The sequence below is a fragment of the Streptomyces sp. MMG1121 genome, from assembly GCF_001280015.1.
Taxonomy (GTDB): domain Bacteria; phylum Actinomycetota; class Actinomycetes; order Streptomycetales; family Streptomycetaceae; genus Streptomyces.
Map to the genome: position 1 here is coordinate 1 of NZ_LGDV01000177.1, position 112283 is coordinate 112283.

Annotated in this window: 83 protein-coding genes; 39 read left to right on the forward strand and 44 right to left on the reverse strand. The window is 72.8% G+C overall.

Annotated features, from left to right (window positions below; genetic code table 11):
- The 3 genes from ADK64_RS16265 to ADK64_RS16275 form a co-directional block, all read right to left on the reverse strand.
- Positions 1-14161, reverse strand: a 14161-nt coding sequence (locus ADK64_RS16265) for a non-ribosomal peptide synthetase (protein ID WP_159046269.1), incomplete at its 3' end; no start/stop codon positions are given.
- A 105-nt stretch (positions 14162-14266) separates the two neighbouring features.
- Complete coding sequence (locus ADK64_RS16270) at positions 14267-16564, reverse strand: ABC transporter ATP-binding protein/permease (RefSeq protein ID WP_053659506.1); 2298 nt, start codon at positions 16562-16564, stop codon at positions 14267-14269.
- Positions 16565-16774: 210 nt separating this feature from the next.
- Positions 16775-17053, reverse strand: a complete 279-nt coding sequence (locus ADK64_RS16275) for a DUF5132 domain-containing protein (RefSeq protein ID WP_234384599.1) — start codon at positions 17051-17053, stop codon at positions 16775-16777.
- A 688-nt stretch (positions 17054-17741) separates the two neighbouring features.
- Here ADK64_RS16275 and ADK64_RS16280 point away from each other — a divergent pair.
- Positions 17742-19082 carry a glutamine synthetase family protein gene (locus ADK64_RS16280; RefSeq protein ID WP_053659649.1) on the forward strand — a complete coding sequence of 447 codons (1341 nt, stop codon included), beginning with the start codon at positions 17742-17744 and terminating at the stop codon, positions 19080-19082.
- A 596-nt stretch (positions 19083-19678) separates the two neighbouring features.
- Here ADK64_RS16280 and ADK64_RS16285 read toward each other — a convergent pair.
- Positions 19679-20236 carry a GNAT family N-acetyltransferase gene (locus tag ADK64_RS16285; protein ID WP_053659510.1) on the reverse strand — a complete coding sequence of 186 codons (558 nt, stop codon included), beginning with the start codon at positions 20234-20236 and terminating at the stop codon, positions 19679-19681.
- Positions 20233-21405: a type III PLP-dependent enzyme gene (locus tag ADK64_RS16290; protein ID WP_053659652.1), complete on the reverse strand. Its 1173-nt coding sequence runs from the start codon at positions 21403-21405 to the stop codon at positions 20233-20235. Before ADK64_RS16290 ends, ADK64_RS16285 begins: the two co-directional genes overlap by 4 nt.
- Positions 21406-23735: 2330 nt before the next feature.
- Between ADK64_RS16290 and ADK64_RS16300 the strand changes: the two genes are divergently transcribed.
- Positions 23736-24905, forward strand: a complete 1170-nt coding sequence (locus tag ADK64_RS16300) for an acyl-CoA dehydrogenase family protein (RefSeq protein WP_053659514.1) — start codon at positions 23736-23738, stop codon at positions 24903-24905.
- A 411-nt stretch (positions 24906-25316) separates the two neighbouring features.
- Here ADK64_RS16300 and ADK64_RS16305 read toward each other — a convergent pair whose 3' ends face one another.
- Positions 25317-25733: an ATP-binding protein gene (locus tag ADK64_RS16305; RefSeq protein WP_053659516.1), complete on the reverse strand. Its 417-nt coding sequence runs from the start codon at positions 25731-25733 to the stop codon at positions 25317-25319.
- Positions 25734-25927: 194 nt separating this feature from the next.
- Here ADK64_RS16305 and ADK64_RS16310 point away from each other — a divergent pair, with 194 nt between their 5' ends.
- Entirely contained in the window at positions 25928-26692 is a 765-nt protein-coding gene (locus tag ADK64_RS16310) for an IclR family transcriptional regulator (RefSeq protein ID WP_053659518.1), read from the forward strand.
- A gap of 47 nt (positions 26693-26739) precedes the next feature.
- A complete protein-coding gene (gene glpK, locus ADK64_RS16315; protein WP_053659520.1) occupies positions 26740-28269 on the forward strand; it encodes a glycerol kinase GlpK in 1530 nt (509 codons plus the stop codon).
- 46 nt (positions 28270-28315) lie between these two features.
- On the opposite strand, the gene ADK64_RS16320 is transcribed toward glpK, so the two are convergent.
- The 5 genes from ADK64_RS16320 to ADK64_RS16340 form a co-directional block, all read right to left on the reverse strand.
- Positions 28316-29998, reverse strand: a complete 1683-nt coding sequence (locus tag ADK64_RS16320; protein ID WP_199829631.1) for an ABC transporter family substrate-binding protein — start codon at positions 29996-29998, stop codon at positions 28316-28318.
- 81 nt (positions 29999-30079) lie between these two features.
- Entirely contained in the window at positions 30080-32164 is a 2085-nt protein-coding gene (locus ADK64_RS16325; RefSeq protein WP_053659522.1) for an ABC transporter ATP-binding protein, read from the reverse strand.
- Positions 32161-33051, reverse strand: coding sequence for an ABC transporter permease (locus ADK64_RS16330; RefSeq protein WP_053659656.1), 891 nt, complete (start codon positions 33049-33051; stop codon positions 32161-32163). Before ADK64_RS16330 ends, ADK64_RS16325 begins: the two co-directional genes overlap by 4 nt.
- 31 nt (positions 33052-33082) lie before the next feature.
- The gene (locus ADK64_RS16335) at positions 33083-34066 is read right to left on the reverse strand and encodes an ABC transporter permease (RefSeq protein WP_053659524.1); all 984 of its coding nucleotides are present in this window, start codon (positions 34064-34066) and stop codon (positions 33083-33085) included.
- A 241-nt stretch (positions 34067-34307) separates the two neighbouring features.
- Entirely contained in the window at positions 34308-34742 is a 435-nt protein-coding gene (locus tag ADK64_RS16340; protein WP_053659526.1) for an OsmC family protein, read from the reverse strand.
- Between the two features lie 198 nt (positions 34743-34940).
- On the opposite strand from ADK64_RS16340, the gene ADK64_RS16345 reads away from it, so the two are divergent.
- The 4 genes from ADK64_RS16345 (at position 34941) to ADK64_RS16360 (ending at position 37031) form a co-directional block, all read left to right on the forward strand.
- Entirely contained in the window at positions 34941-35429 is a 489-nt protein-coding gene (locus ADK64_RS16345; RefSeq protein WP_053659528.1) for a MarR family winged helix-turn-helix transcriptional regulator, read from the forward strand.
- Positions 35426-35881 (forward strand): winged helix DNA-binding protein, encoded by a 456-nt coding sequence (locus tag ADK64_RS16350; RefSeq protein ID WP_053659530.1) that lies wholly within the window; start codon positions 35426-35428, stop codon positions 35879-35881. Before ADK64_RS16345 ends, ADK64_RS16350 begins: the two co-directional genes overlap by 4 nt.
- A gap of 62 nt (positions 35882-35943) precedes the next feature.
- On the forward strand, positions 35944-36291 hold the full coding sequence (locus ADK64_RS16355) for a tetratricopeptide repeat protein (RefSeq protein ID WP_053659531.1): 348 nt from the start codon (positions 35944-35946) through the stop codon (positions 36289-36291).
- Positions 36292-36386: 95 nt separating this feature from the next.
- Positions 36387-37031, forward strand: coding sequence for a peptide deformylase (locus ADK64_RS16360; RefSeq protein ID WP_053659533.1), 645 nt, complete (start codon positions 36387-36389; stop codon positions 37029-37031).
- Between the two features lie 8 nt (positions 37032-37039).
- On the opposite strand, the gene ADK64_RS16365 is transcribed toward ADK64_RS16360, so the two are convergent.
- The gene (locus ADK64_RS16365; protein WP_053659535.1) at positions 37040-38470 is read right to left on the reverse strand and encodes a dihydrolipoyl dehydrogenase family protein; all 1431 of its coding nucleotides are present in this window, start codon (positions 38468-38470) and stop codon (positions 37040-37042) included.
- Positions 38471-38616: 146 nt separating this feature from the next.
- Between ADK64_RS16365 and trxA the strand changes: the two genes are divergently transcribed.
- Positions 38617-38991 (forward strand): thioredoxin, encoded by a 375-nt coding sequence (gene trxA, locus ADK64_RS16370; RefSeq protein ID WP_053659537.1) that lies wholly within the window; start codon positions 38617-38619, stop codon positions 38989-38991.
- A 27-nt stretch (positions 38992-39018) separates the two neighbouring features.
- On the opposite strand, the gene ADK64_RS16375 is transcribed toward trxA, so the two are convergent.
- Positions 39019-40020 carry a LacI family DNA-binding transcriptional regulator gene (locus ADK64_RS16375; protein ID WP_053659539.1) on the reverse strand — a complete coding sequence of 334 codons (1002 nt, stop codon included), beginning with the start codon at positions 40018-40020 and terminating at the stop codon, positions 39019-39021.
- Positions 40021-40178: 158 nt separating this feature from the next.
- Between ADK64_RS16375 and ADK64_RS16380 the strand changes: the two genes are divergently transcribed.
- Positions 40179-40847, forward strand: coding sequence for a TetR/AcrR family transcriptional regulator (locus ADK64_RS16380; protein WP_053659541.1), 669 nt, complete (start codon positions 40179-40181; stop codon positions 40845-40847).
- 86 nt (positions 40848-40933) lie between these two features.
- Complete coding sequence (locus ADK64_RS16385) at positions 40934-42094, forward strand: FAD-dependent oxidoreductase (RefSeq protein ID WP_053659543.1); 1161 nt, start codon at positions 40934-40936, stop codon at positions 42092-42094.
- A gap of 101 nt (positions 42095-42195) precedes the next feature.
- Here ADK64_RS16385 and ADK64_RS16390 read toward each other — a convergent pair whose 3' ends face one another.
- On the reverse strand, positions 42196-42879 hold the full coding sequence (locus ADK64_RS16390) for a TetR/AcrR family transcriptional regulator (RefSeq protein WP_199829633.1): 684 nt from the start codon (positions 42877-42879) through the stop codon (positions 42196-42198).
- 99 nt (positions 42880-42978) lie between these two features.
- On the opposite strand from ADK64_RS16390, the gene ADK64_RS16395 reads away from it, so the two are divergent.
- Positions 42979-43542, forward strand: coding sequence for an NAD(P)H-dependent oxidoreductase (locus ADK64_RS16395; protein WP_053659545.1), 564 nt, complete (start codon positions 42979-42981; stop codon positions 43540-43542).
- Between the two features lie 156 nt (positions 43543-43698).
- Here the strand turns inward: ADK64_RS16395 and ADK64_RS16400 are convergent, their stop codons facing one another.
- A complete protein-coding gene (locus ADK64_RS16400) occupies positions 43699-44694 on the reverse strand; it encodes an ArsR/SmtB family transcription factor (protein WP_053659547.1) in 996 nt (331 codons plus the stop codon).
- A 55-nt stretch (positions 44695-44749) separates the two neighbouring features.
- Between ADK64_RS16400 and ADK64_RS16405 the strand changes: the two genes are divergently transcribed.
- Both ADK64_RS16405 and ADK64_RS16410 read left to right on the forward strand, forming a co-directional pair.
- Positions 44750-46009 carry an MFS transporter gene (locus ADK64_RS16405; RefSeq protein ID WP_053659549.1) on the forward strand — a complete coding sequence of 420 codons (1260 nt, stop codon included), beginning with the start codon at positions 44750-44752 and terminating at the stop codon, positions 46007-46009.
- A gap of 34 nt (positions 46010-46043) precedes the next feature.
- Positions 46044-47471, forward strand: a complete 1428-nt coding sequence (locus ADK64_RS16410; RefSeq protein ID WP_053659551.1) for an amidase — start codon at positions 46044-46046, stop codon at positions 47469-47471.
- 120 nt (positions 47472-47591) lie between these two features.
- On the opposite strand, the gene ADK64_RS16415 is transcribed toward ADK64_RS16410, so the two are convergent.
- A complete protein-coding gene (locus ADK64_RS16415) occupies positions 47592-49172 on the reverse strand; it encodes a hypothetical protein (protein WP_053659553.1) in 1581 nt (526 codons plus the stop codon).
- A 149-nt stretch (positions 49173-49321) separates the two neighbouring features.
- Between ADK64_RS16415 and ADK64_RS16420 the strand changes: the two genes are divergently transcribed.
- Entirely contained in the window at positions 49322-49768 is a 447-nt protein-coding gene (locus tag ADK64_RS16420) for a type II toxin-antitoxin system PemK/MazF family toxin (RefSeq protein ID WP_053659554.1), read from the forward strand.
- Between the two features lie 12 nt (positions 49769-49780).
- Here the strand turns inward: ADK64_RS16420 and ADK64_RS16425 are convergent, their stop codons facing one another.
- Positions 49781-50641, reverse strand: coding sequence for a TIGR02452 family protein (locus ADK64_RS16425; RefSeq protein WP_053659557.1), 861 nt, complete (start codon positions 50639-50641; stop codon positions 49781-49783).
- Positions 50642-50927: 286 nt separating this feature from the next.
- Here ADK64_RS16425 and egtA point away from each other — a divergent pair, with 286 nt between their 5' ends.
- Genes egtA through egtD form a run of 4 tightly spaced genes read left to right on the forward strand, consistent with a single transcriptional unit; the run spans position 50928 to position 55382 of the window.
- Entirely contained in the window at positions 50928-52268 is a 1341-nt protein-coding gene (egtA, locus tag ADK64_RS16430; RefSeq protein ID WP_053659660.1) for an ergothioneine biosynthesis glutamate--cysteine ligase EgtA, read from the forward strand.
- Positions 52265-53611: an ergothioneine biosynthesis protein EgtB gene (egtB, locus tag ADK64_RS16435; RefSeq protein WP_053659559.1), complete on the forward strand. Its 1347-nt coding sequence runs from the start codon at positions 52265-52267 to the stop codon at positions 53609-53611. Before egtA ends, egtB begins: the two co-directional genes overlap by 4 nt.
- Positions 53611-54426 carry an ergothioneine biosynthesis protein EgtC gene (gene egtC / locus ADK64_RS16440; RefSeq protein ID WP_053659561.1) on the forward strand — a complete coding sequence of 272 codons (816 nt, stop codon included), beginning with the start codon at positions 53611-53613 and terminating at the stop codon, positions 54424-54426. The genes egtB and egtC overlap by 1 nt, the downstream gene beginning before the upstream one ends.
- Positions 54423-55382 (forward strand): L-histidine N(alpha)-methyltransferase, encoded by a 960-nt coding sequence (gene egtD / locus ADK64_RS16445; protein ID WP_053659563.1) that lies wholly within the window; start codon positions 54423-54425, stop codon positions 55380-55382. Before egtC ends, egtD begins: the two co-directional genes overlap by 4 nt.
- A 1-nt stretch (position 55383) precedes the next feature.
- Here the strand turns inward: egtD and ADK64_RS16450 are convergent, their stop codons facing one another.
- Positions 55384-56637 carry an extracellular solute-binding protein gene (locus tag ADK64_RS16450; RefSeq protein WP_053659565.1) on the reverse strand — a complete coding sequence of 418 codons (1254 nt, stop codon included), beginning with the start codon at positions 56635-56637 and terminating at the stop codon, positions 55384-55386.
- Between the two features lie 181 nt (positions 56638-56818).
- On the opposite strand from ADK64_RS16450, the gene ADK64_RS16455 reads away from it, so the two are divergent.
- Positions 56819-57034, forward strand: a complete 216-nt coding sequence (locus tag ADK64_RS16455; protein ID WP_053659567.1) for a dodecin — start codon at positions 56819-56821, stop codon at positions 57032-57034.
- A gap of 13 nt (positions 57035-57047) precedes the next feature.
- On the opposite strand, the gene ADK64_RS16460 is transcribed toward ADK64_RS16455, so the two are convergent.
- On the reverse strand, positions 57048-57539 hold the full coding sequence (locus ADK64_RS16460; protein WP_053659569.1) for a nucleotidase: 492 nt from the start codon (positions 57537-57539) through the stop codon (positions 57048-57050).
- A 66-nt stretch (positions 57540-57605) separates the two neighbouring features.
- On the opposite strand from ADK64_RS16460, the gene ADK64_RS16465 reads away from it, so the two are divergent.
- From ADK64_RS16465 to ADK64_RS16495, 7 genes are all read left to right on the forward strand, one after another.
- Complete coding sequence (locus ADK64_RS16465) at positions 57606-58613, forward strand: LLM class flavin-dependent oxidoreductase (protein WP_053659571.1); 1008 nt, start codon at positions 57606-57608, stop codon at positions 58611-58613.
- Positions 58614-58686: 73 nt separating this feature from the next.
- Positions 58687-58872 carry an antitoxin gene (locus ADK64_RS16470; RefSeq protein ID WP_053659573.1) on the forward strand — a complete coding sequence of 62 codons (186 nt, stop codon included), beginning with the start codon at positions 58687-58689 and terminating at the stop codon, positions 58870-58872.
- 33 nt (positions 58873-58905) lie between these two features.
- Positions 58906-61236, forward strand: coding sequence for an ATP-binding cassette domain-containing protein (locus ADK64_RS16475; RefSeq protein ID WP_053659575.1), 2331 nt, complete (start codon positions 58906-58908; stop codon positions 61234-61236).
- A gap of 97 nt (positions 61237-61333) precedes the next feature.
- Entirely contained in the window at positions 61334-61744 is a 411-nt protein-coding gene (locus ADK64_RS16480) for a CU044_2847 family protein (RefSeq protein ID WP_234384601.1), read from the forward strand.
- 3 nt (positions 61745-61747) lie between these two features.
- Positions 61748-63892: a trypsin-like peptidase domain-containing protein gene (locus ADK64_RS16485; RefSeq protein ID WP_053659577.1), complete on the forward strand. Its 2145-nt coding sequence runs from the start codon at positions 61748-61750 to the stop codon at positions 63890-63892.
- The gene (locus ADK64_RS16490) at positions 63889-64839 is read left to right on the forward strand and encodes an AAA family ATPase (protein ID WP_053659580.1); all 951 of its coding nucleotides are present in this window, start codon (positions 63889-63891) and stop codon (positions 64837-64839) included. The genes ADK64_RS16485 and ADK64_RS16490 overlap by 4 nt, the downstream gene beginning before the upstream one ends.
- A complete protein-coding gene (locus tag ADK64_RS16495; RefSeq protein ID WP_053659581.1) occupies positions 64836-68174 on the forward strand; it encodes an SAV_2336 N-terminal domain-related protein in 3339 nt (1112 codons plus the stop codon). Before ADK64_RS16490 ends, ADK64_RS16495 begins: the two co-directional genes overlap by 4 nt.
- On the opposite strand, the gene ADK64_RS16500 is transcribed toward ADK64_RS16495, so the two are convergent.
- The 5 genes from ADK64_RS16500 to ADK64_RS16520 all read right to left on the reverse strand — a co-directional run bounded on the left by ADK64_RS16500 (position 68171) and on the right by ADK64_RS16520 (position 73395).
- Positions 68171-69010 carry a lysophospholipid acyltransferase family protein gene (locus tag ADK64_RS16500; RefSeq protein WP_053659583.1) on the reverse strand — a complete coding sequence of 280 codons (840 nt, stop codon included), beginning with the start codon at positions 69008-69010 and terminating at the stop codon, positions 68171-68173. The genes ADK64_RS16495 and ADK64_RS16500 overlap by 4 nt on opposite strands.
- The gene (locus ADK64_RS16505; protein WP_053659586.1) at positions 69010-69780 is read right to left on the reverse strand and encodes a GNAT family N-acetyltransferase; all 771 of its coding nucleotides are present in this window, start codon (positions 69778-69780) and stop codon (positions 69010-69012) included. The genes ADK64_RS16500 and ADK64_RS16505 overlap by 1 nt, the downstream gene beginning before the upstream one ends.
- 246 nt (positions 69781-70026) lie before the next feature.
- Complete coding sequence (locus tag ADK64_RS16510; RefSeq protein WP_053659587.1) at positions 70027-70776, reverse strand: succinate dehydrogenase/fumarate reductase iron-sulfur subunit; 750 nt, start codon at positions 70774-70776, stop codon at positions 70027-70029.
- The gene (locus ADK64_RS16515; protein ID WP_053659589.1) at positions 70773-72722 is read right to left on the reverse strand and encodes a fumarate reductase/succinate dehydrogenase flavoprotein subunit; all 1950 of its coding nucleotides are present in this window, start codon (positions 72720-72722) and stop codon (positions 70773-70775) included. The genes ADK64_RS16510 and ADK64_RS16515 overlap by 4 nt, the downstream gene beginning before the upstream one ends.
- Before the next feature lies 1 nt (position 72723).
- Positions 72724-73395 carry a succinate dehydrogenase gene (locus ADK64_RS16520; protein ID WP_053659591.1) on the reverse strand — a complete coding sequence of 224 codons (672 nt, stop codon included), beginning with the start codon at positions 73393-73395 and terminating at the stop codon, positions 72724-72726.
- A 119-nt stretch (positions 73396-73514) separates the two neighbouring features.
- On the opposite strand from ADK64_RS16520, the gene ADK64_RS16525 reads away from it, so the two are divergent.
- Positions 73515-74399: a LysR family transcriptional regulator gene (locus ADK64_RS16525; RefSeq protein WP_053659593.1), complete on the forward strand. Its 885-nt coding sequence runs from the start codon at positions 73515-73517 to the stop codon at positions 74397-74399.
- 246 nt (positions 74400-74645) lie between these two features.
- On the opposite strand, the gene ADK64_RS16530 is transcribed toward ADK64_RS16525, so the two are convergent.
- The 3 genes from ADK64_RS16530 to ADK64_RS16540 form a co-directional block, all read right to left on the reverse strand.
- Positions 74646-76799: a putative bifunctional diguanylate cyclase/phosphodiesterase gene (locus tag ADK64_RS16530; protein ID WP_053659595.1), complete on the reverse strand. Its 2154-nt coding sequence runs from the start codon at positions 76797-76799 to the stop codon at positions 74646-74648.
- On the reverse strand, positions 76796-77608 hold the full coding sequence (locus tag ADK64_RS16535) for an SAM-dependent methyltransferase (protein WP_053659597.1): 813 nt from the start codon (positions 77606-77608) through the stop codon (positions 76796-76798). The genes ADK64_RS16530 and ADK64_RS16535 overlap by 4 nt, the downstream gene beginning before the upstream one ends.
- A 276-nt stretch (positions 77609-77884) precedes the next feature.
- Positions 77885-78847, reverse strand: a complete 963-nt coding sequence (locus ADK64_RS16540) for an SCO0930 family lipoprotein (protein WP_053659599.1) — start codon at positions 78845-78847, stop codon at positions 77885-77887.
- Positions 78848-79224: 377 nt separating this feature from the next.
- Here ADK64_RS16540 and ADK64_RS45935 point away from each other — a divergent pair, with 377 nt between their 5' ends.
- The 3 genes from ADK64_RS45935 (at position 79225) to ADK64_RS48660 (ending at position 81342) form a co-directional block, all read left to right on the forward strand.
- A complete protein-coding gene (locus tag ADK64_RS45935; protein ID WP_159046270.1) occupies positions 79225-79572 on the forward strand; it encodes a hypothetical protein in 348 nt (115 codons plus the stop codon).
- A gap of 33 nt (positions 79573-79605) precedes the next feature.
- Positions 79606-80370, forward strand: coding sequence for a DUF4239 domain-containing protein (locus ADK64_RS16550; protein WP_078992685.1), 765 nt, complete (start codon positions 79606-79608; stop codon positions 80368-80370).
- Between the two features lie 147 nt (positions 80371-80517).
- Positions 80518-81342 (forward strand): hypothetical protein, encoded by an 825-nt coding sequence (locus ADK64_RS48660; RefSeq protein ID WP_053659604.1) that lies wholly within the window; start codon positions 80518-80520, stop codon positions 81340-81342.
- A 78-nt stretch (positions 81343-81420) separates the two neighbouring features.
- Here the strand turns inward: ADK64_RS48660 and ADK64_RS46660 are convergent, their stop codons facing one another.
- Positions 81421-82266, reverse strand: coding sequence for a hypothetical protein (locus ADK64_RS46660; RefSeq protein ID WP_199829634.1), 846 nt, complete (start codon positions 82264-82266; stop codon positions 81421-81423).
- Positions 82267-82598: 332 nt separating this feature from the next.
- Between ADK64_RS46660 and ADK64_RS16565 the strand changes: the two genes are divergently transcribed.
- Complete coding sequence (locus ADK64_RS16565) at positions 82599-83270, forward strand: class F sortase (protein WP_053659664.1); 672 nt, start codon at positions 82599-82601, stop codon at positions 83268-83270.
- 37 nt (positions 83271-83307) lie between these two features.
- On the opposite strand, the gene ADK64_RS16570 is transcribed toward ADK64_RS16565, so the two are convergent.
- Together ADK64_RS16570 and lysX are read right to left on the reverse strand one after the other, a co-directional pair.
- On the reverse strand, positions 83308-84144 hold the full coding sequence (locus ADK64_RS16570; RefSeq protein WP_053659605.1) for a polysaccharide deacetylase family protein: 837 nt from the start codon (positions 84142-84144) through the stop codon (positions 83308-83310).
- Positions 84145-84450: 306 nt separating this feature from the next.
- Positions 84451-87729 (reverse strand): bifunctional lysylphosphatidylglycerol synthetase/lysine--tRNA ligase LysX, encoded by a 3279-nt coding sequence (gene lysX / locus ADK64_RS16575; protein WP_078992686.1) that lies wholly within the window; start codon positions 87727-87729, stop codon positions 84451-84453.
- Positions 87730-87864: 135 nt separating this feature from the next.
- Between lysX and ADK64_RS16580 the strand changes: the two genes are divergently transcribed.
- Positions 87865-88347, forward strand: a complete 483-nt coding sequence (locus tag ADK64_RS16580) for a universal stress protein (RefSeq protein WP_053659607.1) — start codon at positions 87865-87867, stop codon at positions 88345-88347.
- On the opposite strand, the gene ADK64_RS16585 is transcribed toward ADK64_RS16580, so the two are convergent.
- Positions 88283-89524, reverse strand: coding sequence for an MFS transporter (locus tag ADK64_RS16585; protein ID WP_234384602.1), 1242 nt, complete (start codon positions 89522-89524; stop codon positions 88283-88285). The two genes, ADK64_RS16580 and ADK64_RS16585, sit on opposite strands and share 65 nt — an antisense overlap.
- Positions 89525-89725: 201 nt before the next feature.
- On the opposite strand from ADK64_RS16585, the gene ADK64_RS16590 reads away from it, so the two are divergent.
- Entirely contained in the window at positions 89726-91150 is a 1425-nt protein-coding gene (locus ADK64_RS16590) for an amino acid permease (RefSeq protein WP_053659611.1), read from the forward strand.
- An 11-nt stretch (positions 91151-91161) separates the two neighbouring features.
- Here the strand turns inward: ADK64_RS16590 and ADK64_RS16595 are convergent, their stop codons facing one another.
- Positions 91162-92310: a CapA family protein gene (locus ADK64_RS16595; protein ID WP_053659612.1), complete on the reverse strand. Its 1149-nt coding sequence runs from the start codon at positions 92308-92310 to the stop codon at positions 91162-91164.
- Positions 92311-92525: 215 nt separating this feature from the next.
- Here ADK64_RS16595 and ADK64_RS16600 point away from each other — a divergent pair, with 215 nt between their 5' ends.
- The 3 genes from ADK64_RS16600 to ADK64_RS16610 all read left to right on the forward strand — a co-directional run bounded on the left by ADK64_RS16600 (position 92526) and on the right by ADK64_RS16610 (position 94538).
- On the forward strand, positions 92526-93074 hold the full coding sequence (locus tag ADK64_RS16600; RefSeq protein WP_053659614.1) for a sigma-70 family RNA polymerase sigma factor: 549 nt from the start codon (positions 92526-92528) through the stop codon (positions 93072-93074).
- A 143-nt stretch (positions 93075-93217) separates the two neighbouring features.
- Positions 93218-93733, forward strand: a complete 516-nt coding sequence (locus ADK64_RS16605; RefSeq protein WP_053659616.1) for a hypothetical protein — start codon at positions 93218-93220, stop codon at positions 93731-93733.
- Positions 93734-93884: 151 nt separating this feature from the next.
- Positions 93885-94538, forward strand: a complete 654-nt coding sequence (locus ADK64_RS16610; protein WP_053659618.1) for a zf-HC2 domain-containing protein — start codon at positions 93885-93887, stop codon at positions 94536-94538.
- Between the two features lie 4 nt (positions 94539-94542).
- Here the strand turns inward: ADK64_RS16610 and ADK64_RS16615 are convergent, their stop codons facing one another.
- The 3 genes from ADK64_RS16615 to ADK64_RS16625 all read right to left on the reverse strand — a co-directional run bounded on the left by ADK64_RS16615 (position 94543) and on the right by ADK64_RS16625 (position 98795).
- Positions 94543-95406: an Fpg/Nei family DNA glycosylase gene (locus ADK64_RS16615; RefSeq protein WP_053659620.1), complete on the reverse strand. Its 864-nt coding sequence runs from the start codon at positions 95404-95406 to the stop codon at positions 94543-94545.
- A 31-nt stretch (positions 95407-95437) separates the two neighbouring features.
- Entirely contained in the window at positions 95438-97525 is a 2088-nt protein-coding gene (locus ADK64_RS16620; RefSeq protein ID WP_053659622.1) for a SpoIIE family protein phosphatase, read from the reverse strand.
- Positions 97526-97616: 91 nt separating this feature from the next.
- The gene (locus ADK64_RS16625) at positions 97617-98795 is read right to left on the reverse strand and encodes a DUF6777 domain-containing protein (RefSeq protein ID WP_053659624.1); all 1179 of its coding nucleotides are present in this window, start codon (positions 98793-98795) and stop codon (positions 97617-97619) included.
- Between the two features lie 132 nt (positions 98796-98927).
- Here ADK64_RS16625 and ADK64_RS16630 point away from each other — a divergent pair, with 132 nt between their 5' ends.
- Positions 98928-100349, forward strand: a complete 1422-nt coding sequence (locus ADK64_RS16630) for a lipase maturation factor family protein (protein ID WP_053659626.1) — start codon at positions 98928-98930, stop codon at positions 100347-100349.
- Here ADK64_RS16630 and ADK64_RS16635 read toward each other — a convergent pair.
- From ADK64_RS16635 to ADK64_RS16670, 8 genes are read right to left on the reverse strand one after another with little or no spacing between them, the layout of a single operon-like run.
- On the reverse strand, positions 100337-101170 hold the full coding sequence (locus ADK64_RS16635) for an amidohydrolase family protein (RefSeq protein ID WP_053659628.1): 834 nt from the start codon (positions 101168-101170) through the stop codon (positions 100337-100339). The genes ADK64_RS16630 and ADK64_RS16635 overlap by 13 nt on opposite strands.
- Complete coding sequence (locus tag ADK64_RS16640) at positions 101167-101481, reverse strand: L-rhamnose mutarotase (protein ID WP_053659630.1); 315 nt, start codon at positions 101479-101481, stop codon at positions 101167-101169. Before ADK64_RS16640 ends, ADK64_RS16635 begins: the two co-directional genes overlap by 4 nt.
- Positions 101478-102446, reverse strand: a complete 969-nt coding sequence (locus tag ADK64_RS16645) for an aldo/keto reductase (RefSeq protein ID WP_053659632.1) — start codon at positions 102444-102446, stop codon at positions 101478-101480. The genes ADK64_RS16640 and ADK64_RS16645 overlap by 4 nt, the downstream gene beginning before the upstream one ends.
- Entirely contained in the window at positions 102443-103198 is a 756-nt protein-coding gene (locus ADK64_RS16650) for an SDR family NAD(P)-dependent oxidoreductase (RefSeq protein ID WP_053659634.1), read from the reverse strand. Before ADK64_RS16650 ends, ADK64_RS16645 begins: the two co-directional genes overlap by 4 nt.
- Positions 103195-104535 (reverse strand): L-fuconate dehydratase, encoded by a 1341-nt coding sequence (locus ADK64_RS16655; RefSeq protein WP_053659636.1) that lies wholly within the window; start codon positions 104533-104535, stop codon positions 103195-103197. Before ADK64_RS16655 ends, ADK64_RS16650 begins: the two co-directional genes overlap by 4 nt.
- A 35-nt stretch (positions 104536-104570) precedes the next feature.
- Positions 104571-105599 carry an ABC transporter permease gene (locus tag ADK64_RS16660; protein WP_053659639.1) on the reverse strand — a complete coding sequence of 343 codons (1029 nt, stop codon included), beginning with the start codon at positions 105597-105599 and terminating at the stop codon, positions 104571-104573.
- On the reverse strand, positions 105592-107082 hold the full coding sequence (locus tag ADK64_RS16665; protein WP_053659641.1) for a sugar ABC transporter ATP-binding protein: 1491 nt from the start codon (positions 107080-107082) through the stop codon (positions 105592-105594). Before ADK64_RS16665 ends, ADK64_RS16660 begins: the two co-directional genes overlap by 8 nt.
- Positions 107079-108143 carry a sugar ABC transporter substrate-binding protein gene (locus ADK64_RS16670; RefSeq protein ID WP_053659643.1) on the reverse strand — a complete coding sequence of 355 codons (1065 nt, stop codon included), beginning with the start codon at positions 108141-108143 and terminating at the stop codon, positions 107079-107081. Before ADK64_RS16670 ends, ADK64_RS16665 begins: the two co-directional genes overlap by 4 nt.
- Before the next feature lie 184 nt (positions 108144-108327).
- On the opposite strand from ADK64_RS16670, the gene ADK64_RS16675 reads away from it, so the two are divergent.
- Complete coding sequence (locus ADK64_RS16675) at positions 108328-109029, forward strand: FadR/GntR family transcriptional regulator (protein WP_053659645.1); 702 nt, start codon at positions 108328-108330, stop codon at positions 109027-109029.
- A 30-nt stretch (positions 109030-109059) separates the two neighbouring features.
- Here the strand turns inward: ADK64_RS16675 and ADK64_RS16680 are convergent, their stop codons facing one another.
- Complete coding sequence (locus ADK64_RS16680) at positions 109060-112080, reverse strand: alpha-mannosidase (protein WP_053659647.1); 3021 nt, start codon at positions 112078-112080, stop codon at positions 109060-109062.
- Positions 112081-112283 lie beyond the last annotated feature (203 nt).

Below are 112283 nucleotides of genomic sequence, written 5' to 3' on the forward strand. Positions count from 1 at the left end.
CGATCAGCGCATGCGCGAACCGGTTCGCCCGGGCATTCAGCTGCCGATACGTGAACTCGGCGTCTCCACACACCAGCGCGACCGCGTCCGGCGTCGCCGTAACCTGCGCCGCGAACAGCTCCGGCAGGCTCACCCCGGCCGCTCCACCGTCGACGGCGGGCAGCAGCTCGCGGCGCTCCTCGGCGGACAGCAGGTCGATTCCGCCGATCCGCTGGCCCGGCGCGGCGGCGACCGCGGCCAGCAGCCTGGTCCACCGGGCGACCAGGGCCTGGACCGTCGGGCGGTCGAACAGGTCGGTGCTGTACTCGACCGCACCGCTGAGCCCGGCCGGCGCGCCGTCGGGCCCGTGTTCCTCCGCGAACCCGAAGGTCAGGTCGAGCCGTGCCGTCCCGGTGAGCACGGTCACCCCGGAGACCTGCAGACCCGGCAGCTCGAAGTCACCACCCGGCGCGTTCTGCACGACCAGCCCGGTCTGGAACAGCGGGTGGTGGGACAGCGAGCGGGACGGGTTCAGCGTCTCCACCAGGTGCTCGAACGGCACGTCCTGGTGCGCGTACGCCGACAGCGCCGTCTCCCGCACCCGTCCCAGCAGCTCGGTGAAACTCGGGTCGCCGCTCGTGTCGGTGCGCAGCACCAGCGTGTTGATGAAGAACCCGACCAGATCGTCCAGCGCCTCGTCGGTACGCCCCGCGACCGGACTCCCGATCGCGATGTCCGTGCCCGCGCCCAGCCGCGTGTACAGCGCGGCGAGCGCGGCCTGGAGCACCATGAACAGGGTCGCACCCGACCTTCGGGCCAACTCCGTCAGTGCCGCGTGCAGTTCGGCGTCGATCCGGAGCTCCAGCAGGTCGCCGCCGTACGACATGGTGGCCGGGCGCGGCCGGTCGGCAGGCAGCTGCAGCTGCTCGGGCAGCCCGGCCAGCGCCTGAGTCCAGTAGGTGACCTGGCGGGCGAACACACTGTCCGTGTCGTGCTCGTCGCCGAGGATCTCGTGCTGCCACAGGGTGTAGTCGCGGTATGTCACCGGCAGCGGCGGCCAGTTCGGCGCCCCGCCACCCCGCCGGATGGTGTAGGCCGCGGCGAGGTCACGGGCCAGCGGGCCCATGGACCAGCCGTCCCCGACGATGTGGTGCATGACCAGCAGCAGCACGTGCTCGTCCGGCGCGAGGGCGAACAGCTGTGCCCGCAGCGGTACTTCCGCGGTCAGGTCGAAGCCGCGCACCGCCGCCTCGCGCAGCAGGGCGGGCAGCTCCGCCGCGCCGACCGCGCGTACGGTCAGCGGGACGGCGGTCTCGGTGGTGTCCAGCACCCGCTGGTACGGGACTCCGGCGGTGTGCGGGAAGACCGTGCGCAGGGTCTCGTGCCGGGCCACCACGTCCGCGAGCGCGGCGCTCAGCGCGGCCCGGTCGAGGTCACCGGACAGCCGCAGGGCGAGCGGCATGTGGTAAGTGGCGCTCGGCGCCCCGAACTGCTGGAGGAACCAGAGCCGGCGCTGGGCGAACGACAGCGGCATCGGCTCACGGCGGGGCCGGGGTACCAGGGCCTGCCGTGCGGTGCCGGCGTCATGCAGCCCGGCCGCGAGGCCGGCGGGTGTCGGCGCCCGGAACAGGCTGCGCAGTTCCAGCTCGACGCCGAGGGTCGCCCGGACCCGCGAGACCAGCCGGGTGGCGAGCAGGGAGTGCCCGCCCAGGTCGAAGAAGCCGTCGTCGACCCCGATCCGCTCCACGCCCAGCACCTCGGCGAACAGCTCGCACAGGATCTGCTCCTGCGGCGTGCGCGGCGCCCGGCCACCGCCGACGGTCGCGCCCGGCTCCGGCGGTACCCGGTCGCGCAGGTACGCCGCCAGTGCCGCCGCACTCGCCCCGGTCCCGGCCAGGGGGACGACGTACGCGACGATCCGGTCCTCCCGGGCGAGCACCGCGACCTGGGCGACACCCGGGTGCGCGGCCAACTCGGCCTCGATCTCGCCCGGTTCGACCCGGAACCCGCGGATCTTCACCTGGTGGTCCACCCGGCCCGCGAACTCCAGCTCTCCCCCAGCCTCAGGCCGGGGGGACCCCCAGGTACGCCAGCGGGCCAGGTCACCGGTGCGGTACATCAGCGCGCCGGCCGGGCCGTAGGGGTTGGCTACGAACCGTGTGGCGGTGAGTCCGGGCCGGTTCAGGTAGCCGCGGGCGAGTCCCGCCCCGGCGAGATACAGCTCGCCCGTCACGCCGGGGGCGACCGGCCGCAGTGCCGAGTCCAGCACGTACACCTGGCAGTTGGCGATCGGCCGGCCGATCGGTACCGGCAGCGGGCAGTCGGCGGGGTCGGCCGGCAGCGGGTAGGCGGTGATCACATGGGTCTCGGCGGGCCCGTAGTGGTTGTGCAGTTCCCGGCCCGGACGGCGGGCCTGGAAGCGGCGCACGGCACCGCCGAGGCGCATCGCCTCACCGGCCTGGGCGACCAGCCGCAGGCTCGGCAGCTCCAGTCCGGCCTCCTCGGCGGCCTCGGCCAGCGCCTCGACCACCAGGTTGGGCGCGAACAGCTCCTCGACCCCGTGCCGGTCCAGCCAGCGGGCGAACAGCTCGGCGCTGCGGCGCTGCTCCTCGGTCGGCACCACGAGGGTCTTGCCGTACAGCAGCGCGGAGAGTGTCTCCTGCACCGAGACGTCGAAGCTGATCGCGGTGAACTGCGCGGTGCGCGTGCCGGGTTCGCCGCCGACGGCCCTGTGGTGCCACGCCAGCAGGTTGAGCAGACCGGCGGCGGGCATCACCACGGCCTTGGGCCGGCCGGTGGAGCCCGAGGTGTAGATGACGTAGGCCGGGTGCCGTGCGTCCACGGCGACGGCCGGATCGTGCTCCGGCCGCTCCCCGTCCGGTGTGACGTCCGCGAGGTCGTCGAGCACCACGGCCGGTCGCGCGTCCTGAAGCATGTACGCGATACGGGCGGCCGGGTAGTCCGGGTCGATCGGCAGGTAGGCCGCTCCTGACTTGAGCACCGCGAGGACGGCGACCACCAGCTCGGCGGAGCGCGGCAGCCTCAGGGCCACGAGCTGCTCCGGCCCCGCCCCGCGCGCGATCAGCGCGTGCGCCAGGCGGTTGGCCCTGCGGTTCAGCTCCCGGTAGGTCAGCACGGTGTCCTCGAACACCACCGCCGGGGCCTCGGGGGTCGCCCGGACCTGTGCCTCGAACAGAGCGGGCAGGACGGCATCGGGAGCCGGGCAGGCGGTGTCGTTGCGCGCGACCAGGAGCTCGTGCCGTTCCTCGGTGGTGAGGACGTCGATCCGGCTCAGCGGCCGGTCCGGCTCGGCGACCACCGACGCCAGCAGCCGCAGCCACCGGGCGGCCAGTGCCTGCACCGTGGCGGGGGCGAAGAGGTCGGTGCTGTACTCGACCCGCCCGACGATGCCCTCGGCCGGCCCGCCGGTGCCGCCGCACTCCAGCAGGTGGAAGCCGAGGTCGAACATCGCCGTCGGCGTCCGCACCAGGACGATCTCGGCGGCCAGACCGCTCAGCTCGAATTCGGTGCGGGGCACGTTCTGCAGCGCGAGCAGCACCTGGAACAGCGGCTGTCGGGCGAGCGACCGGGAAGGGTTGAGGGCCTCGACGACGTGCTCGAACGGCAGGTCCTGGTGCGCGTACGCGGCCAGTGCGCCCTCGCGGACCCGGCCCAGCAGCTCGGCGAAGGTCGGGTCGCCACTGGTGTCCGTGCGGAGCACCAGGGTGTTGACGAAGAATCCGACGAGGTCGTCCAGGGCCTGGTCGGTCCGGCCGGCGATCAGACTGCCGAGCGGGATGTCCGTTCCGGCGCCGAGCTTGTCCAGCAGTGCCGCCAGCGCGGCCTGCAGCACCATGTACACGCTGGCGCCGTGCTCCCGGCCCAGCCGGACCAGCCCGGCGTGCAGTTCGGCGTCCAGTTCGATCGGGAGGTGGCCGCCGGAGTAGGAGGGGGTCGCGGGGCGAGGGCGGTCGGCGGGAAGCCGGATCTGCTCCGGCAGGTTCGCCAACCGCTCGGTCCAGTAGGCCTGCTGGCGGGCGAACAGGCTGTCCTGGTCGGCCGGGTCGCCGAGCAGCTCGTGCTGCCACAGGGTGTAGTCGGCGTACTGCACGGGCGGTGGCGTCCACCGCGGCTCCTCGCCTTGGCGGCGTGCCGCGTACGCGGTGGCCAGATCGGCGGCCAGCGGGCCCAGCGACCAGCCGTCACCGGCGATGTGGTGCATCACCAGCAGCAGCACGTGCTCGTCCGCCGAAACCTCGAACACCTCGGCGCGCAGCGGCGGTTCGGCCGCGAGGTCGAATCCGCGCCCGGCGGCCCCCGTCAGCAGTTCCGGCAGGTCCGTCTCGTCGGCCGGGGTGACCGACAGCCTCGGGCGCGCCTCTCCGGCGGCCAGCACCTGCTGGTAGGGCACGCCGTCCGCGGCCGGGAAGACCGTGCGCAGGGTTTCGTGCCGGTCGGCGACGTCGCCCAGCGCAGCCTCCAGGGCCGCCAGGTCCAGTGGTCCAAGGAGCCGCCACGCGAGCGGCATGTTGTAGACCGAGCCGGCGCCCTCCAGCTGGCGCAGGAACCACAGCCGGCGCTGGGCGGACGACAGCGGCACCAGCTCGGGCCGCTCCGCCCGCTCCAGGGCGAGCCGGGCCCGGTCCGCGCCGCCCAGACCGGCGGCCAGCCCGGCCACGGTCGGCGTCTGGAACAGGGTGCGCAGCGCCAGTTCCACGCCCAGGGTCGCACGGACCCGGGCCACCAACCGGGTGGCCAGCAGGGAGTGCCCGCCCAGGTCGAAGAAGTCGTCGTCGACACCGACCTGAGGCAGACCCAGCACCTCGGCGAACAACCCGGACAGCACGTGTTCGTCGGGAGTGTGCGGTGCCCGTCCGGACCGCGTCACGGTGGCCGCGGGCTCGGGCAGGGCGCGCCGGTCCAGCTTGCCGCTGGCGTTCAGCGGCAGGGCGTCGAGGGAGACGAACGCGGCCGGCACCATGTAGTCCGGCAGCCGCTCGCGCAGGTGCGCCCGCAGGTCCTCCGGCCGAAGCTCCGCCCCGGTGGCGGGCACCAGATAGGCGACCAGACGGGCGTCCCCCGCCCGGTCCTGCCGGACGATCACGGCGGTCTGCGCGGCCTGCGGGTGTTCCGCCAGTGCCGCCTCGATCTCGCCGAGCTCGATCCTGAATCCCCGGATCTTGACCTGGTCGTCGGTGCGTCCGAGGAACTCCAGGTTCCCGTCCGCACCCCACCGCACCAGGTCACCGGTGCGGTACATCCTCGTGCCGGCCGGCCCGAACGGGTCCGCCACGAACCGTCCCGCGGTCAGCCCCGGCCGGTTCAGATAGCCGCGCGCCAGCCCCGCACCGGCGATGTACAGCTCACCCGGCACACCCGCGGGCACCGGCTGCAACGCGGCGTCGAGCACATGCAGCCGGACACCGCCGAGCGGCCTGCCGATCACCTGGTGCGAGCTCGACTCCAGCGGCGCGAAGACCGAGTCCACCGTGCACTCGGCCGGCCCGTAGTAGTTCAGGGAGAACACCTTGTCGGCCGCCCGCAACCGCTCCCACAGCTGCGCGGGAACGGTCTCCCCGCCCAGCCCGACCATCGACGGACGCCACCGCGGATCGTCCAACAGGCCGTGCTCGACGAGGACTTGCAGGTAGGACGGGGTGCCGCCGACGGTGTCAAGACCGGCCCGCACCGCGTACTCCAGGTAGGCGTCCGGGTCGGTCCAGGTCGCCTCGTCCAGGACGTGCAGCTCGTGGCCGGCGAACAGGGCGAACAGCTGGTCGCAGGAAGCGTCGAACGACACGGACGTGGTCAGCCCCACCCGCATCCGCTCCCCCGTCCGGAAGATCAGCGGACACTGGTTGGCGAACAGGTTGGACAGGCCGCCGTGCGTCGCCACCACGCCCTTGGGCTTGCCGGTGGAACCGGAGGTGTAGATGACGTAGGCCGGATGACCCGGCTCGACGGCCACCGCAGGGTCCGCGGACGGGCACCCCGCCACCAGCGCGGCCGTCTCCGGGGCGTCGGCCACCAGCCACCCGGCGGGACCGGTCTCCGGCAGCCGGCCCCGGGTGCGGGCGTCGGTGACCACCAGGACCGGCCGGGCGTCGTCGAGCATGTATGCGATCCGTGCGGCCGGGTACTCCGGATCAACCGGGAGGTACGCGGCGCCGGTCTTCAGTACCGCGAGGATGGCCACCACCAGCTCGGCCGACCTCGGCAGGGCCACGGCCACCAGCCGCTCCGGCCCCGCGCCCCGCGCGATCAGCGCATGCGCCAACCTGTTCGCCCGCCCGTCCAGCTCCGCGTACGTCAGCGACGCTTCCGGCCCCACCACCGCGACGGCGTCCGGAGTCGCCCGCGCCTGAGCCCGGAACAGCTCCGGCAGACTCTCGGTGAAGACCTGGGCCGCCGGGCCGGTACCCAGCGCCGTCAGCTCACCGTGCTCCTCGGCGGTGAGCAGGCCGAACCGGCTGAGCCGCCGCCGCGGGTCGGCGACCACGGCGCGGAGCAGCCGCTCCCACCGCTCGATCATCGTCTCGACGGTGGCCGGATCGTACAGGTCGCTGGTGTACTCGACGGATCCGTCGATCCCCTCCGGGGAGCCGTCCTGCGCGTGCCGCTCGGACAGGGTGAAGATCAGGTCGAGCTTGGCGGTGGTCGACGTCGACGGCATGTCGCCGACGCGCAGCCCGGGCGGCGCGAAGTCGGCCCGGGGTGCGTTCTGCAGCACCAGCATGACCTGGAACAGCGGGTGGTGCGCCAGCGACCGGACCGGGTTGAGGGCCTCGACCAGGTACTCGAACGGAAGGTCCTGGTGCGCGTACCCGGCCAGCGCGGTCTCCCGGACCCGGCCGAGCAGTTCGGCGAACGTCGGATCGCCCGAGGTGTCGGTACGGAACACCAGGGTGTTGACGAAGTGGCCGACCAGCTCGTCCTGTGCCTGGTCGGTCCGGCCCGCGACCGGGCTGCCGACCGGGATGTCGTCGCCCGCGCCGAGCTTGCTCAGCAACACCGCAAGGCCGGCCTGGAGCACCATGAACAGACTGGTGCCGTGGGCGCGGGCGAGCTCGCGCAGCCCGCGGTGCAGCTCGGCGTCCAGCCCGGCCCGCACGCAACCGCCCCGGTGCGAGGCGACCGCCGGGCGGGGCCGGTCGCCGGGCAGTTGGAGCTGCTCGGGCAGATCGGCCAGCTGTCGGGTCCAGTAGGCCGCCTGGCGGGCGAACAGACTGTCCCCGTCGGCCGCGTCGCCGAGCAGCTCGTGCTGCCACAGGGTGTAGTCGGCGTACTGGACCGGCAGCTCCTCCCACTGCGGCTCCTCGCCGCGGCAGCGCGCCGCGTAGGCGGTGGTCAGGCCCTGCGCGAGCGGGCCCAGCGACCAGCCGTCGCCGGCGATGTGGTGGAGCACCACCTGGAACACGTGCTCGTCCGCCGCCAGCTCGAACAGCCCGGCACGCAGGGGCACCTCGACCGCCAGGTCGAACCGACGGGCCTGCGCTTGCGCCATGACGGCCGGCAGCTCGGCCTCGGTCGTCCGGCTCACGAACAGCCGCGGGCGGGCCGCCCCGACGTCCAGCACCCGCTGGTACGGAACGCCGTCGACCGCCGGGAAGACGGTGCGCAGGCTCTCGTGCCGGGCCACCACGTCCGCCACGGCGGCCTCCAGGGCCCGCAGGCCCAGATCCCCGGACAGCCGCCAGGCCAGGGAGATGTGGTAGTTCGCGCTGGCGCCCTCCAGCTGGTGCAGGAACCACAGCCGCCGCTGCGCGAACGACAGCGGGATCGCCTCGGGGCGCTCGCGCCGTGCCAGGGGCGCCTGCGCCGGTCTGGCCGCCACCAGGGCGGCGGCCAGGCCGGCCGGGGTCGGCGCCTCGAACAGGGTGCGCAGCGGCATTTCCACGCCGAGGGTCGCGCGGATCCGGGCGGCCAGGCGGGTGGCCAGCAGCGAGTGCCCGCCCAGGTCGAAGAAGCCGTCCTCGACTCCGGCCGACGCCACGCCCAGGACCTCGGCGAACAGCTCGCAGAGGATCTGCTCCTGCGGGGTGCGCGGCGCGCGGGCGGTGGTCGTCGGAGCGAGGTCGGGGGCGGGCAGGGCCCGGTGGTCCAGCTTGCCGTGGGCTGTCAGCGGCAGCGCGTCCAGCACGACGAATGCCGACGGCACCATGTACTCCGGCAAGCGCTCGCGCAGGTGCCCACGCAGGTCGGCCGGGCGCAGGTCGGCCGAACCCGGTGCGGTACCCGCGGTCGGCACCAGGTACGCGACCAGCCGGGTGTCGTCGGCCCGGTCCTGCCGGGCCAGGACGGCGACCTGGGCGACGCCGGGGTGCGTGGCCAGCGCCGTCTCGATCTCGCCGGGTTCGATCCGGAAGCCGCGCACCTTCACCTGCTGGTCGGCCCGGCCGACGTAGCACAGGCTTCCGTCCGTCGCGCGGCGCACCACGTCGCCGCTGCGGTACATCCGCGATCCCGGCGGTCCGAACGGGTCGGCCACGAAGCGCCCGGCGGTCAGGCCGGGCCGGTTGAGGTAGCCGCGCGCCAGGCCGACGCCCGCGACGTACAGCTCGCCGGGCACGCCCGGGGCCACCGGCCGCAGGTGGGCGTCCAGCACGTACGTCCGCAGGTCCGGAATGGCCGCGCCGACCTGGCCGGCGGCGGTTGCGGCCCGGTCGAGCGCCGCGTACGTGACGTGCACCGTGGTCTCGGTGATGCCGTACATGTTGACCAGCCGGGGCGCGTCGTCCGGGTGCCGCTCGTACCAACTCGCCAGCCGGGCGTGCTCCAGCGCCTCACCACCGAACACCACCGTGCGCAGCGCGAGCGAGCGGCCGGTCTCCGGGGCCTGGGCGTCCGCCTGCATCAGCTGGTAGAACGCGGACGGCGTCTGGTTGAGCACGGTCACCCGTTCCCGGGCGAGGAGCTCCAGGAAGCGGCCGGGCGAGCGGCTGGTCTCGTGGTCCACGACCACCAGACGGCCGCCGTGCAGCAGCGGACCCCACAGCTCCCACACCGAGAAGTCGAAGGCGTAGGAGTGGAAGAGCGTCCAGACGTCCTCGGCACAGAAGCCGAACAGCTTCTCGGTGGTGCCGAACAGCCGCACCACGTTCCGGTGCGGTACCACCACGCCCTTGGGGTCGCCGGTGGAGCCGGAGGTGTAGATGACGTAGGCGGCGTGGCCCGGGTCGAGGGGGACCTCCGGGTCCGTGTCCGGCAGCCCGTCCAGGTCGGCGGCGTCCAGCAGCAGCCGGTCCACCGGGTCCACGCCCGGCAGGTCGCCGATCCGGCTCGTCGTCACGAGGAGCGCGGGCCGGGCGTCCCCGAGCAGGTAGGCGATCCGGGCGGCCGGGTACTGCGGATCCACCGGGAGGTAGGCGCCGCCCGCCTTCAGCACGGCGAGCACCGCCACGACCTGCTCCGCCGAGCGCGGCAGGGCCAGCGCCACACGCTGCTCCGGGCCCACCCCCCGGTCGATCAGGGCGTGCGCGAGCCGGTTCGCGCGGGCGTTCAACTCGCTGTACGTCAGGGTGACTTCGCCGTCCGTGAGGGCGACGGCGGCCGGGTTCGCCCGTACCTGTCGCTCGAACAGCGCGGTCAGGCTGCTCTCCGGCAGCCCCTCGCTCCGGTCGGTACGCGCCGGGAGGAGCGCGCGGAGCTCGTCGGCGGACAGCACGTCCACCTGGCCGATCCTCCGGCCGGGGTCGGCGACCACGGCGCGCAGCAGCCGCAGCCACCGCTCGACGATCCCCGTCACGGTGGCCTCGTCGAACAGGTCGGTGCTGTACTCCACCGCGCCCGACAGGCCGTCCTCACCGGGCTGTTCGGCCAGGATGAAGGTCAGGTCGCACTTGGCCGTCCCGGTGTGGACCAGGTCGGTCGCCACCCGCAGCCGGGGCAGGTCGAACGTGCCGAGGGGCGCGTTCTGCAACGCGAGCATGGTCTGGAACAGCGGGTGGTGCGCCAGCGACCGGGCCGGGTTCAGCGCCTCGACCAGGTGCTCGAAAGGCACGTCCTGGTGCGCGTACGCGGCCAGCGCGTCGGCCCTCACCCTGCCCAGCAGTTCGGTGAACGACGGGTCACCGGAGAGGTCGGTGCGCAGCACCAGGGTGTTGACGAAGAAGCCGACCAACTCGTCCGCGGCCACGTCGGTGCGTCCGGCGATCGGCGTGCCGATCGGGACGTCGGCGCCCGCGCCCAGCTTGCCCAACAGGGCGGCCAGCCCGGCCTGGAGCACCATGAAGAGGCTGGCCCCGCCATCGCGGGCGAGCGTCCTGAGGCCCTGGTGCAGCTCGGCGTCGATCCGCACCGGCAGGTGGGCGCCCCGGTAGGACATCGCGGCCGGCCTGGGCCGGTCGAAGGGCAGCTCCACCTGCTCCGGAAGGCCGGTCAACTGGTCGCGCCAGTAAGCGAGTTGGCTGTTCAGCAGGCTGCCCTGGTCCGAGCCGTCGCCGAGCAGCTCCCGCTGCCAGATGGCGTAGTCGGCGTACTGCACCGGCAACGGCGACCACTCCGGCTTCGCGCCCTCGGCGCGGGCCGCGTAGGCGGCCGTGAGGTCCCGCGAGAGCGGCCCCATCGACCAGCCGTCGCCGGCGATGTGGTGCACCACCAGCAGCAGCTCGTGCTCCTCGGCCGCCAGCCGGAAGAGTTCGGCGTGCAGCGGCGGCTCCTCGGCGAGGTCGAAACCGTACCGGGCCGCCTGCGCCAGCCGCTCCGGCAGCTCGCGTGCGCCGAGCTCGGTCACCCGCAGCCGCGGCCGGGCCTGCTCCGGGTCCAGCACCCGCTGGCACGGCACGCCGTCGACGGTCGGGAAGACGGTGCGCAGGCTCTCGTGCCGCTCGACCACGTCCGCCAGGGCGGCTTCCAGGGCCCGCCGGTCCAGGTCCCCGGACAGCCGTAGGGTCAGCGGGATGTTGTAGGTGGCGCTCGGGCCTTCCATGCGGTGCAGGAACCACAACCGGCGCTGCGCGAAGGACAACGGGATCGCCTCGGGCCGCTCGCACGGCCCCAGTGCCGGGCGCGCCCGGCCCGCGACATCCACGGCGGTCGCCAGTTCCGCCACCGTCGGCGCGTCGAACAGGTCGCCGAGCCGCAGCTCCACGCCGAGGACCGAGCGGGCCCGGGCGACCAGCCGAGTGGCCAGCAGGGAGTGCCCGCCGAGGTCGAAGAAGCTGTCGTCCAGTCCGGGCTCGGCCGTCCCGAGCACCTCGGCGAACAGCCCGGCGAGCAGGTGCTCGGTCGCGGTGCGCGGTGCGCGGCCCGGCGCGGCGATCTGTCGCTCGGGCGCCGGGAGGGCCCGCCGGTCGAGCTTGCCGTTCGGCGTCAGCGGCAGCGCGTCCAAGACCACGTACGCGGCCGGCACCATCTGCCGGGGCAGCCGGTCCCGCAGGTGGTCGCGCAGGTCGGTGCCGGTCACGGTGGCGCCGGGCTCGGGCACCGCGTAGGCGACCAGCCGGGGTTCCTCCTCGGTGCGCAGCACCACGGCGGCCCGACCGACCCGCGGGTGCTCGGCGAGAACGGCCTCGATCTCGCCGAGCTCGACCCGGAAGCCGCGGATCTTGACCTGGTCGTCGGTGCGGCCGAGGAACTCCAGGTTTCCGGCCGCGTCCCAGCGCACCAGGTCCCCGGTGCGGTACATCCTCCCTCCTTGCCCGCCACCGGGCAGGAGGGGCCCACCGCTCGGCCCGAAGGGGTCCGCGACGAACCGCCCGGCGGTCAGCGCCGGCCGGTCGAGGTAGCCGCGGGCCAGCCCCACGCCCGCGATGTACAGCTCACCCGCCGCACCGGCCGGCACTGGCCGCAGGGCGCCGTCGAGCACGTACAGCCGGGCGTTGGTGACGGGCCGGCCGATCACCGGGCGTGGGCTCGACTCCAGCGGTGCGACCACCGAGTTGACGGTGCATTCGGATGGTCCGTAGAGGTTGAGGCAGGACACTCCCTCCGCCGCCCGCAGCTGCTGCCACAGCCCCTCCGGGACGGCCTCGCCGCCCGCCCCGACCAGTGCCGGGCGCCCCCGCGGGTCACTCAGCAGCCCGTGGGCGACCAGCACTTGGAGGTAGGACGGGGTGGCTTCGATGTAGTCCAGTCCGCAGCGCGCCGCGTAGGCGACGAAGGCGTCGGGGTCGGTCCAGGTCGCGTGCTCCAGGACGTGCAGCTCGTGGCCCTCGAACAGGGCGAACAGCTGGTTCCAGGAGGCGTCGAAGGACACCGAGGTGGTCAGCGCCACCCGCAGCCGCCGCCGTTCCTTCAGCACCGGCGCGAAGCGCACCTGCCGGAGGTCGGTGAGCAGATCGAGCAGGCCGCCGTGGGTCGGCAGCACGCCCTTGGGCCGTCCGGTGGAGCCGGAGGTGTAGATGACGTACGCCGGCAGGTCCGGGTCGACGGCCACCATCGGGTCGGCCGCCGGGCAGCCGGTCACCAGGGCGGCCGTCTCCGGGTCGTCGAGCACCAGCCGGTCGACGGGCCCGGCCCCGGGCAACCGCCCCTCGCTGCGGGAGTCCGTGACCAGCAGGGCCGGCCTGGCGTCGTCGAGCAGGTACGCGATCCGGGCGGCCGGGTACTCGGGGTCGACCGGCACGTAGGCCGCCCCGGTCTTCAGCACCGCGAGGATCGCCACCACAAGCTCCGCCGAGCGCGGCAGGGCCACCGCCACCCGCCCCTCCGGGCCCGCTCCCCGGGCGATCAGGGCGTGCGCCAGCCGGTTGGCCCGCGCGTCCAGTTCCGCGTACGTCAGCGAGACGTCGCCGCACACCAGCGCGACCAGGTCCGGGGTCGCCCGGACGTGCTCCCGGAACAGCTCCGGCAGGCTCGCGGCCGGGGCCGGCGCCACGGGCCCTGCACCGAGTACCGCCAGTTCGCGGCGCTCCTTGGCGGTGAGCAGTTCGATCCGGCCCACCGGCTCGTCCTGGTCGCAGTCCGCGAGGGTGTCCAATAGCGCGAGCAGCCGCTGCTGGTGGTCGGCGAGGTCGTCGGGGCCGTACGCCTCCGGTGAGCCGTGCAGCCGGAGCAGCGGCGGGTTGCCGTCCCGGTAATCGAAGATCCAGACGGCGAGGTCGGTGGTCGACCCGGACACGAAGTGGTGCACGGAGGCCGGGTGCCCGGCGAAGCTCGGCCTGGAGTTGAAGGCCATGATGTTGACGATCAGCGGGAACGCCGTCCCGATGGAGCCGGGGGCGCCGAGGTCCCGCAGCAGGTCCTCGCTGCGGTAGCGCTCGTGCGCGACGGCCGTCTCGACCTCCCGTGCCGCCTGGGCGACGAGTTCGCGCCACGGCGTGTCCGGCCGCACCGTCAGCCGCAGCGGCACCACGTTGGACATCGTGCCCGGCACCGCCGTCAGGTCGCGGTCGGCGCCGCGACGGGCGGTGACGGGCAGGGCGAGCACCACGTCCTGGTCGCCGGTCAGCCGGTGGGCGTAGAGCGCCGTCGCCGCGACCAGCAGCCGGGACCACCGGACGCCGCAGCGTCCCGCCGCCGCCCGCAGGGCGTCCGGGCGGCGCAGTTCCCGCTCCTCGGCCAGTCGGAGAGCACGGTGCGGGTCGGTCGCGGAGGTGTCGGTGAGCCGGGTCGGGGCGGGCAGGTCGGCGAAGCGCTCGGTCCAGTAGGCGCGGTCGGCGGCGAAGTCGGTGGAGGCGCGGTAGGCGGCGTCGCTGTCGACCAGGTCCCGCAGCGAGCCGAACGGGCAGGGCGGCACGGCGCCGCCCTCGGCCAGTGCCGAGTACACCTCGCCGACCCGCTGCCGGAGCATGGAGCTGCTGATCGCGTCCAGCACCACGTGGTGGTAGTTCAGGTACCAGAGGTACTCCGTCGGCGACGCCTTGACCAGCGCATGGCCGAACAGCGGGTCACGGGCGAGGTCCAGCGGGCGCAGCAGGTCCCGCTCCATCCATTCCACTGCCGCCGCCCGGGGGTCGGGCTCCCCGCTGAGGTCGAGGTGGGCCGGAGCCCAGTCCCAGCTCTCCCTCAGGACCTGGCGCGGGCCCTCGCCGTCGTCGACGAAGGTCACGTGCAGGGCGTCGACCTCGTCGACCACCAGGCGCAGCGCGGTCTCGAACGGCTCCCGGTCCACCGGCCCGTGGATCTCCAGGCACTCGCCGACGCGGTAGCCCGGAATCGGCGTCCGGGAGCGCTGCTCGGCGAGCCAGATCTCGCGCTGGGCGGCGGTCAGGGGAAGGGCGTCACCGTCGCGACGGGGCATGGGGGTATCTCCGAAGGTGTGGGCAGGCGTGGTGGCGGGGCGCGCCGGACCGCGCCGACAGTGGTGTCGTCACGTGGACGGGCAGCGAGGGGGCAGCGGCTGCAATCAGGCGGCGGGTTCGCCGGCCTGGAGTTGCCATAGGGACGCGTAGAGTCCGTGCTGCGCGAGGAGTTCGTCGTGGGTGCCCTGCTCGGCAACGACGCCGCCCTTGTCCATGACGTAGATCCGGTCGGCGTGGCGGACCGTGGAGAGCCGGTGGGCGATGATCAGCGTCGTCCGGTCGGCCGCGAAGACGCGGAGCGTGCGCTGGATGGCGGCTTCGGTCTCGTTGTCCACGGCGGAAGTGGCTTCGTCGAGGATCACGACCGGCGCGTCCTTGAGGATCGCGCGCGCCAGCGCGATCCGCTGTCGCTGGCCGCCGGAGAGCGCCGCACCGCGTTCGCCGATCACCGTGTCGTAGCCGTCCGGCAGCGTCACGACGAAGGTGTGCGCCTCGGCCTTCATGGCTGCCTCGACCACTGCGTCGCCCGAGGCTCCGAAGCTGCCGTAACGGATGTTGTCGGCGACGGTGCCGTCGAAGAGGAAGGGGTCCTGGGCGACGAACCCGATCGCGCGGCGCAGGTCGTGCCGCGACAGCTCGCGCATGTCCCGCCCGTCGAGCAGCAGGCTGCCCGTGTCCGCGTCCTGGAATCGCATCAGCAGCTTGGCGATGGTGGTCTTGCCGGAGCCGGTGGCGCCGACGAGGGCGGTGACCTGCCTGGCGGGGATGGTCAGCGAGAGGTTCTCCAGCGCCGGTGGCCGATCGGGGTAGGCGAAGGTCACGCCGTCGAGGACGATCTCCCCGTGCACCGCTTCGACGTCGAGCGGTCCTCCGGTGCCATTGGTCTCGGCGGGCAGGGCGCGCAGCCGCCGGACGCGGTCGTAGGCGGTGATCGTGCGCTGGTACTGGTCGACGATGCCGCCGAGCCGGTTCATCCGCAGCAGTACCATCTGGGGCAGCCCGATCAGCGGGCTGAACACCTCGAACGGCAGGCTGCCGTCGAGCACCGCCCGGCCGCCGATCAGCAGGGTTCCGGCCATCGAACTCGTCGTGCAGACCCGGACCGTCTCGGCGTGGCGGATCGTGCTCCGATACGTCCGCCGGCTGCTGTCCTGGGCCTCCTCGCTCAGCCGGTCGATGCGCTCGGCCTCGTAGTCCTCGGTGCAGAAGCTCTTGACGGTGGCACCGGCCTCCAGTGTGTTCACCAGCTGGCTGTGCAGCTTGGCCTGGTGCTCGCCGGAAACGGCGTAGTCGGCCGCGACTTTGTCCTGGTAGTGGAACGACAGCCAGGCGATGACCGGGATGGGCAGGAACGCGATCCAGGCGATCTGTGGTGCCAGCAGCAGGAAGAGCGGCACCAGGAGGGCCAGACTGGTGCCGAGTTGCAGCACGTCGTTGGCCGAGGTGGCGAAGAAGGTGCCCAGCTGACGGACGTCGTCGGTGAGCGCGCCGGCGATCCGGGTGGTCCGCTCGCCTTCCAGGTGCCGTAATTCGAGGTGCTGCACATGGGCGTACGTCCGGTTGCGCCAGTCGTGCTCGATGTCGAGGCCGAGCCGGCGCCACTGGAGGTTCGAGGCGTACGAGAGGCCCGCCACGGCGGCACAGGCGACGGCCATCAGCCCCGCCAGACCGACGAGTTGAGCGGACGCGGTGGTCAGGCCGAGGTCGACCAGCGGAGCTGCCTCGCCCTTGATGAGGACCAGTCCGGTCCAGCCGAGGAAGGTACCGAGCGCCATCTCCGAGACCTGGCAGGCGACGGACAGGGCAACGGCCCCGTAGAGCCGGCGTCGGCGTGGTCCGACGATCTCCAGCAGGGGGTGGCGTTCGACGCCGGGCCCGGCCGTGTCCTGGGACGCGTCGACCGTTGTGCGCCAGGCCTTCCGGAGGACGGCCGCGGTCGCCGCGGCCACCCCGCCCACTGCCACGAGCTGCCTGCTCAGCGCCGACCCCTTGATCAGCGCGATCCCTGCCGCGACCCCGCCGCCGACGGCCAGCACCGGTCGCACGACCAGGCCGCGGTCCGCCCGCGAGGCCGGTGCGGCAACGGGTCGGGCCGGTGCCGGGTGTTCCGCTGCGGTCGGTTCCTCCGCGATCACGGTGACGGCTCTGCGGACGATCCGGCCGACGTCCGTGGCGTGCACTCGCGCATCGTGCCGGAGGAGCACCCCGCCGGTGACCGGGTTGGCCCGGGCCTCGGTGATCCCGGGAATCCGGCGCAGCGCGGCGGCGAGGACCTCGGCCGTGCGTGGCCGTCCGAGCACCAGCTTGACGTCCCAGCGCTGGCGGCCCGGAGTGACCGAGCGCGGACGCACGTCCCATTCCGCGGAGCGGAATCCGGCTGCGGCACCCAGTAGCGAAGACATGCGTACGATCACCTGTTCGCGGAGGTCACGGGTAGTCCGTCTACGAGCGCGACGGAATGCGGCGCACGGCGGATTACTGCGACGAAGCGGAAAGTCCGAAAGAAGGCAGAGGCGCGGCCGGAAGGCCCGCGGCCGACCGCCGCGGGACCCGTCTTCCGAGGTCGGCAGGAAGACCCGCCCAGGCAGCCGGCCGGACCGCGCATCAGAGCGTCACTGCGTCTTCCCGGCGCCGGCGGTCGCACGGATCTTCGGAGTCCTGGCCTCGTCCTTCCTGGCCTCGTCCTGCTCGCCGTTCGAGGCCGCACCCTCGGTGGGCCGGTGGCCCTCACCGGCGGCGATCTGTGCCGCCACCATGTCGGCAGCCACCTCGACCGCGAGGTCGTGGATGTTCTCTCCGGCCTCATGGGCCGCCTTCTTCACCTCCATGACGAGACCGACGGACGTCGTGACGACACCGCGCACCAGCGGCTTGAGGAGACGCTTGGCCATGGGCGCGACGATGAGACCGATCAGAAACGGCGGAACGACGGGCGGCATGATGCTCCAACCTCTATACGCAGATGTATGACAGTCGACCCAGGGCACTGCGCACCCCGGAGCACGCACAGCAGGAAGGCGGAAGCACCCATTTTCCGGAATTCTCGATATTCCGCGCCGGACTCCTTGCCGGATTGAATTCCTTTTCGATGCCGATTGGGCAAACCATCCGCTCCTAGATCACCGTAGTCCAGCCATGACCGTCGAGGCCAAACGGTCTCGGCAGGTTTCACTCATGAGAGTGCTATCCACGTTCGGACCGCTACGGATCGCGGTAGGCGCACCCACCAGGCGAAGTGGTTTTCCGATTTACCCATTACTGGTGATCGCCTTCATGACGACCGCCGAGTTCACGCGCACGCCCTCCGGCGCAGGGCGGGAAACGGCAGCGCGCCGCCTCCCAGCACCGCCTCGTGGAAGGCCCGCATAAATCGCCGGGGGGGGGCGTTCACCTCCCTCACCGCGGTCCGGCCGCTGCCGTACGCGCCCGCCCTGAAAAACTTCAGCAGTCGGGGAGAACGCCCCGGAGACTTCCCGCGCCCGCGTCCCAAGTCGCGTCACAGCTCCGGCCGTTCACGGACGAGTGAACTCCCAGCCGGCCACTGGCGCACCGGCTGCTGCGAACGCCAGCATGGCCGGCATGGCCACCACGCACCCCCGAGCTGAGCGGGCCGCCCAGGCCCGGGCAGCCGAGGCCCAGCTCGCCGCCGACGGAATCGACGGGGTGGTGTTCGGCTGGGTCGACAACGCCGGACTCACCCGGGTGAAGTCCGTCCCGCTCGCCCAGCTCGAACACGCCGCCGAGTACGGCGTAGGCGCCGTACCCTGCTTCGACGTCTGCCTGGTGGACGACTCCTTCACCGTCGCACCTTCGAGTACCGGCCCGGTGGGCGACCTGCGGCTCGTCCCCGACCTCGACCGGCTCACCCCGCTCGCCGCCCAGCCCGGCTGGGCCTGGGCCCCGGCCGACCGCTACACCCAGGACGGCACCCCGCACCCCGGCTGCCAACGCCGCTTCGCCCGCCAGGTCACCGAGGCCGTCGAGCGGCGCGGGCTTTCGGTGCAGGCCGGGATCGAGGTCGAGTGGGTGGTGGCCGACGCCGCCGGATCCTCCGCGACGCTCGGGCCCGCGTACGGAATGACCCGCTTCGTCGAGCACTCCGACTACCTGCGGGAGGTGCTGCGCGCCCTCACCGACCAGGGGCTGGCCGTGCTCCAGCTCCACCCCGAGTACGCCGCCGGGCAGTTCGAGGTCTCGGTCGCCGCCGGGGGGCCGGTCGAGGCGGCCGACACCACGATGCTGGTGCGCCACACCATCCGGGCCGTCTCCGCCCGGCACGGCCTGCGGGTCTCGTACGCGCCCGTCTTCACCGAGGGCTCGGTCGGCAACGGCGGCCACCTGCACCTCAGCCTCTGGCGGCAGGGCCGCAACCTCGGGCACGGCGGCCCCGGCCGCCACGGACTGCACCCCGACGCCGAGCAGTTCCTCGCGGGCGTACTGGCCGAGCTGCCCGCCCTGCTCGCCCTCGGCGCGCCCAGCGTCGCCTCCTACCTGCGGCTGGTCCCCTCCCGGTTCGCCGGGGCCTACCGTTGCTGGGGCCTGGAGAACCGTGAGGCGGCGCTACGCCTGATCACCGGCTCCGCCGCCAGGCAGGCCAACGCCGAGCTCAAGTGCTTCGACGCCGCGGCCAACCCGTACCTGGAGATCGGCGGCGTGCTGGCCGCCGGACTCGCCGGCCTGGAGTCCGGCCTGCCCCTTCCGCCCGAGACCCCGAGCGACCCCGCCGCCCTCGGCGTCGCCGAGCGCCTCCCGTCGAGCCTGCCAGAGGCGATCGACGCGTACGAGAAGTCCGCACTGCTGCGGCAGGCGCTCGGTCCCGAGTTGTACGAGGCCGTGCTGGCCGTCCGGCGGGCGGAGGCGGAGCTGTTCGCGAAGCACACGGATGCGGACGTCATCGAAGCCGTCCGCTGGCGCTACTGACGAGCATCAGTTCTGCTGCTCCGGCTCCCAGGCGATGAGCTGGTCGAGCGCCACGCCTGCCGGCATGGGCTGCGGGGCACCTACGCGAGCCGGTCGCCGCAGGCGTGCACCAGAACCTGGTGCACCCGGCGCCGGGCAACACCTGAGGCGATCTGCGGCGACAGCCCCGCACCCGGCACGCCCAGCACCCCCGCTCCGGACCGAGTGAGCGGCGGTCGCTCCACATGGCGAGATTCACTTCACGCGGCCCTCGCCACCGGCCTGTCCGAGGCGGCTGCTGATCACCTCGGTGTGTGGACGCTCGTCGATCGCGGCGAGCGGCGAGGGCCACTTGTCAGTGCCCGACAACTCATACGCTCGGTGGGACTGCCGGCGCGGGTAGCGGTGCCGACCCCGCGGAGAGGGCAGTCGGCGCCTTCAGGTACGCAGGTCTCCACGTCCCAGCAGGAGTGGTCGAACAGGGCCTCGGCGAGGACGGCCGTGCCCTCGGGCGGAGTGCCGATGGCGGCGAGGACGCCGCCGACGGTCACGGTGGCATCGGCCAGCAGGCGTGCGTTGGGAGCGGCGGAACACGTCGGGTACGGGGGACATCTGCGTCAGCCCACTTCGGCTCTGGGCGAGGGCCCGGAGGTGGGATCGGTAGCAGCGGGTTCCAGCGGCTTCGCCATGTAGACCGCCTCGGCGCCGTAGCTCGCGGGCAGCCCGATCTCGGGCCGGGCCCGGTAGCCCAGCCGGGACCACAGCGCCTCGGAGCCGCGCACGGCGACCAGCGAGAGGGTCCGGTAGCGGGCCGCCCGCCCGGTCTCCTCCAGATGCCGCTGCATCCGGCGGGCCAGTCCTCGGGCACGCGCCCGCTCGGCGATCACCAGGTCGTGGGTGTGCAGATTGCTCCCCCGGTTGCTCTCCCGTACCGCGCCTTCCTCGGGCAGGCTCAGGTCCGGGCAGCGGAACAGCGGGTACGGTAACGCGAGCAGGTAGCCGCCGAAGCCACCCGCGTGCTCCAGCACGAAGCAGGTCGAGGGCGAGGCGCGGTGCCGGGAGCGCAGCGCCTCCTGCCCCTCGGACAGGCCGCTCGCGGCGTAGGCGCGTTCTTCCAGCGCGACCACCTCGTCCCAGTCCTCCTCCTGAAGCAGCCGGATCCGGGTGTCGGTCATGCGTCTGCTCCGTCCGGAGCCGGGCCGCCGACGCAGGTGTACGGCAGTGGTGCGAAGCCGTTGAAGCCCTGGGTGGCGTAGGCGGCGGCGTACGCGCCGCAGGAGTGGACCCACACCGGGTCTCCGGAGGCGACCGCGCGCGGGACCCGTACCAGGCCGTCCTCCTGGGCGTACGCGTCGTCGCTGTCGCAGGTCGGGCCGGCCACCACGGCCTCGACGAACTGCCCGCCGGAGTGAGTCGGGAACTCCAGCCGGTACTGCAACTGGTCCGTCTCGTACAGGCCGTTGAACTTGCCGCAGCTCAGGTACAGCCAGTCCTCGCGGGTGCCGTCGAGCCGACGGCGGGCGGAGAGCCGTGCCACGTGGGCGCGGATCGCGCCGTGGTCGGCGACCAGGTGGCGGCCGGGCTCCAGCAGGAATTCCAGCGGGGCGGCGTTGACGGCGCGCAGCCGTTCCATGCCTTCGCGGATCACCGCGAACATCTTGTCCAGCGGCGGTTCCAGTGGGCGCCCGCGCCGGTCCAGCAGGCCGAGGGCGGGCAGTCCGCCACCGAGGTTGATGCGGTCCGGCATGATGCCGCGCCCGCTGAGCGCCTCCAGGACTGCCGCCAGCGAGTCGATCGCCGCCGCCCAGGCCTCGGCGGTCATCTGCTGGGAGCCGACGTGCACGGACAGGCCGGAGGGCACCAGCCCGGCGGTGCGGGCGGCGCCGAGCACCCGCGGCGCGTCCTCGGGCGAGCAGCCGAACTTGTGGCTCAGGCCCCACAGCGCGCCCTCGCCGGTGGTCGCGATCCGGCAGAACACCCGTGAGCCGGGGGCATGTCCGGCGATCGCGGTGACGTCCTCCAGGCAGTCGGTGGCGAAGTCGCGCACGCCCAGCCGGTAGGCCTCGGCGATGTTGCGGTCCGACTTGACGGTGTTGCCGTAGTGGATCAGCCCGGGGGCCGCCCCGGTGCGCAGCGCCTGGGCGATCTCCTGCGGGCTCGCCGCGTCGAAACCGGAACCGAGCCGGGCGAGGTGGCAGAGCACCTCGTCCACCGGGCAGGCCTTCATGGCGAACCGGACGGCGACGCCGGGCAGTTCGGCGCACAGGGCGGCGTACTGGCGGCCGATGCCGTCCAGGTCGTAGATGATGGCGTCCTCCGCGGCGGCGGCGAGCGCGGCGCGCAGGGCGGGGTGGTCGTGCCGGTCGGGGAGGGACGCGGTGGATGCGTGCGCTGTGGCCGGAACGGTCGGGGCGCGGTGGCCGCTTCTGCGCTGCTCGGCCGTCCGGCGCGGTTCGGCGATGTGGCGCACATCGGTGATCTGAGGCCTCACGTGTGAACTCCCGGTCCGACTGGATGAACGATGCCAAAAGCTTGCTGGCACGCATGAGATGAAGCGAGGGAGTCCAAGGGCCGGCTGTGACGCCTGACCTGGACTCCCTCCACGCCGCACTCTATGCACGTCCGGGGCCTGCGCCTGCACCTGCTGTGCACCCTGCGCGGCCTGCTCGGTGTGCTTCACGCCGAACCCCGCCTCGAACGGTCTCACCGGTCTTCCGCCGGGAGTTCTTGCCGGTCGAGGGCAGGAAATCCATGAAATTCCAGGGCCTCCCTGTCCTCGGCCCGGCGCTGACGGACCGTCCTCTCGCCCGGCGCGGTCGCCCCCTGTCCGGCCCGCCGCTCACTGACGCAGTGCACCGCGTCATGGGTACAGCGCTCGAACCGGGCGGTGGGAAATGCCCGGTCCGACCGGATACCGAACGCGTAGCGCACGAACATGTTCGCCAGCGCCGACGAGGCAGCGGGTCCTTGACGAGTCGCCCGATCCCACTCCTGCAAGGTGCCGCCAGACAGTTGCGGCGCGCCTCCAGCCACCGCTCGGCATGCGGAACCACCCGAACGGCGTCGGCGTGAACCTCCACGGCCTTGACGATCAGGTGCCACCGGTCGCTGTCGAAGAACTTCCCGAGGTCGAGACCGATCACCTCCCGGCGAAAGACTGCCCTTGCGCTTGAGGAGCTCGCCTCTTGTGACGTGCCCTTCGACCTGGCCTGCACTCCAGGGGGTGACGGGGGCCGCTGCTACGGCGTCGAGGTCACAGTGGAAGCCCTTGGCCAACGAGTGCGGGGTTGGCAGGTCGTCGGCCTTGGCCCGGTCCATCCCGACGGGGAGGGCCTCGGCGCAACACCGAGGACGTGCACACTGGCCCGCGGTAACTCCGGTACCCCGCGAGGAAGTCCCAGAAGTCCGTCCTTGGCGACGCGGTTGCTCAGCGCGGCTCCGTCGACGGGCGCGTCAGCTGGCGAGCGCGCCCACCGGCCGTGCGAACGCCACGGCGACACTACGCATCTTGGGTACCTCGCCTTCGGCACAGCGGAGTACGCGCAGAATGTGACCGTGCCGGCCGCACGCTCGATCAACTCGACCACCGCACCGGCTGGATGCGGCAGCAACTGCCCCAACACCCCGGAACACACCCCCTGTAGATGCCCAGGCCATGACCGGCCCGCAGACGACCGTGGTGCCCGTCGAACTGCCCGGTCGTGGCCTCGATCATCGCCGGCTGCTGCGCAGCCGGGCTGGCCCGCGCCAGGTCCGCCATCGTCCGGGGCTGAACGAGGCCCGGGCCATGCCCCGTTCAGCTGGTCTGGCCAGCCCGACCGTATCCAGCTGGTCGGTCTCGGGCCGAGCGGGGGCGCCTCTTCACCTCGGGTGCGTTCCTCGTTGAGTGAGGTTGGCGGGGTCGCCCGTGTCCGGTGTGATGCCCCTCTCGTTGCGGTAGTTGGTTGATCAGCCCGCGTGAGAGGTGGATCGGATGAGCTGTGATGGGGTGCTGCGGCTGCTGCGGGAGGCGGCCTGTCACAGCGAAGCGGAGCGGCTTCGGGCCGGGGCTGAGCGGATCACGGACCTGCTGGCGAGGTGCGAGCAGGAGCCGGCCCGCATCCCGACGGCGTGCGAGGTCGTCGGTGAACTGCCGCGAATCGAGCCGGTGCCGGTATCCCCTGCCGACTCCCCTGCCATGGTCCCCGGCCTCGCGCCGGGGTGGACGTCCGCCGGATCCCCAGGCCCTGGAACATCTGCTTGCGGTACTGGCCCGGTATGCCGGTCCGGTGCGCTGTCGGCAGGTGGCGGAGGATCTCGGTCTGGAGGTGGTGCCTGGTGGCACCTTGTGTCTCCGAGCCCCGCCGATGCCCTCGCCGCGAGCCGTACCGGGATGGAGGAGATGCTCGCGCATCTGTCCGCCCTTGTGGTGACGGCCCGTACCCGGGAGGTACTGGAGGACCACGGCACGGTCGCGGGGCGTGAGCCGAGGCTGCAGATGATGCAGGACCAGCTCGATATCCGCGCCGCCACGCCGCCGGGATGTGACCGGCGCGGACCCGTGCCACCGCCGAAACCCACGCGGCGGCCGGCCCTCCCCGAGCGTTTCGGCGTCTGTCCACAGGGAGCGCCTTGCGGTGCCCTGGCCTGCCGATGTCTCTGAACGATGTTTTGCCCTGACAGCTGGAAGGTGCCATGAGCGCGCGTCGTCTGTTACCGAATGAGGAGTCCCGTGACCTCATCAGGCTCGTCCGGAAGCTGGCGGCCGATGAACTCGCGTCGCGGGTGGATGCCGATGAGGCGAACGAGGCGTTCCCTCGTGACGTCTTCAGGCTGCTCGGACGCGTCGGCCTGCTCGGTTTGCCGTACCCCCAGGCGTACGGTGGCAGCGGCCTGTCCTACGAGGTGTATCTGCAGGTCGTCGAAGAGATCGCGTCCGTGTGGGCTTCGGTCGGTGTGGGTGTCTCCGTGCACGTGCTGTCGTGCTTCGGCCTGGCGACGACGGGTACCGAGGAGCAGAAGCAGGAGTGGCTGCCCGCGATGCTCGGTGGCGAGCTGCTGGGTGCCTACTGCCTCTCGGAGCCGCAGGCCGGCTCGGACCCGGCCGCGATGCGGACCCGGGCCCGTCTGGACGGCGATCACTACGTCCTGAACGGCGCGAAAGCCTGGACGACCCATGGCGGCCACGCGGACTACTACAAGGTCATGGCCCGCACCTCGGAAGATCGCACGGGTATCTCGTGCTTCATGATCCCGGCTGACACCGAGGGCCTCACCGCTGATGTGCCCGAACGGAAGATGGGCCTGACCGGGTCCACGACGGCGACCATGGTGCTCCGGGACGTCCGTGTCCCCGTCGAGCGGCGTATCGGAGCTGAGGGCGGCGGCCTGCGTATCGCTCTCGCGAGCCTGGATTCCGGCCGCCTCGGTATCGCGGCCGTCGCGGTCGGTCTCGCCCAGGGCGCTCTCGACCACGCGATCGCCTATGCACGCGATCGGGAGACGTTCGGATCACGCATCATCAACCACCAGGGAGTCGCGTTCCTGCTCGCTGACATGGAGGCCGCGGTCTTCTCAGCCCGTGCCGCGACCCTCCATGCCGCCCGGTTGAAGGACGCGGGACTGCCGTTCAGCCGTGAGGCGTCGGTCGCGAAGCTCGTCGCGACCGACAACGCGATGCGTGTCACCACCGATGCGGTGCAGGTGCTCGGCGGGGTCGGCTACACGCGCGAGTTCCCGGTCGAGCGGCACATGCGTGAGGCCAAGGTGACTCAGATCTTCGAAGGCACGAACCAGATTCAGCGCATGGTCATCGGGCGGTCGCTCGCCAAGTCCAACCACGGTGACCTCACCCTGGCCCCCTGAGGTCGACTCCGAAGGCGATCGGGAAATCGATGTCCGGGAGGTGGCGGCGGTGCCGGTCGGCACCGAGCTGCCGACAGAAGGCGTCTGGGACTCAGGAGGCGTCTGGGACTGAGGCGCCCCCGGAGTGTGGACACGGGGGGCGTGCTGCGGACGCATCCGCCCTCTTGCTGTTCCGCGCCGACGCGGCCACCGAGGCCCGCGATCACGACCGCGAGTTCTGTCCGCCGGCCGCGGAGTGGCCCGCCATGTGTCCGACGGTCCGGCGCGCACGCTCGGCGTCGTCCATGACGAACTGCCGGCACATGTGGAGGCCGGCTGCACGACGACGCCGCCCTGCTCCTGCTCCGCAGGCAGACCACGGACGAACGGCCTTCCGCGCCGCCCAGGACGCAGGTCGTGCTCTGGCCGGGCCTAGCCCGCCGTGAGATCGGCCCACCGGGTGACCCCGCCGGTGTGGACGCGTATGCCATGCCGCGTCGCCAGGGCATGGACGATCGTCTCGCCCCGGCCGTGCTCGTCGGGGTCGGTCCCGGCAAGGGCCCGGCCCGCCGAGAGCACGGGTCCCGCGTCGGTGACCTCGATGCGGACACCGTCACCGGGAACCCGGGACAGCCGCAGTACGGCCGGGGGACGAGCGTGCATGATGGCGTTGGTGACCAGCTCGGACACCACGAGGAGCGCGTCCTCGACGATTCCCGGGGACACGCTCCAGTCGGCGAGGACCTCCGCGGCACTTCGGCGTACGGCCGAGACGGCGCCGGCGACGGGCGGGACCGGACACACATATTCGTATGCCGCCCGAAGCAGCGTGGTGAGCTGTGCCGCCATGGTCTCTCCCGGTGATGTGTGCGGCCGGTCCGGCGCCATGTCTGCGCGCTTACCGGCTGCGCAGCAAGCTACGGAGACAATTCGGGCGGGTCAACGAATGGCGGTCGGCATTACCGAACGCGGATCTTCCGACGGCTCCGCAGGGGGCGCCCGCCCGTACGGCAGAGCGTCTGCGACGGTAATAGGCTCGCCTCATGACCGGCCCAGTCCAGTCGATCGAACGGGCGGCGGCGATTCTGCGCCTGCTCGCCGGCGGGCCCCGCCGCCTCGGGCTCGGCGAGGTCGCCGCCTCACTCGGACTGGCCAAGGGCACCGCCCACGGCATTCTGCGCACGCTCCAGCACGTGGACTTCGTGGAGCAGGACGCGGCGACCGGGAAATACCAGCTCGGAGCCGCCCTCCTGCACCTCGGTACCAGCTACCTGGACGTCAACGAGCTGCGCTCGCGCTCCCTGAACTGGGCCGATGCCCTCGCCGCCCGCAGCGGAGAGGCGGTCCGCCTGGGCACCCCCCTGGAAGGCAGCGTGCTCATCGTCCACCACGTGTTCCGGCCGGACGACACCTTCCAGACCCTGGACGTGGGCTCGCTGCTGCCCCTGCACGCCTCCTCGCTGGGCAAGGTACTGCTCGCCTACGGGACCGCGACGATCGAGCCCGCCCGGACGGGGCTGGAGGCGTACACCCGGCACACCCTCGTCGATCGCGAGCAGCTCGCCCGGGCGCTCGCCGAGGTACGGGAGCTCGGCTGGGCCGCGGAGATCCAGGAAATGAGCATGGGCGATGCCGGGCTCGCCGCGCCGATCCGAGGGCACGGCGGCCTCGTCGTCGGCGCCGTCGGGCTGTCCGGGCCGGTCGAACGGATCTGCGACAGCCAGGGCCGCCCCCGCCCGAGTCTGATCACCCTGATCCGCGAGGCCGCTCGGGCGATCTCCAGGGACCTGGGAGCCGCCCGCTGGTAGGCCGGAGCCGGCCGCCCCCTCTCGACCCCCGGAAGGCAGACCCGATCATGGCTGAACAGTACGTAATGTCCATCGATCAGGGCACCAACTCGACCCGCTGCATTCTGTTCGATCGCCGCGGGCGCCTGGTCTCGGTGGCGCAGAAGGAGCATCAGCAGCACTTCCCCGAGCCCGGCTGGGTCGAGCACGACGCCGTGGAGATCTGGCAGAACCTCCGGCGCGTCCTGCCCGAGGCCCTGTCCGTCGCCGGTGTCGACACGGGACAGATCACCGCGATCGGTGTGGCGAACCAGCGCGAGACGACCGTGCTCTGGGACCGGCGGACCGGCGCTCCCCTCGGCCGGGCGATCGTCTGGCAGGACACCCGCACGGCGCCGCTCGTCGAGGAACTCAGGCGGCACCCCGGCGAGGAGTTCTTCCTGCAGCGGTGCAGTCTGGCGCCCTCGACCTACTTCTCCGCGCTGCGGATCCGCTGGCTGTTCGACCACGTCAAGGGGCTCCGGCAACGCGCCGATGACGGCGAGGTGCTGTTCGGAACCATGGAGAGCTGGCTGATCTGGAACCTCACCGGCGGCCCCGAAGGCGGCCTGCACATCACCGACGCCACCAACGCCAGCCGCACGATGCTGATGAACATCCGCACGCTCACCTGGGACGATGAGCTGCTGGCCTTCTTCGGAGTGCCCCGCTCGATGCTGCCCGAGATCCGGTCTTCCGCCGAGCCGTACGGCGACGCCCGCTCGCTGTTGCCGGGCGTCGCCATCACGGCCGCGCTCGGCGACCAGCAGGCCGCGCTCTTCGGCCAGACCTGTTTCTCCCCCGGCGAGGCGAAGTGCACCTACGGAACAGGCAGCTTCCTGCTGCTCAACACAGGCAGCGACATCGTGCGGTCCGGGCACGGCCTCCTCACCACCGTCGCCTACAAGATCGGGGACCAGCCGCCGGCCTACGCCCTGGAAGGGTCGATCGCCGTCACCGGAGCACTCGTCCAGTGGTTCCGGGACCGCCTGGGTCTGATCAGCAGCGCCCCGGAGATCGAGACCCTCGCCCGGACGGTCGAGGACAACGGCGGCTGCTACATCGTCCCCGCCTTCTCCGGTCTGTTCGCGCCTCGCTGGCGCAGCGACGCACGCGGGGTCATCGTCGGGCTCACCTCGTACATCACCAAGGGACACCTGGCGCGTGCGGTCCTGGAGGCCACCGGATGGCAGACACGAGAGGTCGTCGACGCCATGAACGCCGATTCCTCGGTCTGCCTCCAGCAGCTCAAGGTGGACGGGGGCATGACCGCGGACAACCTGCTCATGCAGTTCGTGGCCGACGTGCTCGACGTACCCGTGGTGCGGCCCATGGTCGCCGAGACGGTCTCCCTCGGCGCCGCGTACGCGGCCGGGCTCGCCGCCGGCTACTGGTCGGACCTGGAGGTGCTGCGGCACAACTGGCACCGGGCCGGACAGTGGCTGCCCGCCATGGACCCCGAGCTGCGGGCGGCGGAGTACGAGAACTGGCAGCGGGCCGTCGAACGGTCCCTCGGCTGGGTCAGATCTCCCCGGTCCGCCGACCCGGGCCCGCCGTGACCCGGTCCGCCGGCGCTCGGCTCGGCATCGGCGACGGGATCGTGGGTCACTTCTCCCAGCCGACCGTCTCCGGGAGCGGGCTGTAGAAGATGGTCGCGCCGACGTTGGCGAGGCCCTTCTTCACCGCATAGGTGGAGGGGCCGCTGTACAGCGGGAGGAAGGCGTACTGCTGGAGTGCCTCGCGTTCGGCCTTGTTGACCGCCGTGATCTGCCGGCCGAGGTCGGCGATGTCGGCGGTCGCGCGGATCTCCTTGTCCAGCGCGGGTGAGCCGGCGCCGGTGAGGTTGGAGTCACGGTCCGAGCAGTAGAAGTCGCACAGGTAGCGGGCGCCGAACGGGTCCATGGAGCGGTTTCCCGAGACGAACAGGTCGAACTTGCGCTCGCTGAGGATGTTCGAGAAGTCCGCGTCGTCGGCCTTGTGGATGACCAGGCGGATGCCGGCCGGTTTCAGCATCGCCGCGAAGGCGCCGGCGGTGGCCTTGCCCAGCGGGTCGTCGCCGAGGAGGGTGTAGCCGACCTCCAGCTTCCTGCCGTTCTTGATCCGGATGCCGTCGCTCCCGGGCTTCCAGCCCGCCGCGCCGAGCTGCTTTCCGGCCTCGTCCGGCGCGTACTTCAGCACGGCCGAGACGTTGTCCTCGTAGCCCTTCTGGAAGCTGTAGAGCACGGCCGAACCGGGCAGCGGCTCCTGGTAGTCGAGGCCCTGGAACTGGATCTTCGCGATCTGCGCGCGGTCGACGCTCTCCTCGATGGCCTTGCGCACGGCCTTGTCCGCGAGCACGGGGGACTTGGTGTTGAAGTAGAGCGAGTACTCGAAGGGGCTCCCGCCGCTGCGGATCTCCGTGCCCCCCAGCCCCTTGACCTGCTTGAGGCTCTCGGCGTCCACGGCGGAGACGTAGTCGAGCTGGCCGTTCTTGAAGGCGTTGACCGCCGCGGTCGACTCCAGGTTGACGTAGACGCGCTTGTCGAGCTTGCCCTTCCTGCCCCACCACTTCGGATTGCGGACGAAGGTGATGTCGCCCGAGTGGGTGTCCCAGGTGCCGACCGTGTACGGGCCCGCGCCCCACTCCGGGTGGGCCCTCTTGACGTACGCCTTGTTGAAGTTGCCGACCGTCGCCGCCTTGGGGTGCAGGAAGGTCGTGAACAGACTCGACCAGGAGGCGTTGACGCCCTTGAAGGTGATCACGGCCTGTTTGGCGTTCTCGCCCTTCTCGACCGAGGTGATCTGGTCGTAGCCGTCCGTCGACGAGGCGGCGTAGGCCTTGTCCGACCCGTTGTTGGCCTGCCACGTGGCCCTGATCGCGGTCCAGTCGATCGGTGTGCCGTCGTTGAAGACGGCCTTGGGGTTGATCGTCAGCGTGACCTTCTGGTTGCCGCCCGCGACGGCCACCTTCACGTCGCTGTAGTAGTCCGGGTTGTACTGCACGTCGCCGGTCGGCGAGTAGGTGATCGCGTCGGCGTTGTACCAGGCCCACACCCGGGACGCGGTCAGCGTGGCGTTGACGTTGAACGGGTTGCCCTGGTCGTCGAAGGTCCCGGCCGTGGTGTAGGTGCCGCCGTCCTTGATCCTGTCGTACGGCGTGGGGTTGTAGTCGGCGGCGGACGACGCGGCGGAGGGGCCGTCCTTCGGGGCCGAGCCCGCCGAGTCCTTGCCGGAGGAGGACTGGCACGCGGTGGCGGTGACGGAGATCGCGGCGAGGAGAGCGACGGGCAGGGCCAGTCTTGCGCGCATGGGAAATCGTTCCTTCAGGGTCGGTGGAGAGCGTGTTGACGGAGCGGGCGTGGCCGCGTGTCCCGGTCGTCGGGGCAGGTCTCAGACGCCGTGGCAGGCGTACTCGTGGCCGGGCTGCCCGGGCACGGGCGTCGGCTCGGGGCGCCGCGTACGACAGCGGTGCCGTACGTCCTCGTCGGCGAGGCGGTACAGCGGGCAGCGGTCGACGAAGACGCATCCCTCGGGCGGTCGTGCGGCGTTCGGCTGCTCGCCCTCCAGCACGACGCGTTCGCGGGTGCGCTCGCGCCGCGGATCGGGCACCGGGACCGCCGACAGCAGGGCCCGGGTGTAGGGGTGCTTCGGATCGGAGAAGATCGTCTCGGTCTCGCCGGTCTCGACGATGTGTCCCAGGTACATGACCGCGATGCGATCGCAGATGTACCGGACCACGGCCAGGTCGTGCGCGACCACGAGGTAGGCGAGCCCGAGTTCGCGTTGGAGCCGTGCCAGCAGGTTGATCACCCCGGCCTGCACCGACACGTCCAGGGCGGAGAGCGGCTCGTCGAGGGCGAGCAGTCTGGGCTCGGTCGCCAGGGCGCGGGCGATGCCGACCCGTTGGCGCTGACCGCCGGAGAGCGCGGCCGGGAACCGGTCGCCCACCGAGTCGTCCAGACCGACCAGGGCCAGCAGTTCGCCGACCCGGGAGCGGATCGACTCGCGATCGCGTCCGACGGCCCGCAGCGGCTCGGCGAGCAGCTGGAAGACGGGCATCCGTGGGTCGAGGGCGCCCAGCGGGTCCTGCATGACGATCTGTACGTCCTGCCGCAGCTCCCGTGCGCGCGCCCGGGACGCCACCGTGCCGACCTCGGTGCCGGCGATCTCGATCCGGCCGCTTTCGGGCCGTCTGAGCCGGAGGATCTCCAGCAGCGTCGTGGTCTTGCCGCTGCCGGACTCGCCCACCAGGCCCAGGGTCTCGCCGGCCCGCAGCTCGAAGCCGACCCGGTTCACGGCGTGCAGCGTACCGACCCGGCGCTTGAGGAGGCCGCCCTTGGTCACCGGGAAGGTCCTGACGAGGTCCTCGACGCGGAGCACCACCTCGCCGGTCCCGGCGGGACCGGCGGCCGTCGGCCGGTCGACGGGCGCGGCGTCGCCCGTGGGGTCGAGGGTGCCGTCGGCGATCTCCGTGGCGCGCAGGCAGGCCACGTGTCCGTGCCCGGTGACCTGGCGCAGCTCGGGTTCGTCGGTGCGGCACGCGTCGAGGGCGACGGCGCAGCGGCCGGCGAAGGGGCAGCCGGCCGGCAGGCCCACCAGGGCGGGCGGCTCACCGCCGATCGGGACCAGGGGCCGGCGGGTCCCGCCGTCCACGGTCGGCACGGCGGCGAGCAGCCGCGCGGTGTACGGCATCGTCGGCCGGCGGAACAGCTCCTCGACGCCCGCGTGTTCCAAGACCCGGCCCGCGTACATGACGGCGACGTCGTCCGCGTGGCCCGCGACGACCCCGAGGTCATGGGTGATGAGGACGAGGCCGGCGCCGGTCTCCTGCTGCGCCACGCGCAGGACGTCGAGGATCTGCGCCTGCACGGTGACGTCGAGCGCGGTGGTGGGCTCGTCGGCCACGAGTACGGACGGTCTGTTGGCGATCGCCATGGCGATGACCACGCGCTGGCGCATGCCGCCGGAGAACTCGTGCGGGAAGGAGGCGGCCCGGCCCCGCGGGTCGGGGATGCCGACGAGGTCGAGCAGTTCGACGGCCTGCTCCCAGGCCGCCCGCTTCGTCAGGTTCTGGTGGACGCGCAGGGCGTCGGAGAGCAGTCTGCCCACGGAGAAGATCGGGGTGAGCGCGGACAGCGGGTCCTGGAAGACCATGCCGATGGACTTGCCCCGGATCCGCGACAGCTCCTGGTCCCCGAGGCCGATCAGGTCGCGTCCGCCGAGCAGCACCTGACCGCCGAGGCGGGCGGTGGGCGGCAGCAGGCCCATGATGCCCATCGCGGTGGCCGACTTGCCCGAGCCGGACTCGCCGACGATGCAGAGGGTACGGCCGGGCAGCAGCTCGAAGCTCACCCCGCGTACCGCCTCGACGGTTCCGGCTTCGGAGGGGAAGGAGATCCGCAGGTCCCGCACGGAGAGGACGGGGGTGCTGCCGGTGCTGGGCGCGGGGGCGGCCACGGGGGTCGCGAGGGTCATCGTCGGCCTCCTGCCGAGCCGGTCACGGACGTGGGGTCGAGGGCGTCGCGCAGTCCGTCGCCGATGAAGGTCATCGAGACGGTGAGCAGCACGACCAGTCCCGCGGGGAAGGCGAAGAGCCAGGGGGCGCTGGTGACGGTGCTCGCCCCGTCCGCGAGCATCGTGCCGAGGGAGACGTCCGGGGTCTGTACGCCGAACCCGAGGAACGACAGGGCGGTCTCGCTGAGCACGGTCGCCACGACACCGAGGGTCAGGTTGACGATCAGCAGGGAGCCCAGGTTGGGGATGATGTGACGGAGGATGATGCGCGGCGCGCTGACGCCCATGAACTCCGCCGCCGTCACGTAGTCCCGTTCGCGCAGCGAGGTCGAGACGGACCAGATCACCCGCGCCGTGGACATCCAGCCGAACACGGTCAGCACGACGATCAGGACGCGCCAGTCACCGGCCAGGCGGTGGGAGACCAGGGCGAGGATGAGGAACGAGGGGACGATCAGCAGGAAGTGGATGACGGCGAGGGTCACCCGCTCGACCCGGCCGCCGAGGTACGCGGCGCCGGAGCCGACGATCGCGGCGACGACGACCGTCAGGACGGACACGCTGACGGCGATCACCAGCGAGCGCTGGAGTCCGTGCACGGCACAGGCGTAGATGTCGTTCCCGCCCTGGTTGGTGCCGAACCAGTGGGCGGCGCTCGGCGGCTGGGTCAGGGCGGCGAAGTCGGCGTCGGTGTAGGCGTGGGAGGTGAACCGGCCGCCGACGGCGGCGAACAGCACGAGCAGGACGAATATCGCGACGCCGGCGACGGCGAGGCGGTTGCGCACGAAGCGGCGCAGATAGAGCCAGCCGAGGCCGAGGTGGGCGGGCCTCTGCGCGGGGGGTGCCACCGGGGGATCGGTCGTCACGTCGGTGGCCACGTCAGCTCACCCGTACTCTCGGGTCGAGGAAGACCGTGGCGATGTCCGCGAGGATCGCGCCGACGGCGGTCAGGGTCGCGGCGAAGGCAGCCGTCGCGACCGCGCCGTGCACGTCGTTCTTGCTGATGGTCTGGATGAAGTAGCGGCCCATGCCGTTCCAGCCGAAGACCGTCTCGGTGATGACGGCGCCGGTGAAGACGGCGGGCACGCTGAACGCCACGGAGGCCGCCGTCGGAATGAGCGCGGCCCGCAGCGCGTGCCGGCGTACGGCCTGGCTCCGGGTGAGCCCGGTGGCCTGCGCCGTGCGGACGAAGTCGGCGTTGATCGTGTCGAGCAGCAGCGAACGCTGCGTCAGGTGGTAGCCGACGTACCCCATCAGGGTCAGCGTCAGGGTCGGCAGGATCAGGTGCAGAAGGCGGTCGCCGATGGTCGGGAGCAGTCCTTCGACGCCCGGTGAGTTCTCCCCGGCGACGTAGAGGAAGTGCAGTCCGGCGTGCTGGTTCAGCCAGATGGCGACGAAGACCACGGCGAGCGCGGCGACGGACGTCGGTACGTTGAACACCGCGATGGACACGGCCTGTGAGACCCGGTCGGCAAAGCCGTACTGCCGGGCCGCGGTGTACACCCCGAGCGCGACACCGACCACGACGGACAGGATGGTCGCGATGACGACCAGCTCCGCGCTGACGAGGGACCGGTAGCCGACCTCGCCGTTGACGGAGACACCGGTGGGGGACCTCCCCCAGTCGAAGTGGAGCACCACCGAGTCGAGCCAGTCCCGCCAGCGGTGCACCAGCGGCACCCGCGGGTCCAGGTTGTACGGCGCGAGGGCCCGGTCGATCTGGGCCTCGCTGCGGACGGGCCGCAGCTCCTTGAAGTTCGAGCGCGGGTCCAGGAACCAACTGGCGAGGAAGTAGGTCGCGTTGGTGGCGACCACGATCATCAGCAGCCAGCCGAGGGCTTTGCGCGTCACATAGCGCACCATCCGCGGCACCTCCCCACGAAGGTGCCGGAGGGTCTGGAGGAATACATGCGGGACTTTCTGGCGGAACGGACTGGGGGCACCAAGGTGTGATCGTCAGCTTGGTCCGTACCTTGCGCAGAAAGCCAGGCCGCGGCCGGTCCCGCCATGAAGTCGACATGTTGCCGCAGCAATCGGCCCGGAGCGGGCGGCAGATCGGCCCGGAACAGGCCGCGATTCGGCTGATCCCGGCGAGCGGCCGGGGTCAGTCGTCCGCGACCGTCGCCGCCACCGGCGTTCCCGTCTCCACCGTGCGGCTGACCGTGCAGAGGCGGTCGTGGGAGGTCTTCACCGCCCGGGGCAGGATCGCCCGGGCCCGCTCGGCGCCCTCGCCGTCCGGGAACGTGACGTGGAACGTCACCGCGAGGTCGGTGAGGCGGTTGCCGAGGTCGTCGTCGACCTTGGTGCCCTGCACGGCGACGGTGAAGGCGGTGGGCTCCGCGTGCCGGCTGGTCGCGACGTCCACGTCCACCGCCGTGCAGCCGCCGAGCGCCGCGAGCAGCAGCTCGACCGGGGTGAACTCGGCGTCTTCGGCGGCGCCGGTGCCGAAGGCGATCGTGCCGCCGCGTACGTTCGTCGCCACGAAGTGGCCGGTGCTGGTCCGCTCGACGGTGACGGAGCGCAGGGAGTCATCGGTCATACCGGCGACCCTAACTCCGCACGCGGCGCCTCACCCGCCGACCACCGCGCCCGGGTTGAGCGGGCCACGGGGGTCGAGGGCGTCCCTGACGGCGCGGTCGAGGACCCCCACCGGCGGCCCCGGCCCGGCGCGCAGCCCCTCCCGCTTCGAGTGACGAAATAGTAGCCATGTACATAGTAGCCATGTACTGTATGTCTCATGAGCAATGGTTCCGAGGGAGCCACGCCCGGCTTCCTGGTGTGGCGGCTGTCGATGAAGTGGCGGGTCGCGGTGGACCGTGCGGTGGCCCCGCTGGGGCTGACCCACGCGCAGTACTCACTGGTGGCCTCGCTGTACGGCATGCACCGCTCCGGTCTGCGGCCCAGCCAGCGCCGACTCGCCGATCACACCGGGCTGGAGGCGCTCTACGTCTCCAAGCTGGCCCGCGGCCTGGAGTCGGCCGGCCTTCTCGAACGCGCGCGGGACCCCGCCGACCCGCGCGCCGTCCAGCTCGCGCTCACCGAGCGGGGGCACGAGGTCACCGGGAAGGCGATCGACGTCGTCCAGGGCCTGCTGCGGCAGTTGCTGGCCCCGCTCGGCGGACCCGACAGCCCGCGCGCCCGGGAGTTCACCCACGAGCTCACGGTCCTGCTCAACGCACCGCTTGACCCGTTCGGCACCACCGATCACGAGACGGAGCAGTCATGACCACCACCGCACCCCTGCTCGACGGTCGCACCGTCGCCCTCGCCCACTACGCCTCACGCGCCGCCCTGGAGCGCGTACTGGCCCCTCACGGACTCACCTTCCGGCAGAACGTCACCCTCCGGCTCGCCGCCGTCGCGGGCGGGCCGGTCGAGCGCACCGCACTGGTCGACGGCGTCACCGGCGCACTGAAGGTCGACGCGACGGATGCGCACAGCACGGTCGACGAACTGGTCGCCGCCGGGCTGCTGGCCGCGGCGGAGCCGTCCCGCATCGACATCACGGACACCGGCCGGGAGTTGTACGCCAGGGCCGCCGCCGAGGCGGGAGCCCTGGCGGCCCTGATCTACGCCGGGATCTCCGACGAGGACCGCGCCACGGCCGGCCGGATACTGACCCTGATCACCGAGCGGGCGGACGCGGAACTGGCCGTCCTGGGCACACCGAACCGTTAGTGGAATATTGAACGACCGCGTTCCGTTGAGGCCGCCGAAGGAGGTCATCAGTGGAGACGCGAGTGGAGACGACGTACTACGACCACGGCACGCCCGCCGAGCGCTGGGAGCGCGCCCGGCAGTTCTTCGACGCCAAGGACTACGCGGGCGCGGCACGGGTGCTGACCGGGCTGGTCGAGGAGGTGCCCGAGCAGACCGCACCCCGGCTGCTGCTGGCCCGTGCCTACTACCACTCGGCCCAACTGCGCCGCGCCGAAGCCGAGTTGCGGCGCGTCGTGGAGCGTGACCCGGTGGAGCACTACGCCCGGCTGCTGCTGGGCCGCACGCTCCAACGGCAGGCCCGGCACGAGGAGGCGGAGCGGCATCTGCGGATCGCCTCGGCGCTCGCGGGTGACTTCCCGCGGCAGTGAAGGACGCGGGGCGGGCCCGGTTCCCGTGCGGGAGCCGGGCCCTCGGCATGACGGCGTACACCGGGAGGAGCGGGAGGCCATGGCATCCTGGCGCGATGGCACCCTCCCCTGATCACGCACCGCTCGCCGAGCGGGTCGAGGAACTCCTCGCCGCCGGTGGCCCCTTGCCCATCGTCGCCGCCGGACAGCCGGTGCTGCGGCGTGGCACCGAGCCGTACGACGGTCAGCTCGGCCCCGCGCTGCTGGACCGTTTCATCGAGGCCCTGCGCGTCACCATGCACGCCGCCCCCGGTGTGGGCCTCGCCGCACCGCAGGTCGGGGTGCCGCTGCGCATCGCGGTCATCGAGGACCCCGCCCCGGTGCCCGAGGAGATCGCCGTGGCCCGGGGCCGTGTCCCGCAGCCGTTCCGCGTCCTGGTCAATCCGGTGTACGAGCCCGTCGGCACCGCGCGTGCCGCGTTCTTCGAGGGCTGCCTCAGCGTGCCGGGCTGGCAGGCGGTGGTGGCCCGGCACGCCGCGGTGCGGCTGCGCGGCCAGGACGAGCAGGGCCGCGCGCTGGACGAGGTGTTCGCCGGGTGGCCCGCCCGTATCGTCCAGCACGAGACGGACCACCTCGACGGCACCCTGTACCTGGACCGCGCCGAACTCCGGTCCCTGTCCACCAACGAGGCCGCGGCGGCACTGTGGGCGCAGCCGACGCCGGGCGCGGCAGCCGCGGCCCTCGGCTTCGAACTGCCTTAGGTCCGGGCTCAGTTGTCCCGGTACGCCTCCAGCAGCCGCAGCCACACCTCACTCAGCGTCGGGTACGACGGGACCGCGTGCCACAGCCGGCCGACCGGGACGCGGCCGGCCACGGCGACGGTCGCGGAGTGGATGAGTTCGCCGACGCCGGGTCCGACGAAGGTGACGCCGCGCAGGATCTCCTCCTCCAGGTCCACGACCATCCGGGCGCGGCCCTGGTAGCCGTCGCCGTACAGGCCCGCACCGGCGACCGAGGAGAACGCGACGTCGACGGCGCGGACGCGGTGCCCGGCCTGTTCCGCCTCGGCCAGGGAGAGGCCGACGGCGGCCGCCTCGGGGTCGGTGAAGACGACCTGGGGTACGGCGTGGTGGTCGGCGGTGGCGGCATGCGCGCCCCAGGGCTCCTCCAGGAGGGGGTTGCCGGCGGCGCGGGCGGCGATGGCGGCGCCGGCGATACGGGCCTGGTACTTGCCCTGGTGGGTGAGGAGGGCCCGGTGGTTGACGTCGCCCACGGCGTACAGCCAGTCGATGCCGGTGACGCGCAGGGAGTCGTCGACCTCCAGCCACGAGCCGGGTGCCAGGTCCACGGTGTCCAGGCCGATGTCGTCGGTGTGCGGGACGCGGCCGGTGGCGAAGAGGATCTCGTCGGCCGCGATCCGGTCACCGGCGGCGGTGACGGCGACGACGGTGCCGTTCTCGCGGGTGACGGAGGCGACGGAGGTGCCGGTGCGGACGTCGACGCCCGCCTCGGTGAGTGCCTCGGCGACCAGTTCCCCGGCGAACGGCTCCATCCGGCTCAGCAGCCCCTTGCCGCGCACCAGCAGGGTGACCCGCGAGCCCAGGGCCTGCCAGGCGGTGGCCATCTCGGTGGCGACGACACCGCCGCCGACCACGATCAGCCGGGCCGGGGCCGCCTCGGCACTCGTCGCCTCGCGGCTGGTCCAGGGCCTGACGTCGGCGAGGCCGGGCAGGTCGGGCAGTTGGGCGCGGGTGCCGGTGGAGACGGCGACGGCGTGCCGTGCGGTGAGGGTCGTGACCGTGCCGTCGGGGGCGGTCACGGTGACCGTGCGGGGACCGGCGAGCCGCCCGTGGCCGCGGAAGAGGTCGGCACCGATGCCGTCGAGCCAGCCGACCTGGCCGTCGTCCTTCCAGTGGGAGGTGTACTCGTCCCGCCGGGCGAGGACCGCCGGGGTGTCGAGCGGGCCCTGGACCGACTGGGCGAGACCGGGCAGGCGGCGGGCGTCCGCCTGGGCGATGACCGGCCTGAGCAGGGCCTTGCTGGGCATGCAGGCCCAGTACGAGCATTCGCCGCCGACCAGCTCGCTCTCCACGACCGCGGTGGTGAGGCCCGCCGCACGCGTGCGATCGGCCACGTTCTCCCCCACGGGCCCGGCCCCGAGCACCACGACGTCGTACGCGATGGATTCCGTTTCCGTCATGGGGTCAGTCTGCTGGGTGGTGTGCGCCCTGGCCACATGGGTACGTGCGCGGAACACAGGCGTGCGCCTGCGGAACAGGAATAGGCGGCCGGACGGCCGTGTTTGCGCCGACGGCACACCCCACACCGGGAAGAGGGATTCACACCATGAGCAGCACCGTGGAGCTGACCAAGGACAACTTCGACCAGACCGTCAGTGAGAACGGGTTCGTTCTCATCGACTTCTGGGCTGCCTGGTGCGGGCCGTGCCGACAGTTCGCGCCGGTCTACGAGAAGGCCGCCGAGGCCAACCCCGACCTGATCTTCGGCAAGGTGGACACCGAGGCCCAGCCGGAGCTGGCCGCGGCCTTCAACATCCAGTCGATCCCGACGCTGATGATCGTCCGCGACAAGGTCGCCGTGTACGCCCAGCCGGGCGCCCTGCCCGAGGCCGCCCTGACGGACATCATCGGGCAGGCCCGGAAGCTGGACATGGACGAGGTCCGCAAGAGCATCGCCGCCCAGGAGAGCAACGGCCAGTGACCCGATGACAGGGCCGCGGCCAGGCGTTCAACTCGACTCGCGCCCGATCACCGAGGCTCCCAGCACCTGGTGCACCTCCGGCTCACCGCCCGGGTCGCGCACCGCCCGGTCGACCAGCTCGGCGAGGTCGCGGCCCGAGGGCAGGTCGATGTGGACCGTGCTGAGCCGGGGCCGCAGCAGCCTGCCGAGCATCAGGTCGTCGGCACCGGTCACGGCCACGTCCGCGGGGATGCGCAGTCCCTCGTCCTGGAGTGCCCGCATCAGCAGCATCGCGTACTCGTCGTTGTAGGCGAACACCGCGTCGAGGCCCCACTCCCGCCAGCGGGCGGCCAGTTGGGCAGCGGCCTGCTCCGTGTACGCGAGCGGCAGCTCCGTGACGGCCGCGTCCGTGCCGCGCAGGGCCTCGCGCACACCGGCGAGCCGGGGCCGGGAGTAGACCTCCAGGCCGGGCTCCTCCGGCACCACGACACCGATCCGGCGCCGGCCCCCGGCGTAGAGGTGGGCACCCGCGCAGCGGCCGACCGCGTCGTGGTCCATCAGCAGGGCGTGGGCGCCGTCGACGCGGACCGGGCCGAGAGTGACCACGGCCCGGGCGCCGGAGCGCTTGAGGACCTCGACGCCCCGGGGTCCGAGTTCCGCGCCGGGCACCAGGACGGCGACCGGCCGCAACTCCGCCCAGGCACGGGCGGCTTCGTCGCCGTGCAGGCCGACCGTGCCGTACTGCACGACCGTGTAGTCGAGGCGGCCGAGTTCCTGCTGGAGTTCGTCGAGGAACCTGCTGTACAGGGGACCCACCGGCACCGCGGGGGCGGGCATGAGGACCATACGGCTGTGTCCGGCACGCAGGCTGCGGGCGGCGGCGTGGGGCACGTACCCCAGCTCCCGCGCGGCCTCGTGGACGCGCCGGCGCGTGGGTTCGCTGATCCGTACGGCGCTGGTGTTGTTGAGGACGTAGGACACGGTCGCCCGCGAGACGCCGGCCAGGCGGGCGACGTCGGCGCTCGTGGGCGTGTTCGGTATCTGCACCATGACAGACCGCATCTTGGCAGAGGGGCGGGGACCGGGGGCGGGCGGGGCGGCGTGGTTCACCGTTCGACGATTCCGGCGCCGCAAGCCACTGCGAGTCAGCCGGCGAACACGTTCGCAACGAACTTGTTCGTGACGAACGCGTTCGCTATCGTGGAGGCATGACCGCTTCCCCTTCCTCCCGCTCCCGCCGTGAGCGTCCCGCCAAACCCGCCCTGACCCGGGAGGGCATCGTCGCCGCCGCCGTCGCGATCCTGCGCGCGGAAGGGCTGCGCAAGGTCACGATGCGACGCCTCGCGCAGGAGCTCGACACCGGTCCGGCCTCGCTGTACGTGTACGTCCGCAACACCGACGAGCTGCACGCGGCCGTCCTGGACGAGCTGCTCGGCACGATCGGGCCCGCCCCGGTCGAGGGCGACTGGCGGGAGCGGCTGGAGAAGGTCCTCACCGCCTACACCCTGATGCTCCTGGAGCACCCGAGCCTCGCCCGCTCGGCGCTGACCGCGTGGCCGAGCGGGCCGCACTATCTGCGGCTCATCGAGACCCTGCTGGAGCTGCTCCGAGCGGGCGGCGTGCCGCACGCGCAGGCGGCGTGGGGCGTCGACCTGCTGCTCCAGCACGCCACCGCGACCGCCGCCGAACATGCCGGCGAGACGTCCGCGGAGGACCGGCGGGGGCTGTCCCACGCCCTGCGCGAGGCGCCGGCCGGCACGTATCCGCGCATCGCCGAGCACACCGACGCACTGCTGTCGGGCGCCCCCGAGGCCCGCCTGTCGTGGACCTTCCAGACCCTGGTCAACGGCATCGAGCGGACCGCCGTACCGGACTGAGACACCATGCCCGGCGGGCTGCCTCGACGCCCTCCCGCCCACGGCCGCACCGACCCTTCCACGCATCCATCCGTCAGGAGGCCACCATGACCAGTAGCTCCCACACCTCCCCCCTCCTCCCCCACCACCCCGTAGCCGTCGTCGGTGCGGGGCTCGGCGGGCTTGCGCTTGCCCGGGTGCTGCATGTGCGCGGCATCGAGGCCGTCCTGTTCGACCTGGACGCTTCGCCGGCCGCCCGGACCCAGGGCGGGATGCTCGACATCCATGACGACTCCGGCCAGGAGGCGCTGCGCGCCGGTGGGCTGCACGAGGAGTTCCTCGAGCGCGTCCATCCCGGTGGCCAGGCCACGCGGGTCCTGGACCGGCACGGCACGGTCCGGTTCGAGGAGTCCGACGACGGCAGCGGCGGCCGGCCCGAGATCGACCGCGGCGATCTGCGCGAGCTGCTGCTCGGCTCACTGCCCGAGGGCACGGTCCGCTGGGGCGCCAAGGTCACCGGGGCACGCCCGCTGGGCGACGGCCGGCACGAGGTGACGCTCGCCGACGGCACCGCGTTCACCACGGACGTGCTGGTCGGCGCGGACGGCGCCTGGTCCCGGATCCGCCCGCTGCTCTCCCCGGCCCGGCCCGCCTACACGGGCGTGTCGTTCGTCGAGGCGGACCTGGAGGAGGCGGACCTGCGGCACCCGGTGAGCGCGGCGGTGGTCGGCGGCGGCATGCTGTTCGCGCTGGACGCGGCCCGCGGTTTGCTCGCGCATCGCGAGAGCGACGGCAGCCTGCACCTCTACGCGGCCGTCGAGGCACCGCAGGACTGGCTGGACGGCATCGACTTCGGCGACACCGAGGCGGCGAAGGCGGCCGTGCTGAAGGAGTTCGGCGGCTGGGACGAGAGCCTGCGGGCGCTGGTCGCCGACGCGGACGGGACACTCGTGCCCCGACGGATCCACGCCCTGCCGGTCGGGCACCGCTGGGAGCGGGTCCCCGGGGTCACACTGCTCGGGGACGCGGCCCATCTGATGTCGCCGTTCGCTGGCGAGGGCGCCAATCTGGCGCTGCTCGACGGCGCCGAGCTGGGCCTCGCACTGGCCGCGCACCCCGGCGACACCGAGGCGGCGCTGGCGGCCTACGAGGAGCGAATGTTCGGGCGCTCGGAGGTGTCCGCGCGGGAGTCGGCGGACAACGGCGCCCTGCTGTTCCGCGCCGACGCCCCGCAGGGCCTGCTCGACATGTTCACGCAGGGCGCCTGACCGGCCCGGCCCAACGACCCGCTCGGCGGTTCACCCGTCGGCACCGGCCGACCACCTCTCTCAGCGGCCCACCCGCCGGCCCACCCCGCCGGTACCGGCCGTCAGCGCCCCGGCACCCCCGACCCGGTCACCCGGGCCACCAGGTCGATCCAGCCGGCCTCCAGCCGTTCCATCGGCATCCCGCACTGCCGGGTCTGGTGGTGGATCAGGGCCGGGTCGAGCGAGGCCAGCAGGGTCTGGGCCAGCAGGTCGCAGTCGGCGTCCGGGACGATCTGCCGCAGCAGCATCGTCACGTGCGTGCGCAGGGCCAGCACCGCCGGGTGCGAGAAGCGACGGGTGGGTTCCGGCTGGGCGGCCAGCTGGAGGGCGAGCTGCTCGGCCGACCGGTACAGCACGGCGACGCCGAACGCCCGCAGCCGGTCCAGGGGCGGCGCCCCGGGGCCCAGCGGCGGGGGCCCGCCCAGGAAGTCGGCCTGCAGCCGCCGGTCCGCGTGGTCGAGCAGGGCCATCAGCAGGCCCGTACGGTCCCCGAAGCGGCGGAACACCGTCCCCTTGCCGACCTTGGCGGCCGCGGCCACGGCCTCCATGGTGACCCCGGCCACCCCGTGCTCGGCGATCAGCCGGGCGGCGGCCTCCAGCAGCCGGGCCCGGTTGCGGGCCGCGTCGGCGCGCAGGCAGGGCTCTTCGGAAGCCGGACCCACCTCCAGCAGCTGAGGCGCGTCGAGGGGCTCCTCGGGCATCGGGAAGGGCGGCAGCGCGGCGGACATGAAGCCAGCGTAAAGCATCGGGAACAAAACTGGACCGCGGTCCGCTTACGGTGATACACATCTAAGCGGACCTTGGTCCGGATCGTAACAGCGATGTTTCAGCCCCTTGGAGTTCCCATGTCTGTCCGCATCCTCGCGCTCGTCGGCAGCCTCCGCGCCGGTTCGCACAACCGCCAGCTCGCCGAGGCGGCCGTCAAGCTCGCTCCCGAGGGCGCCGAGGTCGAGCTCTTCGAGGGCTTGGCCGACGTCCCGTTCTACAACGAGGACATCGACGTCGAGGGCAACGTCCCGGCCGCCGCCGCGAAGCTGCGTGCGGCCGCCCAGGCCGCCGACGCCTTCCTGCTGTTCTCCCCCGAGTACAACGGCACCATCCCGGCCGTCCTGAAGAACGCCATCGACTGGCTGTCCCGCCCGTACGGCGCCGGCGCCTTCACCGGCAAGCCCGTCGCCGTGGTCGGCACCGCCTTCGGCCAGTACGGCGGCGTGTGGGCGCAGGACGACGCCCGCAAGGCCGTGGGCATCGCCGGCGGCAAGGTGGTCGAGGACATCAAGCTGTCCATCCCGGGCTCCGTGACCCGCTTCGCCGAGACCCACCCGGTCGACGACGCCGAGGTGGCCGCCCAGCTGACCGAGGTCGTCGCCCGTCTGCACGGCAACGTGGGGGAGACCGCGGCCGCCTGAGCCGTACGCACCCCGTGGGGGGCCGGAGTCCGCTCCGGCCCCCTTTCGCGTCCGCCAACGATGCCGTCCGTCGTCACACCTGTGCGTCACGCCTTCGCCGTATGCCGTCGTACGTCGTAGCGGGCATCGACGCCAGCGGCCGGAGCGCGCTCGAAGTCAACCGCGTGCGGGCGGCGGGCCGCAGACCAGCCGATCGGCGAGCGCGCTGCGCCGGTAGAGCACCCGTCGTCCGTCCCGGGCGCGGGTGACCAGACCCGTGGCGTCCAGGATCCGCAGGTGCTGGGAGACGGCGCTGGGTGTCACGCCGAGCCGGCGGGCGAGTTCGACGGTGGGCAGGGGTTCGGCGAGCAGGCGCAACAGGGTGGTGCGGGGCGCGCCGAGCAGGGCGGTGAGCGCGGAGGCGCCGGGGTCGGGCTCCGGTTCCCACAGGGTCGCCGTGCCCCGGCCGGGGTAGGTGAGCATCGGCGGGGCCTCGGCGCTGATCGGGGGCGCCGGTTTGTGCGCGAACACCGACGGGATCAGCCGCAGCCCCCGTCCGGCGCCCTCCACCGCGTGCCGGCCGATCATCTTGTCGACACTGAGCACACCGTCGCGCCAGCCGAGGTTCGGGTGCAGACCGGCGAAGAGCGAGCGTGCGCCGCCGGCGGCCAGCCGGCCCGCGCGGTGCGTGATGTCGGCCTCCAGCACGAGCCGGATCCTGGGCCAGTAGTGCAGCAGGGCCGTCTCCCAGTAACGGAGCAGCAACGCGCAGAGCTCATCGAGGAGTTCGAGCACCGGGGCGTCACCGTGCGCGGTGGCCTGGCGCAGAGCGGCGGGGAGCGGGTACGGGGCGTGCGCGGCCAGCAGGTCGTGCCGGACGACCTCCGGGGGCGTGGCCCGCACGACGGCCAACTCCTCCTCCAGCGTGGGCGCGTAGGCGGTGGGCCGGGGTGTCAGGAAGTCGGGCAGGGCGAGCGTGGGACCGACCAGGGCCGACAGCAGGGGCAGGTCGGCGGAGGCGAGGGCGGGGAGCACGGTCCGGCGCCAACCGTGGTGCAGGGGGTGCAAAGCAGGTGCGCGCAGCACGCGCAGGCTCTCCATCAGCTCACCGAGCGGGGAGATCGCGAACCGGGTGTCGGCGAGGTCGTCGACCCCCAGCCGGAAGCTGATCATTTAGCCCCCGTCTACATCCTTTGGCAACGCCCCGTGCGTGCCGTGGACTTCGGCCATGACGGATCACCACACCGGGCAGCGTACCGCGCGTGCGCCCGGGTCCTCCCGGCTCGTCGCGGTGCTGGCCCTGGCCTGTGGGGTCGCGGTCGGCAACGTCTACTTCCCGCAGGCCCTCGTCCCGCTCGCGGCAGCGGACCTCGGTGTCTCCCCGGGCACGGCGGCCGGCGTGGTGACGGCGACTCAGTTCGGCTACGCGGCGGGCGTCTTCCTGCTCGTCCCGCTCGGCGACCGGCTGCCGCCCCGCCCGCTGCTGGTCACCCTGCTCGCCGTGACCGGGCTCGGCCTCACCGCCGCGGCCGCCGCGCCCGCGCTGCCGCCACTGCTGGCGGCGAGCGTGCCGGTGGGCGCGGCCACGGTGATCGCCCCGCTGGCCGGACCGCTGGCGGCCGGACTGGTCCCGCCCGGGCGGCGGGGCGTGGCCGGCGGCACGCTGCTGAGCGGGTCCCTCGCGGGGATGCTGCTGTCCCGCACGGCCGGCGGCGCCCTGGGCGAGCGGCTGGGCTGGCGGGCACCGTACCTCCTCGCGGCCGTGCTCAGCCTGGCACTCGCGCTGCTCCTGTCCCGGGCGCTCCCGTCCCTGACCCCGCCGTCCCGGCAGCCGTATCCGCGGCTGCTGGCCGAGCCGGTCCGGCTGCTGCGCACCGAGCCCGCCCTGCGCCGCTCCTGTCTCTACCAGGCGACGGTGTTCGCCGGTTTCTCCGCCGTGTGGACCGGGGTGGCGCTGCTGCTGACGGGCCCGGTCTACGGGCTGGGGGCGGCAGCGGTCGGGCTGCTCGCGCTGGTCAACGCGGTGACCATGTGCGTCACGCCGTACGCGGGCCGGCTGGTGGACCGGCGGGGTCCGGACGCGGTGAACCTGGTCTGCTTCCTGCTGGTCGCCGCCTCCTCCGCGATCCTCGCCCTCGGCGCCCTCGGCGGCGGCCCCGGCCTGCTGTCCCTCGTGGCGGGCACACTGCTGCTGGACGTCGGCATGCAGTCCGGCATGGTCGCCAACCAGGTGCGGGTCTACTGCCTCGGCGCGGACGTCCGCAGCCGCCTCAACACCGCCTACATGACCTGTGCCTACCTCGGCGGCAGCGCCGGCTCCTGGCTCGGCGCCCGGGCCTACGCGTACGGCGGCTGGTCCGGGGTGTGCGCCCTGGTCGCCGTACTGACCGTGCTCGGCCTGCTGGGGCACCTGCGCGCCCGGAACCGGATCAGGACACCTGAGCGAAACCCGTACGGTGGCCCCCGTTGTGACGTTACCGTTCGGTAGACATCGTGCCCGGAGCCTCCCGGAGGTGCTCCCCATGACGCCCGACCGTGCCGCAGGTCTCGCGGAGAGCCGACGTGCGCTCGCCGACGGGGAGGTGACCTCACGTGCCCTGGTGGAGCGGACGCTGGCCCGGATCGAGGCCGCCCAGCCGACCCTGAACGCGTTCCGGATCGTGCGGGCCGAGGCCGCGCTCGCCGAAGCGGACGCCGCCGACCGGGAGTTGGCCGCCGGAGCCCGGCGCCCGTTGCTCGGGGTGCCGGTGGCGGTGAAGGACGACATGGACGTGGCGGGCGAGCCGACCGCGTTCGGCTGCCGGGGCGACTTCCCGCCGGTCGCGGAGGACGGCGAGGCGGTACGGCGGCTGCGCGCGGCCGGTGCCGTGATCGTCGGCAAGACCAACACCTGCGAGCTGGGCCAGTGGCCGTTCACCGAGGGCCCGGCGTTCGGGGACACCCGCAATCCGTGGCACACCGGGCACACACCCGGCGGTTCGTCCGGCGGCGCGGCGAGTGCCGTCGCCGCCGGACTCGTGCCCGCCGCGCTCGGCTCCGACGGTGCCGGCTCGGTGCGGATCCCGGCCTCGTGGACCCACCTGATCGGCATCAAGCCGCAGCGCGGCCGCATCTCGACCTGGCCGCACGGCGAGTCCTTCCAGGGCATCACGGTCAACGGCACCCTCGCGCGCACGGTCGGCGACGCGGCCCTGCTGCTGGACGCGGCGAGCGGCAACCACGACCGGGACCCGCACCGGCCGCCCGCGCTGACGGTGGCGGACGCCGTCGGCCGCGACCCCGGCCGGCTGCGCGTCGCGCTGTCCCTGAAGCCGCCGTTCACCGCCGTACCGGCCCGGCTGCACCCGCAGATCCGCGCCCGGATCGTCCAACTCGCCGACAGGCTGGCTTCGTTGGGCCATGACGTCGAGGAGGCCGATCCGCCGTACGGGCAGATCGGGCTGACCTTCCTGCCGCGCGCCACCGTCGGGATCGCCGAGCGCGCCCGCGAGGCCCCCGACCCGGCGCTGCTCGACCCGCGCACCCGGGGCGCGGCCCGGATGGGCCGGCTGCTCGGCGGGGCCCCACTGCGGGCGGCCCGGCGGGCGGAGGCGGTGCTGCACCGCCGGATCGGCCGGTTCTTCGCGTCGTACGACGTGATCCTGGCGCCGACGACGGCCGCTCCCCCGCCCCGGATCGGCGCCCTGTACCGGCTCGGCGGGCTGGCCACGGACCGGGCGATGATCGCCGCCTGCCCGTACGCCTGGCCGTGGAACGTGCTGGGCTGGCCGGGCGTGAACGTGCCCGCCGGCTTCGTCGACGGCGGGCTGCCGGTCGGCGCCCAACTGCTCGGCCCGGCCGGCAGCGAGCCCCGACTGGTGTCTGTGGCCGCGCAGTTGGAGCGGGAGCTGCGCTGGCACGAGCTGTGGCCGCCGGCGCCGGCCGTGGACTTCCCGGCCGGCTCCGTCTGACGGCCCGGCTGTCCAGCTGCCCGGCCGCCCGACTGTCCGACTGTCCGGCTGTCCGGCTGTCCGGCTGTCCGGCTGTCCGGCTGTCCGGCTGTCCGGCTGTCCGGCTGTCCGGGGCCGTGGCTACCAGGGGCCTCGGCCCTGCGTCCGGAGCAGCCGTTCGATCGTGGCCGGGTCCAGGGCCGGGTTCGCGGCGGCCGCGTGGGCGAGGTCCCTGTCGTGCGCACCGGCGAGGAGTTCCGTCAGCCTCGCCGGCGGGAGGTTCGGGTGGCGGGCGAAGGCGGAGCGGACCTGGGGGTCGGGGTCCCGGGTGAGGCGGTCCGCGGTGGCGGGCGGGGTGTCCGGGTCCCGGGCGGCCAGGGCGCGGACCTGCGGGTCGGCGTGACCGGCGTAGCCGGCCAGCCCGGCGCGCGGGAAGTTCGGCCGGGTGGTGAGGCGGCCGCGCTCGGGGCCGGTGTACTCCAGGAAGCCCCGCAGCAGCAGGTCCGCCGGGGCGTCCGGGTGGTTCTGGGCCAGCAGCAGGCGTACCCCGCGATCCGCGTCCTCGGCCAGACGGGCCACCAGGTCCGGTGGGAGGGTGCGCTCCTTCGCGGCCTCCCTGCGCAGCAGCGGGTGTCCGGAGAGCGCGTCCCGGCGGACGGCCTCGGGGTCGCGGGGCGTGCCGCTCTCGCCCTGGGCGCCGAACCGGCCGCCCGCCGGGACCGTGTAGTCGATGCGGGCGCGTTCCTCCTCGGTGAAGCCGGGGTGGACGGAGACGGCGAGCCGCACGTCCGGGTCCGGGTCCACCGCGAGGGTACGGCGTTCGGCGGGACCGAGGTCCGGGTGGCGGGCGACGGCTCCGCGGACCGCCGGGTCGGGGTCGGCGACGAGTGCGTGGCGTTCGCCGGGCCGCAGGTCCGTACGGCCCGCGGTCTCCTTCCGCACCTCCGGGTCCGGGTCGGCGGCCAGGACGGCCACGACGTCGGGCGGCAGCGTGCGGTTGCGGGCGATCATGGCCTTGTCGTCCGGTCCGGCCGGTGCGGTCAGGACGCGGTCCACGACGGCTCGGCTGAGCGCCCAGTGGAGCAGCGCGTGGGTGCGGCCGTGACAGTGACGGTTGGGCAGCGTGCTCTCCACCCAGGCCGGATCGTCGTGGCGCGCGCACGCCCGCGCCGCCTCGCGCACCCTCTCGTCCGGGTCCCCCAGCAGCGCGGCCCGCTGCTCGCCGGACATCCGGTTCCAGCCGAAGACCCCGTGGCGGCGCGCCTCGGGGTCCGGGTGGACGGGCAGGGTACGGATCAGTTCGGCGGACATCTGCCGGTACAGCGACCACAGATGTTCGGGCTCGTACGTGGTGAGGATGCGGACCACGGTGGCGTCGGGCAGCGGCCGGGGCCGGTCGGGCTCGGTGAACCGGGGCCCGTCGGCGAGGTGGGCGCGGACGAACCACTCCGGATCGTCCACCAGCCGCGCCCGCTGGGCCGGGTCGACATGAGGGTTGACGGCGAAGAAGCCCCGGGTGCGCCGGTCGGGATGGCCGAGCACGGCGTCCACGACGACACCGGGCAGATCGCGGTCCCGGCACAGCACCATCCGCACGGCGAGCGGACCTTCGGCGAGCAGCCGGAGCAGGACGCCCGGTGACGCGGACGGATTGAGGGCGAGTCCGGCGAGCCGGCGCCCGGGCAGATCGGCGTCCTGCCAGATCTGGTGCGGCGTGCGCATGCCTGCCGTATCCCCCGTTCGTATCTGAAACCGGACGCGAACCGCCCTCGCGGGCCTCTCGGCCAAGGCCCTTACCGGCACGGATCCTACGCAACACCCGCACAGTGGGCGCCCGTTGCCCCGGCGCGGCCGACCGCTAAGGTGCCCCCGTGAGCACGTTTACCGAAGAGAACGTCCCCGGCCGGTACGGCCCCCACGCCACCACCGAGGCCGACCCGCACGAGGTCGGCCGGGTGCGCACCGAGTACTCCCCGGCCCACGACGGCGACCCGGACCCCGGCGAGATCGTGTGGACCTGGGTGCCGTTCGAGGAGAACGACGGCCGGGGCAAGGACCGTCCGGTGCTGGTCGTGGCCCGGGAGGCGGCGGGCACCTTCCTCGCCGTCCAGCTGACCAGCAAGCGGCACGACGGCGACCGGGACTACGTGGCGATCGGCAGCGGGCCGTGGGACCGCTCCGACCGGGACTCCTGGGTGGACGTGGACCGCGTGCTGCGGCTGCACGAGGAGGGCATGCGCCGCGAGGCGTGCGCGCTGGACCGGATGCGGTTCGACCTGGTCCGCCGGCGGCTGCACGAGCGCTACGGCTGGACCTGACGGCCCCTCACCTCAGGTGAACGCCCGGGCGAACGCTTCCCGCACCACCGCTCCCGGCGTCCGGTCCAGCACTCCGAAGACCACGTGATCGAAGGTCCCGGTGAACCGGCCGCCGGGGCCGAGCAGTGCCCGGAAGGCGCCCGCGACCTGCGCCGGGTCGTTCTGGAACACCCCGCAGCCCCAGGCGCCCAGCACCAGCCGGCGGTAGCCGTGGGCGGCGGCCGTCTCCAGCACCCGCTCGGCGCGTACCGCCAGGGCGCCCGGCACGGCGGTGATGCGCTCCGGCGCCCTACGCCGCACGACGCCCGCGTTGGGGGCGGCCGCGGTCAGGAAGCCCGCTCGGAACGGGTCGGCCAGCAGCCGGCCGCGGTCGTCGCGGAAGACCGGGACCCCCGGTGAGTGGATCACCCGGTCCGTGTAGAACGGGTCGCGGTCGGCGCGGTGGTGGTCGTAGAAGCGGCGGGCCGTGAGCAGGCAGGCGTACAGCGCCGAGGCGCGGCACAGGGCCTCCTCCTGGGCCTGCGCGCCGTTGAGATAGCCGCCGCCCGGGTTCCTGGCCGAGGCGAAGTTGAGGACGGCGACCGGAGCGCCGGCCAGCCGTCGGGCCGCCTCCAGGCTGCTCTCGGCGGTGACCTCGAAGAACGGGCCGCCGGCCGTGGGCCCTGACGCCGGCTGCGCGGCGGAAGCCGACGGGTGCGGTGCGGACACCGCTTCGAGAACGGGCACCGGTTCCGGTCCGAACATCCTGGTCCCGGCCCGCGCCGCCTCGACCTCCGCCGCGAGGGACACGTCCCGGCCGTCCGGTGCGCGGTACCGGCCCGCCGCCACGATCTGTTCCGTCTGCGCGGCGATCCCGCGCAGGCGCGCGCTCACGGCGCCACCCCCGTGGACGCCCTGGCCACCGCCCGCGCGGCCTCCCCCGTCGTGCTCATGCACGCATCCTGGGTGATGCTGGTGATGCGCTGCAACGGAGTTTCCCGCCCCGGAACGGCCCGGAACGCCCGGGAGAACGCATACGGAAACGGAGATGACCGAACCGGAACGTCCGATGGGGCACTCTTGTGCGAATCGGCTCGAGGGTCTTGGGTGGAACGGATGCCCGCCCGGCCCCATGATCAACCGGGCCGGTGGCATGGTGGAATCTCAGGAGGATCCCGACATGTCCGACTCGAAGAGCGACGGCGACTGTACGAACCACCGCACCGCCGTCACCGAAGCCGAGGTGGAGGCCCTGGTCCGGGGCATCTGCTTCAAGACCGGGCCGCCCCGCGCGCTCGGTGTCGAACTGGAGTGGCTGGTCCACGAGCTGCGCGCGCCGCAGCTCCCCGTGACACCCGAACGACTCGAAGCGGCCTACGCCGCTTTGCGGGCCGTACCCCTGCGGTCGCCGCTCACCGTGGAGCCCGGCGGCCAGCTGGAGCTGAGTTCGCTGCCCGCGCCCTCCCTGATGGAGTGCGTCCGCACCGTCTCCGCCGACCTGGACACGGTCCGTACCGTCCTCGCCGAGGACGGGCTCACCCTCGTCGGCATCGGCCACGATCCCTGGCACACGCCGCGCAGGTTCCTGCACGAGCCGCGCTACGACGCCATGGAGATGTGCCTGGACCGCACCGGTCCGGCCGGCCGCCACATGATGTGCACCTCGGCGTCCGTACAGGTCTGCGTCGACGCCGGGCACGAGGAGCCCGGCCCGCTCGGGCACGTACGGCGCTGGTGGCTGGCTCATCACCTGGGCCCGGTCCTGGTGGCCGCGTTCGCCAACTCCCCGCTGATCGGCCACGAGCCCACGGGCTGGCTGTCCACCCGGCAGCTGCTGTGGATGGAGATAGGCGCCGGCCGCGCGGGCGCTCCCCCGCTGGACGGCGGCCCGCGCGCCGCCTGGGCCCGGCATGTGCTGGACTCGCCGGTGATGTGTGTCCGCCAGGACGGCGGGCCGTGGGAGGTGCCCGAGGGGCTCACCTTCCGGCAGTGGACCCGCTCCGGATCGCCCCGGCCGCCCACCCGGGCGGACCTGGACTATCACCTGACCACGCTGTTCCCGCCGGTCCGGCCGCGCGGCCACATGGAGCTGCGCATGATCGACGCACAGCCCGGTGAGGACGGCTGGATCGTGCCGCTCGCGGTGACGGCGGCGCTGTTCGACGACCCGGAGGCCGCCGAGACGGCGTACCGGAGCGTGAAACCCCTCGCGGAACGGTCCATGAACCGGCCGGCCCCGCACAACCCGCTGTGGACCGACGCGGCCCGGCACGGGCTCGCCGATCCGGAGCTGCGCGAGGCCGCCGCCGTGTGTTTCGCGGCGGCGCTGGAAGCCCTGCCCCGGATCGGGGCCACCGCCGAGGTGATCGGCGCGGTGGCCGCGTACCGGGACCGTTACGTCGCCCGGGGCCGCTGCCCGGCCGACGACCTGCTGGACCGGCGGCGCGCCATGGACGCCTCCCGGCCCGGCCGCACCGGGGGCACCCCCACCGACCGCCGGAGGAAGGACATCCGCACATGACCGCCCCCGAGACCGGCGCCACCGCCGCCGGCCCGACCGAGCCGGACACCGAGGCCCTGCGCGAGCGCGCGGTCACCTCGCTCCTCACCGCCCGGGCCCGCACCACGCTGCTGACCAGCTGCGTCGAGGACCCGGACCTCACCGCCCAGCACTCCCCGCTGATGTCCCCGCTGGTGTGGGACCTCGCGCACATCGGCAACCAGGAGGAGCTGTGGCTGCTCAGGGCGGTCGGCGGCCGGGAGGCGATACGGCCCGAGATCGACGGCCTGTACGACGCCTTCGAGCATCCGCGCTCCGAGCGTCCCTCGCTGCCGCTGCTGCCGCCCGCCGAGGCCCGCCGGTACGCGGCCGAGGTGCGCGGCCGGGTCCTGGACCTGCTGGAGGGCGCCGACTTCCACGGTTCGCGGCTGACCGAGGCCGGCTTCGCCTTCGGGATGATCGCCCAGCACGAACAGCAGCACGACGAGACGATGCTGATCACCCATCAGCTCAGAAGGGGGCCGCGGGCGCTGACCGCGCCCGACCCCGAGCCGGCACCGCCGTTCACCGGTCCGGCCGAAGTCCTCGTCCCCGGCGGCCCGTTCACCATGGGCACCTCCGACGAGCCCTGGGCACTCGACAACGAACGCCCGGCGCACGTACGGGAGGTGGCGCCGTTCTGGATCGACACGACCCCGGTGACGAACGCGTCGTACCAGGCGTTCCTCGCGGACGGCGGCTACGACACCGAGCGCTGGTGGACGCCGCAGGGCTGGGCGCACATCCGGCAGCACTCGCTCACGGCCCCGCTGTACTGGCACCGGGACGGCGGCCAGTGGCTGCGCCGTCGCTTCGGCGTCACCGAGGTGGTTCCGCCGGACGAGCCGGTCCTGCACGTGTGCTGGTACGAGGCCGACGCCTACGCCCGCTGGGCCGGGCGGCGGCTGCCCACCGAGCCGGAGTGGGAGAAGGCCGCCCGCCACGACCCGGCCACCGGCCGCTCCCGGCGCTACCCGTGGGGCGACGCCGACCCGGCCCCGACCCACGCCAACCTGGGCCAGCGGCACCTCGGCCCGGCGCCCGCGGGCAGCTATCCGGCAGGTGAATCCCCTCTCGGAGTACGGCAGTTGATCGGCGACGTGTGGGAGTGGACGGCGAGCGACTTCCTGCCGTATCCGGGCTTCGCGGCGTTCCCGTACAAGGAGTACTCGGACGTGTTCTTCGGCCCCGACCACAAGGTGCTGCGCGGCGGTTCGTTCGCGGTGGACCCGGTGGCCTGTCGGGGCACGTTCCGCAACTGGGACTACCCGGTCCGGCGGCAGATCTTCTCCGGGTTCCGCACCGCCCGCTCGGAGGCCGTCTGATGTGCCGTCACCTCGCGTACCTGGGGCCCGAGGAACCGCTCGGCCGGATCCTCACGGAGCCCCCGCACAGTCTGGTGCACCAGTCGTGGGAGCCGCAGCGGCAGCGCTCCGGGACGGTCAACGCCGATGGATTCGGGGTGGGCTGGTACGCCCCGGGCGATCCGGTGCCGGCCCGCTACCGGCGGGCCGGACCGATCTGGGCGGACCTGTCCTTCGCCGACCTGGCCCGGGTGGTGCGCTCCGGCGCCGTGCTCGCCGCCGTACGCGACGCGACGGTGGCGGGCGCGGACGGCGAGGCCGCCGCGGCGCCCTTCGCCGCCGGGCGGTGGCTGTTCAGCCACAACGGCAGCGTCGCGGGCTGGCCGGACTCGGCCGCCCCACTCGCGTCCGGGTTGCCCCCCGTCGAACTGCTGTCCTTGGAGTCCCGAACCGACTCGGCGTTCGTCTGGGCACTGGTCCTGCACCGGCTGCGGTCCGGCGAGGAGCTGGACCAGGCCCTCGGCGAGACGGTCCGTGAGCTGGCCGAGGCGGCCCCGGCCTCCCGGCTCAACCTGCTGCTGACCGACGGCGCCACGATCGCCGCCACCGCCTGGGGCGACAGCCTCTGGTACCGCACCGAGCCCGGCCGGAGCACGGTCGTCGCCTCCGAGCCGTACGACGACGACCCGCTCTGGCAGGAGGTCCCCGACCGCACCGTCCTCACCGCGAGCCGCGCCGGCGCGCTGCTCGCCCCACTGGAGGACCCGGCGTCCTCCCCCACTCTCGACTCCGCTCGAGCGGGGGGACCCCCATCATCGAAGGAGCCCTGCACGTGAGCCCCCTGCACGTCACCCGCACCCTCCCCGAGGACGCGACGGACGCCGCGCTGCGCGCCGACGTCCTGCACGGCCTCACCGCCAAGCCCAAGTGGCTGCCGCCGAAGTGGTTCTACGACGCCCGCGGCAGCGAACTGTTCGAGCGGATCACCGAGCTGCCCGAGTACTACCCCACGCGCGCCGAGCGGGAGATCCTCGTCGCCCGGTCCGGTGAGATCGCCGCGGCCAGCGGCGCCCGCACGCTGATCGAGCTGGGCTCGGGCTCCTCGGAGAAGACCCGCTTCCTGCTCGACGCGCTCGCACCCGCGGCGTACGTCCCGGTCGACGTCAGCGAGAGCGCCCTCACCCAGGCCGGGCAGGCGCTCATCGAGGAACGCCCGGACCTCGAGGTCCACGCGCTGATCGCCGACTTCACCGCCCCGCTCGCCCTGCCCGCCACCCCCGGGCCCCGGCTGCTGGCCTTCCTCGGCGGCACGATCGGCAATCTGCTGCCCGACGAACGCGCGAAGTTCCTGGCCTCCGTGCGCTCCCTGCTGGCGCCGGGCGACGGACTGCTGCTCGGCACCGACCTGGTCAAGGACGAGCGGGTGCTGGTCCGCGCCTACGACGACGCGGCCGGGGTGACGGCCGCGTTCAACAAGAACGTGCTGGCCGTCGTCGACCGTGAGCTGGGCGCCGACTTCGACCCGGACGCCTTCGACCACGTGGCGCTGTGGGACAGCGAGCGGGAGTGGATCGAGATGCGGCTGCGCTCCCGCACCGCGCAGACCGTGAAGGTGCCCGAGCTGGACCTCGCCGTGGACTTCGCGGCGGGCGAGGAGCTGCGCACCGAGGTGTCGGCCAAGTTCCGCCGGGCCGGAGTGACCGACGAACTCGCCGACACCGGACTGGAGTTGACCCACTGGTGGACCGACGCGCAGAGCCGCTTCGCGCTGTCGCTGAGTGTGGTGCGGTGAGTCAGAGCGCCGGGGTGAGCTCCTCGGTGATCCTGGTCGAGGCCCGGCGGGCCTCGACCGCCGGGTCCGCCCCGTTCAGTACCCGGGTCATGTACTCCTTGATCGGGTTGTCGGCCTCGACGTCGGCCCACTGAGGGGTGCTGGGGGTCGCCCTGCCGTGCGCCGCGCCCGCGGCCATGGCGGCGACCCCCTCCTCACCCGTGACCGCGCTCGCCAGCCGGGTCCTGTTGGGCACGTAGTTCATGGCGCGGGCGAGTTCGGTGTCCCACTTGGCGCCGGTGAGCGCGCCGACGACGGCGGTCGCGGCGAACTGGTCCTTGGTGTTCTGCGGGATCACGAGGTCGGAGCCGCCGGTGAACACGGTGCCGGGCCGCGCGGCGGTCTTCCCGGGCACCGGGAAGAAGCCCAGCTCGCCCTTCAGGTCCGGGTTCTGCTGCACGATCGACTGGGCGAGCCCGGGTACGGCGACGATCTGGGCGACCTTGCCGCCGGCGAACACCCCTGCCTGCGGCGGGTGTTCCTCGTCGGCGCCCACGGGGCCCCGGCCCAGCGCCTGCAGCCGGCGGTAGAAGTCCATGCCGCGCAGCGCGGCCGGGGTGTCCAGGGCGCCCTTCCACGCGTAGTCCTTCTGCACGGCGAGGTCGCCGCCCTCGTCCCAGATGAAGCCGGAGAGTGTGTACCAGTCCTGTCCGGCGAGATAAATGCCCTGGTTGCCGCCGGAGTCGAGCTTCTCGGTGTCGGTGAGCCACTCGGCGCGGGTCTTCGGCGGGCCGGCGATGCCGGCCGCCTCGAAGAGGTCCTTGCGGTAGATGACGACGCGGTTGGCCGCGTACCAGGGGATGCCGTACTGCGCGTTGCCGTCCTTGCCGGGCTCGGCGAGGCCGGGCAGCCACTGCTCCTGGCCCCAGTCCCGCATCGACTCCAGCGTGAGGTCGGCGAGCCGGCCGCCGTCGGCGTACAGCGGGACCTGGGTGTTGCCGACCTCGATGACGTCGGGCCCCTTGCCGGAGTCCTCCTTGAGCGCCGCGCGGACCTTCTCGACGATGCCGGTCCACTGCTGGATGCGGATGTCGAGGCGCAGGTCCTGGTGGGTGCGTTCGAAGTCCTCGGTGAAGCGCTGGAGGAACTCCTTCGAGGCGCTGTCCTTCATCAGCCACACGGTGACGGTCTCGCGCTCGTGCCCGCCCGGGAGCATCCCGCAGGCACTCACGAGGGAACCGGTGACACAGACGAGGGCGAGCAGACGACGTCTCACGAGGGGTCCTGTTCTGTCTGGCAAGGGGTGCGGACAGGTGTGGGGGCCCGACGTGGGGGACGAGCGGGAGCGCTCGCACGGGTGTGCTGGATTTTGGTATGGACCAATCCGTAGGTCAAGGGGCGGCCGCGACGGGGATGCGGCACGGTGGAGTACGGCGTGACACGAGAGGAGCACCCTCATGTCGAATCACACCTACCGGGTCACCGAGATCGTCGGTACGTCGCACGAAGGCGTCGACCAGGCCATCCGCAACGCCATCGCGCGTGCTGACCAGACCCTGCGCAATCTCGACTGGTTCGAGGTGACCCAGGTCCGCGGCCAGATCGAGAACGGACGGATCGAGCACTACCAGGTGGGGCTGAAGGTGGGTTTCCGCCTGGAGGACGAGGGCTGACCCGCCCCCGCCCTCAGGTGCGCCCTTCCCGCTCCTGAGCCTCCTGGAGCGCCGCGGACCGCGCGGCCCAGCGGGCCCGTACGACGGCGAACCCGGCGCGTTCGGCGTCGTCACAGACCAGCTCGTCATCGTCGACGAGAACACGGACCTCGCGGCCCTGGGCGAGCCGGCGCAGGATCTCCAGCTTGGTGAACCGGGCGGGCCTGCGATCGGCGTTGCCCCGCATGAACACACGCCCCTCGGGGAGCCCGTGGGCCGCGAGCCAGTCCAGCGTGTCGCGCCGGCACCGCTCGGGACGGCCGGTGAGATACACGATCTCGCACTCCGCGGTGCTCGCCACGGCCAGCGCGACACCCTCGGTGATCGGCGGGTCCTGCGGCGCGGCCGCGAAGAACCCGTCCCAGTCCCGCGGCCGGTCCTCCAGGAAATGCTGCCGGTGGGCGGTGTCGGCCAGGGTGTTGTCGAGGTCGAACACCGCGAGTGGGCGCCTGCTGCTGTCGGTCACCCGGCCACCCTAGCCAGGCGCCACCGCGCGCGGGAATCCTCGGCCGCGCAACGCGTTGACACCTGAGTGAGCAGCTCAGTGATCACCCGGACCCGGTTCTCCGTACTCGACCGTTCCCGCACCCGCGAGGGGCACGCGCCCGCGGAGGCGCTGCGGGACACCGTCGCGCTGGCCCGTCAGGCGGAGGCGCTCGGCTATCACCGTTTCTGGGTGTCCGAGCACCACGGCGTGCCCGGCGTCGCCGGTTCCGCGCCGACCGTGCTCGCCGCCGCGGTCGCCGCGGCCACCCGCACGATCAGGGTCGGCACCGGCGGGGTGATGCTGCCCAACCACCGACCCCTCGTCGTGGCCGAGCAGTTCGGTGTCCTGGAGGCCCTGTTCCCCGGCCGGATCGACATGGGACTCGGGCGGTCCGTCGGCTTCACCGACGGGGTGCGCAGGGCCCTTGGCCGGGACAAGGAGGACGCCGAGGACTTCGGGGCGCAGCTCGGCGAGCTGCTCGGCTGGTTCGAGGGCACCTCGCCGACCGGGGTGCGGGCCCGTCCCTCCGAGGGCCTGCGGGTGCCGCCGTTCGTGCTGGCCATGGGCGAGGGCGCGCGGATCGCGGCCCGCGCCGGGCTGCCCATGGTCATCGGGGATCTGCGCGCCCGCGAGAAGCTGCTGCGCGGCATCGACCAGTACCGCTCCCTGTTCCGCCCCTCCCCCTGGGCGCCCGAGCCGTATGTCGTGATCTCCGGCACGATCGCGGTCGCCGGCACCGCGGCGGAGGCGCGGCGGCTGCTGGTGCCGGAGGCCTGGTCGATGGCGTACTCGCGCACCCACGGCACCTTCCCGCCGCTGGCCCCCGCCGAGGAGACCGAGGCCCGCACGATGACCGCGAAGGAGCGCGGCTTCTACGACTCCGGGCTCGCCGGGCACATCGCGGGCACGTCGGAGCAGGTCGCACACGAGCTGGAGACGGTGCTGAAGGGGTCGGGCGCCGACGAGGTCCTGGTCACCACCAGCGGCTACGACCGTACGGCCCTGCTGGACTCCTACCGGCGGCTCGCCGCGCTCTTCGCCCCGGGCCGCTGAGGCCCCGAGATGCGCGGACGGCGGGGGCCGGTGAACCTGGGAGGGAAAGCCTCTAGCGACGAGGAGGGCTGCCATGTCCGTGATGGACAAGCTCAAGCAGATGCTCAAGGGCCACGAGGACCAGGCCGGCCAGGGCATCGACAAGGCCGGCGACTTCGTGGACGAGAAGACGCAGGGCAAGTACAGCGGCCAGGTCGACACGGCTCAGGACAGACTGAAGGAGCAGCTGGGGCGGGACACCGACAACCCTCCGCAGTAGCGGCGCACGGGCGCGGATAGGGTTGCGCCTGACATGCATCACCCCCATGACCCCTACGTCCGCGTCCGCGGCGCCCGTGAGCACAATCTCAAGGGCGTCGACGTCGACATCCCGCGGGACGTCCTGGCCGTGTTCACCGGTGTGTCCGGCTCGGGGAAGTCGTCGCTGGCGTTCGGCACGATCTACGCCGAGGCCCAGCGGCGGTACTTCGAGTCGGTCGCGCCGTACGCGCGCCGGCTGATCCACCAGGTCGGCGCGCCCAAGGTCGGGGAGATCAGCGGGCTGCCGCCCGCGGTCTCGCTGCAGCAGCGCCGTTCGTCCCCGACCTCCCGGTCCTCGGTGGGCACGGTCACCAACCTCTCCAACTCCCTGCGCATGCTGTTCTCGCGTGCCGGGGACTATCCGGCCGGCGCGGAGCGCCTCGACTCGGACGCGTTCTCGCCCAACACGGCGGCCGGTGCGTGCCCGCAGTGCCACGGCCTCGGCCAGGTGCACGAGACCTCCGAGGAACTGCTGGTCCCGGATCCCGCGCTGTCCGTGCGCGACGGCGCGATCGCCGCCTGGCCGGGCGCCTGGCAGGGCAAGAACCTGCGGGACGTCCTCGACGCGCTCGGCCACGACGTGGACCGGCCCTGGCGCGAACTGCCCGCCGAACAGCGCTCGTGGATCCTGTTCACGGACGAGCAGCCGGTCGTCACCGTCCATCCGGTACGGGACGCCGACCGCATCCAACGCCCTTACCAGGGCACGTACATGAGCGCGCGCCGGTACGTGCTGAAGACCTTCTCGGACACCAAGTCGCAGACGCTGCGGGCGAAGGCGGAGCGTTTCCTGACCAGTGCGCCGTGTCCGGTGTGCGGGGGCAGCCGGCTGCGGCCCGAGGCGCTCGCGGTGACCTTCGGCGGCCGGACCATCGCCGAACTGGCCGCGCTGCCGCTGACCGACCTGGCCAGGCTGCTCGACGGCCGCGACGAGACCGCCCGGGTACTGACCGAGGACCTCAAGTCCCGGATCGCGCCCGTCGTCGAACTGGGCCTCGGCTACCTCGGCCTCGACCGGCCCACCCCCACCCTCTCGGCGGGCGAGCTGCAACGGCTGCGACTCGCCACGCAGTTGCGCTCCGGGCTGTTCGGCGTGGTGTACGTCCTGGACGAGCCGTCCGCCGGACTGCACCCGGCGGACACCGAGGCCCTGCTGACCGTGCTGGACCGGCTGAAGGCCGCCGGCAACTCGGTGTTCGTGGTGGAGCACCATCTGGAGGTGGTGCGCGGCGCCGACTGGCTGGTGGACGTCGGCCCCGGCGCGGGTGAGCACGGCGGGCGGGTGCTGTACAGCGGGCCGCCGGCCGAGCTGGCGTCGGTCGAGGGGTCGGCGACGGCCGCGTTCCTCTTCGACGAGTCCCCCGGCCCGGCGCGTCAGGTCCGCGAGCCGCACGGCTGGTTGACGGTGGGACCGGTCACCCGGCACAACCTGCGCGCGGTGACGGCCCGTTTCCCGCTCGGCGCGTTCACCGCCGTCACCGGGGTCTCCGGTTCCGGGAAGTCCACGCTCATCGGCGAGTTGACGCAGGAGCTGGACGGGGTGGAGCGGCTGGTCCGGGTCGACCAGCGGCCGATCGGACGGACCCCGCGCTCCAACCTGGCCACCTACACCGGCCTGTTCGACGTGGTCCGCAAGGTGTTCGCGGGCACCGAGGAGGCGCGATCGCGCGGCTACGGCGTCGGACGGTTCTCCTTCAACGTGCCCGGGGGACGCTGCGAGACCTGCCAGGGCGAGGGGTTCGTCAGCGTCGAGCTGCTGTTCCTGCCGAGCACGTACGCGCCGTGCCCGGACTGCGGCGGCGCCCGCTACAACCCCGAGACGCGCCAAGTGGCGTACCGGGGGCGGGACATCGCCGACGTGCTCGATCTGACGGTGGAGGCCGCGGCGGAGTTCTTCGCCGACGTCCCCGCCGCCGCCCGGAGCCTGTCCACGCTGCTCGACGTGGGCCTCGGCTATCTGCGGCTCGGGCAGCCGGCGACCGAGCTGTCCGGCGGCGAGGCCCAGCGGATCAAGCTGGCGAGCGAGCTGCAGCGCGGGCGGCGCGGCCACACCCTGTACCTGCTCGACGAGCCGACCACCGGACTGCACCCGGCGGATGTGGAAGTGCTGATGGACCGGCTGCACGGGCTGGTCGACGCCGGGCACACGGTCGTGGTGGTCGAGCACGACATGACGGTCGTGGCGGGCGCCGACTGGGTGATCGACCTGGGCCCCGGCGGTGGCGACCGGGGTGGCCGCATCGTGGCGTCCGGTCCCCCGGAGCGGGTGGCCCGGTCGGCGGACAGCGCCACGGCGCCGTACCTGGCACGGGTCATGCCCTGAACACCGCCCGTCGTCGGCACGTGCCCAATGCATCGATGCGGTAACCGAGTTGGACCGCCGGGGCGGCCCATGGGTGATCCTTGACCATAATGAGGCCGTGTCCATCTCACCCGAGCGTTCAGGCGACCTCGAACTCGACGACGGCACGCCCGTGCGGTTCTTCCTCGCCCCCGGGACGGGCGCGGTCCCCGCGGCCGGGCAGCCGGACGACGATCTCCCCGCGGGCATGGGCCGGGTGGTGCCGGTCGGCGCGGGCGGCCGGGCCGTCGCGAACTTCGCCGCCGACGCGCTGCGCGGCGCACTGCGTCCGATCGGTCCGCTGCTCCAGGAGGTCCACGACGCCGCCACGGCGGTGCCCGAGCCGCCGACCGAGCTGAGCGTGACCTTCGGCGTACAGGTCGGCCAGGACCTGAAGTTCGGGATCGTCGGCGCCGCCGGGCAGGCGCATCTGACCGTCACCGCCAGCTGGAAGCCGGCTCCGGACACCGGCACGACCCCCGCGGAGTGAAGCGTGGGCTGGTTCCACATCACGGGGGACGGCGACGACGACCCGTCCCGGTACGTCGTCACCGTGCGGCGGACCGACGACGGCAGGACGGCGGGCGCGGGGCTCGTCCTCGGCCATGACACGGTGCTGACCTGCGCACATGTCGTCAACGCCGCAATGGGCCGGGACATGTTCGACCTCAGGGCACCCGGCACCGAGGACGTGCCCGTCGAGATCCGCGAGCCCACCGCCGGCTCCGTGCGCCACCTCGCCCGGGTGGCCCACTGGATCCCGCCGCGCGGCCGGGACGGCGGGCCGGTGCGGCCGGGCACCGACGAGTGGCTCGGCGACCTCGCCGTCCTGCGCGTCGACGCCCCCGCGTCGGGCCTGCCCGGCGGCCCCCGCCAGTCCGCCCTGTCGGTCGGCCAGAAGCTGCACGCGTGGCACGGCACCGGCCGCGACTCCACCGTCGCCCGGCTCACCGTCGCCGCCCTGCACGGTCCGCACGGCTACGTCGACGGCGCGCCCACCGGCATGGCGGTCGGCCCCGGCTACAGCGGCGGCCCCCTGTGGTGCCAGGAGGAGAACGCCGTGGTCGGTCTCGTCGCCGGGCATTTCATGCCGGTCGACGCCGCCGGGGAACCGCTCCCGCTCGACTTCCAGAACGTCATCCGGCGCAGCTGGGTCGTCCCCTGGCAGGCCGTCGAGGCCGAACTGGGCCCCCTGGGCGTGCTGGACCGGGTCCGGCCCGTGCCGCCCGACACCGACGAGCACGCCTTCGAGCTGCTCGTCGAGGCGATCGAGGACGCGCTCCCCTCGCCCAGCGGGCGCGGCGACTGTGCCCGCCGGCTGGCCCGGCTGTGCGGGGTGGAGCACGGCAGCGACGTCCGTCCGCCCTGCGCCGAGGACTTCGCCGCGTTCCTGCTGACGCATCCGCGCGCGCTGGCGGCACTGAGCGGGCTGCTGCGCCGGGACGATCCGAGGTCCGCCGACCGGATGCTGGCCGCGGGCGCTCTGTCGCGCACCCCCAGGCTGCTGTCCCCGTCCGAGTACGCGGACCTGCGCGGCCGGCTGCGCGCCCTCGACCCGGCCGCCACCGCACGGTTCTCCGAGGCGGTCCGCGCGGCGTTGCCCCACCTCGCGGCCCAGCCGGGCGGCGACACCGTGGACGCGCTGGTCGACCGCCTGGAGATCCTCCCGGGGGACGGTCACGCCAGCGGTGACGAGCGCCGGGTGCCCGCGCTGCTGCGGGTGGTGGAGTACGTCGCGGCTCTCGTCCCCGACATCCAGCGGGCCCGGCTGCGGCTGTGGTCGGACGGGGTGGCCGGCCGGCTCGGCATCGAGCGCTCCGCGCTGGGCGAGCGCCGCTACGACGCCCATGAGTGGGCGCGTTCGGTGCGCGGACGTACCGCGCGCGGGCGGGTCCTGGTGCAGGTGACGGAGGCCGGGCGGGGCCGGCACCGGCTGCGGATCTGGTGCGACGAGGGCGCCGGACCCCGGCAGGTGTCGACCCAGAGCCTGCGGACGTACTCCGCGTCCGAGGCGGCCCGCGAGGTGCTGCGCGTCCTGGACTCGCTCACGCCCCCGCCGGAGGACGAGCGGCCACCGCTGGTGGAGGTGCTCGTGGACCGCGGCGGACTCAACCTGCCCGTCGACGAGTGGGCGGTCCGGGACCCGGCCGAGCTGGTGCCCGGCGTGCTCGGGGTGGAGTTCCCGCTGGTCGTGCACTGCCCCGAACTCCTGCGCCGCAACGGGCGGTTCCTCTCCCGCTGGCGCAGCAGATGGAGCCGTCTGGACTCCGGCGGGACGCTCGTCGTCTCCGACCCCGCCGAACAGAGCACGCTCTACTCGCAGCTCGTCAACCAACTCGACACGGTGCGCGTCTCCGTTGACGTACCGCCCGGTCCGCCCCGGGACGGCATCGTGCAGACCTGCCTGGCCCTGGGCATACCGGTGGTGATGTGGGACCGCGGCGAGGACGGACCCGCGCACAGCGTCCGGCACATGTCCCGGGTCGCCACCCGGGAGCTGCCCGACGGCGTCCACAGCTACCGGGCGGGCGCCTGGGCCAATCCACCCGAGTTCCCCGGCCGTCCGGTCCTCGCCTGGGCCGACGCCGACCGCACCGTCCCTCGTCTGCATCTGTCCGAACCCCAGGAGGGCCCATGACATCCGCCGCCGACGCCGACTGGCGCCTGTTCCGAGGCGACGGCGTGCCCCGTGACGTCGCCCTCCCCTCCGCCCCGCCCTGGCGGCGCTTCACCCCGGCGCGCGCCCCGCGTCCGCAGCTGCCGTACGTGATCGACGAGCGGCACGCCGACATCGTCAACGCGGCGCTGCACCTGCGCCGTCCCCTGCTGGTGACCGGTCCCGCGGGCACGGGCAAGTCGTCGCTCGCCCGTGCCGTGGCGCTGGAACTGCGCCTGGGCGACCTGCTGCGCTGGTCCGTCACCAGCCGCTCCACCGTGCCGGAGGCCCTCTACGTCTACGACGCCATCGGCCGGCTGCGCGAGACCACGCTCCACCGGGACCGCGGTGAACGCGAGCCGTCCATCGGGCAGTTCGTCCGGCTGGGGCCGCTCGGCACGGCGCTGGTGGGGTCGGCCGCCCCGCGCTGTCTGCTGGTCGACGAGATGGACAAGGGCGACGTCGACCTGCCCAACGATCTGCTGACCGTGTTCGAGGAGGGCTACTTCGAGATCAAGGAGCTGGTCCGGCTGCCGGAGGACACCGCGGACGTGGAGGTGCAGACCTCCGACCACCGGGGCACGGTCCGGGTGCACCAAGGGCTCGTGCAGTGCTCCGAGTTCCCCGTCGTGATCATCACCAGCAACGGCGAGCGGGACTTCCCGCCCGCGTTCCTGCGCCGGTGTCTCAGGCTCGAACTGCCGGTGCCCGACGAGCAGCGGCTGCGTACCATCGTCGCCGCGCACCTGGGCGAGGAGGCGCTGCGCGAGGCGGACGACCTGATCGACGCCTTCCTGCGCCGCCGTGCCCTCGGTGAACTCGCCACCGACCAGCTGCTGAACGCCGTGTTCCTGCGTACCGGAGGCGTCGACCTGGACGCGGACGGCCTGCTGGACGCCGTACTGCACCAGCTCACCGGGGCGATGTGAGCGGGGCGGACGGGGGCGGGCCGCTGGGCGAGGCACTGCGGGTGCTGGCCGCCTGCGGGCACCACCTGGACGCGGACCAGGTCCTCGACGCGCTGTGGCTCGCCCGCCGAATGCCCGCCGACGCCGACGCGCCACTGCTGCGGCTGCTGCGCGAGCCCGCTCCGGCGCCGGGCCACCCCGTGCCCACCCCCGCCCCCGAGCCCGGCCGTACCGCCCGGCAGACGCCGACGCCGGACCCCGGCGACCCGGACCTGCCCGATCTCACCGCCCCCGCCCTCTACGCCGCGGCCCGGCGCAGTCCGGTGCCCGAGGTGCGGCTCGCCCGGTCCGCTCCCGAGCCGCGCCGGGCGATGCCGGTACGGGTGCCCGAGGACAAGGCCCTCGCCGACGAGCTCCAACTGGGCCGGGTGCTCAGGCCGTTGCGCCGCCGCCTCGACAGCAGCCACCGGATGGAGGTCGACGAGGAGCGCACCGCCGCCCAGCTGGCCGAGACGGGCCTGCCCGACGTGGTGGAACGGCCGGTGCGGGAACGCTGGCTGAATCTTGCGCTGCTCGTCGACGACGGCCTGTCGATGCTGCTGTGGCACCGGCTCGGCGCCGAACTGCGCGCCCTGCTGGAGCGGCTGGGCGCCTTCGCCGCCACCCGGGTGCTGGGCCTGGACACCCGCGCCGCCCGTGAACCCCGCCTGCACGCGCGGCCGTTCCGTCCCGAGAGCGGCACGCTGCCGCTGAGCACGGTCAACGACCCCTCGGGCCGCACCCTCGTCCTCGTCGTCAGCGACGGCATGGGCGCGGCCTGGCGGTCCGGTGCCATGCACCGGCTGCTGGCCCGCTGGGCGGTGCTCGGTCCGACCGCGGTACTGCAGACCCTGCCGCCGGACATGTGGGAGGCCTCCGGTATCGCCGCCGAGCGCTGGCAGGCCACCACCCGGCGGATCGGCGGCGCCAACGCGGCCTGGGAGGTGGGCGATCCGCTGCTGCCGCCGGAGCTGTCCGTCTACGACGGGGTGCCCGTGCCCGTCCTGGAGCCGACGGCCGGGTCGCTGCGTACCTGGGCGCGACTGCTCGCCTCGCCCGGTACCACCGTGGAGCTGCCCCTGCTGGCCCGTCCCGACCCGTACGGCAGCGTGGCCGGCGCCCGGGACCTGACCAGCGCCCAGCACTTCCGGGACGCGGCCACCCCGGAGGCGTACCGGCTGGCGGCCCATCTCGCTGCGGTCTCGCCGCTGTCGGTGCCGGTGATGCGGCTGGTGCAGTCGGCGGTGCCTTGGCCGGCCACGACCTCGCATCTGGCGGAGGTGTTCCTGGGCGGCCTGGTCCGGCCGCACCCTGCGCCGGTGCCCGGACCGCTGCCCGCCAAGCACCGGGTCTTCGACTTCGCCGAGGAGTCCAAGTCGGTGCTCCTGGACTCGGTCCCGCAGGCCGAACTGCTGCGCACCAGCCGTAGGATCGGCCGCCATCTGGAGGAACTCGCGGGCAACGCGCCGGACTTCCCGGCCTGGCTGGCCCATCCCGACGGCTCCGCCCAGCTGCCGGGCACCCACCACCCGTTCACCAGCGTCGAACGCCGGCTGCTGACCCGCTTCGGGGTGTCGTTCGACCGGGTACCCGGCCTGCCCTCCCGGGAGCCGGAGCGCACCGCCGCGGGAGGCGACGGCTGGTCGCCCCTGACCGACGCGGACCCGGCGCGGCTCGGTCCCTACACGCTGCGCGACCGGCGCCGGGGCCGCCGTACGGTTCTGTACCGGGGCACCGACGCGGACGGCACCGAGGCGGTGCTGCGCACGCCGCGGCCCGATCTCCCGGCGGCCAACGCCCAGTTGATCGCCATGGAGACGCAGGCGCTCTCCCGGTTGCAGGGACAGTACGCCCCCGCGCTGCTCGCCTCGGGTCTGGAGGACTCCCCGCCCTGGCTCGCGATGACGCCGATGGGTGACCCGGAGGCGGGGGACGGGGGGCCGCCTCGGCTGTCCGAGGTGTTCGCCCGGTCCCTGCAGGACGGCACCGCCCCGTTCGACCTGGTGCGCGGTCTGCTGGTCTCCTGGCATGTGGCGAACGCCCTGGCCCTGTGCCATGCCGGCGGGCTGGTCCCCGCCGACTTCGGCATGGACAGCGTGTACGTGCTGCGCCGCACGGTGGCACTCGCCGATCTGTCCGACTGCGTCGTGGACGGCCGGTATCTGGGAACCGGCCCGGCGCCGACCGTCGCGGACAGCATGCGCTCACTGGGCGCGGTGCTGCAGCTGATCAGCAGCAAGGCGGGCGTGGAGGTGCCGAGCCTGCCGGAGGGCATGCACCTGTGGCAGGGCGACGGCTGGGAGAAGCTGCGGCACCTGGTGCTGCGCTGCCTCGACGACGATCCGGCCCAGCGTCCCACGGCCGGCGAGGTCGCCGACGCCCTGGCCAAGTACATCGCGCTGGCCCGGCTGCGGCTGGGCGAGGACGCGTCCGCGGCCGCCCTGCCACCGGGCGGCCGGCCGGCCGCGCCCGTACCGCTGACCCCGCCGGACCCGCCCCCCAAGGCACCGGGGGCCGGCCGGGTGCCCCTGCCCCGCTTCAGGGCGGTACGCGCGCGGACCAGGGAACGCCTGGCGCGGCTGAGCGAGCCGCTGCCGCACAGCAGGCGGCTGACCCTGGTCAGCGCCTACCACTACAGCGGCCGGGCCACCGCGACGATCGCGCTGGGCTCCCTGCTGGCCGCCGTACGGGACGACCCCGTCCTCGCCGTCGACGGCGCCCCCGCCGAGGGGGCGCTCGCCGCGTTCCTCCCGCGCGAGCGCAACCCGGCCGTGCCGAGGGATCTGGCCGCCCTGCCGCTCGGTCCGTCGTACGAGGAGATCCGCGCCCGGACCACACGCCTCGGCTCGGGCCTCGAGGTGATCGCGCAGCGGGCGGGGCACTACGGGCCCAACTCCACGCACGCCCAGGAGTACCTGCGGGTACTGGCCCATACGGCGCCGTACTACTCCTATGTCCTGACCGACTGGGCGCCGGTGCGCGCGGACCCGGCGCTGGAGGTGGTCCTCGGGCACACGGACCGGCTGATCCTGTGCTGCGGCGCCGCCGACTGGTTCCGTGACGCGGCGGCGCGCGGCCTCGACCGGATCCGGGAGGCCGGGCACCACCGGCTGGCCGACCAGGCGGTCGTGGTGGCCACCCGGACGGACGGCTCCTATCGCCGGGCCCGGCACCTGGACGTCGACGCCGGCCAGGTGGTGCAGGTGCCCTTCGACCCCGCGCTGCAGTCGGCGCACTGGGAGCTGAACGATCTGCGCGCGGCCACCGTGGAGGCCTATCTGCGGCTGGCGGAGCTGGTCGCGCGCCCCCTCCGCTAGAACACCACGGGGGACGCGGGTACGGGCCGGCCCGTGACCAGCGCCGTATGGGTCCAGGCCGGTTCCGGGCTGACCGGCTGGGCCGCCCGGGCCAGGGCGCGGCGGTCGGGGTGGGCGCCCGGCGGGATCAGCGGCCGTATCTCCACCTCGGCGACCAGGCCCCGGGCGCGGGCCACCCGCCACAGGGAGGCGAGCAGGGTGTCCTCGCCGACGAACGCCGCCGCCGTGCCCGGGCCGCCGCCCTCCTGCCGGTAACGCAGGCTGACCGGCTGTACGGGCACGCCCGCGTCGAGCGCGGCCTGGAACACCGCCCGGTGGAAGCGGCCCTGGGCCCGCCCGCACCAGGTGCTGCCCTCGGGGAAGGCGGCCACGGCCGCGCCCGCGCCGAGCGCCCCGGCGATCCGGGCGACCGTCTCGGGCAGGGCGCGCAGCCGGTCCCGCTCGATGAACAGCGCCCCGCCGCGCGCGACCAGCGCCCCCGCCACCGGCCACTGCCGGATCTCGGTCTTGGCGAGCATGCGGGCCGGGCGTACGGCGGTGAGCAGCGGGATGTCCAGCCACGAGACGTGGTTGGCGACCAGCAGCAGGCCGCCGGCGGGGGCGGGGGCGCCGGTGAGGCGGACCCGGACGCCGATGGCCCGCACGATCGCCCGGCACCACCGCCGGACCCACTCGGCGGGGAGCCTCCCGCCGAGCGGGGTCAGCGCGATCCCGGCCAGCAGCAGGGCCGCGACGGCGGTCAGCCGCAGCACGGCCCGGGGTACGGCCGCCGCGGTGCGGGCCTGCTCCACACAGGCGCCCGGGGTGCAGGGCGCGCTGGGCAGCCAGACGCTCATCAGGCCGGCACGAGGGAGAGGAAGTGCCGCAGATAGCGCGGGTTGACCCGGCGCATCGACAGCAGCACGTACAGGTCGGCGACCCCGAAGTCCGCGTCGTGCGCGGGTTCGCCGCACACCCAGGCGCCCAGACGCAGATAGCCGCGCAGCAGGGCGGGCAGCTCGCCGGGACCGGCGGGGGCCCCGGCGTTCGGGACCCACGGCAGCAGCGGCCGTACCCGGAACTCCTCGGGGGCCAGGTGCTTGGCGCGCACCCGCTCCCAGGTGGCGCCCGCGAGGACCCCGCCGTCGCCGAGCGGCACCGAGCAGCAGCCCGCCAGCCACTCGTGCCCGCGGTCGATCATGTAACGCGCTATCCCGGCCCAGATCAGGCTGATGACGGCGCCGTCGCGGTGGTCGGGGTGCACGCAGGAGCGGCCGACCTCCACCAGTTGGGGCCGGATCGCGTCGAGCGCGCCCAGTTCGAACTCGCCCTCCGAGTAGAGCCGTCCGGCGACCGCGGCCCGCTCCGGGGGCAGCAGCCGGTAGGTGCCGACGACCTGGCCGGTCATGGTGTCGCGGACCATCAGGTGGTCGCAGTAGGCGTCGAAGGCGTCGATGTCGAGGCCCGGCTGCGGGGTGGCCAGCAGGGCCCCCATCTCCCCGGCGAAGACGTCGTGCCGCAGCCGCTGGGCGGCACGCACGTCGTCCTCGTCACGGGCGAGGGTGACGGTGTAGCGGGTGGGAGCCGCGGGCTGCGGGGGACGGTCGAGGGTGGACACGCCGGTCATGGCTTCTCCTGGTCACGGGCCGGTTCGGCGACAGCGGCGGGCGCGATGCGTACGGCCCGTCGCTCCTGTTCTTCCGATGCCGGTTTGCGTGCGCGTGACCTGTGCCAGGAGCTGGGATGTGGGAATGCTGAACGCCGGGGTCTTGGCCGTCGCCGCGAGCCAGACGGGGCCGGGGATGAGCACCACTCCCGGCCCCGCCCGTCCGCCCCCTGTTCTCGTGGCGAACGTCTCCTGCTCAGCGGGCCGCTACCGCTTGCCCGCCTTCCGGGTGGCCCGCAGCCACTCCTTGTTCATGCCCGTGATCGACACCAGCGGGATGCCCTTGGGACAGGCGGTCGCGCACTCCCCGGTCAGCGTGCAGCCGCCGAAGCCCTCGGCGTCCATCTGCGCCACCATGTCCAGCACCCGGGTCTCCCGCTCGGGCCCGCCCTGGGGCAGGACGTTGAGATGGTTGACCTTGGCGGAGGTGAACAGCATCGCAGCGCCGTTGGGGCACGCCGCGACGCACGCCCCGCAGCCGATGCACTCCGCGTGCTCGAAGGCGAAGTCGGCGTCGGCCTTCGGGACCGGCGTGGCATGGGCGTCGGGGGCGGAGCCGGTGGGCGCGGTGATGTAGCCGCCGGCCTGGATGATCCGGTCGAACGCGGACCGGTCGACGACGAGGTCCTTGATCACCGGGAACGCGGCGGCCCGCCAGGGCTCGATGTCGATCGTGTCGCCGTCCTTGAAGGACCGCATGTGCAGCTGGCAGGTGGTGGTGCGCTCCGGGCCGTGCGCATCGCCGTTGATCACGAGGGAACAGGCGCCGCAGATGCCCTCGCGGCAGTCGTGGTCGAAGGCGACGGGGTCCTCGCCGGACAGGATGAGCTGTTCGTTGAGGACGTCGAGCATCTCCAGGAAGGACATGTCGGTCGAGATGCCGTCCACCTCGTACGTGGACATCGCTCCGTCGGCGCCGGCGTTTCGCTGCCGCCAGACGCGCAGGGTGAGCTTCATGCGTAGCTCCGCTGGGTGGGGTGGACGTACTCGAAGACCAGGTCTTCCTTGTGCAGGGTGGGTGCCGCGCCGGTGCCGGTGAACTCCCAGGCGGCCGCGTAGGCGAACTCCTCGTCCCTGCGGGCCGCTTCGCCGTCGGGGGTCTGGGACTCCTCGCGGAAGTGGCCGCCGCAGGACTCGGCACGGTGCAGCGCGTCGAGGCACATCAGCTCGGCGAGTTCCAGGTAGTCGACGATCCGGTTGGCCTTCTCCAGCGACTGGTTGAACTCCTCGCCGGTCCCGGGCACCTTGATGCGCCGCCAGAACTCCTCGCGGATCTGGGGGATGCGCTCCAGGGCCTTGTGCAGTCCGGCGTCGGTGCGGGCCATCCCGCAGAACTCCCACATGAGTTCGCCGAGTTCGCGGTGGAAGGAGTCCGGGGTGCGGTCGCCGTCCACCGCGAGGAGCAGGTTGATCCGGTCCTCGGTCTCGGCCAGCACCTCTTGTACGACGGGGTGTTCGGAGGTCACCGTCTCCTGGTGCGGGTTGCGGGCCAGGTAGTCGTTGATGGTGGCCGGCAGGACGAAGTAGCCGTCGGCGAGGCCCTGCATGAGCGCGGAGGCGCCGAGCCGGTTGGCTCCGTGGTCGGAGAAGTTGGCCTCGCCGATGGCGAACAGGCCGGGGACGGTGGTCTGGAGGTCGTAGTCGACCCACAGGCCGCCCATCGTGTAGTGCACGGCCGGGTAGATCCGCATCGGCACCTCGTACGGGTCCTCGTCAGTGATCCGCTGGTACATGTCGAAGAGGTTGCCGTACTTGGCCTCGACCGCCGCGCGCCCCATGCGCCGGACGGCGTCGGCGAAGTCGAGGTAGACGCCCTGGCCGCCGGGGCCCACTCCCTTGCCCTCGTCGCAGACGTTCTTCGCGGCGCGGGAGGCGATGTCCCGGGGGACGAGGTTGCCGAAGGAGGGGTAGATGCGCTCCAGGTAGTAGTCGCGCTCGTCCTCGGGGATCTGGTGGGGCGGGCGGGTGTCGCCCTTGGCCCTGGGCACCCAGATCCGGCCGTCGTTGCGCAGGGACTCGCTCATCAGCGTCAGCTTGGACTGGTGGTCGCCGGTGCGCGGGATGCAGGTGGGGTGGATCTGGGTGAAGCAGGGGTTGGCGAAGTACGCGCCGCGCCGGTGCGCCCGCCAGATCGCGGTCGCGTTGGAGTTCATGGCGTTGGTCGACAGGTAGAAGACGTTGCCGTATCCGCCCGAGGCCAGTACCACGGCGTCCGCGAAGTACGTGTCGATCCGGCCGGTGATCAGGTCACGGGCGACGATCCCGCGGGCCCGCCCGTCCACGACGATCAGGTCGAGCATCTCGGTGCGCGGGTGCATCTCCACGTTCCCGGCCGCGATCTGCCGGGACAGCGCCTGGTAGGCACCGAGGAGCAGTTGCTGGCCCGTCTGGCCGCGGGCGTAGAAGGTGCGGGAGACCTGGACGCCGCCGAAGGAGCGGGTGTCGAGCAGGCCGCCGTACTCGCGGGCGAAGGGCACGCCCTGGGCCACGCACTGGTCGATGATCTCGACCGAGATCTGCGCCAGCCGGTGGACGTTGGACTCGCGGGCGCGGAAGTCGCCCCCCTTGACGGTGTCGTAGAACAGCCGGTGGACCGAGTCGCCGTCGTTGCGGTAGTTCTTCGCCGCGTTGATGCCGCCCTGCGCGGCGATGGAGTGGGCGCGGCGCGGGGAGTCCTGGTAGCAGAACTGGACGACGTGGTAGCCCTGTTCGGCCAGGGTGGCGCCCGCGGAGCCGCCGGCGAGGCCGGTGCCCACGACGATGACCGTGTGCTTGCGCCGGTTGGCGGGGTTGACGAGCCTGGCCTCGAAGCGGCGCTTGTCCCAGCGCTCGTGGACCGGTCCCGCGGGGGCCTTGGTGTCGACGGCGGGCTCGCCGGTCGCGTAGTTCACGTAGTCGGTCATGTCAGCTCACCACTCCGGTCATGACACCCACGGGTACGGCGATGAAGCCGGCCGTGAGCAGCAGCGCGAGGACGTCGGCGATGGTCTTCAGGGCGCGGTCGCGGGTGCGGCTGCCGACGCCGAGGGTCTGCGCGGCGCTCCAGAATCCGTGCCGGATGTGCAGGCCGAGCGCGAGCATCGCGACGATGTAGATGACGTTGCTGTACCAGTGGGAGAAGTCGGAGACGACGTTCTGGTACGGGTGCCCGTGCTCGAAGCGGCCCGGGTGCACGGTGCCGGTGGTCAGGTCCAGGACGTGCCAGACGACGAACAGGCCGAGGATGACCCCGCCCCACCGCATGGTGCGGGTGGCGTAGCTCGCCCGCGGCCTGCCGTGCACGTACTTGCTGGGCCGCGCCCTGATGTCCCGGCGGCTGAGCTGGTAGGCGGACGTGGCGTGGGCGACCACGGCGACGACCAGCACGATCCGGATGAGCCAGAGCGTCCACTCGTAGTGCATGAACGGCTCGCCCAGGGTGCGCAGCCAGTGGGCGTAGTGGTTGAACTCGCCCGCGCCGAAGTAGATCTTCAGATTGCCGATCATGTGGACGACCAGGTACGCCAGCATGATCAGGCCGCTGACGGCCATGACCGTCTTCTTGCCGACGGTGGAGTCCCACATCGTGCGTGCCATGGACGGCCGTCGATCCGTCCGCGTTGCCAGAGCCATGTCCAGCACGCTAGGGCCGAAGGACCCGATCGGTCCAAGACATGGTCCGGCTCGTTTCCATAGGAGAAGACTATCCTGGCTGGATGCAGTTCCAGCAGCTCCAGTACTTCGTCGCCGTCGCCGAGACCCGGCACTTCACCCGGGCCGCCGAGCTGGTGCACGTCGCCCAGCCGTCGCTGTCGCAGCAGATCAAGGCACTGGAGCGGGAGCTGGGCGCGGATCTGTTCCTGCGCGCCCGTGGCAACATCACGCTCACCGACGCGGGCGAGGCGCTGCTGCCGCTCGCCCGGCGCATCCTGGCCGACGCGGACACCGCCCGCCACGAGGTGCAGGAGCTGGTGCAGCTGCGTCGGGGGCGGGTGCGGCTCGGGGCGACGCCGAGCCTGTGCACGGGTCTGCTGCCGGACGTGCTGCGCGCCTTCCACGACCGCTATCCCGGCATCCAGCTGCTGATCGAGGAGGGCGGCTCGCACGACCTGGTGCGCGAGCTGGCCCGGGGCGCGCTCGACCTCGCCCTGGTCGTGCTGCCGCTGCCGACACCGTCGCCCGCGCTGACCACGGTGGAGCTGCTGCGGGAGGACCTGGTCGTGGTGTCCTCGCCCGAGGCGCCGGCGCCCGGCCGGGGCGGGCGGGTGGTGCGGATCGCGGACCTGGAGGGCGAGCGGCTGGTGATGTTCCGGCACGGGTACGACCTGCGGGAGCTGACCGTGGCGGCCTGTCGCGCGGAGGGCTTCGAGCCGGACTTCGCCGTGGAGGGCGGCGAGATGGACGCGGTGCTCGGCTTCGTACGGGCGGGGCTCGGCGCGGCCGTCGTCCCGCGCATGGTCGCGTCCCGCTCCGGGCGCGGTCTGCGGGTGACCCCGCTGGCCCGGCCCGGACTGCACCGGACGATCGCGCTGGCACACCGCAGCGACGTCGCTCCGCCGCGCGCGGCCCGGGAGTTGCAGCGGATGCTGCTCGCGCACTGACCGGTCGCGCCGGCGTCCTGACCGTGCAACGCCCGGTCGCCTCCTGCGCGTACGGCTTCCTGCGCTTCAGCGGCGGCGTCCTCGCCCCCTACGTCACCGGGAGGCTCGCCGACGCCACCGATCCGAGCGTGCCGTGCTACGTCGGTGGCGCCGCCTTCGTCCTGGCGATCCCGGTGCCGGCAAGCGGTCACCGGCTGCCGGCGCGGGCCGAGTCGCACACGCGGGACAGCGAACCGCCGGCCCCGGTCAGCCCGTCGCGTCCACCAGTGCCAGATCGTGGAGCCGTTCCGGTGGGCCCGGCCTCGCGTAGTACCAGCCCTGGGCCGTGTCGCAGCCCAGTATCCGCAACTGCTCGGCCTGGGCGCCGGTTTCGACGCCCTCGACGGTGACCGCGAGGTCCAGGCTGTGGGCCAGGGTGACGATCCCCTCGACGATCTTCAGATCGACCGGATCGGCGGGGAACTGCTGCATGCCCTGGGTGAAGGAGCGGTCCAGTTTGAGGATGCTGACCGGCAGGCGCCGCAGATTCGCCAGGTTCGAGTAGCCCGTGCCGAAGTCGTCCAGCGCGATGTCGACGCCCATCTCGGCCAGCCGGCGCAGGGGTTTGAGCAGATCGTCGTCGGCGCCGATCAGCGCGGACTCGGTGACCTCCAGGCACAGCGCGTCCGGAGTGACACCCGAGCGCTCCAGGATGTCGACCGTGTCCTGGACCAGACCCGGATGAGTGAGCTGGCACGGCGACAGGTTGACGTTGATGCGCAGCGGCCCGGCACTCGTCTCCTCGCCGTACCGTTCACGCCAGGCGCGGGCCTGTCGGATGGACTCCTCCAGCACCCAGCGGCCGAGCGGAACGATCAGGCCGGTGTGCTCGGCGAGCGGGATGAAGCGGTCCGGGCCGAGGACCCCGTGCTGCGGATGCAGCCAGCGCACCAGGGCCTCGGCTCCGCGCACGCTGCCGTCGCCGAGGTGGACCAGCGGCTGGTACTCGATGAAGAACTCGCCGCGCTCCAGGGCGGTCGGCAGGGCCGTGGTCAGGCCGTGCCGGGTGATGGCGCGGGCGTCGGCCTCGGGGTCGGCGAGTTCGAAGCGGTTGCCGCCCGCCGACTTGGCCCGGTACATGGTGATGTCCGCGCTGCGCAGCACCTCCGCCGCGGTGCGCTCCCCGGCCGGGCCCTCGACGATGCCGAGGCTGCCGCGCACCATGAGGTCGCGGCCGTCGATGCTGATCGGGGTGACCAGGGCGCTCATGATGCGCTCGGCGAGTTCGTCCACCGTGCGCTCCGTGCCGGGCCCCGTGATCAGGGCCACGAACTCGTCGCCGCCGAGCCGGGCGACCATCTCGCCGGGCGCGGTCGCGCAGGACTGCAGCCGGTCGGCGACCTCGACCAGCAGCCGGTCGCCGGCCGCGTGCCCGAGGCTGTCGTTGATGGTCTTGAAGCCGTCCAGGTCGAGGTAGCACAGCCCGAAGCGCTGTCCCTCGCCGGCCGCCAGCGCCTTTTCCAGGCGCTCGAAGAACAGGGTGCGGTTGGGCAGTCCGGTGAGCGCGTCGTGCGTGGCCTCGTAGCGCAGCCGGAGGTTGAGCAGCCGCCGCTCGGTGGTGTCCTCCATCAGGGCGAGCTGGTACTGCGGGTCGCCGTCGGCGTCGCGCAGCAGCGAGACCGTCAGATTGGTCCACAGGACCGTGCCGTCCGGGCGGTTGAAGGCCTTCTCCATGTGGTAGTGCTCGCGGTTGCCGAGGACCAGCTCCTCGTACAGCTTCCAGGTCTGCGGGGCGTCCTCGGGATGCACCCAGTCCTGGACGCGGCGTCCGCGCAGGGTCTGCTCGGAGATCCCGAACATGCGCAGCAGCGCCCCGTTGACCTGGAGGATGTGGCCGTCGAGGTCGGCGATGCCGATTCCTATGGCCGCGCCCTCGAAGACCGCGCGGAAGCGGGCCTCGCTGGCGTGCAGCGCCTGCGCGACCACACCCTGGGCCCGCAATGCGGCCTGGGCGATGGACTCCTGCTCGGCGAGGGTGCGCTCGCGCAGCGCCTGCGCGAACCCGGCGGCCATCGTGTGCTGCAACCGCGAGGAACGCAGCCGCGGTGCGTCCTGGGGGGCCTCGGGGCCGTCCTCGCCGCAGTACAGCACCAGATAGGCGTCGACGCAGTCCAGCGTGCGAGTGAGCGCCTCGGGGTCGGTGCAGTGCGCGTCCACCAGGGCGGCACCGACCGCCTTCGCGCCGTCCGCGTCGAAGCTGTGCGCCCGCAGCAGCTCGCTCAACCGGCGGGCGAGCGGCAGCAGTTGCCGTTCGAACTCGACGCGGGTCAGCGAGGTGGAGGTCACCGGGTAGACCGCCCGGCTCCAGATCGTCGCGAACCGGCGCAGTCTGCCCTCCGGCCCGTCCGGCTCCGCGCTCACGCCGTGCGCCCCACGCCGGCGAATCCGGAGAAGGCGAACGGATCCTCGTCCTCCGGCGCCGTCTCCGGGCGCCAGTGCGGCATCGGCACCAGTCCGGGTTCCACCATGTCGTACCCCTCGAAGAACCGCGCGATCTCGTCGCGCGAGCGCATGATCAGCGGGTTGCGAATGTCCTTGTATACGTCCACCGCCCCCTCGGCCCGCTCGGCGGGCACCGGGATTCCCTCGTACGAGGCATGGGTGAGGATCAGCAGGCTGCCGGGGGCGAGCGCCTCCCGCAGCTCGGCCACCGCACCGTAGGGGTCGTCCGCGTCTTCCACGAAGTGCAGTATGGCAACGAGCAGGAGGGCCACTGGCCGATTCAGGTCGATCAGCCGCTCCAACCGGGGGCTCGCGAGGATCTCCTGGGGCTTGCGGAGGTCCGCCGCGATCACGTCCGCGTGCTCCTCGCCCGCCAGCACCGCCTCGCTGTGCGCGACGGCGACCGGGTCGTGGTCGACGTAGACCACGCGCGCGCCCGGTGCCGCCGCCCGGGCCACCTCGTGGACGTTGCCGAACGTCGGGATGCCCGAGCCGATGTCGAGGAACTGGGTGAGGCCCGCCTCGGCCGCGAACCGCACGGCCCGGCGCATGAACGCCCGGTTGGCCTGCATGGTTTTGGGCAGGCCGGGCATGAACTCCATCGCCTTGCGAGCAGCTTCCCGGTCGACCTCGAAGTTGTGCGAACCGCCCAGGTAGTAGTCGTAGATCCGCGAGACGCTCGGCACCGAGATGTCGATGCTCCGTGGGGCCCAGGCGGGACGCTCCATGTATCTCTCCAAGGCGTGGACGACAGGCGTAGGCGATCCGGTGTTCGAGCAGAGGCTACTGATCGCCTGCCAAAGGGGCGACCCGAACCGGAAATTGACCATCCGTTCCCGGTCACTGCCTGCGGCATGTGCCGGTCCGAACCCGCTGCGTGACGACCGCCCCTACCTGGGCTTCATCCGCCCAGCACAACGGTCCGCCCCCTCCGTGCGGTGCGGAGGGGGCGGACCTCGGTGGCGCTCCGGGCCGGGCGGGGCGATCGACCCTGGGGAGGTGATCTACTTGCCCGGCGCGCCGACCGGCTTGCCGTCGGGCGAGACGGCGTACCAAGTGCCGCCCACGCCCTGACCGTTGGTGTCACCAGGGGCCTTGTCCCCGGAGAAGGTGTAGATCGGCCAGCAGTTGACGGTCATCTGCTTCACACCGTCGGGACGGGTGAAGCCCATCAGGCCCTTCTTCTTGACGCCCTTCGTGTCCTGCTCCTTGACCGGAGCGACCGCGGGCCACTTCTCGAGGCAGGCTCCGGTGCAGTTCGAGACGGACTTGGGCCAGGCCTCGTCCTTCAGGAAGCGGTAGACCGTCCTGCCGTTCTTGTCGACGACGATGTCGCCGAGCTTGGGGTCCTTGCGGACGGACAGGCCGGGCAGGGCGGCCAGCGAGGCCTTCTTGCCGTCGGGCGCCAGCGCGAACCACTTGCCGCCCACACCCTGGCCGTTGACGTCACCGGCGCTGGCGTCCTTGGCGTAGCGGTACGCGGGCCAGCCGCCGACGGTGAGCTGCTTGGTGCCGTCGCTGCGGGTCACCTCGCCGAGCAGCGACTTGTCGATGCCGGCACCCGCACTGGCATCGCCGGCGGGCACCGGCGGCCAGGTGGTGGCGCAGTCGCCGTCACAGTTCGACTTGGGCGGGTCGGCGGTGTCGCTGTCGAAGCGGTAGAGGGTGAGGCCGGAGCCGTCGGTCAGGACGTTGCCGAGGTCGGGGTTGGCGGCCACGGTGAGCTTGCCCGCGGGGGCGGCCTGGGTCGGGGAGGCGGTGCTCTTGTTGCCGTCGGCGCCGTAGCCGTTGCCCGCGCCGGTGCCGACGGCGGCGCCGCCGGTCGGGCTGCCCGCGGGCGCGGTGGCCCCGACGTTCTGGGCCGCGGCGGCCGGACCGGCGCTGTTGTCCTGACCGCACGCCGTCGTCAGCGCCAGCACCGAGGCGGCTGTGGCCACCAGTGCGGCGGTCCGCCAGGAGGTCTTCATCGTCAACTCCCCATTATCGCCTGGATGTTGCGGAGACTTGCTGCGCCGCCGCACGGCCATGGGTACGCGGCGGAGGGGGCGGAGCGTTCAACGGGGACGGGAAGTTCTTCGGGAATTTCTTGGGGAACTTCATTCCGGATCCGGTGACGCGCGCTGCCTCGGCTCGGGGTGCGGCGCCTCGGCAGGAGGCGTACGCGGGCGCACGTTTCACGCCAACCGCACACTTCGACGCGTCAAACCATTGATCATGCGATGTACCCCCTTCGGATCAATCCCGGCGCACTACGGCACATGACCTCCTTTCACCCTTCATGATCTCGGTCGTGCATGGACCCGAAGTGACTCGATGCGCGCCCGCCGTAAGGGTGTTGGCCCTGTTGACACTGAGCTGGACCCTGGTGGGCTGCCCGGCCGGCAGCGCGTCGGCCGACGCCTGCGCGTACGCCTCCACGGGACCGGACGGCACGGTGGCGGTCGCCTGGGCCGGCGGCGACCACTGGCCCACTCCCCCGCCCTGCCCCAAGCCGACACCGCCGCCGTGCCCGCCCACGCCGGCCCCCAGGCCGAAGCCCGCGCCGCGGCTCTCGTCGGCCCCGGTGAGCTATCCGGCGTACCACCCGCACCCCGTGGCGCACACCGCGCCCGATCACACCACGCCGGTCACCTACGTCCTGCTCATCACCGTCCCCGCGATCGTCGCCGTCGCGGCCCTGCGCCCGCGCTGACCCGCCGGGCCGCTCACCCTCTGGAGGTATCCGTTGTCGGATTGGCTTGTTCTCGTCCTCGCGATGCTGGGGGCCTGCGCCGTGGTGGTGGTCGTCACCCTTGTACGGAGCAAGCGGGCTCCCGAGGACGAGGACCCCAACGAAACCCCGGACGTCATCGAGTACATGACCATGTGGATCGGCGTCGTGTACGCCATCGTCCTGGGCCTCGCCATCGCGGGCGTGTGGGAGGCCCGCAGCTCCGCCGAGAACTTCGTGCAGAACGAGGCCCAGGCGCTGCACGAGATCTCGGAGCGGGTCCGGGTCTATCCGCCGACCGTCCGTGACGGCATCCGGAACGACGTCAACGCCTACGTCAGCTACGTCGTCGACCACGAGTGGAAGACGATGGCCCACGACGAGCGCGTCACCGACCGCGGTACGGCGCTGCTGCAGAAGGTCCGCCAGGACGTCACCGACTACCAGCCGAAGAACGACTTCGAGGCGCAGGCCTACCAGCCGCTGCTGGACCAGATGACCGCCGCCGACCAGGCCCGCAACGCCCGCGCCGACTCCACCGGGGCCACGATGCCGTCGGTGGTGTGGTGGGGACTGCTCATCGGGGGGCTGGTCACCGTCGGCATGGTGTTCGCGCTCCAGATCCGGCGCACCAGGCGTGAACTGGTCCTGGCCGGGCTGTTCTCCGCGACCATCGCCTTCATGCTGTTCCTCATCTGGGACTTCGACGCCCCCTTCAGCCGGGGCATCGCGGTGACCGCCGAGCCGTTCCAGAACCTGTTCCCGACGATCATCAAATAATCCCCCGGACGGCGCACACCCGTGCCCCATTCGCGCTACTCCGATCGCGCGGGTGTGCAGATGTTCCTAGCGTTCCGGTCATCGAGGTGCATTTCTGACCCAAGCGGAAGAGGTCCGCACCTGCCCCTCGGGGACCGGAGGAAACACATGCGCGCGATACGCGTCGCTTCGTCCGCGTTGCTGGGCGTCGGCGTCCTCGCCCTCACCGTACCCGTGCTCACACCCGCCGTCGCCGGTGACGACGGCCACGACGTCACGCCGCTCGGGTTCCGCCTCGCCCCGTCCAGCATCACGGCCGGCGGCAAGGTGAACCTGCGCCTCGACCGGGACGGCGGCTGCCGGGGCACCGCCACGGTGTCCTCCGGCGTCTTCGACACGGTACGGATCCCGCCGGAGCGGTCCTCGGCGACCGCCGTGGTCGACCGGGACGCCAAGCCCGAGGCCGCGTACTCGGTGACGTACCGCTGTGACGGGGTGAGCGGCTCCACCGATCTCACGATCGCCGACGGGCACGGCGACGGCCGGAGCGACAGCGGGAACGACGGCCGGAGCAACAGTCGCAACGACAGCGGAAACGACAGCCGGAGCAACAGCGGGAACGACAGCCGCAGCGACAGTGGGAACAACGGCCGGAGCAACAGCGGGAACGACAGCGGGAACGACGGCCGGAGCAACAGCCGCAGCGACAGTGGGAACGACGGCCGCAGCGACAGCCGCAGCGACAGTGGGAACGACAGCCGCAGCGACGACCAGTACCCCGATCAATCCCGCGACTCGTCCCGCGGCGAGTCCCGCGACCAGTCGCCGGACGAGCCGTTCCAGTCGGCTCAGCACGGGGTGCGGGCCGGTGCGGGCGGCAGCATCGCCGGGTTCGACCTCAAGGAGATCGGCCTCGGCGCGGCGCTGATCGCCGGCTCGCTCGGCACCGCCTACCACTTCGCGCGCCGCCGGGCCGACGAGGACGGCGGCTGACTGCTCTGCACCGGCGGGCCTTCGCCCCGGCTCCCGCGAGGGACCGGGGCGAACGTCCGTCCGCCGGGCGCCGGGACGTCAGATCCGCTTCTCGTTCCGGCGGCGCAGCCAGTACACACCGCCCGCGATCACCGCCGAGCCCACGAGCGCGCCGCCGATGGCCATGTCGGCCGGCGTGGCACCCGTGGACCTGCTGCCACCGGCACCGCCGTGGACACCGCCGATCACGGTGAACGCGGCCGATCGGGTCAGGGTCCTGCCGTCACAGCGGACCCTGATGTCGTACCGGCCGGGACGGGCGTCGTGGTCGATGAGGGTGGAACCCCGGGAGGTGTCGTCGCGGAACGGGTTGAGCCGGGTGGTGGGGAAGACCCCGGAGCCCATGGCGCCGTCGCGGCAGCCGTCCACGGCGACGGTGAGCCGGGCACCTCTCGCGACCACGCCGGGCAGGGCGACGATGCGCCGCGGATCGCCGTCGTCCCGCCCGCCGTCACCACGGCCGCCCTCGTCCCGACCACCGTCATCCCGACCACCGCCACTGCGGCCACCGTCACGACGGCCGCCGTCATCCCGACCACCGTCACGACGGCCGCCCCCGTCGTCGCCACGGCCCCCTCCGTCTTCGCACGCGCAGGAGTCGTCGCCCCGGCCGAAGTCGTATCCCCGGCCCGGGTCGCGGCCGCTGTCCCCACGGCCGCTGTCCCCACGGCTCCTGTCGCCGAAGCGGCGGTCCCCGTCGTTGAAGTGACCGTGGATGCGGATTTTGATGTTTCCGCTGATGCCGCCGTTGGCCGGGGTGAAATGTGAGTCGTTCTCGGTCGGGCCGCCGCCGTTGCCCATGCCGTCCGCGGCGGCCACAGGGACGGCGAGCCCGAGCACGGCGACCGCGGCCCACGCAGCCGCGTGGGCACCTTGGTTTCGCATGTGAACCTCCGCGGGAGGCGCCCGGGTCCGGTCCCGGTCGATCGGCGAGAAAACACCTCCCGGGAGAGACCCTCGAACCCCGGGAACACGCCCGCATGTCGAGAATGGTCCGTCCTGGTGAGGCAACACGCCGGACCAAAAGCACACAATCGGATATTGCTGCAGGTCACGGACCGTCAGAAAAATCCAGGAAACGGCAACTCAGATGGCGCACTTCACCCGTGGCGGGCCACCCGTTCGCCGGTTGCCCCGTCGCCCACGGCTCGCGCGGGACTTAGCGTTTTCCCATGCGCGACGCACGCGGCGGCGGCCGCGTCGAGAAGGGATGGCGAATGTCTGGGTCCGGACTGTTCGAGCTTGCCGAAGAGGAGGAGCGGCGGAAGAAGCGTGCCCCGTGGGGCGTGATAGCGCTTGTTCTGCTGACCGGCCTGGCGCTCATCCGGAATGGTTCCGGAGAGTTCGACGTCGGCCCGCCGCAGCCCGCTTCGGCGGTGGCACCGGACGGCCGTACCACCGTGGGCACCCTCGGCTCGGCGCCGGCGCCGCTCGCGTTCTCCGCCGCCGACCGGGTACGGATCCCCGCGATCCAGGTGGACGCGCCGGTGATGCCCGTCGGCCTGGACACGGACGGCTGGGTCAGTGCGCCGCCGCCCGGGAACGCCAACCTCGCGGGCTGGTTCACCGGCGCGGTCTCGCCCGGCGAGAACGGCACCGCCGTCGTCGTCGGACATGTCGACAACCAGCAGGGTCCCGCCGTGTTCTACGGGCTCGGAGCCCTGAAGAAGGGAAACCGGGTCGATATCCTGCGCAAGGACGGAAAGACCGCGGTGTTCGAGATCTACGGCATCGAGGTCTTCTCGAAGGCCAACTTCCCCGGTGACCGGGTCTACTCCTCCAAAGGAACGCCGGAACTGCGCGTCATCACCTGTGGTGGCGGTTTCTCGAAACAGAACGGCTACGACGGAAACGTCGTGGTCTTCGCCCGCCTGGTCGCGGTGAACTGAATCCACCGCGGCCGGGCGAGCACCCCCGAAAGAATGGTCACAGGCGTCTGCGCGGCACGGTCAGGTGATATCCGGAGTCGATGAGGTGCGGCAGCCATTCCCGGATCGCGTGGACGGTTTGCGAACGGTCGCCCCCGGCGTCGTGCGAGAGCACCACGACACCGGGGGCGGCGCCGCTCTCCACCCGGTCGATGATGGTGGAGGTGCCCGGTGTCATCCAGTCGGTGGTGTCCACCGTCCAGGCCATCGGCTCCATGCCCATCTCGGCGCCCAGTTGGAACGCGGCCCGGTTCCAGGCTCCGTACGGGGCCCGGAACCACTGGGGACGCTCGCCGTAGGAGGCCTCGATGGCGTCGCTGGTGCTCGTCATCTCGTGGCGGATCTCGCTACGGTTGAGGGTCGTCAGCAGCGGATGCGTCCAGGTGTGGTTGCCGACGACATGCCCCTCGTCGGCCATCCGGGCCACCAGTTTCTTGTTCTCGACGACGCACTCGCCGCACAGGAAGAACATCGCCCGCACGTCGTACTTGGCGAGGGTGTCCAGGATGTGCGGGGTGTATTCCGGGTTGGGGCCGTCGTCGAAGGTCAGCATCATGTGCCGGCCGCGCCCGGAGATCCGGAGGATGGGCTCGGTGCGGACCTTCAGCTTGCGCGGCTCGGCGCGCGGGGGGCCGTCACCGATGAGCGGTTGGAGCCGGAAGGCGGACGACTTGAGCGCCTGCCGGACCTGCGGGCCGGGAGCGGGGGTGGCGGTGGCCGGGGCGGTCTCCTCGCCGCCCCCTGACAGGACGACTCCGGCAGTGCCCGCGGCCCCCAGAGCGGCGGCGCCGGCGAGGAGCATCCGGCGCCGTGTGAGGAACTGATCCTTCTGCATGACTCATCAGTCGCCCCGCCGGACTCCGGCACGACCCAACGGCACCGGTGCGGCGGCGGGAATACACCCGGACGGCCGAGTGCGGGGCCGTGGCGATGGGCCGTACGGGCTTCTGACGGGCAGTCAGTCCACGGCAACTGCCATGGGGGATACGGAGGGCGAGCCGCGTTGGTCAGGCACGGGTGAACGAACGGGGGCGCCAACGGGGCGTCGGGGCGGGTGTCACGCGGCGCACGGGCGGTGGTGCTGCTGGACGTCGCCCAGGTCCTGCCCTTGCGTGCCGCGCGGCCGGCCCGGAGCCGGGGGTCAGCGGCGGCGCACTAGCGGGAACGGCAGGGTCTCCCGGATCGTCAGTCCGGTGAGGAACATGACGAGCCGGTCGACGCCGAGGCCGAGGCCGCCGGTCGGGGGCATCGCGTATTCGAGGGCCTCCAGGAAGTCCTCGTCCAGCTCCATGGCCTCCGGATCGCCGCCCGCGGCCCGCAGCGACTGCTCGGTGAGCCGTCGGCGCTGTTCGACGGGGTCGGTCAACTCCGAGTAGGCGGTGCCGAGTTCGGTGCCGAAGGCGACGAGGTCCCAGCGTTCGGCGAGCCGCGGGTCGGTGCGGTGCTGCCGGGTCAGCGGGGAGACGTCGGTGGGGAAGTCCTTGTAGAACGTGGGCAGTCGGGTGCGTTCTTCGACCAGCCGCTCGTACATCTCCAGGACCACGTCGGCGGGCGTGTCGTCCGCGGTGTACGGCACGCCGGTGCGGTCGCACAGCCGGTGCAGCCGCAGCAGTTCGGTGCCGGGTCCGATCTCCTCCCCCAGCGCCTCGGAGATCGCCCCGTACACGGTCTTGACCGGCCACGGCCCCGAGATGTCGTACTCCTGCCCGTCCCCCCGGGCCACCGGGGAGCCGAAGGCGGCGCTCGCCGCGCCCTGGATCAGCTCGCGGGTGAGGTCGAGCATCACGGTGTAGTCGGCGTGCGCCTGGTAGGCCTCCAGCATGGTGAACTCGGGGTTGTGCTTGTGGGAGACGCCCTCGTTGCGGAAGGTGCGGCCCAGTTCGAAGACCTTCTCCAGGCCGCCGACGCACAGCCGTTTCAGATACAGCTCGGGGGCGATGCGCAGATACAGGTCGAGGTCGTAGGCGTTGATGTGAGTGGTGAAGGGGCGGGCGTTGGCACCGCCGTGGATCTGCTGGAGCATCGGGGTCTCGACCTCGACGTAGCCACGGTCCAGCAGGCCCTGGCGCAGGGCCTGCACGGCCGCGGAGCGGGTCCGGATCACGGTGCGGGCGGCGGGGCTGGTCGCGAGGTCGAGATAGCGGCGGCGGACCTTGGCCTCGGGGTCGGTGAGGCCGCGGTGTTTGTCGGGCAGCGGGCGCAGACACTTGCCGGTGAGCCGCCAGTCGGTGACGAAGACGGTGGGCTCGCCCCGGTCGCTGCGGCCGGCACGGCCGGTGACGGTGACGTGGTCGCCGATGTCGGTGTCGGCGGTGAAGCGGTCGAGGTCGCTGCCCGCCGCGCCGCGGGTGAGGGCGATCTGGTGGTCGCCGGACCAGTCGCGCAGCACGGCGAAGACGATGCCGCCGAAGTCGCGGACCAGCATCATCCGGCCGGCCACGGTGACGTCCGCGCCGGGCGGGACGTCGGCGAGGGCGTGGGTGGGGGCGGGCACGCCGACCGGGTATGGGTCCGTGCCGGCGGCGCGCAGCCGGTCGAGGGTGCGGCGGCGGACGCGGACCTGGTCGGGCAGGCCCGCGTCCGGCGCCGCGGCCCCGGCCTGGGCCCCTCCGTCGAGGCCGAGCAGCGCCAGGGGCGGCAGCCCCTGGGTGGTGGCGGGCCGCTGCCCGGGTCTCGGGTGCCCCTTGCCCCAGAGCTTGCGCAGCGACGGTACGGAGACGAACCCCTCGGCGATGCCGGAGGCGAGTCCGATACGGGCGAGGGAGGCGGTCTCGCCGTAGCAGATGAAGCGCGGGTACCACTCGGGGTGGTACTTGGCGTTGGAGCGGTACAGCGCCTCCAGTTGCCACCAGCGGGAGAAGAACAGCAGCAGGCGGCGCCAGAGCCGCAGGACGGGGCCGGCGCCGATGCGGGCGCCCTCCTCGAAGACGGACCGGAAGACGGCGAAGTTCAGCGAGATCCGGCGTACGCCCAGCTTGGGGGCGACGGCGCACAGTTCGGCGATCATGAACTCCATGACCCCGTTGGGGGCGGCGCGGTCGCGGCGCATCAGGTCCAGGGAGACGCCGTCGCGGCCCCAGGGCACGAGGGAGAGCAGGGCGAGGAGCCGGCCGTCCTCGCCGAGGGCCTCCACGAGCAGGCAGTCGCCGTCGGCGGGGTCGCCGAGCCGGTCCAGGGCCATGGAGAAGCCGCGTTCGGTCTCGGTGTCGCGCCAGGCGTCCGCCTTGTCGATGATCTCCTCCATCTCCCGTTCGCTCAGGCCGGAGTGGCGGCGGATGCGGCAGGTGGCGCCGGTGCGGGCGACACGGTGCACGGCCTGCCGGGTGACGCGCATGTCGCGGCCGTTCAGGTCGAAGGAGGCCACGTGCAGGATCGCCTCGTCGCCGAGCTGGAGGGCGCCGAGGCCGGCGCGGGCGTACGCGCGGGCGCCGTCCTCGGAGGCGCCCATCACGGCGGGCGCCCAGGCGTAGCGGCGGGCCAGGTCCAGCCAGACGGCGATGGCGTGCGGCCAGGCCTCCAGATCGCCGACGGGGTCGCCGCTGGCCAGGCACACCCCGGTCTCGACGCGGTAGGTGACGGCGGCCTTGCCGCTGGACGAGAAGACGACGGCCTTGTCCCGGCGGGTGGCGAAGTAGCCGAGGGAGTCCCGCGCGCCGTAGACCGCGAGGAGGGCGCGGATGCGGGCCTCCTCGTCGTCGTGCAGGGCGGCCTCCAGGCGCTGGGAGCGGAACAGCGTGGCGGCGGCGTTGAGCAGGGCGAGGGCGCCCAGCAGGCCGAGCACGAAGGTGACCCTGCGCGGCGGGCGGCCGGTGAAGTGGCCGTCGGAGACGAGTCCGCCGCACACCCGGTCGGCCGCCCAGGCCAGATGCTGGTCCGCCGGGAGCGTGCCCGGGAACAGCAGGACCAGGCCCCAGCCCAGCAGGATGGCCACGACGAGCCCGGCCAGCAGCACGCCGAGGGCCCGGCGGACGGCGGCTCGGCGGGAGGCGGCGTAGAACTCCCGGCGGGCCACGACGAGCAGGAGCAGCAGCAGGCCGCACAGCACGAGGGAGGGCAGCGACTGGGCGTACAGGCCGAGGGCCACGCCGAGCGCGTCGGTGAGGACGAGCAGGCCGAGGTAGACGACGACCAGCCACCAGGCGACCTTCTTGCGGGCGGCGATGGCGCCGGCCAGCAGGAACAGGAAGACGGCGTAGGCGAGGTTGGCGCTGATGGGGACCAGGAGCGCGTCGAGGGTGTGGGCGACCGGGCGGAGCAGACGGCGCAGTGGTTCGAAGAGCGCGAGCAGGGCGCACAGCAGGCCGAGCGCGGCGAAGAGGGCCGCGAAGGCCTCGGGCACCCAGCCGAGGCGCCCGCCGGCGGGTGGGCGTATCGGGGACGTGGGGTCCCTGCGTGCGGCGGGCTCCGCGCTGGCGGTCATGGTTCCGACTGTAGGAAGGGGCCGGGCGGCTCGCCCGTCGAGAGCCGGGTGCGGGGGTGCCGGACGGCTCGTCGTCCCGGTCGGCCACGGCCCCGTGTCCCGTCGGGAACCGTCGGTTCCGATAGCCTCACGGCCGTGACGGAACAGCACGAGCAGCACTCTCACTCGCAGGCGCACCGGTTCGAGCGGGGCACGGACGGGCCGAAGGTCATCGTGGTCGGGGTGGACGGCTCCGACTCCTCGCTGCGCGCGGCCGCGTACGCGGGCGGGCTGGCCCGGCGCCAGCACGCGCTGCTGGCCGTGGTGTACGTGCAGCCGGTGCTCGCGGCCGGGGCGGCGCTCGGGGCGCCGGTGGCGGAGACGACCGACGAGATCGCCGAGGATCTGATCACGCAGATCCGGGAGGCGGCCGAGCGGGTCAAGGGGATATTCGAGGTGCGCTGGGAGTTCCACACCTTCCGCGGGGACCCCTACAGCGGGCTGGTGAAAGCGGCCGACGAGCTGACGGCGGACGCGGTGGTCGTGGGTGCCTCGGAGCAGGCCGGGCACCGGATCATCGGCTCGGTGGCGGTGCGGCTGGTGAAGGCGGGACGCTGGCCGGTGACCGTCGTTCCGTAGGACGCCACAGCAGCAGCGGGGTGGCGAGGAGCAGGATCCCGGCCGCGGCGATCGCCGTGCGCGGGCTGGTGAGGGCGGCCAGCAGGCCCCACAGGGCGGTCACGGCGGCGGTCGTGGCCTTGCCGGTGACCGACCAGGCGGCGAGGGTACGGGCCACCCGGTCGGCCGGGGTCAGTTCGAGGCGCTCGGCGGCCAGGACGGGGCTGAACACGCCCGTGCAGGTGATCAGGCCGGCCTCGGTCACCATCACCACCAGCAGGCCGGGCAGGCCGGGGCGGACGAAGGCGAGCCCGATCGGCCATGCCGCGCGCAACGCGCCGGTGGTGAGCAGGACCCGGCGGCGGCCGTACCGGGTGGCGAGCGGGCGGGCCAGCCGGGAGCCGAGCAGTCCGCCGAGGCAGGGCACGGCGAAGGCGAGGCCGTACTGCCAGGGCGCGAAGCCCAGGTGGCCGAGCATGAGCACCGCGAGCACCGGCGCGACCGCCATGATCAGGGCGTTGTTGGCGAGCGAGTTGAAGAACAGCGGGCGCAGGGCGGGGCTGGTGAGCAGGTGCCGCCAGCCGTCGAGGAGGTCGCCGGGGCGGGGCGGTGCGGTGCGCTCGGGCCGGGGCTCGCCCGTGCCGATGGCGCGGATGCCGAGGGCGGACAGCAGGTAGCTGACGGCATCCGCGGCCACCGTGGTCAGCGGCCCGAGCAGGCCGATCGCGGCGCCGCCGAGCGGCGGGCCGAGCACGGTGGCGGTCCAGGTGGTGGACTCGAACCGGCTGGTGGCGGTGAGCAGGTCCGCGGGCGGTACGAGGGCCTTGAGGTGAGCGCCGGAGGCGGCGGTGAAGGTGATGTCGGCCGACGCGACGATCATGGAGACCACCAGCAGCTGCGGGAAGCCGAGCGCTCCGAGCGCGTAGGCGGCGGGGAGGGTGAGCAGCGCGGCTCCGCGCACGAGGTCGGCCGTGATCATCACCGGGCGCTTGCGGTGGAACTCCACCCAGGGTCCGAGGGGCACGGCGGCCACCGCGCCGACGGCCAGGCCGGCGGAGGCGAGCAGGGACACCTCGACGGAGCCGGCGTGCAGCACGCTGACGGCGATCACCGCGAAGGCGTCGAAGGCGAGCCAGGTGCCGAACGTACTGACCGCGTAAGCTCCCCAGAGCCATCCGAACCGCCGCCCCAGCTTCATGCACAACCTCCCGTTGACCCGGGACATGAAAACCGGCGAGCCGGGCTCGGCGCAAACAACCGGAGACCCGGCGCCCACAACCACTGGTTGTACGGGCGCACGGGTCGGTCCCGGGCTGTGCGTGGCGTCTTCCGTACGGGTCCCGGCTGAGCCATCATGATCCGCCGTCAGCCGTTTGCCGTCGGCGAAGAGGTGAGGCTCATGGACAGGCTCCGTGCGGGTGAGGGGATTCTCCGCCGCAAACCCATCGAGCACATCGAGGAGACGGAGGTCGGCGAGGGCGCCCGGCTGGACCGGTCGCTGGGGCTGTGGCAGCTCACCGCGATCGGCGTGGGCGGCATCATCGGCGCCGGCATCTTCACGCTCGCCGGTACGGTGGCCAACGGCACGGCCGGTCCCGCGGTGCTGGTGTCGTTCCTGATCGCCGGTGTGGCGAGCGCCTGTGCGGCGCTGTCGTACGCCGAGTTCGCCGGGCTGATCCCGAAGGCGGGGTCGGCGTACACCTACGGCTACGCGGTGCTCGGTGAGTTCGCGGGCTGGTTCATCGGCTGGGACCTGCTGCTGGAGTACACGGCGATCGTGGCGGTGGTGGCGATCGGCATCTCGGGCTATTTCAGCTTCCTGGTCGAGGAGATGGGCGCGAACCTGCCGCACTGGATGCTGGGCGCGCCCGGCACCGGGGACGGGCACCGGGTCGACCTGTTCGCGGCCGTCCTGTGCCTGCTGGTCGCCTGGCTGCTGAACCTGGGCATGCGCAGCGCGGCCCGCTTCGAGACGATCGTGGTGGCGCTGAAGGTACTGGTGGTACTGGTGGTGATCGGGGTGGGCGTGTTCCACATCGACACCACGAACTACCACCCGTTCTTCCCGTACGGGGTCGGCGGCGCCTTCACCGGAGCGGCCACCGTGTTCTTCGCCGTGTTCGGATACGACGCGATGTCGACGGCGGCCGAGGAGTCGAAGGACGCACAGCGGCACATGCCGAAGGCGATCATCTACTCGCTGGCGATCTCCATGGTGCTGTACGTGGCGGCCTGTCTGGTCCTGACGGGCATGCAGAACTACAAGGACATCGACAAGGAGAGCGGCTTCTCCACGGCGTTCAAGTCGGTGGGCCTGAACGGGCTGGCCGACGTGATCGCGGTGGGCGCCATCATCGGCATCCTGACCGTGATGTTCACGTTCATGCTGGGCGTGACCCGGGTGTGGTTCTCCATGTCCCGCGACGGACTGCTGCCCAAGTGGTTCGCCAAGACCCACCCGACCCGCCATGTGCCGACCCGGGTGACCTGGATCGTGGGGGCGGGCTCGGCGGCCATCGCCGGGTTCGTGCCGATCGGCTCGGCGGCCGAACTGACCAACATCGGCATCCTGCTGGCGTTCGTGGTGGTGTGCACGGCCGTGATCGTGCTGCGCTACCGGCAGCCGGACCTGCCGCGCACCTTCCGCACCCCGGCGATGCCGGTGGTGCCGGCGCTCGGGGTCGTGTTCTCGATCTGGCTGATCACGTTCCTGCAGTGGGAGACCTGGGTCCGGTTCGCGGTGTGGTTCGTGATCGGGTGCGTGATCTACTTCGGCTATTCCTACCGGCGCTCGGCGCTGGCCGGACGGCCGCCCGCCGAGTGATCATCGGGTGATCACTCCCCCATGACCAGGCCGTCCTCGGCGGCGCCCCGGCTGAGCACCACGTCCCGGATGCGGTCGCGCACCCCCTCCAGGCGGGCGCCGTCGGCGATGGCCCGGTCGAGGTCGACCACCCGGCCGGCGTCGAGGTCGTACAGCTGCGGGATGAACTCGGCCTTGGTGACCTGCCAGCGGCCTCCGGGCCGGGCGGGCGGGGCGAAGGTGAAGCGGCCGAGGGTGGACTCGTTGCCGCGCGGGTCCCGGGCGCCCCGGTTGTTGTACATCTCGCCGGCGATCTGGTCGCCCATGCCGTAGATCACCCAGGTGCCGTTGACCTTCTCGTATGCCTGCGGGACATGGGCGTGGGTGCCGAGGATCAGGTCGATGTCCGGGCGGCCGTTCGTGCCGGCGGCGGTGAGCCGTCGGGCGAGGGTGAGCTGCTGCTCGTTCGGTGCGTCCTGCCAGTCGGTACCCCAGTGCACGGACACCACGACCACGTCGGCGCCGGCCCGCCGGGCGGTGCGGGCGTCGGCGACGATCCGCTGTTCGTCGATGCCGTTGACGGCCCAGGGCTCGCCGGCGGGCAGCGGGATGCCGCCGGTGCCGAAGGTGTACGACAGGTGCGCGACCCTGGCCGGGCCGGCCTTCAGGATCGTGACCGAGCGGGCCTCGGCCCTGCTGCGGGCGGTGCCTGCGTGCTTCAGGCCGGCCTCGTCCATGGCGCCGAGGGTGCGCCGGATGCCGGCGGCGCCGTCGTCCAGGGCGTGGTTGGAGGCGGTGGAGCAGCTGTCGTAGCCGGTCGCGGTGAGGCCCTGGGCGATCTGCGGCGGGGTCCTGAAGGCGGGGTAGCCGGAGAAGTGGCCGGCGACGCCGTAGACGGTTTCCATGTGACACAGCGCCAGATCGGCGTGGGAGACGACGGGTTCGACGTCGGCGAGCATGGGCCGGAAGTCGTAGCCGCTGCCGCCGGCGTCGTAGGCCGCCCGGTCGATGACGGAGGTGTGCGGCAGGACGTCACCGGAGGCGACCAGGCTGAAGCCGCGGGCGGCAGCGCCGCCGGGGCCCGGGCGCCCGTCGTCCTGCCGTGCGTGGTTCTGGCACGCGGCCGCGGCCGCGAGGACGGCGGTGACGGCCAGGGCCACCTGTTGTCTGCGTCCGATCATCAGCTCACCCCAGGAATGTCGTATTTTCCGACAAGATCGTGACGGGCATATGGGTACGAATCTGACCCGGTGAATAAACGGATCATGTGCCCTCATTGCTCCGATCGGCCCCTCGCGGACCGCTCGGCCGACCGTTCGCCGACGCGATCGACCGTCCGTCGCACGGCCACGCCCGCCCCCTGTCCCCCGGCCGCGCGCTGCGCTGGCATACGCCCATGACGGCCGCTACCTCACCCACCCGCGGGACGACGACCGCCGAGCACGAACTCGCCGCGCTCCAGCGCGAGCACGGCGGCCCCCTCTTCGCCCTGCTGCTCAGGCTCTGCGACGGGGACCGGCAGCGCGCCGAGGACCTCGCCCAGGAGACCCTGGTGCGCGCCTGGCAGCACCCCGAGGCACTGCACGCCGACGCGTTCGACTCGGTACGGCCCTGGCTGCTGACCGTCGCCCGGCGGCTCGCGATCGACGCCCGGCGGGCCCGGCGGGCGCGCCCCGCGGAGGTCGGCGACGAGGTTCCCGAGAACGCGCGGGTGACCGCCGACCACGCCGAGCGGGCCGCCGAGATGCTCGATGTGCGCGAGGCTGTGAAGACACTCACGCCCGAGCACCGTGACGTTCTCGTACTCGTGTACTTTCTCGGGGCCAGTGTGGCGGAAGCGGCGCAGACCCTGGGCGTGCCACCCGGTACCGTGAAGTCCCGCGCGTTCTACGCGCTGCGCGCGCTGCGCCGGGTCCTGCCGGGTTACGCGGCCGACCTGCACTGAAACCGGAGGCTGGGTCAAACCTCGGTAAAGCGCCTTGCTGTGGCCCCCGTTCGGGCAATGGGCTGTCCTCATCCGCGTTCCGGGCGGGAGCCGGGTCCGGCTGTTCGGGCCACGCGCACGTACCGGAGGAAGGGCAGGAAGGGATGCTGCACAGAGGGCACGAGAGCACGGACGGCACCGACGGTGGTGAACTGTCCGTCCCCATGGCCTGGTTGTACGCCGAGTACATCGCCGACGAGCTGCTGCGCACCGGCGATCTCATGCCGCCGACGTCCTTCGAGTTCCGGGCCGGCCGGGACGCGCTGGCGCTCACCGTCTTCCTGTCCGACACCGACGGGGAGCTGTCCGGGATCCGGGTCATCTCCCAGCTGGAGAACTGGCTGTCGCTGACGGCGTACGACCAGCCGTGGCAGGACTGGGTGCGCGAACGCATGGCCGAGCTGTCCGACCGGGCCGCCGAGGCCGGCACCCGCCCGCCCGACCTGGCTCTCGCCGAGAACGCCTGGCGCTGGCTGGAGGAGACCGAGCTGCTCGCGCCGGACCTGGACGCGGTGCCGGGCGGCGCCGCGGCGGGCGGCGAGGACGACGGGCCGAAGGTGTGGACACCGGCCTGGCGGCTCGGACTGCCGCTCGGACATCTGGCGATCCATCTTTTCTGAGTTCTCCCGGCATCGGACCAATCCGCGGGCCGCTCGGCTCCGAATCTCCTGTCCGGGATTCCGTGGGTGGCTTGAGTGATTCGGCTGTCGGCTGCGTACGGATGGGTGCACGGAGTGACCCCACCCCCACCCAACGGCACGAGGATTCGGCATGAGGTCCCAGGAAAGGCATCGCGACGTCGGCGCGTACGCGCTCGGCGTGCTGGACGAGGCGGAGGCCTTCCGCTTCGAGGACCACCTCATGGAGTGCCCTCGGTGCGCTGCGCAGGTGACCGAATTCGGCTCTGCCGCACGGCAGTTGATGCTGTACCGCCGGGCCACGCCGCGCTTCGTGCACCCCATGGCGCAGCCCGGTCCCCGGCTGCTGGAGCGGCTGCTCGGCGAGGTGGCGCGCCGGCAGCGGGTACGCCGTCGCCGCGTCCTGTACGGCCTGGCCGCCTCCGTGGTGCTGGCCGTGGCCGGCCCGGGACTCGTCGCCTTCACCGGCCATGACGCACCGGCCGCGCACACCACCGCGGCGACCGATCCGAGGACCGGGGTGTGGGCCGAGGTCGCCGCCGCCGACGGGGACAGCGGCAGCCGGCTGCTGCTGCGGGTCAAGGACCGCACCGGCCCGCACACCTGCCGGCTCGTGGTCGTGGGCCGGGACGGCTCCGAGCAGACCGCGGGCACCTGGACCGAGGCCGGCCGCGACACCGGCACCTTCACCGCGCTCGGGTCCTCCCCGCTGCACCCGGACGAGATCGCCCGCTACGACGTGCGCACCGAGGACGGCCGGTCGCTGGTGAGCCTCGAGCCGTCGTAGGACGTCACTTCAGCAGTCGGGACAGCCTGCGGTCCGCCAGCGGCTTGCCGCCCGTCTGGCACGTGGGGCAGTACTGGAGCGAGGAGTCGCTGAAGGAGACCTCACGGATGGTGTCGCCGCACACCGGGCAGGGCTCGCCGGTGCGGCCGTGGACGCGCAGCCCGCTCTTCTTCTCCGCCTTCAGCCGCCCGGCGGCGATGCCGTGGGAGCGTGCGACCGCCTCGGTGAGCGTGCCGCGCAGGGCCGCGTAGAGGTACCGGGTCTCCTCCGGGGTGAGGGCGGAGGCGAGCTTGAACGGGGACATCTTCGCGGCGTGCAGGATCTCGTCGCTGTAGGCGTTGCCGACGCCCGCGATCAGCGACTGGTCGCGCAGGGCCCCCTTGAGCTGTCGCCGCTCGCCCTTGAGCAGGGCGGCGAAGCGGTCCTCGTCGAAGTCGGCGGAGAGCGGGTCCGGGCCGAGTCGGGCCACCCCGGGCACCTCGTGCGGATCGCGGACGAGGTACACGGCCAGCTTCTTCTGGGTACCGGCCTCGGTGAGGTCGAAGCCCGCACCGGTCTCCAGGGCCACGCGCAGGGCGAGGGGGCCCTTCCCGGGGCGCGGAGGGCCGTCCGGGAGCCGGTCCCTCCAGTGCAGCCAGCCCGCGCGGGCCAGATGGGTGACGAAGTGCAGACCGGTGCCGCCCTCGATGTCCAGGAACTTGCCGTACCGGTGCACGGCGGTGACCTCGCTGCCCTCGAACGCGCCGACCGGGGGGTCGTACGTCTTGAGCACGCTGATCGCGACGGGCAGCACCCGTACGACTTCGTGGCCGACCAGGTTCTCGGTGAGGAAGTCCTTGAGCGCTTCGACCTCGGGCAGTTCCGGCATACGCCCAGAGTGCCATCCGGGGTCTTCGGGGTCAGGTGTGCTCGGGCACCAGGAACTCGCACCACACCGCCTTGCCGCCGCCGCGCGCCTCCACGCCCCAGACATCGGCGAGCAGGTCGACCAGGAGCAGGCCCCGGCCCGAGACGCCGTCCTCCCCCGCCTCGCGGCGGCGCGGCAGGGCGCTGGAGGAGTCCTCGACCTCGATGCGGAGCCTGCGGTCGCTGTCGTCCAGCGCCCGCAGGGTCACGATCGCGGAGCCCTCGGTGTGCAGCAGGGCGTTGGTGATCAGCTCGTCGGCGACCAGCTCGATGTCGTCGGCCCGCTCACGGGCGCCCCAGGCGCGGACCGCGGCGCGGATCATGTGCCGGGCCTGGACGAGGGCCTCCGGGTCGCTGGGGGCCACGTGCTGCTGCAGCCGGCCGCCGGCCCGGGGGGCCTCCGGTGCGCGGCGGCGCAGCAGGAGCAGGGCCACGTCGTCGTCGCCGCCGCGCTCCTCCGCCAGTTGGATGAGCCGGTCGGCGAGTGCCCGCACGTCGTCCGGGCCGGCGGCGATGAACCCCTCCAGGCCGCGCATGCCGTCGTCGAGGTCGGCGCCGGGCTGTTCGACGAGGCCGTCGGTGCACAGCAGCAGGGTGTCGCCGGGGTCGAGTTCGAGCGTGGAGACGGGGTACTCCAGGCGGCCGAACTCCGCGGAGAGCCCCAGCGGCAGCCCGCCCTCGACCGGGATCCGGCAGCAGGTGCCGTCGGCGTACCGGATCAGCGGATCGATGTGCCCGGCGCGGACGGCCTGCACGACTCCGGTGGCGAGGTCGGCCTCGGCGTACAGACAGGTGGCGAAGCGGTCGGTGTCGAGTTCGTGCAGGAAGACGGAGGCGCGGACCATCACGGTGGCCGGGGTGTGTCCCTCGGCGGCGTAGGCGCGCAGCACGATCCGCAGCTGGCCCATCACGGCCGCCGCGTGCGTGTCGTGGCCCTGGACGTCGCCGATGACCGCGCCGACCCGGCCGCCGGGCAGCGGGATGAGGTCGTACCAGTCGCCGCCGATGTCCCGGCCCGCCGCGCCCCCGGCGGTGGCGGCGCGGTAGCGCACGGCTATGTCGGCGCCCCGGACGCTGGGGATGGTGCGCGGCAGCATGGCCTGCTGGAGTCCCTGGGCGAGGTCCTTGTCCCGCTCGTAGAGCATGGCGCGCTGCAGGCTCTGGGCGATGCTGCTGCCGAGCGCGACCAGGACGGCACGCTCCTCGGTGGAGAAGCCGCGCCGGTCGTCGTAGAGCAGTCCCATCGCGCCGATCGGGCGGGCCTGGGCGATCAGCGGGAGATAGGCGGCCGAGGTGATGTGCAGGTCGGTGAGGTGCGGCCAGAGGATCGGGTAACCGTCGGCGAACTCCTCGGGGGACTCGATGAACCGCGGCAGGAGCGTGCGCACGACCTCGCTCATCGGGTACGGCTCGTCGATGCGGTTCACCTGGCTGGCCGGCACGAAGCTGCCGACGGGGGCCTCGGCGACGAGCCGGATCCGTCCCGCCTCCACCAGCCCCATCACCAGGCTGGCCGCGCCGAGGCGGCGGATGCCGTGGGTGTCCTTGAGGACCTCGATGACGTCCCGGACGGTGCGGGCGTGGGAGAGGGCGGCGGAGACGATCTGGACGATGTTCGTCTGCTGGCGGAACGCCTGGTCCTGGGCGGCGCGCAGGCTGCGCGCGGTGGTGTCGGCGAGTTCCTCGGTGGCGTCGCGGACGATACCGAGGACCCGGCGCGGGCGGCCGGTGCCGTCGCGGCGGATGTAGCCCTGGGTGTGGGTCCAGCGCGGGGTGCCGTCGCGGCGGCGGATGCGGAAGTAGGCGCCGTAGGTCTCGCTGCCGTCCTTGATGGCGCGGGCCACCGCCGCGTCCAGCCGTGCGGCCTCCGGGGGCGGCACCCGGACGGCGAGGGACTCGGGGCGCCCGTCGTACTCCTCGGGCAGCAGGTCGAACACCTCGTAGGCCTGGGCGTCCAGATGGAACAGGCCCGTGTCCAGGTCCCAGTCGAAACTGCCCATGCGGTTGAGCGCCAGGATCGGGTCCGGGTGGGCGGGCCAGTCCTCCGGGAGTGACAGGGCACTCGCGCCCCGATCAGCCATGGGGCCACCATGCCAGGGTTTGCCGGATTCTTCGACCCGATCGGAAGCGGGGTTCGGCGCTCTGACCAGGCGGCGGCGGGAAGGGCGGCGGTCAGTCGCCGGGCGGGCCCGTGTCGTACGGAGCGTCCAGGGTGAGGTCGAGGGGCGGGGGGCTCTGCGGGAGGGCCGTCCCGGGGGACCGGGTGCCCGGGGCGACGGGAGCGGTGGCGGGGCCCGTGGGCGGGGGCGTTCTGCGGCGGCCCGGCCCGGCGGTGGCGGAGGGCGTCACGGTGCTCGGGTACGGGCTGGGCAGCAGGGAGTACGGCGGCGCGGTGCCCATGGGGGCGGTGGGCGCCTGGTCGGGCTGGGGCAGGGCGGTGGCCCAGGCGGGTGCGGGGACGACATGGTCGTGGCTGACGTCGTGGCCGGTCGGGCGTTCGACCCAGGTGCGTGCCTCGACGTCGACGAGCGTGAGGCGGGTGATGGCGCGGGGTGCCGGTGTCACCGCGATGACCTGGCTCGGCGTGTAGCCGGACCAGGCGGTGCCGCGGGCGCCGAGGCCGCCACCGCCCTGCACCGGCAGCCCGAGCGGGTTGCCACAGGCGCAGCGCAACCGGGGCACGCCCCGGTTGTCCACGAGGACGGCGGTGCCCGCCTGGAGCACGGCCTGGTAGTCGACCGCCTGCCGGTCGCGGTAGCCGTGGCCGGTCACCCGGGTGTCGGCGCGCAGCACGACCGGGGTCAGGGCGCGCAGATAGCCGGGCAGACCGGTCGCGGAGACGCCGACCACCTGGGCGAAGGCCCCACCGCGGTCCCGGTCCGCCGTCAGGTACCGGATCTGCCGCTCGACGTCACAGCCGGCGACGTGCGCGGTGCCGCTGTAGAGGCCGGGAGTCCCGCCGGACACGGCGCGCAGCGCCCGCAGGGGTTCGATGGCCGGGGCGGCGGGCAGGACCGGCAGCAAGGGCCGGATGCCGGTCTCGGCGGTGGCACCGACCCCGGCGGTCGTGACGGCCGTGCGGACACCGGAACCGGGGGGCCGCGGCGCGGCGGGACCGGTGGTGCCGGCTGCGGGGGGCGCCGTCGGATCGGCACTGCCCGTGCGGTCGCGGGCGCGGGGCGCGGTGGCCGTGGAGTCGGTGAAGGGCTCGGGTCCCTGGGACGCGGCGGGCTGGAGGTAGACCTCCACGCCCATCCGGGCCTCCTTGACGCCGGGTCGGACACAGCCGGCCACGAGGAGCGCGACCGACAGCGCACAGGCCGTGACGATGGATCCGGTGGGTATCCGCACCGTACACTCCGCATCACTGTGGGCGACTTCCCCCTATTGTCAGCATTACCTACGTTTGGCTGGCAACTCGGGAGCCGGTCATGATGGAGACGGCGGCCCCGGCGGTGTGGCCGCGACGAAGGGCGCGCAGCCGTGAACTGGTTCACCGCTCCCGACTACTGGCTGAGCCGGCTGGTCCTCCAGCGGGCTCTGGCCGCCGTGTATCTGGTCGCGTTCCTGACGGCGGCCCGGCAGTTCCGTGCCCTGCTGGGCGCGCGCGGCATGCTGCCGATCCCCCGCTTCGTGGCGCGGGCGCCGTTCCGACGGGCCCCCAGCCTGTTCCAGCTGCACTACTCGGACCGCTTCTTCGCGTGCTGCGCCTGGTCGGGCTGCGCGGTGTCGGCGGCCCTGCTCGCCGGGGCGGACTCGCTGCTGCCGCTGTGGGCGGGGATCCTGCTGTGGCTGGTGCCGTGGGCGCTGTACCTGTCGATCGTCAACGTGGGCCAGACCTGGTACGCGTTCGGCTGGGAGTCGCTGCTGCTGGAGACGGGCTTCCTGGCCGCGTTCCTCGGCAACGACGAGGTGGCGCCGCCCGTCGTGGTGCTGTTCCTGCTGCGCTGGATCCTGTTCCGGGTGGAGTTCGGCGCCGGGCTGATCAAGCTGCGCGGCGACGCCTGCTGGCGGAAGCTGACCTGCCTGTACTACCACCACGAGACACAGCCCATGCCGGGCCCGCTGAGCTGGTTCTTCCACCATCTGCCCAAGCCGCTGCACCGGGCCGAGGTCGCCGCGAACCACCTCACCCAACTGGTCGTGCCGGTCCTGCTGTTCACCCCGCAGCCGATCGCCTCGGCCGCCGCCGCGCTGATGATCGTCACCCAGCTGTGGCTGGTGCTGTCCGGCAACTTCTCCTGGCTGAACTGGATCACCGTCGTGCTGGCGCTGTCCGCGCTGCGCCTACCGGTGACGGCGCCCGCCAGGCCTCCGGCCCCGCTCTGGTACGAGAGCGTGGTGCTCGCGCTCGCCGCGCTGCTGATCTTCCTGAGCTACCACCCGGTGACGAACATGATCTCCCGGCGCCAGGTCATGAACCGCTCCTTCGACCCGCTGCACCTGGTGAACACCTACGGCGCGTTCGGCAGCGTCAGCCGGATCCGCTACGAGGTGGTGGTCGAGGGCACACTGGACGACGTGGCGCGCGAGGACGCGGACTGGCGGGCGTACGAGTTCCGGGGCAAGCCTGGTGACCTGCGGCACTGGCCGCGCCAGTTCGCGCCGTACCATCTGCGGCTGGACTGGCTGATGTGGTTCGCGGCGCTGTCCCCGGCCTATGCCGGCGACTGGTTCGGCGCACTGGTGGAGCGACTGCTGGAGAACGACCGCGACACCCTGCGCCTGCTGCGCCGTTCCCCCTTCCCGCCGGACACCCCGCCCCGCTATGTCCGGGCCCGCCTCTTCCGCTACCGCTACACCAGCTGGCGGGAGCTGCGGGAGACGGGCGCCTGCTGGGAACGGACGTACGTGCGCGAGTACCTGCCGCCCGTGCGGCTGGCCGAGGTGGTTCAGAGGTGGTAGACGCGTCGTGCGGTGCCCTCGTGGACGGCCGCACGCTCCGCCGCACCGAGCCCGTCGGTCAAGTCCCTTGATACCTCCAGCACTTGGGCGTACGTCGCGGCCTCCGTGCACACCGGCCAGTCCGAGCCGAACATCACGCGGTCCGGCCCGAAGGCCGCCAGGGCGGTCTCGGCGTACGGGCGCAGGTCGGCGACGGTCCAGGTGGCGGGGTCGGCCTCCGTGACCAGGCCGGAGAGCTTGCAGAAGGTGTTGGGCCGGGCGGCGAGGGCGCGCAGGTCGGTGGCCCAGGGTTCGAGGGCGCCGGACGCGATCGGCGGTTTGCCCAAGTGGTCCAGGACGAAGGTGAGTTGCGGGATGGACCGGGCCGCTTCGGCGCACGCCGGGAGCTGGTGGGGCCGCACGACGAGGTCGTAGACGAGGTCGGCGTCCGCGAGCGCGGTCAGGCCCCGGCGGACGTCCGGGCGCAGCAGCCACTGCGGGTCGGGCTCGCCCTGGACCTGGTGGCGGATGCCCTGCAGATGGGCGCCGCCGGGGAGCCTGCGCAGCCGGGCCAGCTCGTCGGCGATGTCCGGGCGTGTCAGGTCGGTCCAGCCGACGACCGCGGCGACCAGGTCGTGCGCGTCGGCCAGGGCCAGCAGCTCGGGGGTCTCCTCGGGCACGGTGACCGTCTGGACGAGGACGGTGCCGGTGACGTCGGCCGCCGTCGCCTCGGGTGCGAGGTCGGCGAGGGTGAAGTCGCGGCGGAGCGGGCTGCGTTCGGGGATCCAGCCCTGGTCCCTGACCGAGAGGTCCCAGACGTGGTGGTGGGCGTCGATGGTCACGGCAGCTCCCAGACGACCGGCAGCCCGGCGTCCGCGCCGGACGGGGAGTAGTCGTGCGCGACGTCGAGCAGCTCGGCCATCCGGGCCTGCCAGGTCACGTTCACCGGCAGCCGCTCCAGTGCGGCGAGCAGCCGCGCATAGTCCGCGCACTCCAGCAGGTGGAAGAGGTCGGTTCCGCTGCGCCAGATGGTCCAGGAGGTGGCACCGGCCGCGCGGATGGCGTCGGTGAGTTCCTTCGGGACCTCGCGGTGGGCGGCCTCGTACTCGGCGATCCGGTCGGCGCGCACCCGGGTGTGCAGGGCGACTCTCATGACGGCTCCTCCGGGGGCAGCAGGCCCCTGTCGCGCAGTTCCCGCCAGAGCGCTGCGGGCACCTCGGCCGCGAACTGGTCGGCGCAGTCGTGGACTTCGGCCGCCGAGCGGGGGCCGGCCAGGACGCAGGCGACGGCCGGGTGGGCGGCGCAGAAGGCCAGCGCGGCGGTGCGCAGCGTGGTGCCGTGCCGTTCGGCGACCGCCTTCATCCGCAGCGCCCGTTCCAGCAACTCCTTCGGAGCCCGGGTGTAGTTGTACGTCGACCCGGGGTTCGGGTCGGCCAGCAGGCCCGAGTTGAAGACGCCGCCGAGGACGACCGACACGCCGCGTTCGGCGGCGGCGGGCAGCAGATCGGTGGCGGCGCTCTGGTCCAGCAGGGTGTACCGGCCCGCGCACAGGACCACGTCCACGTCGGTGTCGCGGACGAACCGGGTGAGCATCCCGGTCTGGTTCATGCCCGCGCCGATCGCGCCCACCACGCCCTCGGCGCGCAGCTTCTCCAGCGCCGGATAGCCCTCGCGGAAGGCCTGCTCGGCGTGGTCGTCGGGGTCGTGCAGATAGACGAGGTCGACGCGGTCCAGGCCGAGGCGGGTGAGGCTCGCCTCCAGCGAGCGGCGGACGCCGTCGGCGCTGAAGTCCCACACCCGCCGGTGGCCGGCCGGTACGGCGAAGCCGTGGGCCAGGTCGTCGCCCGTGCCGTCGGCGGGTTCGAGGAGGCGGCCGGCCTTGGTGGAGAGGGTGTAACGGGCCCGGTCGTACTCCCGCAGGGCCGCGCCGAGCCGGCGTTCGGACAGGCCGAGGCCGTAGTGCGGGGCCGTGTCGAAGTACCGGATGCCGCGCTGCCAGGCGGCCCGTACGGCGTCGTGGGCCTGCTCGTCGTCCAGCGGGGTGTAGAGGTTGCCGAGTGCGGCGGCGCCGAAGCCGAGCGGGGTGACCTCGACGGCGCTCGGGCCGAGCCGCGTCACCGGGCCGCCGGGCGCAGCCTGAGGCCCTGCATGCCGCCGTCGACGGCGAGCGCGGTGCCGGTGGTGGCGCCGGACAGGGGACTCGCCAGGTAGGCGATGGCGCCCGCGACTTCGGCCGCCGACACCAGGCGGCCGGTGGGCTGGCGGGCCTCCAGGGCCGCGCGTTCGGCGGCCGGGTCGGGAGCCGCGTCCAGCAGCCGGCCGACCCACGGGGTGTCCGCCGTACCGGGGTTGACGCAGTTGACGCGGACGCCCTCGCGGACGTGGTCGGCTGCCATGGCGAGGGTCAGGGAGTACACGGCACCCTTGGTGGCGCTGTACAGCGCGCGTTGCGGCAGCCCGGCGGTGGCCGCGATGGAGCAGGTGTTGACGATCGCCGCGTGCGAGGAGCGGCGCAGCAGCGGGAGCGCGGCGCGGGCGGTGCGGACCATACCGAGGACGTTGACGTCGAAGACGCGTTGCCACTCGATGTCGTCGTTGTCCTCGACGGTGCCCCGGGCGCCGATGCCGGCGTTGTTGACGAGGACGTCGAGGCCGCCGAGGTCCTCGGCGGCGCGCTGGACCGCCGTACGGACCGAGGCGTCGTCGGTGACGTCGGCGCGGTACGCCAGGAGCGGCTTGCCGACGCCGGTGGTGTCCCGGTCGAGGACGGCGACCTGGGCGCCCCGGGCGGCGAGGAGGTCGGCGGTGGCCCGGCCGATGCCGGAGGCGCCGCCGGTGACCAGGGCCCTGAGGCCCGCGAAGTCGCTCATGCGGCCTGTCCCTTCTGGGTGTCGGGGCCGGCGGCCCAGTAGGTGCCGCCGGGGAAGGTGTACCGCGCGACGGACTCCGGGCGCAGGGCGGCCGAGAAGCCGGGCACGGTGGGTGCCGTGTAGTGGCCGTCGCGGATGACGACCGGGGTGACGAAGTGCTCGTGGAGGTGGTCGACGTACTCGACGACCCGGTCTTCGGTGGTGCCGCAGACCGCCAGGTAGTCGAACATGGAGAGGTGCTGGACGAGTTCGCACAGGCCGACCCCGCCGGCGTGCGGGCAGACGGGGACGCCGAACTTGGCGGCGAGGAGCAGGATGGCGAGGTTCTCGTTGACGCCGGCGACGCGGGCGGCGTCGATCTGGACGATGTCGAGGGCGCCCGCCTGGAGCAGCTGTTTGAACACGATGCGGTTGTGGACGTGTTCGCCGGTGGCGACCTTCACCGGGGCCACCGCGCGGCGGATCGTGGCGTGGCCGAGGACGTCGTCGGGGCTGGTGGGCTCCTCGATCCAGTACGGGTGGAACTCGGCGAGGGCCTTGGTCCAGCGGATCGCCTCGTCCACGTTCCAGCGCTGGTTGGCGTCGACGGCGAGGCGGACGTCGGGTCCGACGACCGCGCGGGCGACGCGGCAGCGCCGGATGTCGTCGTCGAGGTCGGCGCCGACCTTGAGCTTGATCTGCCGGAAGCCGTCGGCGACGGCCTGTGCGGCGAGCCGGCCGAGCTTGTCGTCGTCGTAGCCGAGCCAGCCCGGTGAGGTGGTGTAGGCGGGAAAGCCGCGCTCCAGCAGCCGGGCCCGGCGCCGGTCGGCCCCCTGCCTGCCCCGTCCGAGCAGGTCGAGGGCCTCTTCGGGGGTGAGGGCGTCGGTGATGTACCGGAAGTCGATCTGCGCCACCAGCCACTCGGGGTCGGCGTCGGCGAGCAGTTGCCACAGCGGCTTTCCGGCCCGCCGGGCGGCGAGGTCCCAGACGGCGTTGACGACGGCCCCGATCGCCATGTGCATCACCCCTTTCTCGGGGCCGAGCCAGCGCAGCTGGCTGTCGCCGATCAGGTCCCGGAACAGCGCGCCGGGGTCGGCGCACAGCTCGGCCACGTCACGGCCGAGCACATGGTCCCGCAGCGCGTCGATCGCGGCGACCTGGACGTCGTTGCCCCGCCCGATGGTGAAGACGAATCCGTGCCCCTCCGGTCCGTCGGCGGCGTCGGTGCGCAGCACGACGTAGGCCGCCGAGTAGTCGGGGTCGGGGTTCATCGCGTCGGAGCCGTCCAGCTCGCGCGAGGTGGGGAAGCGGATGTCGTGGGTGTCGACCGCGGTGATGCGGGCGGGGGCCTGGGACACTGAAGTCCTTTCGTCGTCGGACATTTGACTGGCCGTCAGTCCTGGGCGCGGCCCGTCGTCACGCGGGCGATCATGAGGGCGACGAGGATGATTCCGCCGTAGATGGCCTGGATCCAGAACGACGGGACCTGGGCGAGGGTGAGCAGGTTCTGGACGACGCCCAGCAGGAGCACACCGGTCAGGGCGCCGAACATGGTGCCCTTGCCGCCGTCCAGGCTGATGCCGCCGATCACCGCCGCGGCGAACACGGTGAAGATCATGTTCTGGCCCTGGTTGGCGCTGATCGCGCCGACGTAGCCGGTCTGCAGCAGGCCGCCGACCGAGGCGAGCACGCCCGCGACGACGTACACACCGAGCATGACCCGGTCCACCCGGACACCGGCCGCGCGGGCGGCGTCCGCGTTGCCGCCGATCGCGTACAGGGCGCGGCCGGCGCGGTGGTACTTCAGCAGGAACCCGGTGACGGCGAAGGCGACCGCGGCGAGCCACACCGACATGGGGACGTTGAGGAAGGTGGTGGTGGCCAGCGAGTAGAAGCTGTCGGGCATCCCGAACAGGGTCTTGCCCTTGGTCGCGCCCACGAGCAGGCCGCGCAGCACGATGAGCATCGCGAGCGTGACGATGAACGCGTTGAGCCGGAACTTCACCACGAGGACGCCGTTGAAGGCGCCGATGGCCGCGCCGACGACGGGAATGGCGAGCAGGGCGAGCGCGGCCGGGAATCCGGTGCCCCAGCCGGCCTGGCTCGCGGGCAGCACCAGCAGGGCGCCGATGGCCGGTGCGATGCCGACCACCGACTCCAGCGACAGGTCGAACTTGCCGGTGATCAGGACGAGGGACTCGGCGAGCACGACCATGGCGAGCGCGGCGGAGGCGCCGAGGATCGAGATCAGGTTCCGCTCGGTCAGGAACGAGTCGTTGACCACGGCGCCGAGCACCATGAGCAGCAACAGGGCCGGGACGAGGGCGAGTTCGCGGGCGCGGCGCAGCAGGACGGTTCTGGCCGACCGCGCGTCCGGGGTCTTCGGGGGCGCGAGCGGCGGGGCCGCCCGGGTGTCAGCCATGGTCCACTCCTTCGATGGAGGCGATCAGCTCGTGGTCGTGCCAGCCGGCCGGGTGCTCGGCGACGACACGGCCGTGGAAGAGGACGAGGACGCGGTCGCAGCGGCGCAGGTCGTCGAGTTCGTCGGAGACGACGAGGACGGCGATGCCGTCGTCGCGTGCGCTGTCCATGCGGGCGAGCAGTGACTCCTTGGACTTCACGTCGACGCCGGCGGTGGGGTTGATCAGGACCAGCAGGCGGGGGTCGGAGGCGAGGGCGCGGGCCATGACGACCTTCTGCGCGTTGCCGCCGGACAGATCCGCCACCGGCTGGTCGGGGCCTTCGGCGTGGATGTCGAGGCGTTCGATCAGTTCGGCGGCGAAGCGGCGTCTGCGGTCGGTGGCGACGAAACCGGCCCGGCCGAGCCGGTCCAGCACGCTGAGCGTGGCGTTGTCGCCGATGCTCATGCCGGACACCAGTCCCTGCTCGTGCCGGTCGCGCGGGACGCAGCCGACCCCGGCCCGCAGGGCGGCCCGCACATCACCGAACGGCAGCCGCTCACCGTCGAGTCGAGCCCGTCCGCCGGTCGGGACGTGCAGTCCCGCGAAGGACTCGGCCAGTTCGGTCTTGCCGCTGCCGCTGGATCCGGCGAGCCCGACGACCTCGCCGCGCCGCACGCTGAGGTCGACGTTCTCGTACGCCGGCGAAGTCAGCCCGTGCGCTTCCAGCAGGACGGGGGCATCGGCCTCAACCACCGCTTGCCTCGTGGCCCGTTCGGCGACCGACTCCCCCGCCATGGCCTCCACCAGGGCCGCCTTCGGCAGGTCGGCGACCGGGGCGGTGGTGATCCAGCGCGCGTCGCGCAGCACGGTGACGGTCTGGCAGACCTCGTACACCTCCTGCAGGTGGTGCGAGATGAACAGGAAGGTGACGCCGGAGTCCTGCAGCGAGCGCATACGGGTGAAGAGCCGCTCGATCTCCCGGTTGTCGAGCTGGGCGGTGGGTTCGTCCAGCACGATGAACCGGGCGCCGAAGCTCAACGCCCGGGCGATCTCCACCATTTGGCGGTCCTCGACCCTCAGGTCGGCGGTCCGTGCCTCGGGATCGACGTGCACGTCCCAGGTGCCGAGCAGCTCGGCGGCCTCGCGGCGCAGCCGGCGCCAGCTGATGAACCCGCGGCCGGTGGGCTGCCGGTTGAGGAACAGGTTCTCGGCGACCGTCAGCTCCGGCACGACCGTCGGCTTCTGGTACACACAGGCGACCTTGCGGCGCCAGGCGTCCCGGTCGGCGAGCGCAGGCGCGCGCTCGCCGTCGAATTGGACCGTGCCCTCGTCCGGCGCCTGGAGGCCGGTGAGGACGTTGACCAGGGTGGACTTGCCGGCGCCGTTGCGGCCGACGAGCCCGTGGGACTCGCCGGCCACGACGGTGAGGCGGCCGTCGGCGAGGGCGACGGTGGGGCCGTACCGTTTGACGATGTCCTTGGCTTCCACGAGCGGTGTACTCATGTGACCGTGTTGCCCCACAGCTTGGGGTCGTCGACGTTGGCCTTGGTGACCAGCGGCGCGGGCAGCTGGTCCTCCAGGACGCCGTTGGGGAGTTCGACGATCACGGAGCCGTGGTCGGTCGGCCCGGGCTTGAACGTCTTCCCGGCCATCGCCGCCTTGATGTAGTACAGGCCGTACCGGGCGTAGGCGTCGGCGGGCTGGGAGACCGTGGCGTCGATCTGGCCCTTGCGGATGGCGTCGAACTCCTGCGGGATGCCGTCGTTGGAGACGATGCTGATGTGCCCCGGCTGTCCGGCCGTCCTCAGCATGCCCTTGGACTTCAGGGTCTGCAGGGTCGGCGCGAGATAGACGCCGCCGGCCTGGAGATAGATGCCCTTGATGTCGGGGTTGGCGTTGAGCAGGGTGTCGAGCTTGGCGGCGGCGGTGTCGGACTCCCACTTGGCGGGGATCTCCAGCACCTTCAGCTTCGGGTACTTCTTCTTCACGCAGGATCGGAAGGCCTCGGAGCGGTCGCGGCCGTTCACCGAGGCGAGGTCGCCCATGACCTGCACGACCTTGCCGCTGGTGATGTGCTGTCCGAGGTAGTCGCAGGCCTTGGTGCCGTACGCGACGTTGTCGGCGCGCACCACCATGGCGACCTTGCCCTTGTCGGGGGCGACGTCCACGGCGACCACGGGGACGCCCTTGCGCTCGGCCTGGGCGAGTCCGGCCTGGATGGCGGCGCTGTCCAGCGGGGCGACCACCAGCCCCTTGACGCCCTGGGTGAGTTCGTTGTCGATGTCGGTGATCTGCTGCGACGGGTCGCTGTTGGAGTTGACCGTCTTGAGCACCTCGACGCCCTCGGACTTGGCCATCTTGGGCACGTAGTCGTTGTACGACTGCCAGAACGGCGAGGTCAGCAGCGGCAGGATCACGCCCACCTTGCCGGTGCCGCCGCTGCCCGCGCTCGCGGTGTCCTTGGTGCTGCCGCAGGCGGCGAGCATGAGTGAGGCGCCGGCGGCCAGAGCCACCGCGCCGATGATCCGGGACCTGCTGCGCTTCCTCACTGTGCTGGCGGGCATCTCGCGGCTCCTCGTCGAGGGTTTTCGAGCAGACGCCGCATACTTATCAGACCAATGAGCCGACGCAACACCCTCGTGCAGCGAAAATCCGGGCTGCCGACCCGTAGTGGTCGGACCACTCGGCTGGCTAGACTGCGTCGCACCGGGTGACCGGACGTCGGCACCTGGTGACTGGAGGAGTGGCGTGGACGAGGCAGCCCCACAGAAGGGCACGGTGACCCAGCGCGCCATCGACGAGATCAAGGCGATGATCGCCGAGGGCCGGCTGGAGCCGGGCCAGCGACTGCCCACCGAGCGGGATCTCGCGGTCCGGCTGGGCATCTCCCGCAGCTCGATGCGGGAGGCGATCCGCGCGCTGACGGTGCTGGGCGTCCTGGAGGCCCGGCACGGCTCCGGCATCTACGTCACCGCGCTGGAGGCCGGCGACCTGCTGGAGACCTTCGGAGTGGTCGCGGACCTGTCCCGGGGCCCGCGCCTGGTGGAGCTGCTGGAGGTGCGCCGGATCCTGGAGTCGACGGCGACCGCACTGGCGGCCGCGCGCATCACCGACGACCAACTCCGCGGCGTGGAGGAGCACTTGGCGGCGATGAACGCCACCGACGACCCCGAGGAGATCCTCGCCCACGACCTCGCCTTCCACCGCGAGATCGCTGTCGCGGCGGGCAACGAGACCATGGCGGCCATCCTGGAGGGCCTGTCCTCACGCACCTTCCGCGCCCGGGTCTGGCGCGGCTACCAGGAAGAGGGCGCCTTCGCCCGCACCCGACGCGAGCACGCCGCGATCCACCGCGCCCTCGCGGCCCGCGATCCGGAGGCGGCGAGGGCCGCGGCGGCGGCCCACGTGGGCGAGGTGGAGGAGTGGCTGCGGGCGCAGCTCGGCGGGTGATTCCGGCGCGAGGACCCGGCGCGTACCGGGTCAGGCGCGCCGGAGCCTGAGCGTCACCAGCTCGAACGGCCGCAGTCGTACGGCGATCCGCTCGCCGTCGCGGAGTGGCGGCTCGGTGTCGCCGTCCGGTCGCTCCAGCAGGTCGGTCACGGTGACGTCGGCGACCTCGAAACCGGCCGTGAGCGTGGCCCGGGCCCGGCCACCGTGGGCCTCGTGGAAGCGGACCACCACGTCGCCACTGCCGTCGTCGGCGAGCTTCACCGCCGTCAGCACCACCGCGTCGTTGTCCACGGCGACCAGGGGGGCGACCTCGCGGGCGCCGGTCACGCCGCGCTCCGGCAGGTTGATCCACCACCCCTCGCGGACCGCGTCGGCGATCGAGGCGCCCGGGACCAGGGCGTGCCGGAAGCGGTGGAGGCCCTGATCGGTCTCCGGGTCGGGGAAGCGCGGGGCGCGCAGCAGCGAGACCCGGACCGTGGTCGTCGTACCCCGGTCGCCGTCGGTGCGCACCGCGCGGGTCACGTCGTGGCCGTACGTCGAGTCGTTGACGACCGCCACGCCCCAGCCGGACTCCGCGAGGTGCACGAAGCGGTGGTTGCACGCCTCGAACTTGGCGGCCTCCCACGAGGTGTTGGTGTGGGTGGGTCGGAAGACATGCCCGAACTGCGTTTCCGACGCGTACCGTTCGGCGTGCAGGTCGAGCGGGAAGGCCATTTTCAGGAACTTCTCCGTCTCGTGCCAGTCCACCTCGGTGTCGATCACGAGACGCCGCTCGCCGGGCGGCAGGGACAGCACCTGGGTGACGCGGGAGTCGCCGAAGGACCGCACGATCCGCACCGACAGTCCGTCCTCGCCGGCCCTCACCTCGTCCGCGTCCGTGAGGTCCGTGACCGTGTTGCGGTAGAACTCGTCCACGTCCCAGGCGTCCCACATGTTCGGGAAGTCCGGGTGGAGTTGGAGCAGGTTGGCGGCCCGGCCCGGGGCGATGGTCTCGCGGTCGGCCTCCAGGTCGCGGGCGGAGACGACCAGACCTCGCGCGTCGATCTCGACCCGCAGCAGGCCGTTGGCCAGCACGTGTCCGCCGTCGGGCCGCGGGGCCGGACTCGTCCCCCGCACCGGCCGTCGCGCCGCGGCGCCGCCGGCCGGAACCCCGTCGCGGCTGTGCGGGGCCGCGTTGAAGACCAGGTCCCGGTCCCCGTCCCCGGCCAGTGCCCGCTGGGCCGCGCCGATGATGCCGGTCAGCTCCGTGGCGATCCTCCCATACGTCGCCCGTGCCTCCCGGTGCACCCAGGCGATGGACGAGCCGGGCAGGATGTCGTGGAACTGGTGCAGCAGGACCGTCTTCCAGATGCGGTCCAACTCCGCATGGGGATAAGGGAGTCCGGCCCGGACCGCGGCCGTGGCGGCCCACAGCTCGGCCTCGCGCAGCAGGTGTTCGCTGCGCCGGTTGCCCTGCTTGGTCTGCGCCTGGCTGGTGAGGGTGGCGCGGTGCAGTTCGAGGTACAGCTCGCCGACCCAGACCGGCGGCTCGGGGTATTCCGCCTCGGCCTTCTCGAAGAACGCGCGGGGTGTCTCCCAGACGACGCTCGCGGAGCCCTCGAGGTCGCGCAGCCGGGCCGCCTTGGCGACCATCTCACGCGTCGTGCCGCCGCCCCCGTCGCCCCAGCCGGTCGGCGCGAGGGAGTGCCGGGCCCGGCCCTTGTCCTTGAAGTTCCGTGCCGCGTGGGCGATCTCCCCGCCCTTCATGGAACAGTTGTAGGTGTCCACGGGCGGGAAGTGGGTGAAGATCCGGGTGCCGTCGATGCCCTCCCACTGGAAGGTGTGGTGCGGGAACCTGTTCGTCTGCGACCACGAGATCTTCTGGGTCAGCAGCCACTTGGAGCCCGCCGCCTTGATGATCTGCGGGAGTCCGGCGGCGAATCCGAAGGTGTCGGGCAGCCAGGCCTCCTCGTTCTCGATGCCGAACTCGTCAAGGAAGAACCGCTTGCCGTGCACGAACTGACGGGCCATCGCCTCCGAGCCCGGCATGTTGGTGTCCGACTCCACCCACATCCCGCCGGCCGGCACGAACCGCCCCTCCGCCACGGCCTTCTTCACCCGCGCCCACACCTCGGGCCGGTGCTCCTTCACCCACGCCCACTGCTGCGCCTGCGACATGGCGAAGACGAAGTCCGGCTCGTCCTCGATCAGCGCGGTCATGTTGGAGGTCGTACGGGCCACCTTGCGGACCGTCTCCCGCAGCGGCCACAGCCACGCCGAGTCGATGTGCGCGTGCCCGACGGCGCTGATCCGGTGCGCGGAGGGCACGGCGGGGGCGGACAGGACCCCGGTGAGCCGCTCCCGGGCGCACGCCGCCGTGCCGTTCACGTCCTGGAGGTCGACGGCGTCCAGGGCCCGCTCGACGGCGCGCAGGAGGTCGTACCGGCGTGCGGAGTCCACGGGCAGCTCGGCCATCAGCTCACCGAGCACCTCCAGGTCCATGACCAGCTGCCACACGGTCTCGTCGAAGACGGCGAGGTCCATGCGGGTGAGCGTGTACTGCGGCTCGGCGCCGGCGCTCTCCTTGTCGCCGAGCCGTGTGGGCCGGAAGGGGTGGTAGTCCAGGATGACCGGGTTGGAGGCGGCCTCGATGTGCAGGCGGACCTCCTCGCCGCCCTCGACGGGCGCGCCGATCCGCACCCACTGGTTGCGCGGGTTCAGGCCCTTCACAGGGGTGCCGTCGGGCCGGTAGACCAGGCCCTCGCACTGGAAGCCCGGCATGTTCTCGTCGAAGCCCAGGTCGAGCAGGGCCTCGACGGTCCGCCCGGCCCACGCCGCGGGCACGGTCCCGGTCACCCGGAACCAGCTCGTGCCCCACGGAGCACCCCACCGGGCGCCGGCCTCGATCGGCTCGGGCTCGGCGGCGAGTCCCTCCTCGACCGGTACGGGTTCGCCGGGCGCGTGCCACACCGCGACCCGGAGCGGGACGGACTCGGGGTACACGGCGGGGCGGATGCGTTCGTCGAGGACGCGCCTGAGGCGGGCTTCCACCAGAGTGCGGTCGTCATGCATGCGGGGTGCTCCCTGCGGGTTCCGGGTGGGTACGGGGTTCCGGGCGAGGTGTTACCAGGGGTGGGTGACGGTCACGGGGATCGAGGTGTTGTACAGCTCCCCCACGGCGCGCAGTTCGAACCGTGCGGCCGTCTCGCCCTGTTCGGGCTGGAGTCCGGTGACGAAGCAGGCGCGCTGAGGGGTGCCGGCGAGGAAGCGGCGGG

Excerpts from the sequence above, each read along its gene's own strand:
- glpK (WP_053659520.1), top strand. The coding sequence starts at position 26,740 with ATGGCTGAACAGTACGTAATGTCCATCGATCAGGGCACCAACTCGACC.
- ADK64_RS16590 (WP_053659611.1), top strand. The coding sequence starts at position 89,726 with ATGGACAGGCTCCGTGCGGGTGAGGGGATTCTCCGCCGCAAACCCATC.
- ADK64_RS16275 (WP_234384599.1), bottom strand. The coding sequence starts at position 17,053 with ATGGCCAAGCGTCTCCTCAAGCCGCTGGTGCGCGGTGTCGTCACGACG.
- egtC (WP_053659561.1), top strand. The coding sequence starts at position 53,611 with ATGTGCCGTCACCTCGCGTACCTGGGGCCCGAGGAACCGCTCGGCCGG.
- ADK64_RS16405 (WP_053659549.1), top strand. The coding sequence starts at position 44,750 with ATGACGGATCACCACACCGGGCAGCGTACCGCGCGTGCGCCCGGGTCC.
- ADK64_RS16680 (WP_053659647.1), bottom strand. The coding sequence starts at position 112,080 with ATGCATGACGACCGCACTCTGGTGGAAGCCCGCCTCAGGCGCGTCCTC.
- ADK64_RS16300 (WP_053659514.1), top strand. The coding sequence starts at position 23,736 with ATGAGCGCGCGTCGTCTGTTACCGAATGAGGAGTCCCGTGACCTCATC.
- ADK64_RS16415 (WP_053659553.1), bottom strand. The coding sequence starts at position 49,172 with ATGCGCACGCCGCACCAGATCTGGCAGGACGCCGATCTGCCCGGGCGC.
- ADK64_RS16540 (WP_053659599.1), bottom strand. The coding sequence starts at position 78,847 with ATGAAGACCTCCTGGCGGACCGCCGCACTGGTGGCCACAGCCGCCTCG.
- ADK64_RS16500 (WP_053659583.1), bottom strand. The coding sequence starts at position 69,010 with ATGAGCGTCTGGCTGCCCAGCGCGCCCTGCACCCCGGGCGCCTGTGTG.
- egtB (WP_053659559.1), top strand. The coding sequence starts at position 52,265 with ATGACCGCCCCCGAGACCGGCGCCACCGCCGCCGGCCCGACCGAGCCG.
- ADK64_RS16395 (WP_053659545.1), top strand. The coding sequence starts at position 42,979 with ATGTCTGTCCGCATCCTCGCGCTCGTCGGCAGCCTCCGCGCCGGTTCG.
- ADK64_RS16410 (WP_053659551.1), top strand. The coding sequence starts at position 46,044 with ATGACGCCCGACCGTGCCGCAGGTCTCGCGGAGAGCCGACGTGCGCTC.
- trxA (WP_053659537.1), top strand. The coding sequence starts at position 38,617 with ATGAGCAGCACCGTGGAGCTGACCAAGGACAACTTCGACCAGACCGTC.
- ADK64_RS16385 (WP_053659543.1), top strand. The coding sequence starts at position 40,934 with ATGACCAGTAGCTCCCACACCTCCCCCCTCCTCCCCCACCACCCCGTA.
- ADK64_RS16570 (WP_053659605.1), bottom strand. The coding sequence starts at position 84,144 with ATGCAGAAGGATCAGTTCCTCACACGGCGCCGGATGCTCCTCGCCGGC.
- ADK64_RS16390 (WP_199829633.1), bottom strand. The coding sequence starts at position 42,879 with ATGCTTTACGCTGGCTTCATGTCCGCCGCGCTGCCGCCCTTCCCGATG.
- ADK64_RS16350 (WP_053659530.1), top strand. The coding sequence starts at position 35,426 with ATGACCACCACCGCACCCCTGCTCGACGGTCGCACCGTCGCCCTCGCC.
- ADK64_RS16620 (WP_053659622.1), bottom strand. The coding sequence starts at position 97,525 with ATGGCTGATCGGGGCGCGAGTGCCCTGTCACTCCCGGAGGACTGGCCC.
- ADK64_RS16335 (WP_053659524.1), bottom strand. The coding sequence starts at position 34,066 with ATGGTGCGCTATGTGACGCGCAAAGCCCTCGGCTGGCTGCTGATGATC.
- ADK64_RS16670 (WP_053659643.1), bottom strand. The coding sequence starts at position 108,143 with ATGCCCGCCAGCACAGTGAGGAAGCGCAGCAGGTCCCGGATCATCGGC.
- ADK64_RS16360 (WP_053659533.1), top strand. The coding sequence starts at position 36,387 with ATGGCACCCTCCCCTGATCACGCACCGCTCGCCGAGCGGGTCGAGGAA.
- ADK64_RS16375 (WP_053659539.1), bottom strand. The coding sequence starts at position 40,020 with ATGGTGCAGATACCGAACACGCCCACGAGCGCCGACGTCGCCCGCCTG.
- ADK64_RS16310 (WP_053659518.1), top strand. The coding sequence starts at position 25,928 with ATGACCGGCCCAGTCCAGTCGATCGAACGGGCGGCGGCGATTCTGCGC.
- ADK64_RS16520 (WP_053659591.1), bottom strand. The coding sequence starts at position 73,395 with ATGGCACGCACGATGTGGGACTCCACCGTCGGCAAGAAGACGGTCATG.
- ADK64_RS16515 (WP_053659589.1), bottom strand. The coding sequence starts at position 72,722 with ATGACCGACTACGTGAACTACGCGACCGGCGAGCCCGCCGTCGACACC.
- ADK64_RS16345 (WP_053659528.1), top strand. The coding sequence starts at position 34,941 with ATGAGCAATGGTTCCGAGGGAGCCACGCCCGGCTTCCTGGTGTGGCGG.
- ADK64_RS16320 (WP_199829631.1), bottom strand. The coding sequence starts at position 29,998 with ATGCGCGCAAGACTGGCCCTGCCCGTCGCTCTCCTCGCCGCGATCTCC.
- ADK64_RS46660 (WP_199829634.1), bottom strand. The coding sequence starts at position 82,266 with ATGCGAAACCAAGGTGCCCACGCGGCTGCGTGGGCCGCGGTCGCCGTG.
- ADK64_RS16380 (WP_053659541.1), top strand. The coding sequence starts at position 40,179 with ATGACCGCTTCCCCTTCCTCCCGCTCCCGCCGTGAGCGTCCCGCCAAA.
- ADK64_RS16490 (WP_053659580.1), top strand. The coding sequence starts at position 63,889 with ATGACATCCGCCGCCGACGCCGACTGGCGCCTGTTCCGAGGCGACGGC.
- ADK64_RS16565 (WP_053659664.1), top strand. The coding sequence starts at position 82,599 with ATGTCTGGGTCCGGACTGTTCGAGCTTGCCGAAGAGGAGGAGCGGCGG.
- ADK64_RS16340 (WP_053659526.1), bottom strand. The coding sequence starts at position 34,742 with ATGACCGATGACTCCCTGCGCTCCGTCACCGTCGAGCGGACCAGCACC.
- ADK64_RS16660 (WP_053659639.1), bottom strand. The coding sequence starts at position 105,599 with ATGGCTGACACCCGGGCGGCCCCGCCGCTCGCGCCCCCGAAGACCCCG.
- ADK64_RS16285 (WP_053659510.1), bottom strand. The coding sequence starts at position 20,236 with ATGACCGACACCCGGATCCGGCTGCTTCAGGAGGAGGACTGGGACGAG.
- ADK64_RS16455 (WP_053659567.1), top strand. The coding sequence starts at position 56,819 with ATGTCGAATCACACCTACCGGGTCACCGAGATCGTCGGTACGTCGCAC.
- ADK64_RS16280 (WP_053659649.1), top strand. The coding sequence starts at position 17,742 with ATGGCCACCACGCACCCCCGAGCTGAGCGGGCCGCCCAGGCCCGGGCA.
- ADK64_RS16365 (WP_053659535.1), bottom strand. The coding sequence starts at position 38,470 with ATGACGGAAACGGAATCCATCGCGTACGACGTCGTGGTGCTCGGGGCC.
- ADK64_RS16505 (WP_053659586.1), bottom strand. The coding sequence starts at position 69,780 with ATGACCGGCGTGTCCACCCTCGACCGTCCCCCGCAGCCCGCGGCTCCC.
- ADK64_RS16470 (WP_053659573.1), top strand. The coding sequence starts at position 58,687 with ATGTCCGTGATGGACAAGCTCAAGCAGATGCTCAAGGGCCACGAGGAC.
- ADK64_RS16525 (WP_053659593.1), top strand. The coding sequence starts at position 73,515 with ATGCAGTTCCAGCAGCTCCAGTACTTCGTCGCCGTCGCCGAGACCCGG.
- ADK64_RS16650 (WP_053659634.1), bottom strand. The coding sequence starts at position 103,198 with ATGAGCGACTTCGCGGGCCTCAGGGCCCTGGTCACCGGCGGCGCCTCC.
- egtA (WP_053659660.1), top strand. The coding sequence starts at position 50,928 with ATGTCCGACTCGAAGAGCGACGGCGACTGTACGAACCACCGCACCGCC.
- ADK64_RS16595 (WP_053659612.1), bottom strand. The coding sequence starts at position 92,310 with ATGATCGGACGCAGACAACAGGTGGCCCTGGCCGTCACCGCCGTCCTC.
- ADK64_RS16510 (WP_053659587.1), bottom strand. The coding sequence starts at position 70,776 with ATGAAGCTCACCCTGCGCGTCTGGCGGCAGCGAAACGCCGGCGCCGAC.
- ADK64_RS16615 (WP_053659620.1), bottom strand. The coding sequence starts at position 95,406 with ATGCCGGAACTGCCCGAGGTCGAAGCGCTCAAGGACTTCCTCACCGAG.
- ADK64_RS16325 (WP_053659522.1), bottom strand. The coding sequence starts at position 32,164 with ATGACCCTCGCGACCCCCGTGGCCGCCCCCGCGCCCAGCACCGGCAGC.
- ADK64_RS48660 (WP_053659604.1), top strand. The coding sequence starts at position 80,518 with ATGCGCGCGATACGCGTCGCTTCGTCCGCGTTGCTGGGCGTCGGCGTC.
- ADK64_RS16270 (WP_053659506.1), bottom strand. The coding sequence starts at position 16,564 with ATGTCTTCGCTACTGGGTGCCGCAGCCGGATTCCGCTCCGCGGAATGG.
- ADK64_RS16400 (WP_053659547.1), bottom strand. The coding sequence starts at position 44,694 with ATGATCAGCTTCCGGCTGGGGGTCGACGACCTCGCCGACACCCGGTTC.
- ADK64_RS16665 (WP_053659641.1), bottom strand. The coding sequence starts at position 107,082 with ATGAGTACACCGCTCGTGGAAGCCAAGGACATCGTCAAACGGTACGGC.
- ADK64_RS16535 (WP_053659597.1), bottom strand. The coding sequence starts at position 77,608 with ATGGAGCGTCCCGCCTGGGCCCCACGGAGCATCGACATCTCGGTGCCG.
- ADK64_RS16600 (WP_053659614.1), top strand. The coding sequence starts at position 92,526 with ATGACGGCCGCTACCTCACCCACCCGCGGGACGACGACCGCCGAGCAC.
- ADK64_RS16305 (WP_053659516.1), bottom strand. The coding sequence starts at position 25,733 with ATGGCGGCACAGCTCACCACGCTGCTTCGGGCGGCATACGAATATGTG.
- ADK64_RS16475 (WP_053659575.1), top strand. The coding sequence starts at position 58,906 with ATGCATCACCCCCATGACCCCTACGTCCGCGTCCGCGGCGCCCGTGAG.
- ADK64_RS16640 (WP_053659630.1), bottom strand. The coding sequence starts at position 101,481 with ATGAGAGTCGCCCTGCACACCCGGGTGCGCGCCGACCGGATCGCCGAG.
- ADK64_RS16585 (WP_234384602.1), bottom strand. The coding sequence starts at position 89,524 with ATGAAGCTGGGGCGGCGGTTCGGATGGCTCTGGGGAGCTTACGCGGTC.
- ADK64_RS16610 (WP_053659618.1), top strand. The coding sequence starts at position 93,885 with ATGAGGTCCCAGGAAAGGCATCGCGACGTCGGCGCGTACGCGCTCGGC.
- lysX (WP_078992686.1), bottom strand. The coding sequence starts at position 87,729 with ATGACCGCCAGCGCGGAGCCCGCCGCACGCAGGGACCCCACGTCCCCG.
- ADK64_RS16605 (WP_053659616.1), top strand. The coding sequence starts at position 93,218 with ATGCTGCACAGAGGGCACGAGAGCACGGACGGCACCGACGGTGGTGAA.